The 114,980-nt window shown below is 61.2% G+C and carries 99 protein-coding genes, 2 tRNA genes and 1 pseudogene (1 of these 102 cut by a window edge); 66 read left to right on the top strand and 36 right to left on the bottom strand.

The genetic code is table 11. From position 1 onward, the window contains the following. Positions 1-909, bottom strand: the 5' portion of a protein-coding gene (gene ydcS / locus AC07VF_RS09245; protein WP_192170785.1) for a putative ABC transporter substrate-binding protein YdcS. It extends 243 nt beyond the left edge of the window; only the first 909 of its 1,152 coding nucleotides appear in the window; its start codon is at positions 907-909; the stop codon falls past the left edge of the window. Positions 910-1,164: 255 nt separating this feature from the next. Between ydcS and AC07VF_RS09240 the strand changes: the two genes are divergently transcribed. From AC07VF_RS09240 to AC07VF_RS09175, 14 genes are all read left to right on the top strand, one after another. Continuing rightward, complete coding sequence (locus AC07VF_RS09240; protein ID WP_192170786.1) at positions 1,165-1,923, top strand: tellurite resistance TerB family protein; 759 nt, start codon at positions 1,165-1,167, stop codon at positions 1,921-1,923. Between the two features lie 405 nt (positions 1,924-2,328). Continuing rightward, a complete protein-coding gene (locus AC07VF_RS09235) occupies positions 2,329-3,891 on the top strand; it encodes a methyl-accepting chemotaxis protein (protein WP_244655837.1) in 1,563 nt (520 codons plus the stop codon). A gap of 9 nt (positions 3,892-3,900) precedes the next feature. Next, a complete protein-coding gene (locus AC07VF_RS09230) occupies positions 3,901-4,437 on the top strand; it encodes a chemotaxis protein CheW (RefSeq protein WP_192170788.1) in 537 nt (178 codons plus the stop codon). Next, positions 4,434-5,789, top strand: coding sequence for a CheR family methyltransferase (locus AC07VF_RS09225; protein ID WP_495007875.1), 1,356 nt, complete (start codon positions 4,434-4,436; stop codon positions 5,787-5,789). The genes AC07VF_RS09230 and AC07VF_RS09225 overlap by 4 nt, the downstream gene beginning before the upstream one ends. Then, a complete protein-coding gene (locus AC07VF_RS09220) occupies positions 5,786-6,469 on the top strand; it encodes a chemotaxis protein CheW (RefSeq protein ID WP_495007874.1) in 684 nt (227 codons plus the stop codon). The genes AC07VF_RS09225 and AC07VF_RS09220 overlap by 4 nt, the downstream gene beginning before the upstream one ends. Further along, on the top strand, positions 6,466-8,802 hold the full coding sequence (locus tag AC07VF_RS09215) for a hybrid sensor histidine kinase/response regulator (protein ID WP_423571775.1): 2,337 nt from the start codon (positions 6,466-6,468) through the stop codon (positions 8,800-8,802). The genes AC07VF_RS09220 and AC07VF_RS09215 overlap by 4 nt, the downstream gene beginning before the upstream one ends. Beyond that, the gene (locus AC07VF_RS09210; protein ID WP_192170792.1) at positions 8,799-9,809 is read left to right on the top strand and encodes a chemotaxis response regulator protein-glutamate methylesterase; all 1,011 of its coding nucleotides are present in this window, start codon (positions 8,799-8,801) and stop codon (positions 9,807-9,809) included. The genes AC07VF_RS09215 and AC07VF_RS09210 overlap by 4 nt, the downstream gene beginning before the upstream one ends. A 45-nt stretch (positions 9,810-9,854) precedes the next feature. Further along, positions 9,855-10,859 (top strand): response regulator, encoded by a 1,005-nt coding sequence (locus AC07VF_RS09205; protein ID WP_192170793.1) that lies wholly within the window; start codon positions 9,855-9,857, stop codon positions 10,857-10,859. A 159-nt stretch (positions 10,860-11,018) separates the two neighbouring features. Further along, positions 11,019-12,114 (top strand): peptide chain release factor 2 gene (gene prfB, locus AC07VF_RS09200; RefSeq protein WP_108120905.1). Its coding sequence is split into 2 segments (ribosomal slippage): positions 11,019-11,090 and positions 11,092-12,114, totalling 1,095 coding nucleotides; the frame shifts between segments, so codons are not numbered across the junction. Positions 12,115-12,228: 114 nt separating this feature from the next. Then, positions 12,229-13,731: a lysine--tRNA ligase gene (gene lysS, locus AC07VF_RS09195; RefSeq protein ID WP_495007873.1), complete on the top strand. Its 1,503-nt coding sequence runs from the start codon at positions 12,229-12,231 to the stop codon at positions 13,729-13,731. 211 nt (positions 13,732-13,942) lie between these two features. Further along, the gene (locus AC07VF_RS09190) at positions 13,943-14,674 is read left to right on the top strand and encodes a TetR/AcrR family transcriptional regulator (RefSeq protein ID WP_463583754.1); all 732 of its coding nucleotides are present in this window, start codon (positions 13,943-13,945) and stop codon (positions 14,672-14,674) included. An 18-nt stretch (positions 14,675-14,692) separates the two neighbouring features. After that, positions 14,693-15,250, top strand: a complete 558-nt coding sequence (locus AC07VF_RS09185) for a hypothetical protein (protein ID WP_369304411.1) — start codon at positions 14,693-14,695, stop codon at positions 15,248-15,250. Positions 15,251-15,277: 27 nt separating this feature from the next. After that, a complete protein-coding gene (locus AC07VF_RS09180; protein WP_074892251.1) occupies positions 15,278-16,555 on the top strand; it encodes a flavohemoglobin expression-modulating QEGLA motif protein in 1,278 nt (425 codons plus the stop codon). A 75-nt stretch (positions 16,556-16,630) separates the two neighbouring features. Beyond that, on the top strand, positions 16,631-17,539 hold the full coding sequence (locus tag AC07VF_RS09175; protein ID WP_495007872.1) for an alpha/beta hydrolase: 909 nt from the start codon (positions 16,631-16,633) through the stop codon (positions 17,537-17,539). A 115-nt stretch (positions 17,540-17,654) separates the two neighbouring features. On the opposite strand, the gene lptF is transcribed toward AC07VF_RS09175, so the two are convergent. The 3 genes from lptF to AC07VF_RS09160 all read right to left on the bottom strand — a co-directional run bounded on the left by lptF (position 17,655) and on the right by AC07VF_RS09160 (position 19,533). Then, positions 17,655-18,437, bottom strand: a complete 783-nt coding sequence (lptF, locus tag AC07VF_RS09170) for a lipotoxin F family OmpA-related lipoprotein LptF (protein ID WP_495007871.1) — start codon at positions 18,435-18,437, stop codon at positions 17,655-17,657. A 48-nt stretch (positions 18,438-18,485) separates the two neighbouring features. Continuing rightward, the gene (locus tag AC07VF_RS09165; protein WP_074893253.1) at positions 18,486-18,911 is read right to left on the bottom strand and encodes a DUF4398 domain-containing protein; all 426 of its coding nucleotides are present in this window, start codon (positions 18,909-18,911) and stop codon (positions 18,486-18,488) included. 286 nt (positions 18,912-19,197) lie between these two features. Then, positions 19,198-19,533, bottom strand: coding sequence for a pilin assembly protein (locus tag AC07VF_RS09160; RefSeq protein ID WP_495007870.1), 336 nt, complete (start codon positions 19,531-19,533; stop codon positions 19,198-19,200). Between the two features lie 243 nt (positions 19,534-19,776). On the opposite strand from AC07VF_RS09160, the gene ppc reads away from it, so the two are divergent. The 6 genes from ppc to AC07VF_RS09130 all read left to right on the top strand — a co-directional run bounded on the left by ppc (position 19,777) and on the right by AC07VF_RS09130 (position 26,236). Then, on the top strand, positions 19,777-22,413 hold the full coding sequence (gene ppc / locus AC07VF_RS09155) for a phosphoenolpyruvate carboxylase (RefSeq protein ID WP_495007869.1): 2,637 nt from the start codon (positions 19,777-19,779) through the stop codon (positions 22,411-22,413). A gap of 284 nt (positions 22,414-22,697) precedes the next feature. Then, positions 22,698-23,345, top strand: a complete 648-nt coding sequence (adk, locus tag AC07VF_RS09150) for an adenylate kinase (RefSeq protein ID WP_346625552.1) — start codon at positions 22,698-22,700, stop codon at positions 23,343-23,345. A 90-nt stretch (positions 23,346-23,435) separates the two neighbouring features. Beyond that, complete coding sequence (gene tsaB / locus AC07VF_RS09145; RefSeq protein WP_495007868.1) at positions 23,436-24,110, top strand: tRNA (adenosine(37)-N6)-threonylcarbamoyltransferase complex dimerization subunit type 1 TsaB; 675 nt, start codon at positions 23,436-23,438, stop codon at positions 24,108-24,110. 218 nt (positions 24,111-24,328) lie between these two features. Further along, positions 24,329-24,619 (top strand): hypothetical protein, encoded by a 291-nt coding sequence (locus AC07VF_RS09140; RefSeq protein ID WP_192171051.1) that lies wholly within the window; start codon positions 24,329-24,331, stop codon positions 24,617-24,619. Next, complete coding sequence (locus AC07VF_RS09135) at positions 24,616-25,488, top strand: DUF72 domain-containing protein (protein WP_495007867.1); 873 nt, start codon at positions 24,616-24,618, stop codon at positions 25,486-25,488. The genes AC07VF_RS09140 and AC07VF_RS09135 overlap by 4 nt, the downstream gene beginning before the upstream one ends. Positions 25,489-25,537: 49 nt before the next feature. Further along, positions 25,538-26,236: an extensin-like domain-containing protein gene (locus AC07VF_RS09130; protein ID WP_495007866.1), complete on the top strand. Its 699-nt coding sequence runs from the start codon at positions 25,538-25,540 to the stop codon at positions 26,234-26,236. Between the two features lie 24 nt (positions 26,237-26,260). On the opposite strand, the gene AC07VF_RS09125 is transcribed toward AC07VF_RS09130, so the two are convergent. Then, positions 26,261-26,890: an energy transducer TonB gene (locus tag AC07VF_RS09125; RefSeq protein ID WP_282369261.1), complete on the bottom strand. Its 630-nt coding sequence runs from the start codon at positions 26,888-26,890 to the stop codon at positions 26,261-26,263. A 98-nt stretch (positions 26,891-26,988) separates the two neighbouring features. On the opposite strand from AC07VF_RS09125, the gene AC07VF_RS09120 reads away from it, so the two are divergent. Both AC07VF_RS09120 and AC07VF_RS09115 read left to right on the top strand, forming a co-directional pair. Further along, complete coding sequence (locus AC07VF_RS09120) at positions 26,989-27,780, top strand: class I SAM-dependent methyltransferase (protein WP_495007865.1); 792 nt, start codon at positions 26,989-26,991, stop codon at positions 27,778-27,780. Positions 27,781-27,908: 128 nt separating this feature from the next. Next, on the top strand, positions 27,909-28,997 hold the full coding sequence (locus AC07VF_RS09115) for a catalase family protein (RefSeq protein WP_423571786.1): 1,089 nt from the start codon (positions 27,909-27,911) through the stop codon (positions 28,995-28,997). Between the two features lie 310 nt (positions 28,998-29,307). Here the strand turns inward: AC07VF_RS09115 and AC07VF_RS09110 are convergent, their stop codons facing one another. Beyond that, on the bottom strand, positions 29,308-29,940 hold the full coding sequence (locus AC07VF_RS09110; RefSeq protein WP_192170807.1) for a TetR/AcrR family transcriptional regulator: 633 nt from the start codon (positions 29,938-29,940) through the stop codon (positions 29,308-29,310). 106 nt (positions 29,941-30,046) lie between these two features. Between AC07VF_RS09110 and AC07VF_RS09105 the strand changes: the two genes are divergently transcribed. Together AC07VF_RS09105 and AC07VF_RS09100 are read left to right on the top strand one after the other, a co-directional pair. Next, complete coding sequence (locus AC07VF_RS09105) at positions 30,047-31,159, top strand: efflux RND transporter periplasmic adaptor subunit (protein ID WP_495007864.1); 1,113 nt, start codon at positions 30,047-30,049, stop codon at positions 31,157-31,159. Between the two features lie 4 nt (positions 31,160-31,163). After that, positions 31,164-34,232 (top strand): efflux RND transporter permease subunit, encoded by a 3,069-nt coding sequence (locus AC07VF_RS09100; protein ID WP_495007863.1) that lies wholly within the window; start codon positions 31,164-31,166, stop codon positions 34,230-34,232. Between the two features lie 207 nt (positions 34,233-34,439). Here AC07VF_RS09100 and AC07VF_RS09095 read toward each other — a convergent pair whose 3' ends face one another. The 7 genes from AC07VF_RS09095 to AC07VF_RS09065 all read right to left on the bottom strand — a co-directional run bounded on the left by AC07VF_RS09095 (position 34,440) and on the right by AC07VF_RS09065 (position 43,300). Beyond that, the gene (locus AC07VF_RS09095) at positions 34,440-35,129 is read right to left on the bottom strand and encodes a DUF4197 domain-containing protein (RefSeq protein WP_495007862.1); all 690 of its coding nucleotides are present in this window, start codon (positions 35,127-35,129) and stop codon (positions 34,440-34,442) included. A 39-nt stretch (positions 35,130-35,168) separates the two neighbouring features. After that, positions 35,169-35,567 (bottom strand): YbaY family lipoprotein, encoded by a 399-nt coding sequence (locus tag AC07VF_RS09090; protein WP_495007861.1) that lies wholly within the window; start codon positions 35,565-35,567, stop codon positions 35,169-35,171. 48 nt (positions 35,568-35,615) lie between these two features. Beyond that, positions 35,616-38,108 (bottom strand): glycerol-3-phosphate 1-O-acyltransferase PlsB, encoded by a 2,493-nt coding sequence (plsB, locus tag AC07VF_RS09085; protein ID WP_495007860.1) that lies wholly within the window; start codon positions 38,106-38,108, stop codon positions 35,616-35,618. Positions 38,109-38,205: 97 nt separating this feature from the next. Continuing rightward, positions 38,206-38,583 (bottom strand): hypothetical protein, encoded by a 378-nt coding sequence (locus AC07VF_RS09080; protein ID WP_192170813.1) that lies wholly within the window; start codon positions 38,581-38,583, stop codon positions 38,206-38,208. A 65-nt stretch (positions 38,584-38,648) separates the two neighbouring features. Further along, a complete protein-coding gene (locus tag AC07VF_RS09075; RefSeq protein ID WP_495007859.1) occupies positions 38,649-39,458 on the bottom strand; it encodes a putative RNA methyltransferase in 810 nt (269 codons plus the stop codon). After that, positions 39,458-40,609 carry a succinyl-diaminopimelate desuccinylase gene (dapE, locus tag AC07VF_RS09070; RefSeq protein ID WP_192170815.1) on the bottom strand — a complete coding sequence of 384 codons (1,152 nt, stop codon included), beginning with the start codon at positions 40,607-40,609 and terminating at the stop codon, positions 39,458-39,460. Before dapE ends, AC07VF_RS09075 begins: the two co-directional genes overlap by 1 nt. 102 nt (positions 40,610-40,711) lie before the next feature. Next, positions 40,712-43,300 (bottom strand): glycosyltransferase family 2 protein, encoded by a 2,589-nt coding sequence (locus tag AC07VF_RS09065; RefSeq protein ID WP_192170816.1) that lies wholly within the window; start codon positions 43,298-43,300, stop codon positions 40,712-40,714. Between the two features lie 230 nt (positions 43,301-43,530). Here AC07VF_RS09065 and tcdA point away from each other — a divergent pair, with 230 nt between their 5' ends. Beyond that, entirely contained in the window at positions 43,531-44,349 is an 819-nt protein-coding gene (gene tcdA, locus AC07VF_RS09060) for a tRNA cyclic N6-threonylcarbamoyladenosine(37) synthase TcdA (RefSeq protein WP_192170817.1), read from the top strand. A gap of 349 nt (positions 44,350-44,698) precedes the next feature. On the opposite strand, the gene AC07VF_RS09055 is transcribed toward tcdA, so the two are convergent. The 4 genes from AC07VF_RS09055 to AC07VF_RS09040 form a co-directional block, all read right to left on the bottom strand. Further along, entirely contained in the window at positions 44,699-45,103 is a 405-nt protein-coding gene (locus tag AC07VF_RS09055) for a SufE family protein (protein ID WP_495007858.1), read from the bottom strand. Further along, the gene (locus AC07VF_RS09050) at positions 45,100-46,305 is read right to left on the bottom strand and encodes an aminotransferase class V-fold PLP-dependent enzyme (RefSeq protein WP_495007857.1); all 1,206 of its coding nucleotides are present in this window, start codon (positions 46,303-46,305) and stop codon (positions 45,100-45,102) included. The genes AC07VF_RS09055 and AC07VF_RS09050 overlap by 4 nt, the downstream gene beginning before the upstream one ends. A gap of 65 nt (positions 46,306-46,370) precedes the next feature. Next, positions 46,371-47,405: a 2,3,4,5-tetrahydropyridine-2,6-dicarboxylate N-succinyltransferase gene (dapD, locus tag AC07VF_RS09045; protein WP_192170820.1), complete on the bottom strand. Its 1,035-nt coding sequence runs from the start codon at positions 47,403-47,405 to the stop codon at positions 46,371-46,373. Between the two features lie 31 nt (positions 47,406-47,436). Then, the gene (locus AC07VF_RS09040) at positions 47,437-47,799 is read right to left on the bottom strand and encodes an ArsC family reductase (protein WP_192170821.1); all 363 of its coding nucleotides are present in this window, start codon (positions 47,797-47,799) and stop codon (positions 47,437-47,439) included. 253 nt (positions 47,800-48,052) lie between these two features. On the opposite strand from AC07VF_RS09040, the gene AC07VF_RS09035 reads away from it, so the two are divergent. Continuing rightward, complete coding sequence (locus AC07VF_RS09035; RefSeq protein WP_495007856.1) at positions 48,053-49,699, top strand: Na+/H+ antiporter; 1,647 nt, start codon at positions 48,053-48,055, stop codon at positions 49,697-49,699. Between the two features lie 41 nt (positions 49,700-49,740). On the opposite strand, the gene dapC is transcribed toward AC07VF_RS09035, so the two are convergent. The 3 genes from dapC to map all read right to left on the bottom strand — a co-directional run bounded on the left by dapC (position 49,741) and on the right by map (position 54,600). Then, positions 49,741-50,937 (bottom strand): succinyldiaminopimelate transaminase, encoded by a 1,197-nt coding sequence (gene dapC, locus AC07VF_RS09030; protein ID WP_495007855.1) that lies wholly within the window; start codon positions 50,935-50,937, stop codon positions 49,741-49,743. Between the two features lie 96 nt (positions 50,938-51,033). Next, on the bottom strand, positions 51,034-53,733 hold the full coding sequence (locus AC07VF_RS09025) for a [protein-PII] uridylyltransferase (protein WP_495007854.1): 2,700 nt from the start codon (positions 53,731-53,733) through the stop codon (positions 51,034-51,036). Between the two features lie 84 nt (positions 53,734-53,817). Next, entirely contained in the window at positions 53,818-54,600 is a 783-nt protein-coding gene (map, locus tag AC07VF_RS09020; protein ID WP_192170825.1) for a type I methionyl aminopeptidase, read from the bottom strand. Positions 54,601-54,939: 339 nt separating this feature from the next. Here map and rpsB point away from each other — a divergent pair, with 339 nt between their 5' ends. The 23 genes from rpsB (at position 54,940) to ispD (ending at position 81,125) form a co-directional block, all read left to right on the top strand. Then, a complete protein-coding gene (gene rpsB, locus AC07VF_RS09015) occupies positions 54,940-55,680 on the top strand; it encodes a 30S ribosomal protein S2 (RefSeq protein WP_037014262.1) in 741 nt (246 codons plus the stop codon). Between the two features lie 187 nt (positions 55,681-55,867). Then, positions 55,868-56,731, top strand: a complete 864-nt coding sequence (gene tsf, locus AC07VF_RS09010; RefSeq protein WP_122537362.1) for a translation elongation factor Ts — start codon at positions 55,868-55,870, stop codon at positions 56,729-56,731. A 222-nt stretch (positions 56,732-56,953) separates the two neighbouring features. Next, positions 56,954-57,697 (top strand): UMP kinase, encoded by a 744-nt coding sequence (gene pyrH / locus AC07VF_RS09005; protein WP_037014256.1) that lies wholly within the window; start codon positions 56,954-56,956, stop codon positions 57,695-57,697. Next, a complete protein-coding gene (frr, locus tag AC07VF_RS09000) occupies positions 57,694-58,251 on the top strand; it encodes a ribosome recycling factor (protein WP_065989845.1) in 558 nt (185 codons plus the stop codon). The genes pyrH and frr overlap by 4 nt, the downstream gene beginning before the upstream one ends. A gap of 16 nt (positions 58,252-58,267) precedes the next feature. After that, positions 58,268-59,023 (top strand): polyprenyl diphosphate synthase, encoded by a 756-nt coding sequence (gene uppS / locus AC07VF_RS08995; RefSeq protein ID WP_074891303.1) that lies wholly within the window; start codon positions 58,268-58,270, stop codon positions 59,021-59,023. After that, a complete protein-coding gene (locus AC07VF_RS08990; protein WP_423571800.1) occupies positions 59,023-59,841 on the top strand; it encodes a phosphatidate cytidylyltransferase in 819 nt (272 codons plus the stop codon). Before uppS ends, AC07VF_RS08990 begins: the two co-directional genes overlap by 1 nt. Next, positions 59,838-61,028: a 1-deoxy-D-xylulose-5-phosphate reductoisomerase gene (gene ispC, locus AC07VF_RS08985; protein WP_192170827.1), complete on the top strand. Its 1,191-nt coding sequence runs from the start codon at positions 59,838-59,840 to the stop codon at positions 61,026-61,028. Before AC07VF_RS08990 ends, ispC begins: the two co-directional genes overlap by 4 nt. Positions 61,029-61,115: 87 nt before the next feature. Further along, positions 61,116-62,468: an RIP metalloprotease RseP gene (gene rseP, locus AC07VF_RS08980; protein ID WP_495007853.1), complete on the top strand. Its 1,353-nt coding sequence runs from the start codon at positions 61,116-61,118 to the stop codon at positions 62,466-62,468. 75 nt (positions 62,469-62,543) lie between these two features. Then, entirely contained in the window at positions 62,544-64,922 is a 2,379-nt protein-coding gene (gene bamA, locus AC07VF_RS08975; protein WP_495007852.1) for an outer membrane protein assembly factor BamA, read from the top strand. A gap of 46 nt (positions 64,923-64,968) precedes the next feature. Then, positions 64,969-65,472 (top strand): OmpH/Skp family outer membrane protein, encoded by a 504-nt coding sequence (locus AC07VF_RS08970; RefSeq protein ID WP_037014235.1) that lies wholly within the window; start codon positions 64,969-64,971, stop codon positions 65,470-65,472. A 4-nt stretch (positions 65,473-65,476) separates the two neighbouring features. Then, positions 65,477-66,532, top strand: a complete 1,056-nt coding sequence (lpxD, locus tag AC07VF_RS08965; RefSeq protein WP_346630081.1) for a UDP-3-O-(3-hydroxymyristoyl)glucosamine N-acyltransferase — start codon at positions 65,477-65,479, stop codon at positions 66,530-66,532. A gap of 112 nt (positions 66,533-66,644) precedes the next feature. After that, the gene (gene fabZ / locus AC07VF_RS08960) at positions 66,645-67,085 is read left to right on the top strand and encodes a 3-hydroxyacyl-ACP dehydratase FabZ (protein WP_037014232.1); all 441 of its coding nucleotides are present in this window, start codon (positions 66,645-66,647) and stop codon (positions 67,083-67,085) included. Then, a complete protein-coding gene (lpxA, locus tag AC07VF_RS08955) occupies positions 67,082-67,858 on the top strand; it encodes an acyl-ACP--UDP-N-acetylglucosamine O-acyltransferase (RefSeq protein ID WP_192170831.1) in 777 nt (258 codons plus the stop codon). Before fabZ ends, lpxA begins: the two co-directional genes overlap by 4 nt. Before the next feature lie 2 nt (positions 67,859-67,860). Beyond that, complete coding sequence (gene lpxB, locus AC07VF_RS08950; RefSeq protein WP_495007851.1) at positions 67,861-68,997, top strand: lipid-A-disaccharide synthase; 1,137 nt, start codon at positions 67,861-67,863, stop codon at positions 68,995-68,997. Positions 68,998-69,008: 11 nt separating this feature from the next. Beyond that, positions 69,009-69,650, top strand: a complete 642-nt coding sequence (rnhB, locus tag AC07VF_RS08945; RefSeq protein WP_122622967.1) for a ribonuclease HII — start codon at positions 69,009-69,011, stop codon at positions 69,648-69,650. A gap of 71 nt (positions 69,651-69,721) precedes the next feature. Continuing rightward, positions 69,722-73,243: a DNA polymerase III subunit alpha gene (gene dnaE / locus AC07VF_RS08940; RefSeq protein WP_495007850.1), complete on the top strand. Its 3,522-nt coding sequence runs from the start codon at positions 69,722-69,724 to the stop codon at positions 73,241-73,243. A gap of 127 nt (positions 73,244-73,370) precedes the next feature. After that, the gene (locus tag AC07VF_RS08935) at positions 73,371-74,318 is read left to right on the top strand and encodes an acetyl-CoA carboxylase carboxyltransferase subunit alpha (protein ID WP_172610979.1); all 948 of its coding nucleotides are present in this window, start codon (positions 73,371-73,373) and stop codon (positions 74,316-74,318) included. An 80-nt stretch (positions 74,319-74,398) separates the two neighbouring features. Next, positions 74,399-75,736: a tRNA lysidine(34) synthetase TilS gene (gene tilS / locus AC07VF_RS08930; RefSeq protein WP_495007849.1), complete on the top strand. Its 1,338-nt coding sequence runs from the start codon at positions 74,399-74,401 to the stop codon at positions 75,734-75,736. A gap of 272 nt (positions 75,737-76,008) precedes the next feature. Further along, complete coding sequence (gene pyrG / locus AC07VF_RS08925; RefSeq protein ID WP_192132158.1) at positions 76,009-77,640, top strand: CTP synthase; 1,632 nt, start codon at positions 76,009-76,011, stop codon at positions 77,638-77,640. A 14-nt stretch (positions 77,641-77,654) separates the two neighbouring features. Next, the gene (kdsA, locus tag AC07VF_RS08920) at positions 77,655-78,500 is read left to right on the top strand and encodes a 3-deoxy-8-phosphooctulonate synthase (protein WP_122622970.1); all 846 of its coding nucleotides are present in this window, start codon (positions 77,655-77,657) and stop codon (positions 78,498-78,500) included. A gap of 170 nt (positions 78,501-78,670) precedes the next feature. Further along, positions 78,671-79,957: a phosphopyruvate hydratase gene (eno, locus tag AC07VF_RS08915; protein ID WP_122537377.1), complete on the top strand. Its 1,287-nt coding sequence runs from the start codon at positions 78,671-78,673 to the stop codon at positions 79,955-79,957. 159 nt (positions 79,958-80,116) lie between these two features. Beyond that, positions 80,117-80,395: a cell division protein FtsB gene (gene ftsB / locus AC07VF_RS08910; protein WP_037014212.1), complete on the top strand. Its 279-nt coding sequence runs from the start codon at positions 80,117-80,119 to the stop codon at positions 80,393-80,395. Between the two features lie 10 nt (positions 80,396-80,405). Beyond that, positions 80,406-81,125: a 2-C-methyl-D-erythritol 4-phosphate cytidylyltransferase gene (gene ispD / locus AC07VF_RS08905; RefSeq protein WP_495007848.1), complete on the top strand. Its 720-nt coding sequence runs from the start codon at positions 80,406-80,408 to the stop codon at positions 81,123-81,125. Here the strand turns inward: ispD and AC07VF_RS08900 are convergent. After that, entirely contained in the window at positions 81,122-82,018 is an 897-nt protein-coding gene (locus AC07VF_RS08900; protein ID WP_495007847.1) for a LysR substrate-binding domain-containing protein, read from the bottom strand. The genes ispD and AC07VF_RS08900 overlap by 4 nt on opposite strands. 103 nt (positions 82,019-82,121) lie before the next feature. Between AC07VF_RS08900 and AC07VF_RS08895 the strand changes: the two genes are divergently transcribed. The 8 genes from AC07VF_RS08895 (at position 82,122) to rpoS (ending at position 89,404) form a co-directional block, all read left to right on the top strand. Further along, the gene (locus tag AC07VF_RS08895) at positions 82,122-83,234 is read left to right on the top strand and encodes an S-(hydroxymethyl)glutathione dehydrogenase/class III alcohol dehydrogenase (protein WP_108120933.1); all 1,113 of its coding nucleotides are present in this window, start codon (positions 82,122-82,124) and stop codon (positions 83,232-83,234) included. A 94-nt stretch (positions 83,235-83,328) separates the two neighbouring features. Further along, positions 83,329-84,174 (top strand): S-formylglutathione hydrolase, encoded by an 846-nt coding sequence (gene fghA, locus AC07VF_RS08890; RefSeq protein ID WP_122537381.1) that lies wholly within the window; start codon positions 83,329-83,331, stop codon positions 84,172-84,174. A gap of 106 nt (positions 84,175-84,280) precedes the next feature. Then, positions 84,281-84,754 carry a 2-C-methyl-D-erythritol 2,4-cyclodiphosphate synthase gene (gene ispF / locus AC07VF_RS08885; RefSeq protein ID WP_495007846.1) on the top strand — a complete coding sequence of 158 codons (474 nt, stop codon included), beginning with the start codon at positions 84,281-84,283 and terminating at the stop codon, positions 84,752-84,754. Continuing rightward, the gene (gene truD / locus AC07VF_RS08880) at positions 84,751-85,809 is read left to right on the top strand and encodes a tRNA pseudouridine(13) synthase TruD (RefSeq protein ID WP_495007845.1); all 1,059 of its coding nucleotides are present in this window, start codon (positions 84,751-84,753) and stop codon (positions 85,807-85,809) included. Before ispF ends, truD begins: the two co-directional genes overlap by 4 nt. Next, on the top strand, positions 85,797-86,546 hold the full coding sequence (gene surE / locus AC07VF_RS08875; RefSeq protein ID WP_282369377.1) for a 5'/3'-nucleotidase SurE: 750 nt from the start codon (positions 85,797-85,799) through the stop codon (positions 86,544-86,546). Before truD ends, surE begins: the two co-directional genes overlap by 13 nt. A gap of 41 nt (positions 86,547-86,587) precedes the next feature. Continuing rightward, a complete protein-coding gene (locus tag AC07VF_RS08870; protein WP_172610991.1) occupies positions 86,588-87,223 on the top strand; it encodes a protein-L-isoaspartate(D-aspartate) O-methyltransferase in 636 nt (211 codons plus the stop codon). A 179-nt stretch (positions 87,224-87,402) separates the two neighbouring features. Further along, on the top strand, positions 87,403-88,296 hold the full coding sequence (locus tag AC07VF_RS08865) for a peptidoglycan DD-metalloendopeptidase family protein (RefSeq protein WP_427684089.1): 894 nt from the start codon (positions 87,403-87,405) through the stop codon (positions 88,294-88,296). A 103-nt stretch (positions 88,297-88,399) separates the two neighbouring features. Next, positions 88,400-89,404 (top strand): RNA polymerase sigma factor RpoS, encoded by a 1,005-nt coding sequence (rpoS, locus tag AC07VF_RS08860; protein ID WP_065989798.1) that lies wholly within the window; start codon positions 88,400-88,402, stop codon positions 89,402-89,404. Positions 89,405-89,963: 559 nt separating this feature from the next. Here the strand turns inward: rpoS and fdxA are convergent. Beyond that, entirely contained in the window at positions 89,964-90,287 is a 324-nt protein-coding gene (fdxA, locus tag AC07VF_RS08855) for a ferredoxin FdxA (RefSeq protein WP_065989796.1), read from the bottom strand. A 239-nt stretch (positions 90,288-90,526) separates the two neighbouring features. Then, complete coding sequence (mutS, locus tag AC07VF_RS08850) at positions 90,527-93,094, bottom strand: DNA mismatch repair protein MutS (RefSeq protein WP_495007957.1); 2,568 nt, start codon at positions 93,092-93,094, stop codon at positions 90,527-90,529. 495 nt (positions 93,095-93,589) lie between these two features. On the opposite strand from mutS, the gene AC07VF_RS08845 reads away from it, so the two are divergent. From AC07VF_RS08845 to recX, 3 genes are all read left to right on the top strand, one after another. Beyond that, entirely contained in the window at positions 93,590-94,090 is a 501-nt protein-coding gene (locus tag AC07VF_RS08845; protein WP_423571820.1) for a CinA family protein, read from the top strand. A gap of 85 nt (positions 94,091-94,175) precedes the next feature. Continuing rightward, positions 94,176-95,240 (top strand): recombinase RecA, encoded by a 1,065-nt coding sequence (gene recA / locus AC07VF_RS08840; RefSeq protein ID WP_065989790.1) that lies wholly within the window; start codon positions 94,176-94,178, stop codon positions 95,238-95,240. Between the two features lie 8 nt (positions 95,241-95,248). Next, the gene (gene recX / locus AC07VF_RS08835) at positions 95,249-95,716 is read left to right on the top strand and encodes a recombination regulator RecX (protein ID WP_122537389.1); all 468 of its coding nucleotides are present in this window, start codon (positions 95,249-95,251) and stop codon (positions 95,714-95,716) included. Positions 95,717-95,764: 48 nt separating this feature from the next. Here the strand turns inward: recX and AC07VF_RS08830 are convergent. Beyond that, a pseudogene (locus AC07VF_RS08830) lies at positions 95,765-96,870 on the bottom strand (LOG family protein). Between the two features lie 378 nt (positions 96,871-97,248). After that, positions 97,249-97,674, bottom strand: coding sequence for a quorum-sensing-regulated virulence factor family protein (locus AC07VF_RS08825; protein ID WP_065989783.1), 426 nt, complete (start codon positions 97,672-97,674; stop codon positions 97,249-97,251). Positions 97,675-97,892: 218 nt separating this feature from the next. Here AC07VF_RS08825 and AC07VF_RS08820 point away from each other — a divergent pair, with 218 nt between their 5' ends. Continuing rightward, complete coding sequence (locus tag AC07VF_RS08820) at positions 97,893-98,624, top strand: tRNA-uridine aminocarboxypropyltransferase (RefSeq protein WP_346625679.1); 732 nt, start codon at positions 97,893-97,895, stop codon at positions 98,622-98,624. Between the two features lie 58 nt (positions 98,625-98,682). On the opposite strand, the gene AC07VF_RS08815 is transcribed toward AC07VF_RS08820, so the two are convergent. Beyond that, the gene (locus tag AC07VF_RS08815; protein WP_346625523.1) at positions 98,683-99,567 is read right to left on the bottom strand and encodes a DMT family transporter; all 885 of its coding nucleotides are present in this window, start codon (positions 99,565-99,567) and stop codon (positions 98,683-98,685) included. 175 nt (positions 99,568-99,742) lie between these two features. Here AC07VF_RS08815 and erdR point away from each other — a divergent pair, with 175 nt between their 5' ends. Beyond that, positions 99,743-100,390: a response regulator transcription factor ErdR gene (erdR, locus tag AC07VF_RS08810; protein WP_065989781.1), complete on the top strand. Its 648-nt coding sequence runs from the start codon at positions 99,743-99,745 to the stop codon at positions 100,388-100,390. Positions 100,391-100,495: 105 nt separating this feature from the next. Further along, on the top strand, positions 100,496-100,864 hold the full coding sequence (locus tag AC07VF_RS08805) for a diacylglycerol kinase (protein WP_192170844.1): 369 nt from the start codon (positions 100,496-100,498) through the stop codon (positions 100,862-100,864). 29 nt (positions 100,865-100,893) lie between these two features. Here AC07VF_RS08805 and AC07VF_RS08800 read toward each other — a convergent pair whose 3' ends face one another. After that, positions 100,894-101,820, bottom strand: a complete 927-nt coding sequence (locus AC07VF_RS08800; RefSeq protein ID WP_192170845.1) for a LysR family transcriptional regulator — start codon at positions 101,818-101,820, stop codon at positions 100,894-100,896. Positions 101,821-101,941: 121 nt separating this feature from the next. On the opposite strand from AC07VF_RS08800, the gene fpr reads away from it, so the two are divergent. Further along, positions 101,942-102,721, top strand: a complete 780-nt coding sequence (gene fpr, locus AC07VF_RS08795) for a ferredoxin-NADP reductase (RefSeq protein ID WP_065989778.1) — start codon at positions 101,942-101,944, stop codon at positions 102,719-102,721. 168 nt (positions 102,722-102,889) lie between these two features. On the opposite strand, the gene tsaA is transcribed toward fpr, so the two are convergent. The 3 genes from tsaA to AC07VF_RS08780 all read right to left on the bottom strand — a co-directional run bounded on the left by tsaA (position 102,890) and on the right by AC07VF_RS08780 (position 104,856). Next, positions 102,890-103,594 (bottom strand): tRNA (N6-threonylcarbamoyladenosine(37)-N6)-methyltransferase TrmO, encoded by a 705-nt coding sequence (gene tsaA / locus AC07VF_RS08790; RefSeq protein WP_192170846.1) that lies wholly within the window; start codon positions 103,592-103,594, stop codon positions 102,890-102,892. Positions 103,595-103,611: 17 nt separating this feature from the next. After that, positions 103,612-104,073 (bottom strand): YehS family protein, encoded by a 462-nt coding sequence (locus AC07VF_RS08785; protein ID WP_074891250.1) that lies wholly within the window; start codon positions 104,071-104,073, stop codon positions 103,612-103,614. Positions 104,074-104,145: 72 nt separating this feature from the next. Next, positions 104,146-104,856 (bottom strand): rRNA pseudouridine synthase, encoded by a 711-nt coding sequence (locus AC07VF_RS08780; protein ID WP_133772785.1) that lies wholly within the window; start codon positions 104,854-104,856, stop codon positions 104,146-104,148. A 162-nt stretch (positions 104,857-105,018) separates the two neighbouring features. Here AC07VF_RS08780 and AC07VF_RS08775 point away from each other — a divergent pair, with 162 nt between their 5' ends. Continuing rightward, the gene (locus AC07VF_RS08775) at positions 105,019-106,014 is read left to right on the top strand and encodes an alpha/beta fold hydrolase (RefSeq protein WP_495007844.1); all 996 of its coding nucleotides are present in this window, start codon (positions 105,019-105,021) and stop codon (positions 106,012-106,014) included. A gap of 12 nt (positions 106,015-106,026) precedes the next feature. Here AC07VF_RS08775 and AC07VF_RS08770 read toward each other — a convergent pair whose 3' ends face one another. Further along, positions 106,027-106,479, bottom strand: coding sequence for a GNAT family N-acetyltransferase (locus tag AC07VF_RS08770; protein ID WP_495007843.1), 453 nt, complete (start codon positions 106,477-106,479; stop codon positions 106,027-106,029). 121 nt (positions 106,480-106,600) lie between these two features. Continuing rightward, positions 106,601-107,938 carry a 30S ribosomal protein S12 methylthiotransferase RimO gene (gene rimO, locus AC07VF_RS08765; protein ID WP_346625518.1) on the bottom strand — a complete coding sequence of 446 codons (1,338 nt, stop codon included), beginning with the start codon at positions 107,936-107,938 and terminating at the stop codon, positions 106,601-106,603. A 270-nt stretch (positions 107,939-108,208) separates the two neighbouring features. Between rimO and AC07VF_RS08760 the strand changes: the two genes are divergently transcribed. Then, on the top strand, positions 108,209-110,107 hold the full coding sequence (locus AC07VF_RS08760; RefSeq protein ID WP_192170849.1) for a potassium transporter Kup: 1,899 nt from the start codon (positions 108,209-108,211) through the stop codon (positions 110,105-110,107). 187 nt (positions 110,108-110,294) lie between these two features. Here AC07VF_RS08760 and AC07VF_RS08755 read toward each other — a convergent pair whose 3' ends face one another. From AC07VF_RS08755 to AC07VF_RS08740, 4 genes are all read right to left on the bottom strand, one after another. Continuing rightward, on the bottom strand, positions 110,295-111,584 hold the full coding sequence (locus tag AC07VF_RS08755) for a virulence factor family protein (protein ID WP_192170850.1): 1,290 nt from the start codon (positions 111,582-111,584) through the stop codon (positions 110,295-110,297). Further along, positions 111,584-114,226, bottom strand: a complete 2,643-nt coding sequence (gene mprF, locus AC07VF_RS08750) for a bifunctional lysylphosphatidylglycerol flippase/synthetase MprF (protein WP_192170851.1) — start codon at positions 114,224-114,226, stop codon at positions 111,584-111,586. Before mprF ends, AC07VF_RS08755 begins: the two co-directional genes overlap by 1 nt. 330 nt (positions 114,227-114,556) lie before the next feature. Then, positions 114,557-114,633: transfer RNA gene (locus AC07VF_RS08745), tRNA-Met, on the bottom strand. Positions 114,634-114,901: 268 nt separating this feature from the next. Further along, positions 114,902-114,978, bottom strand: a tRNA-Met gene (locus tag AC07VF_RS08740). Positions 114,979-114,980: the final 2 nt, after the last annotated feature.

The raw sequence follows: 114,980 nt of genomic DNA, 5'->3' as shown, positions 1-114,980 counted from the left end.
TTTGTAGGCGCAGTTGGGGTGTTTGGCCTCGGCGTGCAACATCGTCGTGTCGGCCCAGCCGGTGGCGCCTTCCTGGGGGATGGTCGAGGCGACGGGCTGCTTGTCGGCGACCAGCCCATTGACCATGTAACCCCACGAACTCGACGCTGCCACACCTTCGTTTTTCACGTCGCTCATCTGCACCGTCGCGTCATGCCAGTAGCGGTGAATCAGCGGCTGCTGAGCGCGAAGCAGGTCGAGTACCGCCTTGTACTGGGTCTCGGTGAGCTGGTAAGGGTCGACGATGTTCAGTTCCGGTTTGGCGGTCTTCAAATACAGCGCGGCGTCGGCGATGTAGATCGGCCCGTCGTAGGCCTGGACCCGGCCCTTGTTCGGTTTGCCGTCGGGCAAATCCTGCGGCTCGAACACCACGCTCCAGCTCACCGGCGGCGTCTTGAACACGTTGGTGTTGTACATCAGCACGTTCGGGCCCCATTGGTACGGCGTGCCGTACGTTTTGTTCTCGACCGTGTACCAGGGGCCGTCTTTCAGGCGCGGGTCGAGGGTCTTCCAGTTCGGGATCAGCGTGGGGTCGATGGGCTGCACACGCTTGCCGGCGATCAGTCGCAACGACGCATCGCCCGACGCGGTGACCAGATCATAGCCGCCCTTGGTCATCAGGCTGACCATCTCGTCGGAGGTTGCGGCGGTCTTGACGTTGACCTTGCAGCCGGTTTCCTGCTCGAAGCCGGTCACCCAGTCGTAGGCCTTGTCGCTTTCGCCGCGTTCGATGTAGCCCGGCCACGCCACGATATCCAGTTGCCCCTCGCCATCGCCCACCGCCGTGAGTGCTTCAGCGGCCTGCACCGCGCCGCTGGTGAATAGGGCGGTGATCACGGCGCTGAGAATCGCAGTCTTGTGCACGGACATGGTGGGTTTGCCTCATGGTGGTTGTTTGGGCAGAGATTGGTGGTGCAGAGCGTAGTGCCCCGTTCGATCCTCGACAAACTTGGCGCAGCAAATACCGCGCCCGTTCGTGCAGGGCGGATGCGATTGAATGAAAACCATCCGGCCTCCGGACGCTCAGTCGCCGCAACATTCAGAAGCAAACCCGCCCGGCGCGCGTCGGTGTCTTCGCCTTAACCTGCGGGTCGAATCGTCTGTCCCCCTTCTGAAGGTGAAGTCATGAACACGCGCGGTTTACTCGATCAACTGTTGAAATCCGGCCAGGACCTGCTGCAAAACAAGGCCGGCGCTCACGACAAGAGCGGCAAAAGCGGGCAAAACGGGCAGGGCGGTCTCGGCGATCTGCTCGGCAAAGTCGGTGGCAGCGGCTTGGGCGGCAAGTTGGGCGGGAGCCTTGGCGGGCTGCTCTCCGGGGCCGGTGGCGGCGCGTTGGCAGCGGGCGCGATGGGCTTGCTGATGGGCAACAAAGGCGCACGCAAAATGGGCGGCAAAGCGCTGACCTACGGCGGGCTCGCAGCGTTGGGCGTGTTGGCGTACAAGGCCTACGGAAACTGGCAGGCGAGTCAGGGTGTGGCGCAACCGGTTGAGCCGCAAACCGTGGACCGCGTGCCGCCGGCCCAGGTCGAGCAGCACAGCGAGGCCATCCTGCGGGCGCTGGTGGCAGCGGCCAAGGCCGACGGCCACGTTGACGACCGTGAACGCGAACTCATCGAAGGCGAGTTCACCCGCATCACCGGCGACAACGAACTGCAGCAATGGCTGCACGCTGAACTGAACAAGCCGCTGGACCCGGCCGATGTCGCCCGCGCGGCGCAGACCCCGGAAATCGCCGCCGAGATGTACCTGGCCAGCGTGATGATGGTCGACGAAGAACACTTCATGGAGCGCGCTTACCTGGACGAACTCGCCAGGCAGCTGAAGCTCGATCCCGCCCTCAAGACTGAGCTTGAGCACCAGGTGCGTCAGGCGCAGCCTTAAACCGTCAGCCTGTCCAGCGACCCGCCCCGGATACACCATCCGACACCCGCAAACCTGCCGGGTCAGGCCCAACACCCGTTGGGGTCTGACCCGCATTTCTCCCTCGTGCGCTGAACGTCCGCTGCAGACATCCGCCAACAACGCACTCGTACCATCAAGCAACGTCACATCAAGCCGATAGCGTGTAAGACACTTCCGATCTGGCTGTGTGATATGGCGTTTTCCTTGTCGGAAACAGCCCGTTTATTGGGAAGTCACTAGGCTATACTCCCGCTCGCTTTGGACCGTCCGTCGGTCCGCTTCTTGAACCCGGTCATGCCGGCGTTGAACCCTTGAGGGCTGACTGTGAAGAACTGGACGTTGCGTCAACGGATTTTGGCGAGCTTCGCTGTCATCATCGCCATCATGCTGTTGATGGTGATCGTGTCGTTCAATCGCCTGCTGGTGATCGAGAGCAGCGGCGATGCCGTACGACTGGACGCGCTGCCAGGCGTTTTCTACAGCAGCACCGTGCGCGGCGCCTGGGTCGAAAGCTACGTAGCCACCCAGCATTTGCTCAGTGAAGGCGCCGGTCGCGACCTCACCAGCGCTGAAGAAGACCAGTACAAAGAATTCGAAGACCGCCTGCAGGCGCAGATCGTCAATTACCAGAAAAGCATCTTCGACGAATCGGATCGCAACGACTTCGCCCAGTTTCTGCAACTGCGCGAGCGCTACCAGTTGGTGCTGAACGGTGTGCTCGCGGCTTATCAGGGCGACAACTACGCGCTGGCCCAACGGATTTTCGCCGAGCAACTCACCCCCACGTGGTTTGAGGGTCGCAAACAGCTGAACGCACTCGGCGCCAAGAACAAGGTGGTCGCCGACAAGGCGTCCGACGCCATTCAAGCCGCCGTCTCCAGCGCCAAAATCACCCTCGGCATTTCGTTGATCATTGCCTTGCTGGCGGCCGCCGCGTGCGGCCTGTTGCTGATGCGCGCGATTCTGGCGCCGATGAATCGCATCGTGCAGATTCTCGAGACCATGCGCACCGGCGACCTGAGCACGCGGCTGGCGCTGGATCGCAACGATGAATTCGGATCAGTGCAGACTGGCTTCAACGACATGGTCGCCGAACTTGCGGCATTGGTGTCCCAGGCCCAGCGCTCGTCGATTCAGGTGACCACGTCGGTGACCGAGATTGCTGCCACCTCCAAGCAGCAACAGGCGACGGCCACAGAGACCGCGGCGACCACCACGGAAATCGGCGCCACGTCGCGGGAAATTGCCGCAACGTCCCGGGATCTGGTGCGCACCATGACCGAAGTAACCTCAGCGGCGGATCAGGCTTCGGTCCTGGCGGGCTCCGGTCAGCAAGGCCTGGCGCGCATGGAAGAAACCATGCACTCGGTCATGGGCGCGGCCGATCTGGTCAACTCCAAGCTGGCGATCCTCAATGAGAAGGCCGGCAACATCAATCAGGTCGTGGTGACCATCGTCAAAGTCGCCGACCAGACCAACCTACTGTCACTCAACGCCGCCATCGAAGCGGAAAAAGCCGGCGAATACGGCCGTGGTTTCGCCGTGGTCGCCACCGAAGTCCGGCGTCTGGCCGACCAGACCGCCGTGGCCACCTACGACATCGAGCAGATGGTTCGCGAGATCCAGTCGGCGGTGTCGGCGGGCGTCATGGGCATGGACAAGTTCTCCGAAGAAGTGCGTCGCGGCATGTACGAAGTGACCCAGGTCGGCGAGCAGCTTTCGCAGATCATCCATCAAGTGCAGGCCCTGGCGCCGCGTGTGTTGATGGTCAACGAAGGCATGCAGGCTCAGGCCACTGGCGCCGAACAGATCAACCAGGCGCTGGTGCAGTTGGGTGATGCCAGCAGCCAGACCGTCGAATCCCTGCGTCAGGCCAGCTTCGCCATCGACGAGCTCAGCCAGGTGGCGGTGGGGCTGCGTAGCGGCGTTTCGCGTTTCAAGGTCTGAGTCAGGCCCATGATCGAGCATTCAGCCAAGCGCAGCGTTGCGGTGTCGCCGAAGAACAAGCTGTTTCTGCTGTTCCGGATCGGCGCGGAACGCTATGCGCTGCAAGCGACAGAAGTCGCCGAAGTGCTGCCACGGCTGATGCTCAAGCCTATCGCCCAGGCGCCGCACTGGGTCGCGGGTGTGTTTGCCCACCGCGGTGCGATCGTCCCGGTCATCGATCTCAGCGCGCTGACCTTCGGCCATCCCGCCCCGTTGCGTACCAGCACACGGCTGGTGTTGGTGCATTACCGCCTCGGCGGCGATCGCCCGCCGCGTGAGTTGGGCCTGATCCTCGAACAGGCGACCGACACGCTGCGCTGCTCGCCCCATGAATTCAAAGCCTACGGGCTGGACAACTCACAGGCGCCGTATCTGGGCCCGGTGCGCGAGGACGAACACGGCCTGCTGCAATGGATACGTGTGGATGACTTGCTCAGTGACGCCGTGCGCGAACTGTTGTTTCCCGAGGAGCCCATGAGCCTGGATGCCTTCGAGGCGGCGCCATGAGCAGCGACGCGCGTTTCTTCGCCTTTCTCAAGGACCGCATCGGGCTGGACGTCGCGTCGGTGGGCGAGGCGATCATTGAGCGCGCCGTGCGTCAGCGCTGCACGCTGTCCCAGGCGCGGGACCACGACGACTACTGGCAGACGCTGCTGGTTTCGGCGGACGAGCAACAGGCGCTGATCGAAGCGGTGATCGTCCCCGAAACCTGGTTTTTCCGTTACCCGGAATCCTTCGCCACCCTCGGCAAGCTGGCCAACGCCCGGTTGGCGCAGCTCAATGGCGTGCGTCCGCTGCGGATTCTCAGCCTGCCGTGCTCCACCGGCGAAGAGCCTTATTCCATCGCCATGGCGCTGTTCGACGCCGGTCTGCGCGGGCCGCAGTTCAGCGTCGAGGCAGTGGACATCAGCCCGCTTTCGATACAGCGCGCGCGCCAGGGCGTGTATGGCAAGAACTCCTTTCGCGGCGACCAGCTGGGTTTCCGGGAACGTTTTTTCAGCGCGGTCGAGGAGGGCTATCGACTGGAGGAGCGGGTGCGTGATCAGGTCCGCTTTCAGTCCGGCAACCTGCTCGATCCCGCTATGCCGGTGGCGCAGTCGGCCTACGATTTCGTGTTCTGCCGCAACCTGCTGATCTACTTCGACGTCGACACCCAGCGTCAGGGTTTTGATGCGCTGAAACGCATGACCCGCGACGACGGCGTGCTGTTCATCGGGCCCGCCGAGGGCAGCCTGCTCGGGCGCATGGGCATGGTGTCGATTGGCATTCCCCAATCGTTCGCCTTTCGTCGGCGTGACGAGGCCACCTCCGAACCCCACAGCGTCTGGACTGCCCCAGCCATGGCGCCGTCGCGAAGCGATTCATCGCCTGCTCAGCCAACGTCTGCTTACCCAACATCGGCCCTGTCGCGCGGCGCTCGTAAACCGCAGCCCTTTGCGCCGAGGTTGTTGAATGATCCTGCGCTGACCGAAGAACGCAGGGCTGCGCTCAGACCCGACATCAAAGCGGTGGCGGCGCCGGGCGCGGGCAACGGCGACGCTGCCGAGTTATTGCGCAGCATCGCGGCCCTTGCCAATGAAGGCCGCAGTGCCGAGGCGAAGGTGGCCTGCGAGCAGTACCTCAAGCGCTTCGAACCTGTTGCCCCGGTGTTCTACTGGCTGGGCCTGCTCAGCGAAGTGGCGGGGGAGGCGAGCGCGGCACAAGGGTTTTATCGCAAGGCGTTGTATCTGCAACCGCAGCATCCGGAAACCCTGGCGCAACTGGCCGCGCTGCTCGCCGCCCAGGGCGACAGCGCAGGGGCCCGGAGGCTCCAGGAGCGCGCGGCACGGGGTGTCACTAAAGAAGGACGCAGCGGATGAGTCGCGTACACACAGAGCTGGTCAGCGACACCGCCGAGGCGATCGACGACTGCTGGAACCGCATCGGCATCCATGGCGACCGGTCCTGCCCGCTACTTGCCGATCATATTCATTGCCGCAACTGCTCGGTGTACTCGGCAGCGGCAACACGCTTGCTCGACCGTTACTCGCTGGCCCAGGAGCAGCGCGTGTCGATGCACACCGATGCGCTGGCCGTCGACGTCGAAACCCGCTCGACCGTGGTGTTTCGTCTCGGCGAAGAGTGGCTCGGCCTGCCGACCCGGTGTCTGGTGGAAGTGTCGCCGGTGCAAGCCATTCATTCGCTTCCACATCATCGTTCCCGCGCCTTGCTGGGCGTTGCCAATGTGCGCGGCGCCCTGGTGGCCTGCCTGTCGTTCGTCGAACTGCTCGGGCTGGACCCTTCAGTCGCGCCGGTCGGGGATGCCCGCACAATGCCGCGCATGCTGATTGTTTCGGCAGACGGCGGTCCGGTGGTGGTGCCGGTGGACGAGGTTGACGGCATTCATGCCATCGAAGCGCGCCTGCTGGACACCGCCTCGACGTCGGCACAGAACAACAACGCACGCTTCACCCGAGGCGTCGTGCAATGGAAGAACCGCAGCCTGCGCCTGCTCGATGAAGACCAGCTCTTGTCGGCCGTGAACCGGAGCCTGACATGACGCCCGATCAAATGCGCGACGCGTCGCTGTTCGAACTCTTCACCCTGGAGGCGGAAGCCCAGACTCAGGTGTTGAGCGCGGGCCTGCTGGCCCTTGAGCGCAATCCGACTCAGGCTGATCAACTGGAAGCGTGCATGCGCGCGGCCCATTCGCTGAAAGGCGCGGCGCGGATTGTCGGGGTCAACGCGGGCGTCAGCGTTTCCCACGTCATGGAAGACTGCCTTGTCAGCGCCCAGGAAGGCCGATTGCACCTGCTGCCCGAGCACATCGACGCCTTGCTGATGGGCACCGATCTGCTGATGCGCATCGCCACGCCCGGCGCCAGCGTGCCTCAGGCGGATGTGGACGGCTATGTGGCGCTGATGAACAACATGGTCAGCGCCGATCCGGCCATGAAAGCCATGCTGGTGCCCACCGCGTTGCCTTCCCTTGAAGACATCCTGCTTGCCAACGCGCAGTCGCTGGTCACCTCGCTTCAGTCTGCGCAGGATTCGGCCGCCGAAGAACTGGCCGCCGCCGTCGTCGAGCCCGTTGCCGACCTGGCGCCTAAAGCAGATGGCCTCGGTGAACGACGTGTGGCCGAGACCGGTGAAAGGGTCCTGCGCGTCACTGCCGAACGCTTGAACAACCTGCTGGACCTGTCGAGCAAGTCGCTGGTCGAGACCCAACGGTTGAAGCCTTATCTGGCCGCGATGCAGCGGGTCAAACGCACGCAGACCGGCGCCACCCGAGCACTGGACAGTCTTGAAGCCTTGCTCGGCGCCAACACCGATCCCGACGCGCAAAAGGCGCTGGAGGAAGCGCGGCGTCTGCTCGGCGAAGCGCAGCATTTGCTGATTCAACAGACGGCCGATCTCGATGAGTTCGGCTGGCAGGCGTCGCAACGCGCGCAACTGCTCTACGACACTGCGCTGGCCTGCCGCATGCGCCCGTTTGCCGATGTGCTGGTGGGTCAGGCGCGCATGGTCCGGGATCTGGGGCGCTCGCTGGGCAAGCAGGTGCGCCTGGAAATCGACGGCGAAAAGACTCAGGTCGATCGCGATGTGCTGGAAAAACTCGAAGCACCGCTGACCCATTTGCTGCGCAACGCGGTCGACCACGGCATCGAACTGCCCGCACAGCGCCTCGCCTGCGGCAAGCCGGCCGAGGGGCTGATTCAATTGAAGGCCTCGCACCAGGCCGGGCTGCTGGTGGTCGAGCTGATCGATGACGGCGCCGGCGTCGACCTCGAACGCCTGCGCCTGAATATCATTGAGCGCAAGCTCTCGCCCGCCGAAACCGCTGCGCAGTTGAGCGAGGAAGAACTGCTGAGCTTCCTGTTCCTGCCCGGTTTCAGCATGCGCGACACGGTCACCGAAGTGTCCGGTCGAGGCGTCGGCCTGGACGCGGTTCAACACATGATTCGGCAACTGCGTGGCGGCGTCGAAATGGACCAGCGCGCCGGGCAGGGCAGCCGTTTCCATCTGGAAGTGCCGCTGACCTTGTCGGTGGTGCGCAGTCTGGTGGTGGACGTTGGCGGCGAAGCGTATGCCTTTCCGCTGGCGCACATCGAGCGGATGCGTGACGTGCGCGCCGACGAGATCGTGCAGCTGGAAGGGCGTCAGCATTTCTGGCACGAGGAGCGGCATGTCGGGCTGGTCGCCGCCACTCAGTTGCTTAACCGCCCGGCCAGCCAGCACAGTGAAGACGTGCTCAAAGTAGTGGTCATTCGCGAGCGCGATGCCGTGTATGGCGTCGCCGTGGAACGCTTCATCGGCGAACGCACGCTGGTGGTTCTGCCGCTGGATCCGCGCCTGGGCAAGGTTCAGGACATTTCCGCGGGCGCCTTGCTCGACGATGGCTCGGCGGTGTTGATCATCGACGTCGAAGACATGCTGCGTTCGGTGGAGAAACTGCTCAATACCGGACGCCTGGCGCGCATTGACCGGCGCAGCCAGCAGGCGGACACCCGAGCTCGCAAGCGCGTGCTGGTGGTGGATGATTCGCTGACGGTGCGCGAGCTGGAGCGCAAGTTGCTGGCCAGCCGGGGTTACGACGTCGCGGTGGCCGTGGATGGCATGGACGGGTGGAACGCCTTGCGCGGTGAGGATTTCGACTTGCTCATCACCGACATCGACATGCCGCGCATGGACGGTATCGAACTGGTGACGCTGGTGCGCCGCGACAGCCGTCTGCAATCGCTGCCGGTGATGGTGGTGTCGTACAAGGACCGTGAAGAAGATCGCCGTCGCGGTCTGGACGCCGGCGCCGATTACTATCTGGCCAAGGCCAGTTTCCATGACGACGCGCTGCTCGATGCGGTCGTTGAGTTGATAGGAGATGCGCAGGGATGAAGATTGCCATCGTCAACGACATGCCCATGGCAGTGGAGGCGTTGCGCCGCGCGCTGGCCTTTGAGCCGGCGCACCAGATTGCCTGGGTGGCCAGCAATGGCGCCGAGGCGGTGGAGCGTTGCGCGCAGCTGACCCCCGACCTGATCCTGATGGACCTGATCATGCCGGTGATGGACGGCGTGGAGGCCACTCGACGTATTATGGCGGCGACGCCGTGCGCCATCGTCATCGTCACCGTGGACCGCGAGCAGAATGTGCATCGGGTATTCGAAGCCATGGGCCATGGCGCGCTGGACGTCGTCGACACGCCCGCGCTGGGTGCCGGCAACCCCAAGGATGCCGCCGCGCCTTTGTTGCGCAAGATACTTAATATAGGCTGGCTCATTGGCGAGCGGGACACGCGGGTTCGCCCTGTGCCGCCACCGGTGCGCGAGTCGGCACAGCGTCAGCGGTTGATCGCGATCGGCTCATCGGCCGGCGGCCCTGCGGCGCTGGAAATACTGCTCAAGGCGCTGCCGACGGATTTCCCGGCCGCCATTGTGCTGGTGCAGCATGTGGATCAGGTGTTCGCCGAAGGGATGGCGCAATGGCTGAGCAGCTCTTCGGGGCTGGAGGTCAGGCTGGCGCGCCATGGCGAGCCGCCGCAAGTGGGCACGGTGCTGCTGGCAGGCACCAACCACCATATTCGTCTGCTCAGGAACGGCACGCTGGCGTACACCGCAGAGCCGGTTAACGAAATTTACAGGCCCTCCATCGACGTGTTTTTCGAAAGTGTGGCCAGCTATTGGAATGGTGACGCAGTGGGTGTTTTGTTGACCGGCATGGGCCGTGATGGTGCGCAGGGACTCAAGCTGATGCGTCAGCGGGGCTTTCTCACCATCGCCCAGAATCAGGAAAGCTGTGCGGTGTATGGCATGCCCAAAGCGGCCGCGGCCATCGACGCCGCCACGGAAATTCGCTCTCTGGAATCGATTGCACCTCGCTTGAAGGAGGTATTCACCCAATGAATTTCCAGGTGATTTCACAGCCGACCTGTGACCAGGAGACCCCGAATGCATGATTTGCAACTGGACGATCTGCACGCCACGGATGAAAACGCTGCCATGGTGTTGCTCGTCGACGATCAGGCCATGATCGGCGAGGCCGTCCGACGTGGGCTGGCACAGGAAGAAAACATCGACTTCCACTTCTGCGCGGACCCTCATCAGGCGATTGCCCAAGCGATCCTGATCAAGCCGACGGTCATTCTTCAGGACCTGGTCATGCCCGGCCTCGACGGCCTGACGCTGGTGCGTGAGTACCGCAGCAATCCGAAGACCCGGGACATCCCGATCATCGTGCTTTCGACCAAGGAAGACCCGCTGATCAAGAGCGCCGCCTTTGCCGCCGGGGCCAACGATTACCTGGTCAAACTGCCGGACAACATCGAACTGGTCGCGCGCATTCGTTACCACTCGCGCTCGTACATGACCCTGCTGCAGCGCGATGAAGCCTATCGTGCGTTGCGCGTCAGCCAGCAACAGCTGCTCGACACCAACCTGGTGCTGCAACGCCTGATGAACTCCGACGGCTTGACCGGCCTGTCCAACCGCCGCCACTTCGACGAGTACCTGGAGCTGGAATGGCGCCGTTCTACCCGTGAGCAGACGCAGATCTCGCTGTTGATGATCGACGTGGATTACTTCAAGGCCTACAACGACGCCTTCGGGCATCTCGAAGGTGACGAAGCCCTGCGTCAGGTCGCCAAAGCCATCCGCGCCAACTCCAGTCGTCCCTCCGATCTGCCCGCACGTTACGGCGGCGAAGAGTTCGCGCTGGTGCTGCCCAATACCTCCCCGGGTGGCGCACGTTTGCTGGCGGAAAAACTGCGCCAGACCATCGCCAGCATGAACATCCCCCACGTCGCGCCCAGCCAGGGCTCGAGCCTGACGGTCAGCATCGGTCTCGCCACTGTCGTCCCGCAAGTGGGCAGCCACAGCCGCCAGCTGATTCAGACTGCGGATCAGGGGCTGTACGCGGCGAAGCATAACGGGCGCAATCAGGTGGCGATGGGGTAGGGCGGGGATCCACATTCCTGCGCGCTCTGGCCGTAACCAGGTGATGTCCCCGCAAAGAACGACGATCACGGCCCAGCCCTGCCCAACGGGCTGCCATCGGGGGGTTCGCTGCGCTATACTCGCCGGCTTTGTGAAAATCGCCTGCGAGTGCTGCCCACCATGGAAATCAACCCGATCCTAAACAGCATCAAGGACCTGTCCGAGCGCTCCGAAACCATTCGGGGGTATCTTTGACTACGATCACAAACATGATCGTCTGACCGAAGTTAACCGCGAGCTCGAAGATCCAAACGTCTGGAACAACCCGTCGTACGCCCAGGAACTGGGCCGCGAGCGTTCGCTGCTGGCGCAGATCGTCGACACCCTCGACGAAATGAGCACCGGCCTGGTGGATGCCAAGGACCTGTTGCTGATGTCCGCCGAAGAAGAAGACCAGGCCGCCGTCGATGACGTCGCCGCTGAAGTCGAGCGCCTGCGCGAGGCCCTGGAAAAACTGGAATTCCGTCGCATGTTCAGCGGCGAGATGGACCAGAACAACGCCTACCTGGACATCCAGGCCGGTTCCGGCGGCACCGAAGCCCAGGACTGGGCGAACATCCTGTTGCGCATGTACCTGCGCTGGGCCGACAAGCGCGGCTTCGACGCGACCATCATGGAGCTGTCGGCCGGTGAAGTCGCCGGCATCAAAGGCGCCACGGTGCACATCAAGGGCGAATACGCATTCGGCTGGCTGCGCACCGAAATCGGCGTACACCGTCTGGTCCGCAAGAGCCCGTTCGACTCCGGCAACCGTCGCCACACCTCGTTCTCGGCCGTGTTCGTTTCGCCGGAAATCGATGACAACATCGAAATCGACATCAACCCGTCGGACCTGCGCATCGACACCTACCGCTCCTCGGGCGCCGGTGGTCAGCACGTCAACACCACTGACTCGGCGGTCCGGATCACCCACGTGCCGACCAACACCGTGGTCAGCTGCCAGAACGAACGTTCCCAGCACGCCAACAAAGACACCGCGATGAAGATGCTGCGGGCACGCTTGTACGAGCAGGAAGTGCAGAAACGCAACGCGGCCTCGCAAGCGCTGGAAGACACCAAGTCGGACATCGGCTGGGGTCACCAGATCCGTTCGTACGTGCTCGATGCCTCGCGCATCAAGGACCTGCGCACCAGCGTCGAACGCAGCGATTGCGACAAGGTGCTCGATGGCGACATCGACGAATACCTGATCGCGAGCCTCAAACAGGGCCTGTAATCGCCACACCACTGTTGCGGGTCGGGCGCGTCATCATGACGTCGCCGCCCGCGATCCTTCGTTGCGCTTCCCGGCCAGACGAAGGGCCACGAACCTGTGATGGATAATCAAGACATGAGCGACCAACAACTCGACCCGCAAGCCCAGCAACAGGAAGAAAACAGCCTGATCGCCCTGCGCAAGGAAAAACTTGCGGCCGAGCGCGCCAAGGGCAACGCCTTCCCGAACGACTTCCGTCGCGAAAACTACTGCAACGACCTGCAGAAACAGTACGCGGACAAGACCAAGGAAGAGCTGGCTGAAGCGGCGATTCCGGTCAAGGTTGCCGGGCGCATCATGCTCAACCGTGGCTCGTTCATGGTGATTCAGGACATGACCGGTCGCATCCAGGTCTATGTCAACCGCAAGACGCTGTCGGAAGAAACCCTGGCCTCGGTGAAAACCTGGGACATGGGCGACATCATTGCAGCCGAAGGCACCCTGGCCCGTTCCGGGAAGGGCGACCTGTACGTCGAAATGACCAATGTCCGCCTGCTGACCAAGTCCCTGCGTCCGCTGCCCGACAAGCACCATGGCCTGGTCGATACCGAGCAGCGTTATCGCCAGCGTTACGTCGACCTGATCGTCAATGATGACGTGCGTGAAACCTTCCGCGTTCGCTCGAAAGTCATCGCCCACATCCGCAGCTTCCTGATGCAGCGCGACTTCCTTGAAGTCGAAACGCCGATGCTGCAGACCATCCCGGGCGGCGCTGCGGCCAAGCCGTTCGAGACGCACCACAACGCGCTGGACCTGGAAATGTTCCTGCGCATCGCGCCGGAGCTGTACCTCAAGCGTCTGGTTGTGGGTGGCTTCGAGAAAGTGTTCGAGATCAACCGCAACTTCCGTAACGAAGGCGTTTCGACCCGGCACAACCCCGAGTTCACCATGCTCGAGTTCTACCAGGCCTACGCTGATTACGAAGACAACATGGACCTGACCGAGGAGCTGTTCCGTGAGCTGGCCCAGCTGGTGCTCGGCAGCACTGACGTGCCGTATGGCGACAAGGTGTTCCACTTCGGCGAGCCGTTTGCGCGTCTGTCGGTGTTCGACTCGATCCTCAAGTACAACCCCGAGCTGACCGCCAATGACCTGAACGACATCGACAAGGCCCGCGCCATCGCCAAGAAAGCCGGTGCCAAGGTGCTGGGCTTTGAAGGTCTGGGCAAGCTGCAGGTGATGATTTTCGAAGAGCTGGTTGAGCACAAGCTGGAGCAGCCGCACTTCATCACCCAGTACCCGTTCGAAGTGTCGCCGCTGGCCCGTCGCAACGATGACAACCCGAACGTCACCGACCGCTTCGAGCTGTTCATCGGCGGCCGCGAAATCGCCAACGCCTATTCCGAGTTGAACGACGCGGAAGACCAGGCCGAGCGTTTCATGGCTCAGGTGGCGGACAAGGATGCGGGCGACGACGAAGCCATGCACTACGACGCAGACTTCGTCCGGGCGCTGGAATACGGCATGCCGCCGACCGCGGGCGAGGGCATCGGCATCGACCGTCTGGTCATGCTGCTGACCAACTCGCCGTCCATTCGGGACGTCATCCTGTTCCCGCACATGCGGCCGCAAGCCTAAGCGTCAAAACAAGCCGCCTGCGCAGGGCGGCTTTTTTTTGTCTGTTCGTAGTGCTCGGCTGCATTTGGAAATGCTATCGCGAGCAAGCTCACTCCTGCAGGGGCACTCCGCCGATTGCAGGAGTGAGCTTGCTCGCGATGACGTCGGCGCAGACACCGCCGTAAGCTGACGTTGCTGTGATGTGAATGACTCGAAAAAAGGAAATCCAGTTGTGAACCGCACCATCGCTCAAAAGGGAGCCGCTGGCCTGGCCACGGCAGTCGCACAGAGTGTTCAGTATCAGGGCCGCAAGGCGAGTCGACAGGGAAGTGAACAGCGTCGCCAACAGATCCTCGATGCGGCCATGCGCATCCTCATCCGTGACGGCGTCCGGGCCGTGCGGCATCGCGCGGTCGCAGCCGAGGCGCAAGTGCCGCTCTCTGCCACCACCTACTATTTCAAAGACATCGATGACCTGCTCACCGATGCCTTCGCGCAATACGTTGAACGCAGCGCGGCGTACATGGCCAAGCTGTGGACCAACACCGAGGCGCTGCTGCGCGAGATGGTCGCGCGCAATGACGGCAGCGCCGAGGCCCGCGCCCGGCTGGCGGATGAGATCGCGCGCATGACCATGGAGTACGTGCGTCATCAATTGCTGACCCGTCGCGACCAGCTCATTGCCGAGCACGCCTTCCACCTCGAAGCGCTGATCAACCCGCGTCTGGCGCCACTGGTGAGTGCCCACCAGCAGATTTTGCTGCAGGGCAGCGCCCAGTTTCTTGAAGTCATGGGCTCGGTCCAGCCGCAACTGGACGCCCAAGTGTTGACGGGGCTCATCTGCCGGATGGAATATCAGGGGCTGCTCAACGGGCCTCTGCCCGGCGCAGACGAAGAAATGCTCGCTATTCTTACTCGCCAGATGCATCTGGTACTGGGCACTGCCAAGCCGATGGCTGGCTGATACCTCAAGGAGAACCCGATGAGAGTCTGGAGCGTATTGCTCGCCCTGTCGTTCGCGCTGTTGAGCGGATGCCTGGTGACGTTCAAGGACCCGATTCCGGTCAGCAACACCGCCCCGCCCAAATTGCTCGGCACCTGGAGCAGCAAAAATGCCTGGGGCGAGCCGCTCGAACTGGAAATCAGCCGCGCCGGCCCCGACCGTTACAAAGCGGTCAGCTACCGTAAGGGCGATCGCAAAAACCGTGACGAGTACGCCTTCACCGTGTCGCGCCACGGCAGTCGCTGGTACGTGTCCGCCGCGCTGCCTGACAAATACGGCGGCAATTACGTCATCGCCGGTTTCGACCTGATCGACAACGAGAACGGTGCCGACGAACTGGTGGTCTATGACCTGGACCTGGAGCGGTTTCAGCAGTTGGTCGAGCAGAAGAGTCTCGACGGCGAGCGGGTCGATACGGTGAAGGGCGACGGTATGCTGATCTCAAGTCCCATGGACAAGGTCTTTGCCTACCTCGACGACCCGGCCAATTCCGACGTCTTTCTCAAAGCAGCTCAATATCAGCGCATGACCAAATAGCGCAAACGGTTCAATAAGGGGTACCGGGTGGACGAATACCAACAGACTATTCGCACGTTGTCCGATCGTATCGTGGTGGCGCAGACGCCGATTCGAATCCTTGATGCCGTGAAATGGGATGACAACATCCGCAAGACCTTCCTCGACGGCAAAGGCAAACACCTGCCGGAAGTCGACCGCGCGTACTACGAAAATCGCCCGCTGGGGTTTGATTCCGGCGCGGTGAAGCTGGAGTTCCAGAACATCGAGCGTGACATCACCCGGCAGTTGGGCCAGTTCAACCCGGTCGGGCAGATCATGCGGCGCATGTGCAAAGAGTACCGGATGGTCATCCGGATGCTTGAAGCCCGCGGCACTCCGGACTTCGGCCTGATCTCCCAGGAGCTGTACGGCGCGGCGTCCGATGCCTTCCACGCTGGCGACCCGACGCTGTCCGACCTCGGCATGATGCTCTCCGATTACCTGAACAACATCGCCGGTCGCGGGGACCTCAAGGATGAGCCGAAAATCCTGACGGCCAAAGACGCCGTCGCCATGCTGCAGACCCGGCTTAATCGCACGTTTGGCGAGGCTGAAGAGACGATCCGGGTGTTCGAATCCGACGGCATTGTGGCGGACGCTGCGGCCGGCGCCGATTACATCAAGATTCGCAGCGACGCGATGTTCAACGAACGTGATGTTCGGGCGCTGGAAGTCCATGAAGGTCTGGTCCACGTCGGCACCACGCTCAATGGGCAGAATCAGCCGATCTGCACCTTCCTGTCCAAAGGCCCGCCCTCGTCGACCGTGACCCAGGAAGGCCTGGCGATTCTGATGGAGATCATCGGTTTTGCGTCCTACCCGAGCCGCCTGCGCAAGCTGACCAACCGCACCCGCGCCATTCACATGGCCGAGGAGGGCGCCGACTTTTTGCAGGTGTTCGACTTCTACCGCGAGCAAGGCTTCGGCATGTCGGAAAGCTACGGCAACGCCAGTCGGGTATTCCGGGGCTCGGTACCGAATGGGCTGCCATTCACCAAGGATCTGTCCTACCTCAAGGGCTTCATCATGGTCTACAACTACATTCAGTTGGCCGTGAGAAAGGGCAAGCTGGAGCAGGTGCCGCTGCTGTTCTGCGGCAAGACCACGCTGGAGGACATGCGCACGTTGCGTCAGTTGGTGGACGAAGGCCTGGTGGTGCCGCCCAAGTACCTGCCTGATCAGTTCCGCGACATGAACGCGCTGTCGGCGTGGATGTGCTTCTCCAACTTCCTCAACCACCTGAGCCTGGACCGGATCGAAGCAGACTACTCGAATATTCTGTGAGTCTGTGGGCGCTGATGAATCGGCGCCTCTGTCAGGTCTCCCGTCGTGTGCAAATCCAGAATCGAAGGACATCGCTTGAAGCGTCTTCTTACCTTGCTCCTGGTCATCTCCCTCAGCGGCTGCAGCGAATGGCTGTTCTACCCGGAACGCGGTCTGCCGCTGACGCCGGACAAAGCCCACCTCGCTTGGCGCGATGTCACCCTCACGGCGGCCGACGGCACCAAACTCAACGCATGGTTTCTGCCGGCCAAGCCCGGCGTGCCGGTGAAGGGCACGGTGCTGCACCTGCATGGCAACGGCGGCAACATGGCCTGGCACCTGGCGGGGAGTTGGTGGTTGCCGGAGCAGGGCTACCAAGTGCTGCTGGTGGACTATCGCGGTTATGGCCGGTCCGAAGGCGAGCCGAGTCTGCCGGCGGTTTATCAGGACATCGATGCGGCCTTTGACTGGCTGAACGCTGCGCCTGAGGTGCAGGGCAAGCCGCTGGTGGTACTCGGGCAAAGTATCGGCGGCGCGCTGGCCGTGCATTACTTGTCGGAGCACCCGCAACAGCGCGCGCGGGTCAAGGCGCTGGTGCTCGATAGCGTACCGGCGAGCTACCGCGAGGTCGCGCGCTATACCCTCAGCACGTCGTGGCTGACGTGGCCCATCAAACGGCCGCTGTCGTGGGTGATTCCGGACGGCGACAGCGCCATCAACGGCATGCCGCAGCTCAAGGGCACGCCGATGCTGCTGTTCCAGAGCCTGGACGACACGCTAGTGCCGCTGCACAACGGCATCAGCCTGTATCAGGCCGCGCCGGCGCCGCGTGTGCTGCAACTGACGCGTGGGCCCCACGTGCAGACCTTCGGCGACCCCACATGGCGCGAGGTCATGGTTCGCTATCTGGATGATCCGCAGCACTTCAACGGCCTGCGCAGGCTGGGGGAAATTCCGAATTATCCTGACCCTCAAACCGGCAAGTCGGCGCCATCCTCTCCATAGCCTGCGGAGCAGCACCGCAAGCGACACTTCGTATCACTCGCATTTTGAAACCGCCACAAAAGAGCCCCGCCTGTTTCGCAACAGGCGGGGCTCTTTATGTGCCGCTACAACCGCATTACTTCATCGAAGAGCGCGGTGCTACTGGCTGGTTGTCGTTGGAAATGGTGACTTCCACGCGACGGTTCATGGCACGGCCCGAGGCGCTGGTGTTGTCAGCAACCGGGTACTCCTTGCCATAACCCTGGGCAACGATACGCTCTGGGCCTACGCCCATTTTGATCAGAGCCATGCGCACGGAGCTGGCGCGGCGCTCGGACAGGGAGTCGTTGTAGGCAGCGGAACCGGTGCTGTCGGTGTAGCCTTCAACGATGACTTTGCGATCAGGGTTTTCCTGAAGGAACTGGGCCAGCTTGTTGACGTTGACCAGACCCGAAGATTTCAGCTCAGCCTTGTTCAGGTCAAACAATACGTCGCCGAAAGTCACCAGCGTGCCGCGTTCGGTCTGCTTGGCGTTCAGGCTGTTCTGCAGGGCCTTGATCTGAGCGTCACGAGCATCCAGACGAGCCTGGGCACGTTGGGCCGCAGCGCCTTTCAGATCGTTTTCAGCGGTCTTCAGGTTGATGGTCTGCTTGGCCAGCTCAACGCGCTGGTTGGTCAGATAAGCCAGTTGGTCGACCTTTTTCTGGTCATCGTTGTTGCGGTACGCGGCATCTGCCTTGTCCAGCCACTCGCTGGCGTCTTTGGTTTCCAGCGCAGCCAGTTCAGTTGCTTTAGGGTTGCTTTGCAGCGCCGAGTAGTTGGTGCGGGCTTGTTCCAGGTTTACGTTCGGCTGCGACGAGCACGCCGCCAGACCAACGCTCAAAGCCAGCAGGGCAGGAATAAGTACTTGTTTACGCATAATATTTTCGTCCTTTAACTCAATGGCCAATGCTTGAACTGCGAAGCGTTACTGTGTGACAGGCTGAACCTGACGCATGCCTTCTTCACGCAGCTCATTGACGCCCTGACGAGCATCCTGCACCGCTTTCTGTGCCTTCGCGGCCTGAGCCTTACGCTCGGCTACACGTGCATCCCACTCGGCCTGCTCGGCGTATTTACGAGCTTCGTCGTATTTCTTTTCCTGCATCGCCAGTTCGGCTTGCTTGAACTTGTCCTGAGCGGACTTCATTTCAACGGCAGCGTATTCGGTAGCGCCGGCGGTGACAGCGGCATTGACGGCCGACTGGGTCACGGCGTACTGCTCGCTTGGAGGATTGCCTGCGCAACCAGCCAGAAGAACGCTGGTGCCCAGCGCCAGTGCAGCCATCTTCAGCCCGCGCAGGCGATTGAACGTTGGTTTGGCAGTGCTGGTGTTCATGGTGGTCAACTCCATTTCTTAACTCCTGAAAACTGGTTGTTCCATTTCAGCAACAGCCCACGCGGATGGATGGTGTTGCGTCACTTCCGCAGTCATCTGACGGCTTTACTGGAATGGCTAACTGCTCGGACCGCTGCGTTTTTTGATTAGTTCAGACATTTTTCTAAACATGCGGTCAGCTTTTGTTACGTGTTGTAAAATTGACGCTCGAAAAATGACGTCGATTTGCCTGCGTGAAAACCGGCCCGAGAGGCCTGCAGAAAAATCTGACGTAGCAAAAACGACGTCGCCCATGCACTCGTCACAGGTTTTCCCGATCGGAAATTTCCTGCAGATGGCGCCGCGATAGTTCGAGAAACCGGGGCGTTGGGCCGACGTCCTCGTGAAGCGGATTGCCTTCCTCATCGGTGGCAACCACATGCTGACCGCGCACGTAAGGGAAGCTCGCTTCCAATTCTTCCAGGGCGGCACCGATCAGTTCGCCGAGCAATTCTTCAGGCGTGCGCTTGGGGTACATCTCGGCAATCGCCGCAAGCCGCGCGGCCGCCTCAACATCCAAATGAATAGCATAGGCGTTCTCGGTCAGACGGCCCTTGGCATTTTGTTCCCACTGTTCGGCGAGCTCTCGGATCTTCATACATACCTCATCGGTTCCCGCGCCAGGGCGGGCGTTGGACATGCGGCTGAGCCACGGTCAGGCGTGACTGAGACGGGCTTCCCCGGCGGTGAAAGTGCGTCGAGGGTTGCGTATGGACATCAATTTGTCGCTCTATACACACCAATAGAAACGAAACCCCGCAGGGCGTTCCGTTCGGCAGCAGCGAATGGACCCCTGCAAGGACTCGCCGGTAAAAACAATAAAGCTGAAGGAGAGGGCTGGATGGCTGATATCGATGCACGATTGCGCGAGGACGTTCACCTGCTGGGTGAGCTGTTGGGCAACACCATTCGTGATCAGCACGGCGCTGATTTCCTCGAGAAGATCGAGCGCATCCGCAAAAGCGCGAAGGCTGACCGGCATGCGTCGACCCAAGGCACCGAGCAACTGAGTTCCAGTCTTGAAGGCCTGGGCGAAGATGAGTTACTGCCGGTCGCGCGCGCGTTCAACCAATTCCTCAATCTGGCCAACATCGCGGAGCAGTATCAGCTGATTCATCGTCGTGATGACAGCAAGCCGCAGCCGTTTGAATCCCGTGTGCTGCCCGAACTATTGGAGCGCCTGAAGCAGGCCGGGCAGACCCCCGAGGCGCTGGCGCAGCAATTGACCACGCTGGAAATCGAACTGGTGCTGACCGCGCACCCGACCGAAGTTGCCCGGCGCACGCTGATCCAGAAGTACGACGCCATCGCTGCGCAACTGGCCGCGCTTGATCATCGCGACTTGAATCGCCACGAGCGTGAGCAGATCATCGAGCGTCTGCAGCGGCTGATTGCCGAAGCGTGGCACACCGAAGAAATCCGCCGCGTCCGACCCACGCCCGTCGACGAGGCGAAGTGGGGGTTTGCGGTCATCGAAAATTCCCTGTGGCAAGCGATCCCCAACTACTTGCGCAAGGCCGATCAGGCGCTGCACGCTGCGACCGGCCTGCAGCTGCCGCTGGACGCGGCGCCGATTCGTTTCGCTTCGTGGATGGGCGGCGACCGTGACGGCAACCCCAACGTCACTGCTGCCGTCACCCGTGAGGTGTTGTTACTGGCGCGCTGGATGGCGGCCGACTTGTATCTGCGCGACGTCGATCAGCTGGCCGCCGAGTTGTCGATGCAGCAGGCCAGCCCGGCGTTGATGGAAGCCGCGGGCGACAGCGCCGAGCCTTATCGCAGTGTGCTCAAGCAACTGCGCGAGCGGCTTCGGGCCACGCGCAACTGGGCCCACGCCTCACTAAGTGTCACGCAGGTCGCACCGGAAGACGTGTTGCACGACAACCGCGAACTGCTCGAGCCCCTGCAACTGTGTTTCGACTCGCTGCATGAATGCGGCATGGGCGTGATCGCTGATGGTCCGCTGCTCGACTGTTTGCGTCGCGCGGTGACGTTCGGCCTGTTCCTGGTGAAGCTCGACGTGCGCCAGGATTCCACGCGGCACAGTTCGGCCATGAGCGAGATCACCGAATACCTCGGGCTAGGCCGCTATGACCAGTGGGATGAGCCGACGCGCATCGACTTCCTGCTGCGAGAGCTGGACAACAAGCGGCCGCTGCTTCCGGCCCATTTCAGCCCTCAAGAGGACACGGCCGAAGTGCTGGCGACCTGCCGCGAAGTGGCGGCTGCGCCGGCGGCATCGCTCGGTTCCTACGTGATCTCCATGGCCGGCGCAGCCTCGGATGTGCTCACCGTTCAACTGTTGTTGAAGGAAGCCGGGCTGCAGCGCTCCATGCGCGTGGTGCCGCTGTTCGAAACCCTTGCTGACCTGGACAATGCCGGCCCGGTGATCGAGCAGCTGTTGAGCATTCCTGCCTACCGCCGAGGCCTGGAAGGTCCTCAGGAAGTCATGATCGGCTACTCGGATTCGGCGAAGGACGCCGGCACCACGGCTGCGGCTTGGGCGCAGTACCGGGCCCAGGAAAAACTGGTTGAAATCTGCCGCGCGCAAGAGGTTGAGTTGTTGTTGTTCCACGGTCGCGGCGGTACGGTCGGTCGCGGTGGCGGCCCGGCACACGCGGCGATTCTGTCGCAGCCGCCGGGTTCTGTGGCAGGGCGCTTCCGCACCACCGAGCAGGGCGAGATGATCCGCTTCAAGTTCGGCCTGCCGGACATCGCCGAACAGAATCTCAACCTTTATCTGGCCGCCGTGCTGGAAGCCACTTTGCAACCGCCGCCGATGCCGCAACCGGCCTGGCGTCAGGTGATGGACGAACTGGCGGCAGACGGCGTGAAAGCCTATCGCGCCGTGGTGCGGGAAGACCCAGAGTTCGTCGAATACTTCCGCCAGGCCACGCCGGAACAGGAGCTGGGCAGACTGCCGCTGGGCAGTCGTCCGGCCAAGCGCCGCGAGGGCGGGGTCGAGAGCCTGCGCGCGATTCCGTGGATTTTCGCCTGGACACAGACGCGCCTCATGCTGCCCGCGTGGCTGGGCTGGGAAAACGCGTTGAGCCAGGCGCTGGAACGCGGTCAGGGTGATCTGCTCGCTGAGATGCGTGAGCAATGGCCGTTCTTCCGCACCCGCATCGACATGCTGGAAATGGTGCTGGCCAAGGCCGACAGCGACATCGCCCAGCTCTACGACGAACGACTGGTGGAGCCCAAACTGCTGCATTTGGGGACGCATCTGCGCGGCCTATTGTCGCAGGCGTGTGACGTGGTGCTTGGCCTGACGGGCCAGTCGCGGCTGTTGGCCCACAGCCCTGAAACGCTGAAGTTCATCAGCCTGCGCAACACCTACCTTGACCCTCTTCATTTATTGCAGGCGGAGTTGCTGGCGCGCTCCCGTCAGCGAGAGGCGAGTCTGGACAGTCCGCTGGTGCAGGCGCTGCTGGTGTCTGTTGCAGGCATCGCCGCCGGATTGCGCAACACCGGCTGACGGCCAGGCAACCCCGGCCGAATGAACATGACGCCTTTCATTCGGCCGCACCTCGATCGTCGCGAGTGATGCGGCGTCACCCAGTTGCACGAGGTCTCACCCTTGTGCAGATCGATGCCAAGCTACTGGTTTTTCGCGGGTTACTGCGACTTTCGGCGTCTTGTGCGGCATGAATCGGCTGTGTATCTTGATCAGCCTTTGGCCGTTGGGTCAGTAAAATTTTGCGATTGGCCCCATTTAGGCGAATCCGACGATATCTCTATAAAAATTTGAGGAGCACAACAATGCGCGTGATTCTGCTGGGAGCTCCCGGGGCCGGCAAAGGTACTCAGGCAAAGTTCATCACTGAGAAATTCAACATTCCGCAGATTTCCACCGGCGACATGCTGCGCGCTGCGGTCAAGGCCGGTACCGAGCTGGGCCTGAAAGCCAAAAGCGTCATGGACAGCGGCGGCCTGGTCTCCGATGACCTGATCATCGGCCTGATCAAGGATCGCCTGTCCGAGCCTGATTGCGCTGGCGGTTGCCTGTTCGACGGCTTCCCGCGCACCATTCCTCAGGCAGAAGCCCTGAAGAAAGCTGGCCTGGCCATCGATCACGTCATCGAGATCAAGGTCGATGACGAAGAGATCGTCAAGCGCATCTCCGGTCGCCGCGTTCACGAAGGCTCCGGCCGCGTTTACCACACCCTGTACAACCCGCCGAAGGTTGACGGTGTGGACGACGTTACCGGCGAGCCACTGGTTCAGCGCAAGGACGACGTCGAAGCCACTGTTCGCCATCGCCTGTCGGTCTACCACTCTCAGACCAAGCCGCTGGTAGATTTCTACACCAAGCTGCAGACGCAGGACGGCACACCGAAGTGCAGCCACATCGAAGGCGTGGGCACGGTCGAACAGATCACCGCCAAGGTGCTTGAAGCCCTGAGCTGATTCGCGTCTCACGGCATTGAACACCGGCCCGCTTGCGGGCCGTTGTTGTTTATAATGCGGCACTTTTTTCGCACAACGATGGAAACCCCGATGACCACCTTGCTGGCCCTGGACACCGCCACTGAAGCCTGCTCAGTCGCTTTGCTACATGATGGCAAAGTGCTGACTCACTACGAGGTGATCCCGCGCCTGCACGCGCAAAAACTCCTGCCGATGATCAAGGACCTGCTGGCCGAGGCGGGCATTGGCCTGTCGGCGCTGGACGCCATCGCATTCGGCCGGGGCCCGGGCGCGTTTACGGGCGTGCGCATCGCCATCGGGGTGGTGCAGGGGCTGGCCTTCGGTCTGGATCGCCCGGTGCTGCCAGTGTCCAATCTGGCGGCGCTGGCGCAACGGGCCTTTCGCGAGCAGGGCGCTACTCAGGTCGCGGCCGCCATCGACGCGCGGATGGACGAAGTCTATTGGGGCTGCTATCGCGAAGTGGCGGGGGAGATGAAGCTGGTGGCTGAAGAGGCCGTCATGCCACCGGAAATGGCTGCTTTGCCAAGTGAAGCGACGGGCGATTGGTTCGGGGCCGGCACCGGCTGGGGTTACGCCGAGCGCATTGCCGCCGTTGTCAGTGCCCAGGACGCGACACTGTTGCCCCACTCGCAGGACCTGCTGACTCTCGGCGCTTTCGCCTGGCACCGTGGCGAAGCCGTCGTCGCTGACGACGCCCAGCCGGTTTACCTTCGCGATAAAGTGGCCACGCCAAAGGCGCGTTGAGGGATGGCCACGGAATGCAGAAACGGTCATGACTTTACTGTGCTACGCCCGAGATGCGACGCAGGTCACACTGCAGATGACCGTTCGGCGACAAAACTGCATAAACTCCCGGCTGCTTTAAACAATTCGCAATAAGTGTGGTCTAGTTATCGTTCGCATGTTTGCTTAACGGCTTACTGTGAGATTAAATTGCCACTATCAAACGCCGAGTAAGCATGATGCGAATCACCGGTCCTTCACCACGTACCTACCCGATCAAGCGCAAGACGCGCAAGGATTCTGCGGCGCTGGAAGGCACGTTCGAGGAAGTGAACGATGAGGTCGAAGTGGTTCCGCAGGCAGCCCGTCGCCAGACGGGTACCACGGCAAACGTGCCCGCGCGTCAGCAGGACATTATTTTCCCCCGTGCCATGAGCACTCGCGTCGCCCACGCGCTGAGCAGCTATCTGACGACTTCGACCTTCGTCGACTGGGACCTCGAAGTCTCCGGGCTCGACCTTCACGTTTGAACCTCGCCCACCCGCCTTACTACATCGGTTGCCCGTCCTGGAGCGAAAAAGCCTGGCGTGAGTCGCTGTACCCGCCGGACGCCCCGGACCTTGATTTGCTTGGGTTGTACGCGCAGGTCTTCAATGCCGTCGAAGGCAACACCACGTTTTACGCCCGTCCCAAACCCGAGATCGTCCAGCGTTGGGCGGATGCCCTGCCGGAGCATTTCCGCTTCAGCGCCAAAATTCCCCGTGACATCAGCCATGCCGGCGACCTGCGCGAGCACTTGGGCGCGGTGGAGGATTTCCTGCAACTGCTGGCGCCACTGGGGTCGAGGCTTGAACCGCTGTGGCTGCAGCTGTCGGCCAGCTTCGGTCCCCATCGGCTGAATGAGCTGGCCGCGTTCATTGACGCCCTGGAAGGCCAGCCTTTGGCGGTTGAAGTGCGCAACATGGCGTTTTTCAGCAAGGGCGAAGACGAGCGGCAGCTCAACCGTCTGTTGCTAGACCGCGGCGTGGAGCGCATCTGTCTGGATTCCCGGCCGCTGTTCAGTTCTGTCTCCACTGACCCAGCCGTGCTTCATGCGCAATCGAAGAAGCCCAAAGTCCCGCCGCGTCCGGCGGCGCTGACGTCTTTTCCGCAGGTTCGCTTCATTGGCGGGCCGGATGAGGAGATCAACCAAGGCTTCATCGTGCAGTGGGCGGAAAAAGTGGCCGGCTGGATCGAGGAGGGGCGCACGCCTTCGGTGTTCCTGCACACGCCTGACAACATCGCCTCGCCCCAACTGGCTCGTCGCTTTCATCATCAATTGATGACCCTGCTGCCGGGGTTGCCCGATCTGCCGCAACTGGATCGCGGCCGGCAAGTGGAGCAACTCGGGCTGCTCTGAGGTCGAGATAGGGTGGACTCATCCCTCCGTCAGACGAGAACCTTCCTGCATGCGCGGCTCGACCTTCTTTCTTCTTCTGGTTTTGCTCAGCGCGGCGGTCGCGGTGTCGATCTGGCGTGGCTGGCTGCCTGTCGCTGACCGCTGGAATCCGTGGGCCCCGCTGAACGTGCGCGACGAGCCCAACCTCATCACGCCCTTCAAGCTCTGGCGATTGCAGGAGGATCCGGCGTTGTGCGAGGCCGCGCTGCAAACCTCGACCCTGCGTTACACGCACCAGGCCGACAGCGCCGCCGACGCCAAATGCCCGCTGACCAACACGCTGCGCATCCAGGGCGGCGACGTCGCGCTGAGCAGCAGTTTTCTGTCCAGTTGTCGCCTTGCCGTGGCGTATGCGCTGTTTGATATCCACCAGTTGCAGCCGGCAGCCCAGTCGGTGTTCGGGCAGAAGGTCACCCAGGTTGATCACCTTGGCAGCTTTGCCTGCCGCAACATCTACAACCGCAGCGAAGGCCGTCTGAGCCAGCACGCCACCGCCAACGCGCTGGACATCGCCGGGTTTCGACTGGCAGACGGACGCAGGATCTCGGTGCTCAAGGACTGGAAAGACGAGGGCGACGCGGGGCGTTTTCTGCGATTGGTGAGGGATGGCGCCTGCCAGCAATTCGACACGGTGCTGAGCCCGGAATACAACGCCGCGCACCGAAACCACTTTCACCTGGACATGGGACGCTGGCGGGTGTGTCGCTGAGGCGTGACAAACGTGGGATCGGTCTCAGGCAGCGAGACGAAGGTTCTGCAGCACGATCGGGCGCGCCCAGCCGTTATCGAAGGCCAGATGACGCTGCTGCTCGGTCATCTCTTCCGCGCTGAACGGCGTCGCAGGCCTGTCGGCCAAGTCCCATTCGAACTCGGCGATCGGCAGGAACAGCGGACGAGGCTGAGGGCCCGGGCCGGGTTCAACGCTGTCATCATAGGGGTTGAGCACGGTCGGGCGAACCCAGTTGTCATCGAATTCGAGGTTACGTTGCTGCTCGATCATTTCCATCGCGGTGAACGGCTTGGCGGGCTTGTCGGCCAGGTCCCATTCGAACTCGGCGATCGGCAGGAACAACGGCTCCGGCGGTGCGATTTCCTTGTCCTGAACCGGGCACTCACGTTGTTCGACGATCTTGCCCAGTGCGCTTGCGCCGGCAATCGGTTCGCCGGTCAGGTGGTCCGTCGTGGCGACGGCGCTATATTCCGGGGTTTCGCCAGCGTTGTCATCGACCTGCTGAGCCATCGCACGGGCAAACGCATCCTGCCAGAGCTGCGTGACGCCGCTAAGGGTTTGGGTATTGCGTACGCTGTAGTCGCCTGCGTACGTCAAATAGCCTATCGAGGAGGTTTGCTGAATGTCTGACATAAGCGCTCAGTACAGCCCGTGGGTCTGGCAAAATGCCGGATACTTTTGTTATCGGCAGATCCTGCCAATCATTAAGATTATTTGAGCGCGTAGAGACAATGACTGAGCAGCACGCGGGCAGCCGCATTCGGGTCGACAGCCTGACCCCTGACGGGCAGGAAACCGCAGCGCAGTGGGCGCAGCGACTGGGTTTGCCGCTGGAGGATGCCGACGCGGATTTCGCCCTGCAAGTGGCCGAAGACGGCCTGCAGTTGCAGCAACTGGGTGACGACGCGCCGGGCCCGGTGCGTGTAGATTTCATCGAAGGCAAGGCGGCCCATCGGCGTCTGTTTGGCGGCGGCAGCGGGCAAATGATCGCCAAGGCCGTGGGCATTCAGCCGGGCGTGCGCCCTCGGGTGCTGGATGCCACGGCGGGGCTGGGCAAGGACGCCTTTGTGCTGGCGAGTCTGGGCTGCGAAATGAGCCTGATCGAGCGGCAGCCGATCATCGCCGCGCTGCTTGAAGACGGCCTGGCGCGTGGGGTGAGGGACCTGGAGGTGGGCGGGATCATCGCGCAGATGCGCCTGTTGACCGGCAATTCCATTGAGCTGATTCGCCAATGGGAAGGCGAGCCGCCCCAGGTCATTTACCTTGATCCGATGTTTCCTCATCGGGAAAAAACCGCGCTGGTGAAAAAGGAAATGCGCCTGTTCCGGCCTCTGGTGGGCGATGACATGGACGCTCCGGCGTTGCTGGAAGCGGCGCTGGCGCTGGCCAGCCACCGCGTCGTGGTCAAACGCCCTCGCAAGGCGCCAAGCATCGAAGGCGCCAAGCCGTCCTACGCGCTGGACGGCAAATCCAGCCGCTACGACATTTACCCGATCAAGGCGTTGAAAATCGCGCGGCCGTGAACTTCATCCGATTAGATGAACCCGGCAATCATCGGCGCAGTCATCTGCTGTGCCGATGCCAGAAAATCCACCGTATGAGTGGGCTCGTCGGAGACAAACCTGACCTGATCCGTAGCCGGAGATAACCGATGAGTACTTCCCCTTTGTCCGTAACGCCTTTGCCGTTCGAGCCGCACTTCGAGCAGATACCCGATGACGAGGCTCAGACGAGCAAAGAACTCGCCGAGGCCATGCACAGTATTCTGGAAACCACCTACAAAGATGGCGGCCATGCCATACGCAGCGTGCATGCCAAAGCCCATGGATTGCTGCATGGGCAGATCCACATTCTGGATAATCTGCCGCCGGAGTTGGCGCAGGGTGTCTTCGCCCACCCCGGCACGCTGGACGTGAAGATGCGCTTTTCAACCAATCCTGGGGATGTGCTCGACGACAAGGTGTCAACGCCACGCGGTCTGGCCATCAAGCTGGTCGGTGTGCAGGGCGCACGCCTGCCGGGCAGTGAAGGGCAGGTTACCCAGGACTTCGTAATGCAGAACGCCAGGGCGTTCACGGCCGCCACGCCGAAGGATTTTCTCAAGACCTTGAAGTTGCTGGCCAAGACCACCGACAAAGTGCCCAACATGAAGAAAGCGCTGTCGGCGTTGTTTCGTGGTCTGGAGTCGACGGTCGAAGCGATGGGCGGGGAGAGTGGCACGCTGAAATCGCTGGGTGGGCATCCGATGACCCATGTACTGGGTGAAACTTTTAACACCGTGGTGCCGTTTCTCTATGGCCGCTATTACGCCAAGTTGAGCGTGGTGCCTGTTTCCCCCGAACTCACCGCGTTGACTGACCAGAAGGTCGACCTGAATGGCCATCCCGACGGTTTGCGGGAAGCGGTGCGCAGTCACTTTTTGAGCAAGGGAGGGATGTGGGACGTGCGGATCCAGCTCGCTACCGACCTTGAAAAAATGCCGATCGAAGACGCATCGGTGGAATGGTCCGAAGAGCTGAGCCCGTTCGTGACCGTGGCCCGTATCGACGTTCCGACACAGGACAGCTGGTCAGAAGAACGTCAGCAGGAAATCGACGACGGCATGGCCTTCAGCCCTTGGCACGGCGTTGTCGAACACCGGCCACTCGGCGGCGTCATGCGTGCGCGCAAACCGTCCTACGAGCTGTCTTCAGGCTTCCGCGCCAGCCACAACGGCTGCCCGATGCACGAGCCTCGCTGACAAGCTGGTAGTCAAATTCTGTGGTGTCTTCCACTCCGCATTCCCGGCTAAAGCCGGTCCCACTATGAGTACGCGGTCGATTAGTGGGACTGGCTTCAGCCGGGAAGAGGCCGCAGTGATCGCTATCGGATTTGTGGTGTGTCGTCCGACGCCTTCCCGGCTAAAGCCGGTCCACTATGAGTACGCGGTCGATTAGTGGGACCGGCTTCAGCCGGGAAGGGGCCCTTGTTAGCACCATCAATGCTATGTTGTGGCGTCTGACGCTTTCCCGGCTAAAGCCGGTCCCACAGTGAGCACTGACCGTCAGCGTCTAAACCCGATATGCCTTCAAGAACAGCGCCACCACCTCCCTGGCATGGTGGTCGGCAGCGTGCTCGTCCGGTATTTCCCCGGTGCCGATGAGAAGCCTGAAATGGTGCACGCCTTTGATCAAGCTCAAAAAATGGCCTGCCGCATTAAGCGGCGATTCAAAATGCAGCCCGTTTTTACCGCTCAGATTACTCAAAAACCGCGCAAGTTCGTGCAGGACCCGTTGCGGTCCTGCTTCGAAGAACACCTGAGTCAGCGATGCCCCCTGAGGCCCCAAAGCGATGATCAAACGGTTCAGGTCGATGGACTCAGGGCTGTTGATCAGCGTTTGAAACCCTCTGGCAATACCCAGTAATACCTTTTCAACGTGCTCATCAGCGGGCACGTCCACGAATAACTCGGGCACCTGCTCCTCGCAGCGAGCAACCACCGCGCAGGAAAACAATGTCTCCTTGTCGTTGAAGTGGCTGTAGACGGTGAGCTTGGAGACCCCGGCTTCAGCGGCAACGGCATCCATGCTGGTGTTGGCGTAACCGTTGCGAATGAACAGGTTCTTGGCCGCTTCGAGTATGGCCTGGCGCTTGGCCAGATCCTTGGGGCGGCCGGGTCCGGCGGGGGAGGTTGAGTCGGTCATGGAGTCGTCAGGCATCTTCGTCGAATTAGTGGACTGTTCAGTTCGGTAATTTTAAATATACTCGCCGGTACAATTATTCAAAGCTCTACTGCCAAGGTGCCTCATCATGCTCCGCGACGCCCTGCTTCGTGCCCAGCTCCTTGCGCTGCCGGTCGGCTTGATCGCTGCACTCGCCGGTTGTCGTCAGGAGGCGCCGGTGACCGCCGCCGTGCGGCCCGCCATGGTGGTGCAACCGCAGCCAGCTGCCCAGTCCATGGACAGCTATCCGGGGGAAGTGCATGCCCGTTTCGAGCCGGAACTCGCCTTCCGCATCCCCGGCAAGGTCAGTAAGCGCCTGGTCGAGGAGGTCGAGCGGGTCAAGGCCAACCAGCCGCTGGCCGAACTTGACGCCCAGGACGTGCGCCTGCAACAGGACGCCACCCGCGCGCAAGTTGCCGCCGCCGAAGCCAACCTGCAGACGGTCCGCTCCGAGCGCGACCGCTACAAAACGCTGATGGACCGGCAGATGGTCAGCAAGTCGCTGTACGACAACGCTGAAAACACCTACCGCGCCGCAGACGCCCGGCTTAGACAGCTCAAGGCTGAATCGACCGTCGCTGACAATCAGACCGGCTACGCCGTGCTTCGTGCGTCGCAGGAGGGTGTCATCGCCAGACGACTGGTGGAAGTCGGTCAAGTGGTAGCTGCCGGACAAACCGTCTTCACCCTGGCCGCCGACGGCGAGCGCGAAGTCTCGATCAGTCTTCCGGAGCAGAATTACGGCCGCTTCAAGATCGGCGACCCTGTTTCCGTCGAACTCTGGACTCAGCGCGAGCAGCGTTTCCCGGGGCGTATCCGCGAGCTGTCGCCGGCTGCCGATCCGCGCTCGCGCACCTTTGCCGCACGCATTGCCTTCGCCGGCGGGAAAGTCCCGGCAGAACTGGGCCAGAGCGCCCGGGTGTACATCCAGTCCGAACACGCCGTGCCGTTGTCCGTGCCGCTGTCGGCGCTGACAGCTGAAAACGGCGTGACCTACGTCTGGCGTCTGCAAAGCGACTCCACCCTGAAACGCACGCCGGTGCAGGTCGGCGCTTACGGGCAGGAAACCGTGCCGGTGCTCAGCGGCTTGCAGACCAGCGACTGGGTCGTCGCAGCGGGTGTGCACGTGCTGCACGAAGGCGAGCAGGTGCGGCCGGTCGACCGCAGTAATCGGGCGGTCAAGCTGGCGGCGAAGGAGTAGCGGGATGCGTTTCAATCTGTCCGAATGGGCGCTGCGTAATCGGCAGATGGTCCTGTATCTCATGATTCTGCTGGCCGCAGTCGGCGCGCTTTCCTACACCAAGCTGGGTCAGAGTGAAGATCCGCCCTTCACTTTCAAAGCCATGGTCATTCGCACCCTCTGGCCGGGCGCGAGTGCCGAAGAGGTGTCGCGGCAAGTCACCGACCGCATCGAGAAGAAGCTGATGGAAACCGGCGATTACGAGCGCATTGTCTCGTTCTCCCGCCCCGGTGAATCCCAGGTCACGTTTGTCGCGAGGGACTCGCTGGTCTCCGCCCGACTGCCGGAACTCTGGTATCAGATCCGCAAGAAGATCAGCGACATCCGTCAGAACCTTCCGACCGGTGTGCAGGGCCCGTTCTTCAACGATGAATTCGGCACCACGTTCGGCAATATCTATGCGCTCACGGGGGAGGGTTTCGACTACGCGGTGCTCAAGGATTACGCCGACCGCATCCAGATCCAGCTGCAGCGGGTCAAGGATGTTGGCAAGGTCGAGCTGCTCGGTCTGCAGGACGAGAAGATCTGGATCGAACTCTCCAACGTCAAACTCGCCACCCTTGGCCTGCCGATGCAGTCGGTGCAGCAGGCGCTGGAAGCCCAGAACGCGGTGGTGGCGGCGAGCTTTTTCGAGACGCCCAGCGAGCGCGTTCAACTGCGCGTGACCGGGCGTTTTCAGACCGTCGACGAGATCCGCAGCTTCCCGATCCGCGTCGGTGATCGCACGTTCCGTATCAGCGATCTGGCCGATGTGCGCCGTGGCTTCAACGACCCGCCCGCGCCGCAGATGCGCTTCATGGGTCAGGATGCCATCGGGCTCGCCGTTGCCATGAAAGACGGTGGCGACATTCTGGTGCTGGGCCGTGCGCTGGAGGGCGAGTTCGCCCGTTTGCAGAACAACCTTCCGGCCGGCATGCAGCTGCGCAAAGTCTCGGACCAGCCTGCGGCGGTGAAAACCAGCGTCGGCGAATTCGTTCAGGTGCTCGCCGAGGCGTTGGGCATCGTGCTGCTGGTGAGCTTTTTCTCTCTCGGCGTGCGCACCGGAATGGTGGTGGCGCTGGCAATTCCGCTGGTGCTGGCGATGACCTTCGCCTGCATGTATTACCTCGGCATCGGCCTGCACAAGATCTCCCTCGGGGCGCTGGTGCTGGCGTTGGGCTTGTTGGTGGACGACGCAATCATCGCCGTGGAAATGATGGCGATCAAAATGGAACAGGGTTACGACCGGCTAAAGGCCGCGAGCTTCGCCTGGACCAGCACGGCGTTCCCAATGCTTACCGGCACGCTCATTACCGCAGCCGGTTTCCTGCCCATCGCCACCGCGCAGTCGAGTACCGGGGAGTACACCCGCTCGATCTTTCAGGTGGTGACCATCGCGCTGATCGCCTCATGGATTGCCGCCGTGGTATTCGTGCCGTATCTGGGCGCACGGCTGTTGCCGGATCTGGCGAAGATCCATGCGGCTAAACATGGCACCGGGGCACACGCTCCTGACCCTTACGGCACGCCGTTCTACCGACGTGTTCGCGGGCTGGTCGGCTGGTGCGTGCGGCGCCGCAAGACGGTCATCGTGTTGACCATTGCGTTGTTCGCCCTGTCGATTTTCATGTTCCGCTTCGTGCCCCAGCAGTTTTTCCCGGCGTCCGGTCGACTGGAGCTCATGGTTGACCTGAAGCTCGCCGAAGGTGCCTCGCTCAGCAGCACCGCCGAGCAGGTCAAACGGCTGGAAGCGATGATCAAGGAACACGCCGGCGTTGAGAATTACGTGGCCTATGTCGGCACCGGTTCGCCACGGTTTTACCTGCCGCTGGATCAGCAACTGCCCGCGGCAAGCTTTGCCCAGTTCGTCGTGCTGGCGAAAACCATTGAGGACCGCGAAGCACTGCGCACCTGGCTGATCCAGACCCTCGATGAGCAGTTTCCGATGCTGCGGCCTCGCGTCACCCGCCTGGAAAACGGCCCGCCCGTGGGCTATCCGGTGCAGTTCCGCGTCACCGGCGAGCACATTGATGAAGTGCGTGCGCTGGCTCGCAAGGTGGCCGCGAAGGTCAGGGAAAATCCCCATGTGGTCAACGTGCATCTGGACTGGGAAGAGCCGAGCAAAGTCGTTTATCTCAACGTCGATCAGGACCGGGCCAGGGCGCTGGGGGTGACCACGGCGGACCTGTCGCGTTTTCTGCAAAGTCAGCTGACCGGGTCGAGCGTGAGCCAGTACCGCGAGGACGACAAGTTGATCGAAATCCTCCTGCGCGGGACGGAGCAGGAACGGCATGAGCTGGGCAGCCTCGCCAGCTTGTCAGTGCCCACCAACAATGGCGGCAACGTCGCCTTGTCACAGGTGGCGACGCTTGAATACGGCTTCGAGGAGGGCATCATCTGGCACCGCAACCGCTTGCCGAACGTGACGGTGCGCGCCGACATCTATGGCAAGGAGCAGCCGGCAACGCTGGTGAAACAGATTTTGCCGACGCTGGAAGACGTGCGCGCGCAGTTGCCCGATGGGTACTTGCTGGAAGTGGGCGGCACGGTGGAGGACTCGGCCCGCGGACAGAACTCGGTAAACGCCGGGGTGCCGCTGTTCATCGTGGTGGTGCTGACCTTGCTGATGATCCAGCTGCGCAGTTTCTCCCGTACGTTCATGGTGTTTCTCACGGCGCCGCTGGGGCTGATCGGTGTGACGCTGTTTCTGCTGCTGTTCAATCAGCCGTTCGGCTTCGTGGCAATGCTCGGCACCATCGCGCTGTCGGGGATGATCATGCGTAACTCGGTGATTCTGGTCGACCAGATCGAGCAGGACATCGCGGCGGGTCTGGATCGCTGGCAGGCGATCATTGAAGCAACGGTGCGGCGCTTCAGGCCCATCGTGCTCACCGCGCTGGCGGCGGTGCTGGCGATGATCCCGCTGTCACGCAGCGTGTTTTTCGGCCCCATGGCCGTCGCCATCATGGGCGGCCTGATCGTCGCCACCGCACTCACCCTGCTGTTCCTGCCCGCGCTGTATGCGGCGTGGTTTAGAGTGAAAAAAGAGGAGTGATTGCCTTGAGCGAGATGGCGCCTGCACGCTGAGCAAACTGTGGGAGCGAGCTTGCTCGCGAATGGGCAGGTACAGCCGCTGAACATTCAGTGACTGAAATGCCGTCTTCGTGAGCAAGCTCACTCCCACAGTGTCTGTGTCAGGGGCGAATAGCGCGGCACTACTGACGGGGCTAGAACCGATCACCGACCCGTACCACGGCGCGCGTTACAGCGCGCCGAATACCTTCTTCGCCAGACCGGTCGCCGCCGCTGCCGGGTTGGCGCGGATGGTTTCTTCCTGTTTGGCGATCATTTCGAACAGGCCGTTCAGCGCCTTCTCGGTGACGTAGCCTTCAATATTCGAGCTCTTGCCGTCCAGCACGCCCAGCGTCGCGGCCTGACCGGCGAAGGCGTTGTATTTCTGCGCCAGGCCGACTTTGTCAGTGGCCTGTTTGACGATGGGCAGGAACTTGGCGCGGATCTGTTCGCGGCTGGAGGTGCTCAGGTACTGGGTGGCCGAGTCCTTGCCGCCGCTGAGGATGGCCTTGGCGTCCGACACACTCATTTTTTTCACCGCATCGACCAGCAACGTCTGCGCCTGGGGCATCGCCGCTTCCGCTGCCTGGTTCATGCTGGTTTCCAGCTGATCGACCTGGGCGCCCATGCCAAACTGCTTCATCTTCTTGGCGACCTTGCCCAGGTTGCCGGGCAGTTCGATGCGCACATCCTTGTTGTTGCTGAAGCCACCCGGCACGCCCAGTTGCTTGACGGCAACTTGCGCGCTCTGGGTCAGGGCATCCTTCAATCCGCCGGTGGCGTCCGATTGCGACAGATCATTGAGCGACAACGCGAAGGCACTGGCCGACAGCAGCAGGCCGGCGCACACGCCAGTGAACGAGAGAGTACGACGCAACATGGGTAATGTCCTTTTCAGCGGTCTGTGATGCACGGCCGATTAACGGGCCGGGCTCAAACGAATTTTGACGGGCGGTTTTTCGTCCAGCGTCAGGTCCACCGTGTAGCGCTCGGTGCTGATCATCAGCAGCTTGCCGTCCACCTCGATGCGCGCGCTGACCGAGTAAGTGTGCCCCGGCTGGACCTGCTTCTGATCGTAGGTCAGGTGAAACGGCAGCGGCACCTGGCCTTTGCTCGGGCCGTTCTGGCTAGCGAGGATCTGCGCGGGTGCGTCCGCCAGCGATACGTCCTGGAGCGTGACCTTCAGCGTAGCCGTCGGTGGAAGCGCCATGCGCTGCAGGTAAAACACCTCGCCGTCCACCGAGCCCGGCAGGTTGTCCGGCGCATGGGCGCAAGCGGCCAGCACGGTGGTCATGAAGGTGAGCAGGATATGTTTCATGTGATTGTCCTTGTCAGGTGAAACGTTAGGTAGGGCGTGCGTCGTCGCTTAGGCGATCGGCGCGGCCCCGACGACTTCATCACTGCGGTGCAACGCCACCTGGCGAATCGACAGCCTGATTTCCGCTGGCAATACGCGCTTGGCGGCGCCTTCCGCCAGATCCCCCAACATATCGTGATAGCTCAATTTGCCGGCGGCGTCGGTGCGCAGGACACCTTGATCCAGCAGCGTCTGAATGAAATGCCGGAACAGGCTCTTGTCGAAAAACTCCGGCGCATTCAGGCCGTGCAGGATCGACAGCCGCTGGGCCATCGTCGTGCACAACTCTTCGAGCCCTTCGGCGCTGAGGGTGTGCTGACCGCTGTTGAGCAGCAGGGAAATCGCCATGTAGAAACGCTGCAGGGTCTGGGCAATCGCCCGCGACAACACCGTCAGCAGCACGAAAGCCCGCGAGCTCGGCGCCGGGCGCAGGTAAACGCCGTTCTCGAATCGCAGCAAACCCTGTTCGACAAACGCCGCCAGCCACTGATCGATGACCTCATCCAGATCGTCCAGCGACCAGCGGATGAACAGCTCCGATTGCAGGTACGGATACAGCGCCCGGGTGTACCGCAGAATCTGCTCGCGGCTCATGCGCGACGAGCTCTGGAAGAAGCACGTCAGCAACGAGGGCAGCGCGAAAATGTGCAGCACGTTGTTGCGGTAGTAAGTCATCAGGACGGCATTTTGCTCGTCCAGGTACAGAATCTTGCCCAGCGCATCGCTGAGTTCCGAGAGCAGATTCATGCCTTTGACGTGCTCGATCAGCGCCCGGCCATCGCCGTCCGGCAGCGTGGTGTGGGGCGAGTAGGGCACGGTGCGCAACAGCGTCAGGTAAAGATCGAGGACCCGCGCCAGTGCTTGATCGTCCAGCGCGTGTTTCGCCGTCGACAGCAACGCCAGCGCCACCAGATTCACCGGATTGATCGCTGCGGCTTCGTTCAGGTGGCGGGCCACGCGTTCGCCCAGACGGTGGGTGGTCTCGTGGAGCCAGTCCGGTTTGAACACCGGGCCCAGTTCCTGAGTGCGCCAGTCCGGCTGCTCGTGGTCGAGAAACTCGGTCAGCTTGATCGGCTCACCGAAGTTGACCGAGACCTGGCCGAAGCGCTGCTTCAGCGCGCCGATAACTTTGAAGATGTCGAAGATCGACTCTTTCTTCTTCGCCGCACCGCGCAACTCGCCCAGGTAGGTCCGGCCTTCCAGCACGCGTTCGTAACCGATGTACACCGGCACGAACACGATGGGCATGCGCGAATTGCGCAGGAAGCTGCGCAAGGTGATCGCCAGCATTCCGGTCTTCGGCTGCAGCATGCGCCCGGTCCGCGAACGTCCGCCTTCGACGAAGTATTCGACCGGGAAGCCCTTGGTGAACAGCGTGTGCAGGTATTCGTTGAACACCGCGGTGTACAGCGGATTGCCCTTGAACGTACGGCGCATGAAAAACGCGCCGCCGCGCCGCAACAGGCCGCCGATCACCGGCATGTTGAGGTTGATGCCCGCGGCAATGTGCGGCGGGGTCAGGCCGTTGCGAAACAACAGGTACGACAGCAGCAGGTAGTCGATGTGGCTGCGGTGGCACGGCACATAAATGATCTCGTTGCCCTGGGCGACGTTCTGCACGCCCTCCAGGTGACTGACCTTGATGCCGTCGTAAATCTTGTTCCAGAACCAGCTCAGCACCACTTCCAGGAAACGGATGGCGGTGTAGGTGTAGTCCGAGGCGATCTCGTTGCCGTAATGCAGGGCTTTTTCCCGGGCCTTGGCTTCGGTGATTTTCTCCCGTGCGGCCTCGTCGAGAATGGCCTGCCTGACCAGCGGATCCGCCACCAGCCCTTTGACCAGATGGCGACGGTGCGAAAGGTCCGGGCCGATCACCGACGTTTTCAGGTTGCGGAAATGCACACGCAGCAGGCGTTGTGCCATGCGCACCGTGCGCTCGTAACCCTTGTTCTGATCGACCAGCTCGCGCAGATGAACCGGCGCCGAAAACTGCACGCGGGTCTTGCGGCCCAGGATCAGAATGGTCACCAGACGACGCAGACGCCCGGTCACCGCCCAGCTGTCGGCAAACAGCAGTTTCCACGGGCTGTCTTCCTTGTCCGGGGACTGGCCCCAGAACACGCTGACCGGAATGATTTGCGCGTCTTCCGTAGCGTTTTGCGTGACCGCGCTGACCAGACGTTCAAGGGTCGGTGGTGCGCCGCGTTTGTCGTGGCGCCCGAGCCAGTCAGGCTCTGGCGTCAGGTAGAAAAACGCGGCCGGCTCGGTCAGGTTACCAACGGCTACGGAGAGCACCGGGCGCGGCAGACCGGCCTTGCGGCATTCGGTGTCGAGGACCGCAAGATCGCTCATCGACGGGTTTTGCAGCGCATAGAAAACCGGGCGGCTGCGGTCGAGATTGAGGGTGAAGGACGACTGGTTGATCGTCTCCGAGCGCACCCACAGGTAAAGCAGGCGGCGCACGGTGCCGAATACAAGACGGCGAAACGGGGAACGGGTCATAGAATTCTGCTGAGAGGGGCGACGCCCGCGAGGCCGTCAGTTTGCCGCATCTGGTGGGGATGGGCAAAGCGGTGCGGGCGCCCGTCAGGATGACGTCTCAGGACGTATGCCAAGTGATTTCTTCTTCACCATCAACGCTGATGCGAATCCATTGATCGGCTTCGGCGTCACTCTCTTCCTCGACCCACGTCCCCGGCGCGCAACGCACTTCAACGTTCAGCGCGGCAAAGGCGGCGCGGGCGCAGGCGATATCGTCTTCCCACGGGGTTTTGTCGCTGTCCAGGCACAGGCTGTTCCACTTGCCGACGGCCTTGGGAATCCAGGTAACGGGCACGTCGCCCGCCTGGCATTTCCAGGTCTGGCCTTTCTGCGTCCATTCGGTACAAGGGCCGATGGCCGCGGTCAGCCAGGCAGTGATCGCCTTGTGGTCAACGTCAGCGTCTTTCAGGTAAATCTCGATATCGGGTTGGCGCATGGATGCCTCTTGGTTGTTCTGGAAAATCCACTCGCGGATTCAGTCTGTTCGGGTGCTTCGAGCCGTCAGTTCAGGACGAAATAATCGTAGCGCATGGACACCGTGACCTCGAACGGCTCGGCCTGCTCGATCACGTTCGCGCGGCGTTCGGCACTGGCGCGCCAGCCGTGGGGCGTCATAGCCAGCAGATTGGCACGGGCCTGGCCGTCCACCAGTGTCAGGGTGAAACGCAACGTTTCGCTGTGCTGCAGGCTCATCCCTTCCGGCACCAGCGCCAGATGCTTGTCATCGCTGTAATCGCGGACTTCGTCGTACAGGCGCTGACGCAATTCCATCAGGTGATCGTTGGTCGGTCCTACACGCATCAGGCCGCCGCCCGGCGACAGCAGACGCTTGGCCTCGGCCCAGTCCAGCGGGCTGAACACGCTGGCGATGAACTGCATGCTCGCCCCCGGCAGTGGCACGCGCGCCATGCTGGCAATCAACCACGTGATGTTCGGGTCACGCTTGCAGGCGCGCTTCACCGCTTCGCGGGAGATGTCCAGCGCGTAGCCGTCTGCGTCGGGCAGACCCTGGGCAATCTGGGCGGTGTAATAGCCCTCGCCGCACCCGATGTCGAGCCAGTGCGCGGGGGCACGCTCGGCAGCCAGTTCGGCGAGACGCTTGGCGACTGGGGCGTAATGCCCGGCGTTGAGGAAGTCGCGCCGCGCCTCGACCATGGCCTGATTGTCGCCAGGGTCGCGGCTGTTCTTGTGCTGCACGGGCAGCAGATTCAGATACCCCTGACGGGCGCGGTCGAAGCGGTGCCCGGCCGGGCACACAACGCCGTTATCCGCTGAATCGAGCGGGGCGGAGCAGATCGGGCAGGTCAGCATCAGGCGAGCAACTTGACCAGGGTCTGGTAGTAGATCTCGGTCAGCACGTCGAGATCGCTGGCGAGGATGCGTTCATTGACCTGATGGATCGTCGCATTGACCGGCCCCAGTTCGACCACTTGGGTGCCGAGGGTGGCGATGAAGCGACCGTCCGACGTACCGCCGCTGGTGGAAGCGCGGGTCTCGCGGCCGGTGACGTGTTTAATGCTCGCCGACACCGCGTCCAGAAGCGCGCCCGGTTCGGTGAGGAACGGCAGGCCGGACAGCGCCCATTCCACGTGCCAGTCCAGGTCGTGCTTGTCGAGAATCGCGGCGACGCGTTGCTTGAGGCCTTCGACGGTGGATTCGGTGGAGAAGCGGAAATTGAACACCGCCACCAGATCCCCCGGGATCACGTTGGTGGCGCCGGTGCCGGAATTCAGGTTGGAAATCTGGAAGCTGGTCGGCGGGAAGAAGTCATTGCCGTTGTCCCAGTGCTCGGCGGCCAGTTCAGCCAGCGCAGGCGCTGCCAGATGAATAGGGTTCTTCGCCAGATGCGGGTAGGCGACGTGGCCCTGAATGCCTTTGACGGTGAGGGTTGCGCCCAGTGAGCCGCGACGGCCGTTCTTGACCACATCGCCCACCAGCGTCGTGCTCGACGGTTCGCCAACGATGCACCAGTCGAGACGTTCCTTGCGCGCCGCCAGACGCTCGACCACCGCTTTGGTGCCGTGGTGAGCCGGGCCTTCTTCGTCACTGGTGATCAGGTAGGCCACTTTGCCCTTGTGGTTCGGGTGATCGGCGACGAAACGCTCGGTGGCGACAATCATCGACGCCAGGCTGCCTTTCATGTCCGCCGCGCCACGGCCGCAGAGCATGCCGTCTTCGTCGATCAGCGCGCTGAACGGATCATTCTGCCAAGCCTGAACCGGGCCGGTCGGCACCACATCGGTGTGACCGGCGAAGCACAACACCGGACCGTCCTGACTGCCGTGGGTGGCCCAGAAGTTGTCCACATCCTGAATGCGCATCGGCTCCAGGGCAAAACCGGCATCGCTCAGGCGTTTCATCATCACGGCCTGGCAGTCGGCGTCCAGTGGCGTGACGGATGGGCGACGGATCAGGTCGCAGGCGAGTTGCAGCGTGGGCGAGAGGTCGGCTGGGGCTGTCATGAAAGGTCCGAGATATTGATTGAAGGCAAGGCATAAACCGGCGAATAGCTTAAAGCAAAACGGCGACCCGAAGGCCGCCGTTTAGTACAGCGCCCCATTGTTTCAGGCGGTAGCGGGTTCGTCTGCCGGTTTTGGTTTCGGCAGTGAAGACAGAAACGCCATGATCAGCGCCGCCAGATACGGCAGCGATTGCACCAGCAGCATGATGACCCAGAAGCGCATGTCGTTGCTCGGCAGACCCTGCACCAGACAGATGCCCAACGCGGCGCCCCACAGCATCAGCATGATGAACAGCTCTTCGCGGGCCTCGGAAATCGCCACCAGCAAGCCATGGCTTTCGGCGTTTTTCGGGGTGCGGAAGAACGGGATGCTGGTGGTGAAGAACCCGTACAGCACCGCTTTGGCGATGGTGTGGGACAACGCCAGTCCCGCAAGCGCCGCATAGAACGCGTCTGTGAGGTTCACGCCCACGGCGCGACGGTACAGAAAGATGATCTTGCCGACCTTGAAGAAGAACAGCGCCAGCGGCGGAATCGCGAAAATCAGCAGCGGCGGGTCAACACGGTTGGGCACGATGATCATCGCCGACGACCAGAGCAATGCGCCGACCGTGAAGAAGATATTCATGCCATCGGCCACCCACGGCAGCCAGCCCGCGAGGAAGTGATAACGCTGGCCGCGGGTCAGCTCGGTGTCCTTGCCGCGCAGCAGGCTGGCGGCGTGACGCTTGATGATCTGAATCGCGCCATAGGCCCAGCGGAAACGCTGCTTCTTGAAGTCGATGAAGGTGTCGGGCATCAGGCCCTTGCCGAAGCTGTTGTGGGCGTACGCGGCCGAATAGCCTTTTTCGAACACGCGCAGGCCCAGCTCGGCGTCTTCACAGATGCACCAGTCCGCCCAGCCCAGTTCTTCCAGGACCGAGCGACGGGTCATGGTCATGGTCCCGTGCTGAATGATCGCATCGCGGTCATTGCGGGTGACCATGCCGATGTAGAAGAAGCCTTTGTATTCCGAGTAGCAGAGCTTCTTGAACGCACTTTCGTGCTGATCGCGGTAGTCCTGCGGCGACTGCACCACGGCGATTTTCGGATCGGCGAAGTGCGGGACCATGTGCTTGAGCCAGTTGCGGTCGACGCAGTAATCCGAGTCGATGACGGCAATCACTTCGGCGTCCGGCGCCGTGTGCGGGATCAGGTAGTTCAGGGCGCCGCCCTTGAACCCGGCCAGCGGTGCGACGTGGAAAAACTTGAAGCGCGGGCCGAGCATTTCGCAGTGGGCCTTGACCGGCTCCCACACGGCGGGGTCCTTGGTGTTGTTGTCGATCAGCAACACTTCGAAATCCGGGTAATCCAACGCGGCCAGTGCGTTGAGGGTCTGTTTGACCATCTCCGGCGGCTCGTTGTAGCAGGGCACATGAATCGACACTTTCGGTCTGTAGGCCGAATCCCCTTCAACGGGCAGGAATTCGCGACGACGCTTGTGCGTCCACACCGCTTCGGCCAGTTCGTGGGCCTCCGTCAGTAGCACGATGAACACGCCGAACGCGCCCAGCGCCAGTAAAAATCCTACGAGCAGACTGAACCAGGTGCTGTATTGCTGGCTGTAGTCGTAGCCGATCCAGACCAGAACCGAACCGCACAGGAAGGCGATAAAGGTCAGGAATGTGCGGCCACGCTGACGCAGCGCCGAGCCGTCAATCAGCAGCAAGGCGAGGGCCAGCATCGCCAACACTGCCGAGCCGATTGCCAGCACGCGCCATTGCGGGATCGCCACGACCGGGCCTTCGAAATTGAATTTCTGCTGGCGGGCGGCGTTGTACACGCCCCAATAGGCACCAACCGATCCTTCGTCGCTGGCTTTCCACGGCTGATCGAAGGCCTCGATCACGAAGTAGTTGAAGCCCTGACGGTTGAGCTTGTTGACCAGCGTGCGCAGGTAAACCGCCTGATCCGCCTGGGTGGCGTCCGCACCGCCGCGCATGTGGCCATTGCTCGGCCAGCCGACCTCAGAGAGCAGCAGCGGCTTTTTCGGGAACATGCGTTTCAGTTCGCGGGCGCGGTCGAGCACGTACTGCCCGGCTTTATCCATCGGGATGTATTCCCAGTACGGCAGGATGTGCGCGGCGATCAGGTCAACGTGCTTGGCCAGTTCCGGGTATTTCTCCCAGATATGCCACTGCTCGGACGTGGTCACCGGGACTTTGACGGCGGCGCGCACGCGGTCGAGGGCGGCCATCAGGTCTTTGGGTTTGATCTCTTCGCGGTACAGCGCTTCGTTGCCGACCACCACGCGAACCACACTGCGCGTTGTATTAGCCAGTTCGATCGCAGTGGTGATTTCGCGTTCGTTGCGCTCCAGGTCCGGGCTGATCCAGATACCAAGGGTCACCCGCAGGCCGAATTCCTCGGCCAGCTTGGGGATGTCCTTGAGCGTGCCGTCCACCGAGTAGATACGGATGTTGTCCGTCTGCTTGCTCATCAGCTCCAGGTCCTGACGCATTTCTTCGTCGGACGGGTAGAGATCTTTTTGTGGATTCTGGCCCAGCCGGAAAGGCGAATAGGAAAAGCCGGAGATCTGCTCCGGCCAGTTGGGCGCGGTGACGGGGCGGTTGATCAGCGCCCAGAAGCCGGTAAACAGCGCAGCAATCGCCACGACGACCACGAGGTTGAGTCCAAATTTACGCGATGACATAGATGCTTCAGGTTCCAAGAGGGGAACGGGGAGGAGTGACAGGGTACAGCGGGCCAGAACTTTGGCAACCGACGTGTTGAAGTTCTGTTCGGCCGTGCCTGTAGGGCTTTGCGTGTTCGTGGGTGGCTTGTGGGGGCAGGGGCGACTTTCAGACCAAACGACTGCCACTCAGCGCTTTGCGAATCGCCGCCAGGGCCTATAATGCGCGCCGGTTTTTTGGGGTATTAGTCATGAGCACAGAAGATCCGCGTTTCGCTGGCGTTGCCCGCCTGTACGGCATCGAGGGCCTGGAACGCCTGCGCGCGGCCCATGTGGCGGTGGTCGGCATCGGCGGCGTGGGTTCCTGGGCGGCGGAAGCCATGGCGCGCTGTGGCGTGGGCGAGATTTCCCTGTTTGATCTGGACGACGTCTGCGTCAGTAATAGCAACCGCCAGTTGCACGCCCTGAGCAGCACCGTTGGCCGCGCCAAGGTCGAGGTCATGGCCGACCGCCTGCGTGAGATCAATCCCGACTGCGTCGTTCATGCCGTCGCCGACTTCGTCACCCGCGACACCATGGCCGAATACATCACGCCGGACATCGACTGTGTGCTCGATTGCATCGACAGCGTCAATGCCAAGGCCGCGCTGATCGCCTGGTGCAAAAGGCGCAAGATCCAGATCATCACCACCGGCGGCGCAGGCGGGCAGATCGACCCGACCCTGATTCAGGTCTGCGACCTCAACCGCACGTTCAACGACCCGTTGGCGTCGAAGGTGCGCTCGACCCTGCGCCGGGACTACGGCTTTTCCCGCACCGTCACCCGCCATTACAGCGTGCCGTGCGTGTTCTCCACCGAGCAACTGCGCTACCCCAAGCCGGACGGCAGCATCTGCCTGCAGAAAAGCTTCGTCGGCGACGGCGTGAAGCTGGACTGCGCAGGTGGTTTCGGCGCGGTAATGATGGTCACTGCCACATTCGGGATGGTCGCCGCGACCAAAGCCGTGGACAAAATCGTCGCCGGCGTGCGACGGCCGTCGGAGCGCGCCAAGGCGCAGCCAACGGCCTGACGACAGAGGGGCAGTCATGCTGGCGTATCCTTTGTGAACCCCCGCCGATGGTCCTGCAGATGAACTACCTGTGGGAGCGAGCTTGCTCGCGAAGATGCCGGTACATCCACTAAATATCCAGTGGTTGAAAGATCCTTTCGTGAGCAAGCTCACTCCCACAGGTTTTGTGTACGCCGAAGATTCTAAACAGTTGCTCGGAACCCATTGTGGGAGCGAGCTTGCTCGCGAAGAGGCCGGTACATCCGCTAAATATCCAGTGGTGAAAGATCCTTTCGTGAGCAAGGTGGAGCGCCGCCCGGGTCACTCCCACAGGGTCGGCGGTTCATGCGCGATGGTTTGAAGGCTGATCTCAGCCGGCTAACTGCCGCATCTTCTGCAGCACCGCATTCAGCCCGTTGCTGCGGGATGCCGACAGCTGACGGCTCAAGCCCAGCTGCGTGAACCACTCCACCAGGCCCACCTGCTGCAGTTCTTGCAACGACAGGCCGTTGACCCGGGCCAGCAACAGCGCCACCAGGCCCCGAATCAACCGCGCATCGCTGGCGGCGCGGAACTGCCAGTGGCCGTCGATCACGTCGCCCACCAGCCAGACCTTGCTCTCGCAGCCGTCTACCAAATGCTCGTCGGTCTTTTCATCGTCGCTCATGGGGGGCAGGCGGTCTCCCCATTGCATCAGCAATCGTGCGCGCTGCTCCCAGCTCAGTGACTCGTTGAAGGTTTCCAGCGCCGTGCGGGCATCGGTCGGCAGGCTCATCGCAACAACTCCAGCGCTTGATCCAGTGCGGTGAAAAATCGCTCCAGGTCCCCGGAATCGTTGTACAGCCCCAGCGACACCCGAATCGCGCCTGAGAGGCCCAAGCCACTGATCAACGGAATGGCGCAGTGGTGACCGGCGCGAACCGCGACGCCTTGCTCGGTCAGCAGGTGCGCAAGATCGGCGTTGTGCACGCCCTCGACCACGAAACTCACCAGCGCCACATGGGGATCACCCAGCACCTGCACACCGTCGCGCAGCATCAACCCGGCGCGCAACCGCTCATGCAGGCACGCTTCGTATTCGGCGACGGCGGACTGATTGAGGCCGTTGAGGTAATCCAGCGTCGCGCCGAGACCGATCACCGCGCTGATGGGCGGCGTGCCCGCTTCGAAGCCCAGCGGCGCAGGGCGAAAGGTTGCCGTCTGATAGCCGGTCTGCAGGACCATCTCGCCGCCGAACTGCCAGTGCTGCAAACGCGCCAATGCGTCATGTCGCCCGAACAGCACGCCCACGCCATCCGGGCCATAGAGCTTGTGGCTGGAAAACACATAGAAGTCGCAGCCGATGTCCTGCACATCGTGTCGGCCATGGACGACACCCTGGGCGCCATCAATCACCGTCAGCGCGCCCTGGGCCTGGGCCAGCGCGACCAGTTGCCGAACCGGCTGCCAGGTGCCGAGCACGTTGGACAACTGGCTGACCGCCAGCAAACGGGTGCGGGGGGTAATCAGCTCGGCGGCGGCCTCAACATCAATCACCCCGGCGTCGGTGACGGGCAGCACCACCAGCTTCAGGTCGCGACGCAGGGCCAGTTGCTGCCAGGGCAACAGATTGGCGTGATGCTCCAGGGCGCTGATGACAAACTCGTCGCCGGCCTGAAACACGTGCTCCAGGCCGTAAGCGAGCAAGTTGAAGGCGGACGTGGCGCCGTGGGTGAAAACGATCTGCCCGGACGCTCCGGCATTCAGCCATTCGCCGGCCTTGCGTCGCGTGTCCTCGAAGGCCTGGGTCGCCATGGCGCCCGGCAGGTGCTGGGCGCGATGCACATTCGCTGCGCCGTTGGCATAGTAATGCACCGTGGCGTCGATCAGAGCGTGGGGCTTTTGTGCGGTGGCGGCGCTGTCCAGGTAGGTCTGGCCTTGCCGTTGCAGGGCGTCGATGGCCGGAAAGTCAGCGCGCCAGGGAGAAATGAGGGGCATATCAGTCACGCTCGTTGAGGCGGGTTCGGTGCCCCGAGGGACACCGAACCCGCACGCAGCATCGATCAGTTGTGAGCGTGCAGCGCTTCGTTCAGCTCGATGGCCGACTTGTGGGATTTGCACTCCACCGCGCCGGTCTGCGAGTTGCGACGGAACAGCAGGTCCGGTTGACCGGCCAGCTCACGAGCCTTGACGACCTTGACCAGCTCGTTTTTGTCGTCCAGCAGCGCCACTTTGGTGCCGGCGGTAACGTACAGACCGGCTTCAACGGTGTTGCGATCGCCCAACGGAATGCCGATGCCGGCGTTCGCCCCGATCAGGCAGCCTTCGCCGACCTTGATCACCATGTTGCCGCCGCCCGACAGCGTGCCCATGGTCGAGCAACCGCCGCCCAGGTCCGAACCCTTGCCGACGAACACGCCAGCCGACACGCGACCTTCGATCATGCCCGGGCCTTCGGTGCCGCCGTTGAAGTTGACGAAGCCTTCGTGCATCACGGTGGTGCCTTCGCCAATGTAGGCGCCCAGACGCACGCGCGCGGTATCAGCGATGCGCACACCCGCCGGCACGACGTAGTCAGTCATTTTCGGGAATTTGTCCACCGAGAAGACCTCTAGAAAATGGCCTTTCAGGCGGGCTTCCAGCTGACGCTCGGCCAGTTCGCCCAGGTCGATGGCCCCCTGGCTGGTCCACGCGACGTTCGGCAGCAGCGGGAACACGCCGGCCAGGCTCAAACCGTGGGGCTTGACCAGTCGATGGGACAGCAGATGCAGCTTGAGGTAAGCCTCGGGGGTGGAGGTCAGTGCGGTGTCTTCGGCCAGCAGCGTGGCAACCAGAGGGTTGTGGCTCTCGGCGAGTCGGGTCAGCAGCGCGGCCTGGGCGTCGTCGACGCCTTTGAGGGCATTGGCCAGACGCGAGGACAGATCGGTGTTGAATGCGATGGCCTGATTGCCGCCGGTGTAGCCCAGGATCGGCGCGATGGCGGAGACGATTTCAGCCGACGGGTTGAGCAGTGGCAGGGCGTAGAAAACTTCCAGCCAGGTGCCTTGACGGTTTTGTGTGCCAACGCCAAAGGCCAGGCTGAACAGAGAAGTGGACATGCAGATACCTCGTTATTTAGGGCTATCTCAATCAGGCGATAGCCGCAGCGTACAGTTCGGGTTTGAAGCCAATCAGGGTTTTGTCGCCAAGCTCCAGCACCGGGCGCTTGATCATCGAGGGCTGAGCGAGCATCAGCTCAATGGCCTTTTCCTGATCGAGGTCGGCTTTCTGCGCCTCGTCCAGTTTGCGAAAGGTCGTGCCGGCGCGGTTGAGTACCGTCTGCCAGCCATGCTCATTGCACCAACGGGTCAGGTGGTCGCGATCGATGCCTTGGGTCTTGTAGTCGTGGAAATCGTAATTCACCGATTTTTCATCGAGCCAGGTGCGCGCCTTCTTCATCGTGTCGCACGCCTTGATCCCAAACAGGTGCAACGTGTGGGTTTCCTTGGCCATGGGCCTGCTCCTTTCGGGACTGTTGAAAAAAACGGTGGAGGATTATGCCACGTACACGCCGGGTAAGCGCGGCGGGCCGACGCTTTGTCCATTTGAGGCAGGTTTACGGGCGATGAACGCTGGCGACGCCGGCCGACCACGACTGATGTATCAACACCCCATTACCATCGCAGCCGCGAAGATGGGCACTTTGCCGGACGCATCGGGTCTGTTGCCGATGTCAGTCATGAGTCAACGCTTGGGGAAACACGCAATGCAAACAGCCTATACCGTCCTTATCTTGTTGACGCTGGTAGGTGTCTCGCGATTGCTCGCCCGGTTGATTCCGCTGCCGTTGCCGCTTGTTCAGATCGCTGCGGGCGCCTTGCTGGCCTGGCCGACCCTGGGCCTGCACGTGGCGCTCGACCCTGAGCTGTTCCTGTTTCTGTTCCTGCCGCCGCTGCTGTTTTCCGATGGCTGGCGGATGCCCAAGCGCGACCTCTGGCGCTACCGCGGCGCGATCCTGACCCTCGCGGTCGGGCTGGTGATTTTTACGGTGATCGGCGCCGGATACTTCATCCACTGGCTGCTGCCTTCAATTCCCTTGCCCGTCGCGTTTGCGCTGGCGGCCGTGCTGTCGCCGACGGATGCCGTGGCGGTCTCGGCCATCGCCCAGGATCGGCTGCCCGCGCCGATCATGCGCATGCTCCAGGGCGAAGCATTGATGAATGACGCGACCGGCCTGGTCACTTTCAAGTTCGCGCTGGCAGCCGCCATCACCGGGGTGTTTTCCCTGACCGATGCCAGCCTGAATTTCGTGCTGGTCGCCTGCGGCGGTCTGGCCGTGGGCGTTGCGCTGAGTTGGGTGGTGGGTCGCCTGCGCAGCTGGATGATCACCCGGGGCTGGGATGATCCAGCGACCCACGTCGTCTTCATGTTGCTGCTGCCGTTCGCCGCTTACGTGCTGGCCGAGCGCCTTGAGCTGTCCGGAATTCTCTCGGCGGTGGCGGCAGGGATGATGCAAAGCTGGGTCGATCTGCTGCCGCGCCAGACCACCACCCGATTGCTGAATCGCAGCGTGTGGACCCTCTTGGAGTTTGCGTTCAACGGCCTGATCTTCCTGCTGCTGGGCTTGCAGTTGCCGGACATCATCACCGCCGTTACCCATCACGAAGCCACCCTATGGCCGACCCTGTTGTGGCGGTGCCTTGACGTGCTGGTAATCTTCGTCGTGCTGGCGGCGCTGCGTTTCATCTGGGTGCAAAGCGTCTGGCGGCTGATGATCCAGATCCGGCGCTGGCGCGGCAGGGGCGACGGCACCCTGGATCTGTCGACCCGGTCGTCATTGCTGCTGACCGTGGGCGGGGTGCGCGGTGCTGTCACGCTCGCGGGTACGTTGTCGGTGCCGATGCTGATCAGCGCCGGCGTCGACTTTCCCGAGCGGGACTTGCTGATTTTCATTGCCGCCGGGGTGATTCTGCTGTCGCTGGTGTCGGCGAGCATTGGCTTGCCGGTGCTCCTGCGTGGGCAGGTCAGTGAGCCGGACATGCGCATGAAGCGCGAAGTGCGAGAAGCCTGGAAGCGCACGGCTCAGGCGGCGATTCAGACACTGGAGAACGAGGCGATCCCGGCAGCGACGGATTCGCCCGACGCCGCGCAAGCGGTCCTCGCCATGGAAGTGAAGGCGCGGATCATGTCCGAATACCGCCAGCGTCTGGATATCTTCAATGACACCGCCGAGGCTCAGGCCCTGGCGTTTCAAATGGATCAACTGGAAAAGCGCATGCGCCTTAACGCCCTGCGTGCTCAGCGCCTGAAGCTGTACGACCTGCACCGCCATCACCAGATCGGCGATGACGTGCTTCGCCTGGTGCTGGCAGAACTCGATTTGAACGAAGCCAATCTGGGTCTGGCGCACTGAGGCTAGAGGCTGGCCTCAGTGCGTAGAGTGTCAGCAGGAAATCAACGGCTCGTCATGAAATCCCGGATGCGCTGCGCGGCTTCGATGCACTCGGCCAGCGGTGCAACCAGTGCCATGCGCACGCGACCGGCGCCGGGATTGAAGCCGTCGACCTCGCGGGACAGGTAGGAGCCTGGCACCACCGTCACGTGCTGGGTGACGAACAGATCCCGGCAGAACGCTGCGTCATCAGTCCCGACGCTGGGCCACAGATAGAAACCGCCGTCCGGGTGTTGCACATCCATGACCGGGCTAAGGATTTCCAGCACGGCGTCAAACTTTTCCCGGTACAGCGTGCGGTTGGCGCGCACGTGTTCTTCATCGCTCCAGGCCGCGATGCTCGCCAATTGCGTTTGCACCGGCATCGCGCAGCCGTGGTAGGTGCGGTAGAGCAGAAACGCCTTGAGAATCTCGGCATCGCCGGCGACGAAACCCGAGCGCAGGCCCGGCAGGTTCGAGCGCTTTGACAGGCTGTGAAAGACCACGCAGCGCTTGAAATCCTGGCGACCCAGTTCGGCGCAGGCGCTGAGCAGGCCGGGCGGCGGGGTCGCTTCGTCGAAATACAACTCGCTGTAGCACTCGTCCGCGGCAATCACGAAATCGTGCTTGTCGGCCAGGGCGATGAGCTTTTTCAGGGTTTCCACCGGGATCAGCGCACCGGTCGGGTTGCCCGGCGAGCACAGGAACAGAATCTGGCAGCGGTCCCAGACATCAGCGCTGACCGCGTCGAAATCCGGGTTGAAACCGTGCTCGGCCAGGCACGGCAGATAGTGCGGGGTGGCGCCGGCCAGAAACGCCGCGCCTTCATAGATTTGGTAAAACGGGTTGGGACTGACCACCAGACCGTCGTCAGCGCGGTTGACGACCGTCTGGGTAAAGGCGAACAGCGCCTCACGGGTGCCGTTGACGGGCAGCACGTGTTTCGCTGCATCCAGCCAGCCGGCAGGCACGCTGAAACGGCGCTCGCACCATGTGGCGATGGCTTCACGCAACGCAGGAATTCCGGCCGTGGTCGGGTAGACCGCCATCTGATCGAGGTTGTCGGCCAGCGCCTTGGCGACGAACTCCGGCGATTTGTGCTTGGGTTCGCCGATCGACAGGGCGATCGGACGTTTGTCCGGATTCGGCGTAACGGCACCGAGCAACGCGCGAAGTTTCTCGAAAGGGTAGGGCTGAAGCTGCTGCAGGGCGTTATTCATGTCGAATCGTTCTCAAGGCTGGGCGCCCGCACTCGTGTACACGATGTGGCAGGGCGCCGTTGAATCAAGTCGTTAAGTCGTGCCGTCCTGGCGGATTCAAATGCTGATGCGCAACTCGCTGCCGGGCTCGGGATTGACGCTGAGCTGCTCGACGATTTCATCCTGCAGGCGCCGGCACAGCTGTGGGTCGGACAGCGGCTGGTGGTTTTCATCGGTCAGGAAGAACACGTCTTCCACGCGCTCGCCCAACGTGGCGATCTTGGCGTTCTGCAACGACAGATCGAACTCCAGGAAGATCTTGCCCAGTCGCGCCAGCAGTCCAGGTCGATCCGGCGCACTGAGCTCCAGCACCGTGACCGGCCGTTGCGCGTCGTTGGAAATCGTCACCACGGGCGCGAAGGCAAAGTGCTTGAGCTGACGCGGTACGCGGCGCTTGATGATGGTCGGGTAATCGTCGGGGTTGCGCAGCGCCTCGGTCAGGCCCTCGCGAATGGCCTTGATGCGCTCCGGATTGTCACCGATCGAACCGCCTTCGCTGTCGAGCACGATGTAGGTGTCGAGGGTGAACTGGCTGGTGGACGTGATGACCCGGGCGTCGTGAATGTTCAGGTTCAGCTGGTCCATGGCCGCCACGGTCACGGCGAAGAAGTCGTGCTGGTCGGGCGCATAAATGAAGATCTGCGTACCGCCTTCGAACTCGCGCTGGGTGGTTTCCTTGATCAGCACCAACGGCCCGCCATCGGCTGGCTGCTGCAAAATCGCGTCGCTGTGCCAGGCCACGTCGCCGGCGGTGTGACGCAGGAAATAGTCATCACCCAGTTGCGACCACAGTTGCTCGACGTCGTCGGGATCAGTGCCGCTGCGCACCAGAATATCCAGGGCGGCGCTTTGCGTGCGACGGATCTGCTCCTCGCGGTCGACCGGGTTCTCCAGCCCGCGCTTGAGCGCGCGCTTGGTCTCGGTGTACAGCTGGCGCAGCAGGCTGGCCCGCCACGAGTTCCACAGCGTCGGATTGGTCGCGTTGATGTCGGCGATGGTCAGCACATAGAGGTAGTCCAGGTGCACTTCATCGCTGACGAACTGGGCGAAGTCGTGAATCACCTGCGGGTCGGACAAGTCCTTGCGCTGGGCGGTGGTCGACATCACCAGATGGTTCTGCACCAGCCAGACAATCAGCTGGGTGTCCCAATTGGGCAGGTGATGACGAATGCCAAACGCTTCGGCATCCACCGCGCCCAGTTCCGAGTGATCGCCGCCGCGGCCCTTGCCGATGTCGTGATAAAGCCCGGCCAGGTAAATAAGCTCGGGCTTGGGCAGCTTGGCCATGAGCTTGCTGGCCAGCGGGAATTTCTCTGACACCTGCGTGTATTGCAGCTTACGCAGGTGCTTGATCAGGTTCAGCGTGTGGGCATCGACCGTGTAGATGTGGAACAGGTCGTGCTGCATCTGCCCGACGATATGGCCGAACTCCGGCAGGTACAGGCCGAGAATGCCGTAACGGTTCATCCGCCGCAGGTTGCGATGGATGCCTATCTCGCATTTGAACAGCTCGATGAACAGGCTGGTGTTGCGGATATCGTTGCGGAAATCGTCGTTGATCAGGTAGCGGTGTTCCCGCAGCAGCCGGATGGTGTCGGCCCGCACGCCTTTTATTTCCGGGCGCTGCGCCATCAGCACGAAGATCTCGATCATCGCGAACGGCGTGCGCTTGAAGACGTTCGGATGGGTCGCTTCGATGTAACCGTCATGCAGCTGGAAGCGCGAGTTGATGGTCTCGGTGACCGTGCCTTCGTCGTCCGCCAGGATGACTTCTTCGAAGTGCTGAATGATCAGGTCGCTGAGCTGCGCGATGCTCATGACCACCCGGTAGTACTTCTGCATGAAGCGTTCAATGGCCAGCTTGGCGTCGCTGTCTTCGTAGCCCAGCAGGCGCGCGATACTGCTCTGGTAATCAAACAGCAGACGGTCTTCGGAACGACCGGCGAGCATGTGCAGCGCGTAACGGACCTTCCAGAGAAATTCCTGGGAGGACGCCAGCAGCGCGTTTTCGCTCTCCAGCAGAAAACCCTCGTCGGCCAGTGCGTGCAGATTCAGCGTGCCGTACTGGCGACGGGCAACCCAGAGAATGGTCTGGATATCCCGCAGGCCGCCGGGCGAGCCTTTGACGTTGGGTTCGAGGTTGTATTCGGTGTCGAAATACTTGTGATGGCGGTTCTTCTGCTCGGCGCGTTTGGCCAGGAAGAACTCTTTGCTCGGCCACATTTCGCGGGTGCTGGTGACGGCGAGCATGCGCTGACGCAGTCGCTCGGGACCGGCAATCGTGCGGCTTTCCATCAGATTCGTGATGACGGTCAGATCGGCGCGGGCTTCGGTGGCGCATTCGTCCACCGAGCGCACGCTCTGACCGACTTCCAGGCCGATGTCCCACAGCAGCGTCAGAAAGCGCTCGATGGAATCGCGGAAAACTTCATGGTCGGCGCTGTCCAGCAGGATCAGCAGATCGATGTCGGAGTAGGGGTGCAGTTCGCCGCGACCGTAGCCGCCAACCGCCAGCAAGGCGATGTCGGCGTCTTCGCTCCAGTCGAACTGATCCCAGGCCTGCTGCAGGATGTTATCGACAAACCAGGCACGGTCTTCGATCAGTCGACGAATTTCCCGGCCGGACTTGAAGCGTCCGTCCAGCACTTCGCGCGCCTGACGGATGGCTTTCTTGAAGGCGGGTATGGGGCTGGCCTTCAGTGCCAGCTCGGCCTGAAACTGGCCGCGATCGAACAAATCTGGGTCCACCTGCGGCATCGAACTGCTTTCCTTCTATCTATACCGACCGTGCTAAACCGACCGTGCTGGCTGTACGGACCATGATGGCGAAAGACTCTGCGATCAGGCCGAGGTGCGGGCGATGGTGTCATCGCTGCGCAGGGTGAAGATCTCATAACCGGTCGCGGTCACCAGAATGGTGTGCTCCCACTGCGCCGACAGCTTGCGATCCTTGGTGATGGCTGTCCAGCCGTCGCCCAGCAGACGCGTGTCGGCCTTGCCCTGGTTGATCATCGGCTCGATGGTGAAGGTCATGCCTTCTTTCAGCTCCACACCGTCCCCGGCCTTGCCGTAGTGCAGCACTTGTGGCTCTTCATGGAAGACCTTGCCGATGCCGTGGCCGCAGTATTCGCGGACGACCGAGAAGCCGTTCTTCTCGGCATGCTTCTGGATCACTTCGCCGATATCGCCCAAATGCGCGCCGGGCTTGACCACTTCGATGCCTTTATAAAGGCACTCCTGGGTGACGCGGGACAGACGCTCGGCCCATTCAGGCACCTGGCCTACGTGGAACATCTTGCTGGTGTCGCCGTGGTAGCCGTCCTTGATGACGGTCACGTCGATGTTCAGCACGTCACCATTCTTCAGCGGCTTCTCGTTCGGAATGCCGTGGCAAACCACGTGGTTGATCGAGGTGCAGATGGATTTCGGGAAACCCTTGTAATTCAGCGGCGCCGGAATGGCCTTCTGCTCGTTGACGATGTAATCGTGGCAGATGCGGTCCAGTTCTTCGGTGGTCACGCCAGGCTTTACATAGTCGCCGATCATTTCCAGCACGTCCGCAGCCAGGCGGCCGGCAATGCGCATCTTCTCGATGTCTTCGGGGGTTTTCAGTGTCACGGTCATTAAACAGGCTCTCTCGGCGCGGCGGGGCCACGGCTTGATACGGAAAAAACGCGATTCTACCAGACCGTCGTCAGGCGGGTTATCATCCCGTCCCCGATCGCGGAGGACAGGGTGCCTGACCGTTAACGCGAGGAGGACAAAAGCGTCGGAAAAACAGGCTCTTATTTCGAGTTCCGTTATCCAGTCTTTTGTGATATAAAATGCGCCGCTTTACGGGGTCTGCCCCGAAAGCTCTAACCCACACACGTGTCGACACGATGACCTGGGTGCCTTCGGCTCAAGCCGCTGGTTGGTCATTGGGATACGTGGAGGCCTAACCCGACTTATCAAGGAACTATCATGTCCCAAGTCAACATGCGCGATATGCTGAAGGCCGGTGTGCACTTCGGTCACCAGACCCGTTACTGGAACCCGAAAATGGGTAAATACATTTTCGGCGCGCGCAACAAGATCCACATCATCAACCTTGAAAAAACCCTGCCTATGTTCAACGAAGCTCTGACTTTCGTTGAGCGCCTGGCTCAGGGCAAAAACAAGATCCTGTTCGTCGGCACCAAGCGTTCCGCTGGCAAGATCGTCGCTGAAGAAGCAGCACGTTGCGGTTCGCCGTACGTCGATCACCGCTGGTTGGGCGGCATGCTGACCAACTTCAAGACCATCCGCGCTTCCATCAAACGTCTGCGTGATCTTGAAATCCAGGCAGAAGACGGCACTTTCACCAAGCTGACCAAGAAAGAGGCGCTGATGCGTACTCGCGATCTGGAAAAGCTGGATCGTAGCCTGGGTGGTATCAAGGACATGGGCGGTCTGCCAGACGCTCTGTTCGTTATCGACGTTGATCACGAGCGCATCGCGATCACCGAAGCCAACAAGCTGGGTATCCCGGTCATCGGCGTTGTCGACACCAACAGCAGCCCTGAAGGCGTTGACTACATCATCCCGGGCAACGACGACGCAATCCGCGCCATCCAGTTGTACATGGGTTCGATGGCTGACGCTGTGATCCGTGGTCGCAACAACAATGCTGGCGGCACCGACGTTTACGCTGAAGAAGCTCCAGCGGCAACTGTTGAAGGCTGAGTAACAAACGCCTGGCGTTGACTCAGTACGCAAAAAGGGGGCTTGGCCCCCTTTTTGCCACCTCGAAAACCATCTGACGTTGCCATCGATCTTATTGTCATGTGCAGCAGTCACCATGGATTTTCAAGAATTTGAACGCCCGTCTTGCGGGTGGAATGGTTGAAGACCTATCCAAGAGGATTTTGAAATGGCAGAGATTACTGCAGCGTTGGTCAAAGAACTGCGCGAGCGTACCGGCGAAGGCATGATGGATTGCAAAAAGGCCTTGACCAAGGCTGGCGGCGACATCGAAAAAGCCATCGACGATATGCGTGCTTCGGGCGCAATCAAGGCAGCCAAGAAAGCAGGCAACGTTGCTGCTGAAGGCGCCATCTCCATCAAGGACGACGGCAAAGCTGCTGTCCTGATCGAAGTCAACTCCCAGACCGACTTCCTGGCTCTGCAGGATGACTTCAAGGCATTCGTCGCTAAAAGCGTCGAGAAAGCCTTCGCTGACAAGCTGACTACCGTTGAGCCTCTGGTTGAAGCGATGGAAGCTGATCGTCTGGTGCTGGTCGGCAAGGTTGGCGAGAACGTCAACATCCGTCGTCTGGCGCGCATCGAAGGCGACGTGCTGGGTTCGTACCTGCACGGCAACAAGATCGGCGTGGTTGTCGTCCTCAAGGGCGGCGATGCAGAGCTGGCGAAAGACATCGCCATGCACGTAGCAGCGACCAACCCTGAGTTCCTGCTGCCGTCGGACGTTTCGCCAGAGGCGATCGAACGCGAGAAGAATGTCTTCATGCAGTTGAACGAAGACAAGCTGAAAGGCAAGCCTGCTGAAATCGCCGAGAAGATGGTTGGCGGTCGTATCAGCAAGTTCCTGGCTGAAGCGAGCCTGGTTGAGCAAGCGTTCGTCAAGAACCCGGAAATCAAGGTTGGTGAACTGGCCAAGAAAGCCGGCGCTGAAATCGTTTCCTTTACCTACTTCAAAGTGGGCGAAGGCATCGAGAAGCCAGTCGACAACTTCGCTGAAGAAGTCGCTGCTCAAGTAGCTGCAAGCAAGCAATAAGACGGTTTTCCAACTGTCGCCCCGAAGAGGCTGCCCGCTAACGCGCGCAGCCTCTTTGTCAAAGCGGTACGCGGAATTGTTATTGCTGCACTGAATTTGTTTTTGCAGGGGGCTGGGCCTACGAGGCTGCATTTCCCTGAAGCAGTGACCTAGAGTTAGCGCAGGCCGAAAACGGCCCGCAACTCGAACGATTTTTTTCAAACGCCGCAGGAGAGATTCGCAATGGCTCAGCAGGGCAGTGGCTATCAAGCTCGCTATAAACGCATTCTACTCAAGCTCAGCGGCGAGGCCCTGATGGGGTCGGAAGAGTTCGGCATCGACCCCAAGGTGCTGGATCGCATGGCGCTGGAAGTCGGTCAGCTGGTCGGCATCGGTGTTCAGGTCGGTCTGGTCATCGGTGGCGGGAACCTGTTCCGCGGCGCAGCGCTGAGCGCGGCCGGCATGGATCGGGTCACGGGCGACCACATGGGCATGCTGGCCACCGTGATGAATGCGCTCGCCATGCGTGACGCGCTGGAGCGGGCCAACATCTCGGCCATCGTGATGTCAGCCATTTCCATGGTGGGTGTGACCGATCACTACGACCGGCGCAAGGCCATGCGTCACCTGAATGCCAAGGAAGTCGTGATCTTCGCGGCCGGTACCGGCAATCCGTTCTTCACCACGGATTCCGCAGCGTGCCTGCGCGCGATCGAGATCGACGCTGATGTCGTGCTGAAAGCAACCAAGGTCGATGGTGTGTACACTGCCGATCCATTCAAGGACCCGCATGCCGAGAAGTTCGATCGTCTGACCTATGACGAAGTGCTGGATCGCAAGCTGGGTGTAATGGATCTGACAGCCATCTGTCTGTGTCGTGACCACAAGATGCCACTGCGTGTCTTCAATATGAACAAGCCCGGCGCCCTGCTGAACATTGTGCATGGCGGCGCGGAAGGTACTTTGATCGAGGAAGGCGAACAATGATCAACGAAATCAAGAAAGACGCTCAAGAGCGGATGAAGAAATCCCTTGAGTCCCTGGCCCATGCATTCGGCCAGATCCGTACCGGCAAGGCGCACCCGAGCATTCTCGGCAGCGTGATGGTGCCGTACTACGGCTCCGATACCCCGCTGAGCGGCGTCGCCAACGTCACCGTGAAGGATTCCCGTACGCTGCAGGTCGTGGCGTTCGAGCGCAACATGCTTTCTGCGGTCGACAAGGCCATTCAGAGCGCTGGCCTGAACCTCAACCCGACCAACCTGGGCGAGATGCTGTTGATCTCCATGCCTGCCTTGACGGAAGAGACCCGCAAGGGCTTCACCAAGCAGGCTCGCAGCGCCGCCGAAGACGCTCGCGTTGCCGTGCGCAACATCCGCCGTGACGCGTTGGGTGAGCTGAAGAAGCTGGTCAAGGACAAGGAAATCAGCGAAGACGAAGAGCGCCGCGCCGCTGCCGACATCCAGAAGCTGACGGACAAGGCTGAGGCGGACATCGACGCCGCGACCAAGTCCAAAGAAGCGGACCTGATGGCCGTATAAGGGCCGGGAAGCTTTCATGGATAAGACAAAGCTGGCTGCGCCGGCATCGGTGCCGCGTCATGTCGCGATCATCATGGATGGGAACAACCGCTGGGCCAAGAAGCGCCTGCTGCCCGGTGTAGCAGGCCACAAGGCCGGCGTCGACGCTGTTCGTGCGGTGATTGAAGTCTGCGCCGAGGCCAAGGTCGAGGTGCTGACCTTGTTCGCGTTTTCCAGCGAGAACTGGCAGCGCCCGGCGGAAGAAGTCGGCGCGCTGATGGAGTTGTTTTTCACGGCGCTGCGTCGCGAGACCAAGCGCCTGAACGAGAACGGCATCAGCCTGCGCATCATCGGCGACCGTTCGCGGTTTCATCCCGAGCTGCAGGCTGCCATCCGCGAAGCCGAGCAGCGTACGGCTGAGAACAGCCGCTTCGTCCTGCAGATCGCCGCCAACTACGGCGGTCAGTGGGATATCGCTCAGGCTGCGCAGCGGCTGGCCCGTGAAGTTCAGGCCGGCCATCTGCGCCCGGAGGACATCACCCCGGAGCTGCTGCAAACGTGTCTGGCCACCGGCGACCTGCCGTTGCCCGACCTCTGCATCCGCACGGGCGGCGAGCACCGCATCAGCAATTTCCTGCTGTGGCAGCTGGCCTATGCCGAGCTGTATTTCTCCGACCTGTTCTGGCCGGACTTCAAACACGATGCCATGCGCACTGCGCTGGCCGATTTCGCTTCTCGCCAACGCCGCTTCGGGAAAACCAGCGAGCAGGTAGAAGCTGGAGCCCGCGCTTAATGCTCAAACAACGAATCATCACTGCGCTGATCCTTGCGCCGCTGGCCCTGTGCGGCTTCTTCCTGCTGGCAGGCGGCAGCTTCGCGTTGTTCATCGGCGCGGTCGTCGTACTCGGCGCCTGGGAATGGGCGCGTCTTTCCGGCTTCGAAGCCCAATCGGCCCGCGTTCTGTACGCCGTGGTGGTCGCTGCGCTGCTGTTTCTGTTGTACCTGCTACCCGACCTCGCGCCCTGGTTGCTGGTGGCGGCGCTGATCTGGTGGCTGGTTGCAACCTGGCTGGTGCTCACCTATCCCGAGTCCAGCGAGCATTGGTCCAGTGCCATCTGCAAACTGGTGATCGGTTTGCTGATATTGCTGCCGGCCTGGCAAGGCCTGTTGCTGATCAAGCAGATGCCGCTGGGCAACTGGCTGATCCTGTCGGTGATGATTCTGGTGTGGGGTGCCGACATCGGCGCCTACTTCTCCGGCAAGGCATTCGGCAAGCGCAAGCTGGCGCCGAAAGTCAGCCCGGGTAAAAGCTGGGAAGGTCTCTATGGTGGTTTGGCGGCGTGTCTGCTGATCACTGCGGCGGTGGGTGTCTATCGCGGCTGGTCGCTGAGCGAAATCATCTTCGCTTTGGTGTGCGCGGCGATTGTCGTGCTGATCTCGGTAGTCGGTGATCTCACCGAGAGCATGTTCAAGCGCAAATCCGGGGTCAAGGACAGCAGCAACCTGCTGCCTGGCCATGGCGGTGTGCTGGATCGCATCGACAGCCTGACTGCCGCCATTCCGGTTTTTGCCTTGCTGCTCTGGGCCGCCAAAGACTGGGGCGTGATGTGAGTACGCCTCAGCTCATTACCGTGCTGGGCGCGACGGGCTCGGTGGGTTTGAGCACGCTCGATGTCATCGCGCGGCATCCGGCGCGTTATCAAGTGTTTGCCCTGACGGGTTACACGCGCCTGGCCGAGCTGTTGGCGTTGTGCGTTCGCCATACCCCGCAGTTTGCCGTGGTGCCGACGACGGCCGCCGCCCGCCAGTTGCAGGACGACCTGCGCGCAGCCGGTCTCGATACTCGCGTGCTGGTGGGGGAGGGCGGGCTCTGCGAAGTGTCTGCTCACCCTCTGGTGGATACCGTGCTGGCCGCCATCGTCGGTGCCGCCGGTTTGCGCCCGACCCTTGCCGCTGTTGAGGCGGGCAAGAAAGTCCTGCTGGCCAACAAGGAAGCGCTGGTCATGTCCGGCGCCCTGTTCATGCAGGCTGTTCGCCGCAGTGGCACGGTACTGCTGCCGCTCGACAGCGAGCACAACGCGATCTTCCAGTGCCTGCCCCGTGATTACGAAAGCGGTCTCGAGAAGGTCGGCGTCAGACGCATTCTGCTGACCGCATCCGGTGGCCCGTTCCGTCAGACACCGCTCGCCGAGCTGGAGCACGTCTCCCCGGATCAGGCCTGTGCCCATCCGAACTGGTCCATGGGTCGCAAGATTTCCGTCGATTCAGCAAGCATGATGAACAAGGGCCTCGAGCTGATCGAAGCCTGCTGGCTGTTCGACACGACGCCTGCGCGGATTGAGGTGGTGATTCACCCTCAGAGCGTGATCCATTCAATGGTCGATTACGTCGACGGCTCGGTGCTGGCGCAGTTGGGTAATCCCGACATGCGCACGCCGATTGCCCACGCGCTGGCCTGGCCCGAGCGCATCGACTCGGGCGTCGCGCCGCTGGATCTGTTCAGCATCGCGCGACTGGACTTCGAAGCACCGGACGAAGTGCGCTTCCCATGCCTGCGTCTGGCGCGGCAAGCTGCCGAGGCGGGTGACAGTGCGCCTGCGGTTCTGAACGCAGCCAATGAAGTCGCGGTCGCTGCGTTTCTGGACAAGCGCATTCGCTATCCGGAAATCGCGAGTATGATCGACGAGGTTCTGAACCTTGAGCCTGTCGTCGCCGTGTCCGAGCTGGAGACAGTGTTCGAGATCGACGCACGTGCCCGCACGTTGGCCGAGCAGTGGCTCGGTCGCAATGGTCGCTAGGCGGTCGGTTCAGGCAGTCGTGTTTTTGATGATTTGCATGCAATGTGGGCTTCAACGCACCGCTAGATCGGTACCCGGAGAGCAGCGATGAGCGCGCTATATATGATTGTCGGCACCCTGGTTGCGCTGGGCGTGCTGGTGACGTTTCACGAGTTCGGTCACTTCTGGGTGGCGCGTCGCTGTGGCGTCAAGGTCCTGCGTTTCTCGGTGGGCTTCGGCATGCCGCTGCTGCGCTGGCGTGATCGCAAGGGCACCGAGTATGTCGTGGCGGCGATTCCCCTCGGCGGCTACGTGAAAATGCTCGACGAACGGGAGGGTGACGTTCCCCCCGAGCTGGCTGACCAGTCCTTTAACCGCAAGTCTGTTTATCAGCGCATCGCCATCGTGATTGCCGGACCGGTCGCCAACTTTTTGCTGGCGATTGTATTTTTCTGGGTACTCGCCATGCTGGGCAGCCAGCAGGTTCGGCCCGTCGTGGGCGGTGTCGAGCCAGGCAGTATTGCGGAGAAGGCCGGGCTCAGTTCCGGTCAGGAAATCGTCTCGGTTGATGGCGAGGCCGTTACCGGATGGGCGGGTGTGAACCTGCAACTGGTGCGTCGCCTGGGTGAGAGCGGCAGCATCGCATTGAAGGTTCGCGAGCAGGGTTCTGACGTGGAAACCCCACGTTCGCTGGTGCTCAACGACTGGCTCAAGGGCGCAACTGAGCCGGACCCGATTCGTTCGCTGGGTATTAGACCGTGGCGTCCGGCGCTACCGCCGGTGCTGGCAGAGCTCGATCCGAAAGGCCCCGCACAAACCGCCGGGCTGAAAACCGGCGACCGACTGCTGGCACTTAATAACGAGCCTGTCGACGAATGGCAAAAGGTCGTGGACTGGGTTCGTGTCCATCCCGATACGCGGATTTCGGTGCGCGTCGAGCGTGATGGCGCACAGCTTGAGGTGCCCGTCGATTTGGTGACACGTGGCGAGGGCACCACGGCGACCGGGTATCTCGGTGCCGGCGTGAAAGGCGTGGATTGGCCGCCGGAGATGTTGCGCGAGGTCAGCTATAGCCCTGTAGCCGCCGTCGCAGAAGGCGCGCGGCGTACCTGGACCATGAGCGTGCTGACCCTCGATTCGCTGAAGAAAATGTTGTTCGGCGAGCTCTCGGTAAAAAACTTGAGCGGACCGATAACCATTGCTAAAGTGGCGGGCGCTTCGGCCCAGTCAGGCGTAGGTGACTTCCTGAATTTCCTCGCTTATCTGAGCATAAGCCTGGGCGTTCTCAATTTGCTGCCCATACCAGTGCTGGATGGGGGGCACTTGCTGTTTTATCTGATCGAGTGGGCGCGTGGTCGACCACTGTCGGAGAAGGTGCAGGGCTGGGGGGTTCAGATCGGTATCAGTCTGGTGGTTGGAGTGATGTTGCTCGCACTGGTCAACGATCTGGGACGACTGTAAAAGCTACGCCGAATTGTGAATCTGCCGCATTTTGCGGCAGTTTGTTTATTGCCAGTTGGAATAAGAAAGGACTTCATGAAACGTCTGCTGCTAACTGCGGTTCTTGCCGTACTGATGATCGCCGAAGTTCACGCCGAGTCCTTCACTATCTCCGATATCCGGGTCAACGGTCTGCAGCGGGTTTCCGCCGGCAGCGTGTTTGGCGCGCTGCCGTTGAACGTGGGTGAACAGGCCGATGATGGGCGTCTTGTCGACGCAACTCGCGCGCTGTTCAAAACCGGATTTTTCCAGGACATCCAGCTGGGCCGCGACGGTAACGTCCTGGTCATCACAGTTGTGGAGCGTCCGTCGGTCTCGAGTATCGAGATTGAAGGCAACAAAGCGATCACCACTGAGGACCTGATGAAGGGTCTGAAGCAGTCGGGTCTGGCCGAAGGCGAAATCTTCCAGCGCGCTACGCTGGAAGGCGTCCGCAACGAGCTCCAACGTCAGTACGTTGCCCAAGGCCGCTATTCTGCAGAAGTCGCCACCGAAGTCGTGCCGCAGCCGCGTAACCGTGTGGGTCTGAAGATCAACATCAACGAGGGCGCAGTTGCCGCCATCCAGCACATCAACGTGGTGGGCAACTCGGTCTTCCCTGAAGACGATCTGGTCGATCTGTTCGAACTGAAAACCACCAACTGGCTTTCCTTCTTCAAGAACGACGACAAGTACGCCCGTGAGAAACTCTCCGGCGACCTGGAACGTCTGCGTTCGTACTACCTCGACCGCGGCTATATCAACATGGATATCGCCTCGACCCAGGTATCCATCACGCCCGACAAGAAAAGCGTGTACATCACCGTCAACATTCATGAAGGCGAGAAGTACAGCGTCAAGTCGGTCAAGCTGAGCGGTGACCTCAAGGTCCCTGAAGATCAGGTCAAATCGCTGCTGCTGGTCAAGCCGGGCCAGGTGTTCTCCCGCAAGGTGATGACCACCACCTCCGAGCTAATCACCCGCCGTCTGGGTAACGAGGGTTACACCTTCGCCAACGTCAACGGTGTGCCGACGCCGAACGATGAAGACCACACCGTCGATATCACTTTCGTCGTCGATCCGGGCAAGCGTGCTTACGTCAACCGCATCAACTTCCGTGGCAACACCAAGACAGCGGACGAAGTGCTGCGTCGCGAAATGCGCCAGATGGAAGGCGGCTGGGCTTCCACTTACCTGATCGACCAGTCCAAGACCCGTCTTGACCGTCTGGGCTTCTTCAAGGAAGTGAACGTTGAAACGCCTGCGGTGCCTGGCACCGACGATCAGGTTGACGTGAACTACGCCGTTGAAGAGCAGGCGTCCGGTTCGATCACCGCCAGTGTCGGCTTTGCGCAGAGCGCCGGTCTGATCCTGGGTGGTTCCATCAGCCAGAACAACTTCCTGGGTACGGGTAACAAGGTCACCATTGGTTTGACCAAAAGTGAATACCAGACCCGCTACAACTTCAGCTACGTCGATCCGTATTTCACGCCGGACGGTGTGAGCCTTGGTTACAGCGCGTTCTACCGCAAGACCGACTACGACGACCTCGACGTCGACGTGGCGAGCTACTCGGTTGACAGCCTGGGTGCCGGTATCAACATGGGCTACCCGATCAGCGAGACTTCTCGCCTGAACTTCGGCCTGTCGGTACAGAAGGATGAACTGAGCACCGGTAAGTACACCGTTGACGAGATCTTCGACTTCATCGAGAAAGAGGGCGACAGCTTCACCAACTTCAAGGCATCGGTGGGCTGGTCCGAGTCGACGCTGAACAAAGGTACCCTGCCGACCCGTGGTAGCTCTCAGAGCCTGACCCTGGAAACCACCATTCCGGGCAGCGACCTGTCTTTCTACAAACTTGATTATCGCGGCCAGTTGTTCCACCCGATCACCAATAACTACACCCTGCGTCTGCACTCGGAGCTGGGCTATGGCGACGGTTATGGTTCGACGTCCGGTCTGCCGTTCTATGAGAACTACTACGCCGGTGGCTTCAACTCGGTACGTGGCTTCAAGGACAGCACGCTTGGCCCGCGCAGTACGCCAAGTCAAGCCAACGCTCAAAAAGGAACTTTGGCAGACCCGGATCAGGATCCCCTGCCGTTCGGTGGTAACGTCCTGATCACCGGCGGTGCAGAGATCCTGTTCCCGCTGCCGTTCATCAAGGACCAGCGTTCCTTGCGCACATCGCTGTTCTGGGACGTAGGTAATACATTCAGCACCAATTGCGGCTCGCAGAAGACCACGCTCGACAAACAAAAAGTCGAATGCAACGGCCCCGATCTTTCCGGCCTTGCCAGCTCCGTCGGTGTGGGCGTGACATGGGTCACTGCGTTGGGTCCGTTGAGTTTTGCCCTGGCGATGCCGGTCAAGAAACCGGACGACAGCACCGAAACCCAGGTCTTCCAATTCTCTCTCGGTCAGACCTTCTAAGGGCCTGATCACTGCTAACGACAACGGATTCTGTAGGAGTTACATCGTGCGTAAGTTGACCCAATTGGCATTGCTGGCAACGGTTCTGATCGCAGGCCCGGCATTTGCTGACATGAAAATCGCAGTACTGAACTACCAGATGGCCCTGCTCGAATCCGACGCAGCCAAACGGTACGCGGTGGATGCAGAGAAGAAATTCGGTCCTCAGCTGACCAAGCTGAAAGCGCTGGAAAGCAGCGCCAAAGGCATTCAGGATCGTCTGGTTGCCGGTGGCGACAAGATGGCCCAGCCTGAGCGCGAGCGTCTGGAGCTGGACTTCAAGCAGAAGGCCCGTGACTTCCAGTTCCAGTCCAAAGAGCTGAACGAAGCCAAGGCTGTTGCTGACCGCGACATGCTCAAGCAACTCAAGCCGAAGCTTGACCAGGCGGTAGAAGAAGTCATCAAGAAAGGCGGCTTTGACCTGGTGTTCGAGCGCGGTGCCGTGATTGACGTCAAGCCGCAATACGACGTCACTCGCCAGGTTATCGAGCGCATGAACCAGCTGAAGTAAGTTAATGACCGCGACCATCACACTCGGCCAATTGGCCGAGTTCCTCGGCGCCACCCTGCGTGGCCCGGCGGACAAGCAAATCACGGGACTGGCAACCTTGCAGGAAGCCGGTCCTGATCAGGTCAGCTTTCTGGCCAATCCTCAGTACCGAAAATTCCTCGCGACCACCCAGGCCGCTGCCGTGCTGCTCAAGCCGGCGGATGCTGAAGGGTATGCCGCTGACGCATTGCTGGTGCCTGATCCGTATCTGGCCTACGCCCGTATTTCCCATCTGTTCGATCCCAAGCCCAAGGCTGCCGTCGGTGTACACCCGACCGCCGTGGTAGCGCCGGATGCGTTCGTCGACCCGGCGGCCAGCGTTGGCGCTTATGCGGTCATCGAAAGCGGCGCGCGGATTGCGGCCGGTGTGACCATTGGCGCCCATTGCTTCATCGGCGCTCGCAGCGTGATTGGCGAGGGCGGCTGGCTCGCCCCGCGCGTCACGCTGTATCACGACGTCCGTATCGGGCAGCGTGTGGTCATCCAGTCCGGTGCGGTGCTGGGCGGTGAAGGTTTTGGTTTCGCCAATGAGAAAGGCGTCTGGCAAAAGATCGCGCAGATTGGTGGTGTGACCATCGGTGACGATGTCGAGATTGGCGTGAACACCGCCATCGACCGCGGCGCCATGGATGACACTCGCATCGGCAATGGCGTAAAGCTGGATAACCAGATTCAGATCGCTCACAACGTCCAGATCGGCGACCACACGGCCATGGCCGCGTGCGTCGGCATCTCGGGCAGCGCGAAGATCGGCAAGCATTGCATGCTCGCAGGCGGTGTCGGGCTGGTGGGCCATATCGAGATCTGCGACGGGGTTTTCGTCACCGGCATGACCATGGTCACCCGGTCGATCACCGAGCCTGGATCGTATTCTTCGGGGACGGCGATGCAGCCGGCGGCGGAGTGGCGCAAGAGCGCGGCACGAATGCGTCATCTCGATGACATGGCGCGACGTCTGCAGCATCTGGAAAAGATTGTCGAGGCAGTGACCTCAGGCGGTAAAGCTTCATCTGATGGCTGATACTTTTTTCTTATCAAGCGTGCACAGCCGATAAACTGCCTCCTTGATTTGCTAGAGGAGTGACGCGCGTTAGTCGCGCCCTCCCACTCTTTACTACAGGCTTCCCTTCGAAATGATGGACATCAACGAAATCCGTGAATATCTGCCGCACCGTTACCCGTTCCTGCTTGTGGACCGTGTGGTGGAGCTGGATGTCGAGACCAAGAGCATTCGTGCTTACAAGAATGTCAGCATCAACGAGCCTTTCTTCAACGGTCACTTTCCTCAGCACCCCATCATGCCGGGCGTGCTGATCATTGAGGCCATGGCTCAAGCGGCCGGCATCCTGGGCTTCAAGATGCTCGATGTGAAGCCTGCCGACGGCACCCTGTATTACTTCGTCGGTTCCGACAAACTGCGCTTTCGCCAGCCCGTGCTGCCGGGTGATCAGTTGATCCTCGAAGCGAAATTCCTGAGCTGCAAGCGTCAGATCTGGAAGTTCGAATGCCAGGCATCGGTAGATGGCAAGCCGGTCTGCTCGGCTGAAATCATCTGTGCGGAACGCAAACTATGAGTTTGATTGACTCTCGCGCAATCATCGATCCGACGGCCGTGCTGGCCGACAATGTGGAGGTCGGCCCGTGGTCGATCGTCGGACCTGGTGTGGAAATCGGCGAGGGTACAGTGATCGGACCGCATGTGATCCTGCGCGGCCCGACCAAAATCGGCAAACACAACCACATCTACCAGTTTTCCTCGGTAGGTGAGGACACGCCTGATCTGAAATACAAAGGTGAAGCGACACGTCTGGTGATCGGTGACCACAACGTCATCCGTGAAGGCGTGACCATCCACCGTGGCACCATTCAAGACCGCGCCGAAACCACCCTCGGTGATCACAACCTGATCATGGCCTACGCGCACATTGGTCATGACAGCGTCATCGGCAATCACTGCATTCTGGTCAACAACACCGCACTGGCCGGCCATGTGCACGTCGATGACTGGGCCATTCTGTCGGGCTTCACTCTGGTTCATCAGTACTGCCACATCGGCGCGCACAGCTTTTCCGGCATGGGCACGGCCATCGGCAAGGACGTTCCGGCGTTCGTCACCGTGTTCGGCAACCCGGCCGAAGCCCGCAGCATGAACTTCGAAGGCATGCGCCGTCGCGGCTTCTCCGAGGAAGCGATCCATGCGCTGCGCCGCGCCTACAAGACCGTTTACCGTCAGGGCCTGACCGTGGAGCAGGCGATCGTCGAGCTGAGCGAACCCGCTGCGCAGTTCCCTGAAGTCGAGCTGTTCCTCAAGTCCATCCAGTCCTCGACTCGCGGCATCACCCGCTGACCATGGCCCGCTTGCGTATTGCGCTGGTGGCCGGAGAGGCCTCCGGCGACATTCTCGGCTCCGGTTTGATGCGTGCAATCAAGGCGCGGCATCCGGACGCCGAATTTGTTGGTGTCGGCGGACCGCTCATGGAAGCCCAGGGCATGACGTCGTATTTTCCGATGGAGCGCCTGTCGGTCATGGGCCTCGTGGAAGTACTGGGCCGCCTGAAGGAGCTGCTCGCCCGTCGCAAGTTGCTGATTCAGACCCTCATCGACGAAAAGCCCGACGTGTTCATCGGCATTGATGCGCCGGATTTCACCCTCAATATCGAGCTCAAACTACGTCAGGCCGGGATCAAGACCGTTCATTACGTCAGCCCGTCCGTATGGGCGTGGCGGCAGAAGCGTGTTCTGAAGATCCGCGAAGGCTGCGACCTGATGCTGACGTTGCTGCCGTTCGAAGCCCGTTTCTATGAAGAGCAAGGTGTGCCAGTGCGTTTCGTCGGGCATCCGTTGGCCGACACCATTCCACTGCAGGCGGATCAACTGGCGGCGCGCGCCGAACTTGGCCTGGGCGAAGGCCCGGTGGTCGCGTTGATGCCGGGCAGTCGCGGTGGTGAAGTCGGGCGTCTCGGTGCGCTGTTTTTCGACGCGGCCGAAAGCCTTCTCGCCGCGCGTCCCGACATCCGTTTCGTGCTGCCCTGTGCCGGCCCTCAACGCCGTGAGCAGATCGAGCAACTGCTGCAAGAGCGCGATCTTCCACTGACGTTGCTCGACGGCCGGTCCCACGTAGCGTTGGCAGCCTGCAATGCCGTGCTGATCGCTTCCGGGACCGCGACCCTCGAAGCGCTGCTGTACAAACGACCGATGGTGGTTGCCTATCGTCTGGCACCACTGACCTACTGGATACTCAAGCGGATGGTGAAAAGCCCGTACGTGTCGCTGCCGAATTTGCTGGCCCAGCGCTTGCTGGTTCCGGAGCTTCTGCAGGACGCGGCGACCGCCGAGGCCCTGGCGCAGACGCTGTTGCCGTTGCTGGAAAACGGCGACGCACAGACGGCCGGCTTCGACGCGATTCACCGAACCTTGCGTCGCGATGCTTCCAATCAGGCCGCCGAAGCGGTGCTGAACCTGATTGGCGCAACGCCTTCACAATGAGCAGGCAATCAATGCAAATGGGTCTGGACTTCAATCTTGTCGAGGATCTGGTCGCCGGTGTCGACGAAGTCGGTCGCGGCCCACTGTGTGGCGCCGTGGTCACTGCGGCGGTCATTCTTGACCCCAAGCGCCCGATTCTGGGCCTGAACGATTCGAAGAAACTCACCGAAGCCAAGCGCGAAAGACTGTTCGACGAAATCTGCGAGAAGGCGCTGTGCTGGCACATCGCGCGGGCTGAAGTCGAAGAGATCGACGAGCTGAATATTCTTCACGCCACCATGCTGGCGATGAAGCGCGCGGTAGAAGGCTTGATCATCACGCCGAAACTGGCGCTGATCGACGGCAACCGCTGCCCGCAGCTGTCGGTGCCCAGCGCGCCGGTCATTCAGGGTGACGCCCATGTGCCGGCCATTGCCGCCGCGTCGATTCTGGCCAAGGTCAGTCGCGACCGGGAAATGGCGCGCATGGAGCTGCTCTATCCGGGCTACGGCATTGGCGGCCACAAGGGTTATCCCACGGCCGTGCACCTTGAGGCCCTGGCGCGTTTGGGCCCGACGCCCATTCACCGGCGCTCCTTCGGCCCGGTCCGTCAGGCCTGGGCGGCGCGGGACATGATGGTCTCCACCGGCTTCATGTCGCTGCCACTCAGTTGATCGCGGGCTGATGTTTTTCTGAATGGCCGGTACAATCCGGCCTTCGTTTTTTCTGCACCATAGGATCAACCATGCCGGCTTCTTTCGTTCATCTACGCCTGCACACCGAATACTCCCTCGTTGATGGTCTGGTCCGTGTAAAACCCTTGGTCAAGGCGCTCACGGCCATGAACATGCCGGCCGTGGCGGTGACCGACCAACACAACATGTGTTCGTTGGTGAAGTTCTATAAAGCCGCCATGGGTGCGGGGATCAAGCCGATCTGCGGCGCCGACATCTGGCTGGCCGGGCGCGACCGCGATGCGCCCCTCAGTCGCCTCAGCCTGCTGGTGATGAATCCGAAAGGCTACCTGAACCTCACCGAACTGATTTCCCGTGGTTTCATGCACGGCCAGCGCAATGGGCTGGTCGTCATCGAGCGGGAGTGGGTGGCCGAAGCCAGCGAAGGGCTGATTGCCCTGTCTGCGGCGAAGGAAGGCGAGATCGGCATGGCCCTGCTCGGTGGCAATCCGGCCGAAGCCGACGAGCTGCTGAAAGAGTGGCTGACGGTTTTCCCGGACCGCTTCTACATCGAAGTCCAGCGCACCAACCGCATCAACGACGAAGAACACCTGCACGCCGCCGTTGCCCTGGCCGAGCGCCATGGTGTGCCGCTGGTGGCCAGCAACGACGTGCGTTTCATCAAGCAGGAAGATTTCGAAGCCCACGAAACCCGCGTGTGCATCGGCGAAGGCCGGGCGCTGGACGATCCGCGCCGCTCGCACAACTACAGCGATCAGCAGTACCTGAAGAGCGCGGAGGAGATGGCTGAGCTGTTCAGCGATCTGCCGGACGCCCTCGCCAACACCGTCGAGATCGCCAAGCGCTGCAACATCGACGTCAAGCTGGGCACGCACTTTTTGCCCAACTTCCCGATCCCCGATGGCATGACCATCGACGAGTATTTCCGCAAGGTGTCGTTCGAGGGCCTGGAAGAGCGCCTCGCGGTGCTTTGGCCGAAAGAGACCACGCCGGACTACGAGGCCAAGCGCCAGGTCTACGTCGACCGCCTGAATTTCGAGCTGGATATCATCATCCAGATGGGCTTCCCCGGTTACTTCCTGATCGTGATGGACTTCATCCAGTGGGCCAAGAGCAACGGCGTGCCGGTCGGTCCGGGCCGGGGGTCGGGTGCCGGTTCGCTGGTGGCTTATGTGCAGAAGATCACCGACCTCGACCCGCTGCAATACGACCTGCTGTTCGAACGTTTCCTCAACCCCGAGCGGGTCTCCATGCCCGACTTCGACGTCGACTTCTGCATGGATGGTCGCGACCGGGTCATCGAGTACGTGGCCGAGAAATACGGCCGCAACGCGGTCAGCCAGATCATTACCTTCGGTTCCATGGCCGCGAAGGCCGTGGTCCGTGACGTGGCGCGGGTACAGGGCAAGTCCTACGGATTGGCCGATCGTCTGTCGAAGATGATCCCCTTCGAAGTCGGCATGACCCTGGAAAAGGCCTACGAGCAGGAAGAGATTCTGCGCGACTTCCTCAAGGTGGACGAAGAGGCGGCAGAAATCTGGGAGATGGCGCGCAAGCTCGAAGGCGTTGTGCGTAACGTCGGCAAGCACGCCGGTGGTGTGGTTATCGCGCCGACCAAACTGACTGACTTCTCGGCGATCTACTGCGATGAAGAGGGCGGCGGCCTGGTCACCCAGTTCGACAAGGATGACGTCGAGGCAGCCGGTCTGGTGAAGTTCGACTTCCTCGGACTGCGTACCCTGACCATCATCGACTGGGCGCTGAAGACGATTAACCGCGACCGCGCCAAGGTCGACGAAGAGCCTCTCGACATCGCGTTCATCCCGCTGGATGACATGCCGACCTACGAGCTGCTGCAGCGCGCTGAAACCACGGCCGTGTTCCAGCTTGAATCCCGCGGCATGAAAGAGCTGATCAAGAAGCTCAAGCCCGACTGCCTGGAAGACTTGATCGCACTGGTGGCGCTGTTCCGTCCCGGTCCGTTGCAGTCGGGCATGGTTGACGACTTCATCAACCGCAAGCACGGCCGTGCCGAGCTGTCGTACCCCCACGTCGATTACCAGTACGAAGGCCTCAAGCCGGTGCTTGCGCCAACGTACGGCATCATCCTGTATCAGGAACAGGTGATGCAGATTGCCCAGGTCATGGCCGGCTACACCCTCGGCGGTGCCGACATGCTGCGTCGTGCGATGGGCAAGAAGAAGCCCGAAGAGATGGCCAAGCAGCGCGGCGGTTTCATCGAGGGCTGCAAGACCAACAATATCGACCCGGACCTGGCCGGTAACATTTTCGACCTGGTGGAAAAATTCGCCGGTTACGGCTTCAACAAGTCGCACTCGGCGGCCTACGGGCTGGTGTCGTACCAGACCGCCTGGCTCAAGCGTCACTACCCGGCGCCGTTCATGGCAGCGGTGCTTTCAGCGGATATGCACAACACCGACAAGGTCGTGACCTTGATCGAAGAAGTGCGGATCATGAAGCTGCGCCTTGATGCGCCGGACGTGAACAACTCCGAGTTCAAGTTCACCGTGAACGACGACGGCCGTATCGTCTATGGCCTCGGCGCGATCAAGGGCGTCGGCGAAGGCCCGGTGGAAGCCATCACCGAAGCGCGTCAGGAAGGCCCGTTCGCCGACCTGTTCGATTTCTGCGCTCGCATCGACCTCAAGCGCGTCAACAAGCGCACCCTCGACGGCCTGATTCGCAGCGGTGCGCTGGACCGGCTGGGCCCGTTCTTCTATGACGAGCCAAAACAGTATCAAGCCAATATCGACCGTAACCGCGGCGTCCTGTTGGCCGCGCTTGAAGAAGCCATTCAGGCGGCTGAGCAGACCGCGCGCAGTCACGACAGCGGCCACGCGGATCTCTTCGGCGGCCTGTTCGTCGAAGCCGACGCCGACGTGTACGCGAACCATCGCAGCGCCAAAGAGGTCACGCTCAAGGAGCGGCTGCGTGGGGAGAAAGAAACCCTGGGCCTGTACCTGACCGGGCACCCGATCGACGAATACGAAGGCGAGATCCGCCGGTTCGCGCGTCAGCGTATTGTTGATCTGAAGCCCTCGCGGGAAACCCAGACCATCGCCGGCCTGATCATCGCGCTGCGGGTGATGAAGAACAAAAAGGGCGACAAGATGGGCTTCATCACCCTGGACGACCGTTCGGGGCGTATCGAAGCGTCGCTGTTTGCCGACTCGTTCCAGGCTGCCCAGTCGCTGCTGCAGACCGACGCGATGGTGGTGGTGGAAGGGGAGGTCAGCACCGACGATTTCTCCGGCGGCCTGCGGTTGCGGGCCAAACGGGTGATGAGCCTGGAAGAAGCGCGCACCGGGCTGGCAGAGAGTCTGCGCCTGAACGTGCGTGCCGAAGCGCTCAAGGGCGACCGGCTGCGCTGGCTGGGCGAGCTGTGCAAGAAGCACCGCGGCGCGTGCCCGATCACCCTCGACTACACCGGGCAGGAAGCCAAGGCACTGCTGCAGTTCGGCGAAGCGTGGCGGATCGATCCCGCGGACAGCCTGATTCAGGCGCTGCGTGACCAGTTCGGACGAGAGAACGTCTTCCTGCAGTATCGCTGACACCGATCAGCTCAACATTTGTGACTCGACACTTTAAACTCGACCGAAAGGCGCCCGCTCCATTAAGGTAGGGCGCTTATCGGATCAACCGGCCGGCCTCTTGGCCGTCGACCCAAGACGGATGCCTATGAACCCGAATTTTCTGGATTTCGAACAGCCGATTGCTGACCTGCAAGCCAAGATTGAAGAGCTGCGTCTGGTAGGCAATGACAACTCGCTGAACATCGGCGACGAAATCTCTCGACTGCAAGAGAAGAGCAATACGCTCACCGAAAGCATTTTCGGCAACCTGACCAGTTGGCAGATCGCGCGCATGGCGCGTCATCCGCGTCGTCCGTACACGCTGGACTACATTCAACACATCTTCACCGAGTTCGACGAGCTGCATGGCGATCGCCACTTCTCCGACGACGCCGCTATCGTCGGCGGCATTGCCCGTCTGAACGAGCAGCCGGTGATGGTGATCGGTCATCAGAAAGGCCGCGAAGTGCGCGAGAAGGTTCGCCGCAACTTCGGCATGCCGCGTCCTGAAGGCTACCGCAAGGCCTGCCGCCTGATGGAAATGGCCGAGCGCTTCAAAATGCCGATCCTGACCTTCATCGACACGCCGGGCGCTTATCCTGGCATCGACGCCGAAGAGCGTAACCAGAGCGAAGCCATTGCCTGGAACCTGCGGGTCATGGCGCGCCTGAAGACCCCGATCATTGCCACCGTGATTGGCGAAGGCGGTTCGGGCGGCGCGCTGGCCATCGGCGTGTGCGATCAACTGAACATGCTGCAGTACTCGACCTACGCGGTGATCTCGCCGGAAGGCTGCGCGTCCATTCTCTGGAAAACCGCCGAGAAGGCGCCGGATGCCGCCGAAGCGATGGGCATCACTGCCGAGCGTTTGAAGGGCTTGGGCATCGTTGACAAGGTGATCAGCGAGCCGTTGGGTGGCGCGCACCGTGATCCGGCCGCTGCCGCTGCATTGATCCGCGAAGAATTGAGCAGCCAACTGAGCATGCTTCAGAAGTTCGATAATGACGCGCTGCTGGCCCGTCGTTACGACCGCCTGATGAGCTATGGCCTTTAACCGGACCGTTCTGCAACAGGAGCGTCACCGAACCCGGTGATGCTCACCGGTCCGGCGAGCTTTAAGCAGGGTTAACCAGCATGAGCAAACCGGACAGCATCACACTCGCACTCTCCAGACGTCTGCTGTCGCGCCTCGAACCCTGGCGCGCTGCAGTCGCCTGGCGCGTCGCATTCTCAGGTGGGCTCGATTCCACTGTCCTGCTTCACCTGCTGGCGGAACTTGCCAGGGTTCACGCGCTTCCTCCGCTGACCGCTGTTCACGTCAACCATGGCCTTCAGGCGGTGGCTGCTTCGTGGCCGGTGCATTGCCGGCAGATGTGTCAGATTCTGGGGGTGCCGATGGAGGTCATCGACGTCCAGGTGCGCCCCTGCGCGAGCCTCGAACAAGCCGCGCGTGACGCTCGTTACGCCGCGTTCAACTCAACCCTCGGGCCCGGCGAGGTGCTGCTTACCGCCCAGCACCGTGACGATCAGGCCGAGACGCTGCTGTTCCGTCTGCTGCGTGGCGCCGGGGTGCGCGGGCTGGCCGCGATGCCGGCGCAGCGTCCTTTGGGCGCAGGACAGTTATTTCGGCCGCTGCTGGATGAATCTCGCGCTACCCTCGAGGCTTATGCCCGGGAACAGGGGTTGAGCTGGATCGAGGACCCGAGCAACAAAGACAGCCGCTTTTCGCGCAACTACCTGCGCAGTCATGTACTGCCGCTGGTGACAACGCGCTGGCCGCAAGCGATCGCGAGCATGGCCCGCAGCGCCGCGCATCTGGCCGAAGCCCAGCAGTTGCTGGACGAGCTGGCGGTGCAGGATCTGGCTCTCGCCGATACGCCGTGCCCCTGGCCGTGGCTGGACATGCCCTCCCTTGAACTGGCGCCGCTCGAAGCGCTGTCACCCGCCCGGCAACGCAACGCACTGCGCCACTGGCTGGCGCCGCTCACTCGATTGCCGGACGCCGATCACTGGGTGGGCTGGGACTCGTTGCGCGACGCCGGGCCGGACGGTCGCCCCATCTGGCGACTGGCCGATGGTCAGATGCACCGAGCCGAAGGGCGTATCTGGTGGCTGTCGGGGATCTGGCTGAAAAACGTCGCCGGCTCGCAGCACTGGTCCATGGCGTCGCAACCTCTCGCGCTGCCGGGCAACGGCATGCTGCAGATCCTCGGCGCTGCGCCTGCGGGTGGCTTGCATGTGCACTACCGCCAGGGCGGCGAAACTTTCGATGTGCCGGACAGAGGCCGACGCGACCTGAAAAGGCTGCTCAACGAGAAGGGCGTGCCGGTTTTTCTGCGCGGCCGATTGCCGCTGTTGTACCGCGGCGAGCAGTTATTGGCCGTGGCAAACCTTCCGGGACTGGACGCCAGCCCCCGTGGCGACTGGCGATTGCACTGGTTGCCACCGACGAATGACCAAAGTTTGAGCTGAAAGGGCCTTTCCGGTAGACTACGCTCCCTTCTTGATACAGCTTATGTCGATCCTTCCGGAACGACGCAAGTTGCCGATTACCAGCCAGTTTTTACTGGACGATTCTCAAAAATGTGGCAAACCACGGACAGACCTTTTCAAGGCCGGTCGCTGATTTGGGCGCGACAGATTCGAAGATCCACAGTGAAACACGCAGGTTGTCGGGGGCTTCGGCCTTCCTTCGCTTTCCCCGGCGGCTCTGACCGCTTTAACGCAGACTTCTAGGGTTTTTCATGACGCGCTACATCTTCGTCACGGGCGGTGTTGTTTCTTCATTGGGGAAAGGCATCGCCTCGGCTTCATTGGCGGCCATCCTGGAGGCGAGGGGACTTAAGGTCACCATGCTCAAGCTGGACCCCTACATCAACGTCGATCCCGGCACCATGAGCCCGTTCCAGCACGGTGAGGTGTTCGTCACCCACGACGGCGCCGAGACTGACCTGGACCTGGGTCACTACGAGCGTTTCATTCGCACCACCATGACCCAGAACAACAACTTCACCACCGGCCGTGTGTACGAGCACGTCCTGCGCAAAGAGCGCCGTGGTGATTATCTGGGCGCGACCATTCAGGTGATCCCGCACATCACCGACGAAATCAAGCGTCGCATCATCAAGGGCGCCGGCGATGCCGACGTCGCCATGGTCGAAATCGGCGGCACCGTGGGCGACATCGAGTCGCAGCCGTTCCTCGAGGCGATCCGTCAGCTGCGTTTCGAAGTGGGCGCCAAGCGCGCCATGCTTATGCACCTGACACTGGTTCCGTACATCGCCACCGCGGGCGAAACCAAGACCAAACCGACCCAGCATTCGGTCAAGGAACTGCGTTCGATCGGCCTGCAGCCAGACGTACTGGTCTGCCGTTCCGACCACCCGATCGACATTTCTTCGCGCCGCAAAATCGCGCAGTTCACCAACGTTGAAGAGCGCGCGGTCATCGCCCTCGAAGACGCCGACACCATCTACAAGATCCCGGGCATCCTGCATTCCCAGGGCCTTGACGATTTCGTCGTCGAGCGCTTCGGCCTGCAGTGCGGCAGTGCCGACCTGTCCGAGTGGGAAAAGGTCGTCGACGCCAAACTCAATCCGGAACACGAAGTCACCATCGCGATGGTCGGCAAGTACATGGAGCTGCTGGACGCTTACAAGTCGCTGATCGAAGCGATGAGTCACGCCGGCATCAGCAACCGTACCAAGGTCAATCTGCGCTACATCGATTCCGAAGACATCGAGAATCAGGGCACCGGCCTGCTCGAAGGCGTCGACGCGATTCTCGTCCCGGGCGGCTTCGGTCTGCGCGGCGTCGAGGGCAAGATCACGGCCGTGCAGTTTGCTCGCGAAAACAAGGTGCCTTACCTGGGCATCTGCTTGGGCATGCAGGTGGCAGTCATCGAGTTCGCACGTAACGTGCTGGGCTGGAAAGACGCCAACTCCACCGAGTTTGATCGCGCCAGCCAGCACCCGGTCGTCGGTCTGATCACCGAATGGGAAGACGCCACCGGTGCTGTCGAAACCCGTACCGAAACCTCGGACCTGGGCGGCACCATGCGTCTGGGCGCGCAGGAATGCCTGCTGGAACCGGGTTCTCTGGTGCACGATTGCTACGCCAACGACGTCATCGTCGAGCGCCATCGCCACCGTTATGAAGTGAACAACAATCTGCTGCCGCAACTGGTCGAGGCCGGTCTGAAAATCTCCGGTCGTTCCGGTGACGGCGCGCTGGTTGAAGTGGTCGAGTCCCCTGACCACCCATGGTTCGTGGCCTGCCAGTTCCACCCCGAGTTCACCTCTACGCCGCGCGATGGCCACCCGTTGTTCAGTGGCTTCGTCAAGGCAGCGCTTGCTCAACACCAGAAGAACGGCTGATAGGGATTTATCACATGGCACAGAAAATCATCCGCGTCGGCTCGATCGACATCGCCAACGACAAGCCTATGGTTTTGTTCGGCGGCATGAACGTCCTCGAGTCGCGTGACATGGCGATGCAGGTCTGTGAAGAGTACGTACGAGTGACCGAGAAGCTCGGCATTCCGTACGTGTTCAAGGCCAGCTTCGACAAGGCCAACCGTTCCTCGGTGACCTCCTATCGCGGCCCGGGCCTTGAAGAAGGCATGCGGATTTTCCAGGACATCAAGCAAGCGTTCGGCGTGCCGATCATCACCGACGTGCACGAGCCTGAGCAGGCCGCTGCCGTGGCGGAAGTCTGCGACATCATTCAGTTGCCGGCTTTCCTGTCCCGTCAGACCGATCTGGTCGTGGCCATGGCCAAGACCGGCGCCGTGATCAACATCAAGAAAGCCCAGTTCCTCGCGCCCCACGAGATGAAACACATCTTGGCCAAGTGCGTGGAAGCGGGTAACGATCAGTTGATCCTCTGCGAGCGCGGTTCGAGCTTCGGCTACAACAACCTGGTTGTCGACATGCTCGGTTTCGGCATCATGAAATCGTTCGAATACCCGGTGTTCTTCGACGTGACCCACGCTCTGCAGATGCCAGGTGGTCGCTCCGATTCCGCCGGTGGCCGTCGTGCCCAGGTGACCGATCTGGCCAAGGCCGGCATGAGCCAGGGTCTGGCCGGTCTGTTTCTGGAAGCCCACCCGGATCCGGACAACGCCAAGTGCGACGGTCCCTGCGCCCTGCGCCTGGACAAGCTGGAGCCGTTCCTGGCCCAGCTCAAGGCGCTCGACGAACTCGTTAAAAGCTTCCCGACGATCGAAACGGCGTAAAACCCGCTTCTCCGGCGCCGAGCCCTCCGGTAGAGTGCCGTTCGTTGTTTTCCCGACTAAAGGGTCGGGAAAATTGTCGTTTCAGGGCCTGCCCGTTGTCCTAGAGCCCTGAGACGCCGAATCGTTTTCCCAGCTGCGTCGTTTTCGTCAATCTTGGAGTGTTAACAACAATGGCAAAAATCGTCGACATCAAAGGTCGTGAAGTTCTCGACTCCCGTGGCAATCCCACCGTGGAAGCAGACGTGCTCCTCGACAACGGCATCATCGGCAGCGCTTGCGCGCCGTCCGGTGCTTCCACCGGCTCGCGTGAAGCGCTCGAGCTGCGTGATGGCGACAAGAGCCGTTACATGGGCAAGGGCGTTCTGAAAGCCGTGGCCAACATCAATGGCCCGATCCGCGACCTGCTGCTGGGCAAAGACCCGGTTGACCAGAAAGCCCTGGATCACGCGATGATTCAGCTGGACGGCACCGAGAACAAAGCCAGCCTGGGCGCCAACGCGATCCTCGCCGTGTCCCTGGCCGCTGCCAAGGCCGCCGCTCAGGACCAGGATCTGCCGCTGTACGCACACATCGCCAATCTGAACGGCACGCCGGGTGTTTACTCGATGCCGGTCCCGATGATGAACATCATCAACGGTGGCGAGCACGCTGATAACAACATCGACATCCAGGAATTCATGATTCAGCCGGTGGGCGCCAAGACCTTCTCCGAAGGCCTGCGCTGGGGAACCGAGATTTTCCACCACCTCAAAGCGGTGTTGAAAGCACGTGGCCTGAACACTGCCGTGGGTGACGAAGGTGGCTTCGCGCCGAACCTGAACTCCAACGGCGACGCGCTGGACGCCATCGCCGAAGCCGTTGCCAACGCGGGCTACAAACTGGGCACCGACGTGACCCTGGCGCTGGACTGCGCCGCGAGCGAGTTCTACAAGAACGGCAAATACGTGCTGAGCGAAGAAGGCGAGTACGACTCTGCCGGTTTCGCCGACTACCTGGCTGACCTGGTCAGCAAGCACCCGATCATCTCCATCGAAGACGGTCTGGACGAGTCGGACTGGGATGGCTGGAAAGTCCTCACCGACAAGATCGGCGACAAGATCCAGCTGGTGGGCGACGACCTGTTCGTGACCAACACCAAGATCCTGAAAGAAGGCATCGACAAGAAGATCGGTAACTCGATCCTGATCAAGTTCAACCAGATCGGTACGCTGACCGAAACGCTGGAAGCCATCCAGATGGCCAAGGCCGCGGGTTACACCGCCGTGATCTCGCACCGTTCCGGCGAAACCGAAGACTCCACCATTGCCGACCTGGCCGTGGGCACTGCGGCTGGCCAGATCAAGACCGGTTCGTTGAGCCGTTCCGACCGTATCGCCAAGTACAACCAGCTGCTGCGTATCGAAGAGCAACTGGGCGCCAAAGCGGTGTACCGTGGTCGCGGCGAGTTTCGCGGCTGATCGCAAAGATGGTAAAAAGGCAGCAGGCGTTGTAGGAAAAGTCACTGAAGCGTGACCTTTCTTGTCGTCCTGATCCATAAGCCCGGTGACCACCGGGCTTATGGGCATTTGAAATGGTCGGTTTTGCTGTCTTTATTCGCCGGGTAACAGATATTCACAATGCGCAGTCCTAACTGGTTGTTCCTCGTTCTGCTTTTGATGCTCGCTGGCTTGCAGTATCGCCTATGGGTAGGTAATGGCAGTCTCGCGCAGGTGGCCAGTCTGACTCAGCAAATCGCCGATCAACATGCCGAAAACGATGCTCTGCTGGAGCGCAACCGAGTCCTCGACGCGGAAGTGCTGGAGCTGAAAAAAGGCCTCGAAACCGTTGAAGAGCGTGCCCGTCATGAATTGGGCATGGTCAAGGACGGCGAAACCCTTTATCAGTTGGCACAGTGACGTTGGTGTAATGACTCAATCCCTTCCTGCCTTCTGGGCAGTGATTCCCGCAGCGGGCGTTGGCGCGCGCATGGCGGCAGACCGTCCCAAGCAATACCTGCAACTGGGCGGCCTCACGATTCTTGAACACAGCCTGCTTTGCTTTCTCGATCACCCCCGGCTCAAGGGCCTGGTGGTCAGTCTGGCTGTGGATGACCCTTATTGGCCGACGTTGCCTTGCGCGCTGGATTCCCGCATCCAGCAGGTCGCAGGCGGCAAGGAGCGTGCGGACTCGGTGCTCAATGCGCTGCTGCACCTGCACGCCAACGGCGCCGATGACAACGATTGGGTGCTGGTGCACGACGCGGCGCGCCCGAATCTGGCGCGTTCGGACCTCGATAATCTGCTGGGCGAGCTGGCGCATGATCCGGTCGGCGGCCTGTTGGCGGTGCCGGCAAAAGACACCCTCAAGCGCGCCGATGCCAATGGCCGCGTCACCGAAACCGTGGACCGCAGCCTGATCTGGCAGGCCTATACGCCGCAGATGTTTCGTCTGGGTGCGCTGCACCGGGCGCTGGCGGATAGCCTGGTGTCGAATGTGGCGATCACCGATGAAGCCTCGGCGATCGAATGGGCCGGGCAATCGCCGCGTCTGATTGAAGGGCGCGCCGACAACATCAAGGTCACCCGCCCGGAAGACCTCGAGTGGCTGCGCCAGCGACGGGTCGAATTCAACGGCCGATCGGCCTAAACGCTGTATTCCTCCCGCGACGCCAAGCCCGCTTTCAGATAATCCACCAGCTTTCTCACCTTGGGCGACAGATGTCGCTGCTGCGGGTACAGCGCCCAGACGGCGGTGTTCGGCGGCTGGTGGGCATCCAGTAACGACACCAGCGCACCGCGCTTGAGATGCTCCAGCACGTAGTAATCCGGCAGCTGACACAGCCCGACCCCGCGCAATGCCGCATCCAGCACCGCCTGCCCACTGTTGCAGCGCCAGTTGCCCTGCACCCGCTGGGAAAATTCCCGCCCGTTTTGTTGCAACTGCCAGCTGTCCGAACTGCCGATCAGGCAATTGTGTCGCGCCAGTTCCGACACGCTGTGGGGCCGGCCATACCGTTCGAGATAAGCGGGGGAGGCGCACAGGTACATCTTGCGCGGCGCCAGTCGTGCGGCCACCAGTCGTGATTCCTGCAAGCGGCCCAGCCGGATCGCCAGGTCCAGGCCTTCATGCACCAGGTCCAGCGTGTTGTTGGTCAGCTCGATGTCTACGCGCAATTGCGGGTATTCCTCCATGAAACGTGTCACCAGCGGGGCGATGAACCTTTCGCCGTACGCCACGGCGCAGGTCATCCGCAGCAGCCCCTTCGGCTCGCTGGTCAGGTCGGTGACCGCACGCAGCGCTTCCTCGCGTCCGTCCTGCAAGCGCTGGCAGTGATGCAGAAACGTCTGACCGGCTTCGGTCAGAGCGACTTTTCGGGTGCTGCGATAGAGCAAGCGTGTCTGCAAGCGCTCTTCCAGTCGCGCGATCTGGCGGCTGATGTGCGACGACGACACCCCAAGCCGCTCAGCCGCGGCGGTGAACTGCCCGCACTCGGCAACGGCGACAAACTCGTCCAGACCTTCCCAGCGATTGACGTGCATCGATTGTCCCTGCACAGCATTAATGTTTTGCTTTCAGGCGGATTATTCATCAACCAGCACTGCATTACACTCCGGGCTCGTATTTATTTAGCTGGAGATCATGATGATCAAGTCACGTGCTGCCGTTGCCTTCGCGCCCAATGAACCACTGCAGATCGTCGAAGTGGACGTTGAGGCCCCGAAAGCCGGCGAAGTGTTGATTCGTACCGTCGCATCCGGCGTGTGCCACACCGATGCCTACACCTTGTCCGGTGCGGATTCCGAAGGCGTCTTCCCGTGCATCCTCGGTCACGAAGGCGGGGGCGTCGTCGAGGCTATCGGTGAGGGCGTGACCTCCCTGGCCGTGGGCGACCACGTCATTCCGCTGTACACCGCCGAATGCCGCGAGTGCAAATTCTGCAAGTCCGGCAAGACCAACCTCTGCCAGAAAGTCCGCGCCACCCAAGGCAAAGGCCTGATGCCCGACGGCACCACCCGCTTCAGCTACAACGGCCAGCCGATCTACCACTACATGGGCTGCTCGACGTTCTCCGAATACACCGTAGTGCCGGAAATCTCTCTGGCAAAAATCCCCAAAGAGGCGCCGCTGGAGAAGGTCTGCCTGCTGGGTTGCGGTGTCACCACCGGCATCGGTGCGGTCCTGAACACGGCCAAGGTCGAAGAGGGCGCCACTGTGGCGGTCTTCGGTCTCGGCGGTATCGGCCTGGCGGCGATCATTGGCGCAAAAATGGCCAAGGCCTCCCGCATCATCGCGGTCGACATCAACCCGTCCAAATTCGACGTGGCCCGTGAACTGGGGGCGACCGAGTTCGTCAATCCCAAAGATCACGATAAGCCGATTCAGGAAGTGATCGTCGAAATGACCGACGGCGGCGTGGATTACAGCTTCGAGTGCGTAGGTAACGTGAACTTGATGCGTGCGGCGCTGGAATCGTGCCACAAGGGCTGGGGCGAATCAGTGATCATCGGCGTCGCTGGCGCAGGTCAGGAAATCTCCACCCGTCCGTTCCAGCTGGTCACCGGTCGCGTCTGGCGCGGTTCGGCCTTCGGCGGCGTCAAAGGCCGCACCGAACTGCCGAGCTACGTCGAAAAAGCGCAGACCGGCGAAATCCCGCTGGACACCTTCATCACCCACACCATGGGCCTGGACCGGATCAATGAAGCCTTCGACCTGATGCACGAAGGCAAAAGCATCCGTACCGTCATTCATTTCTGAGGAGCAGCGGCAAGCTCCAGGCTGTAAGCCGCAAGAGCGTCGTGTCATGACCTCTTGCCGCTCGAGGCTTGAAGCTTGTAGCTCGGAGAAGCCCATGAGTCTGGAAAACATTTCGTGCCAGAAAAGCTTCGGCGGCTGGCACAAGCGTTACAAACATCACTCCGATGTGCTCGGCTGCGACATGGTGTTCGCGGTGTATCTGCCGCCGCAGGCAGAGCAGGGCGGCAAGCTGCCGGTGGTCTACTGGCTGTCGGGGCTGACCTGCACCGATGAGAACTTCATGCAGAAGGCCGGTGCGCTGCGCGTGGCGGCGGAACTGGGGCTGATCATCGTGGCGCCAGACACCAGCCCGCGCGGCGCCGACGTGCCAGATGATCCGGACAAGGCCTACGACTTCGGCCTGGGCGCCGGCTTTTATCTGAACGCCACCGAGCAGCCGTGGGCGCGGCACTACCGCATGTACGATTATGTGATCAGCGAGCTGCCCGCGTTGATCGAGGCGCACTTTCCGGCCTCGGACAAGCGCAGCATCAGCGGGCACTCCATGGGTGGCCATGGCGCGCTGGTCGGTGCATTGCGCAATCCCGGCCGCTACCAATCGGTGTCGGCGTTCTCGCCCATCTGCAACCCGATGGATTGTCCTTGGGGACAGAAAGCCTTCTCTCGCTATCTGGGCGAAGACCGTTCGCGCTGGCGTGAATGGGACGCCAGCGTGCTCATTGCCGAGGCCACCGAGCGCTTGCCTCTGCTGGTGGACCAGGGCGATCGCGACGATTTCCTCGGCAATCAGCTCAAGCCGGAATCGTTGGTTCAGGCGGCGAAGGCGGCCGGTCATCCTCTGGAATTGCGCATGCAGCCGGGGTACGACCACAGCTATTACTTCATCGCGAGCTTCATCGAAGACCACTTGCGCCATCACGCCCGAGCCCTGGCCGGCTGAAGTCCTCGCCCTCAATTGCAGCGTCACGGGCAATTGCGCGCGGGCCGACCCTAATGTCGGTCAAAGTAGGTAGAATCACGCCCTGACTTTTTCAGGGCGTTTTTTTATGCGTATTGGCCACGGCTACGATGTGCACCGTTTCGCTGAAGGCGATGTCATTACCTTGGGCGGCGTGCGGATTGCGCACACGTCGGGTTTGCTCGCGCATTCCGATGGCGATGTAGTGCTGCATGCGCTGAGCGATGCCCTGCTGGGTGCTGCCGCGCTGGGCGACATCGGCAAGCATTTCCCGGACACCGATCCGCAGTTCAAGGGCGCCGACAGCCGGGTTCTGCTGCGTCATGTGCTCAAGCAAGTGCAGGCAAAGGGCTGGAAGGTCGGCAACGTCGACGCGACCATCGTTGCCCAGGCGCCGAAGATGGCCCCGCACATCGAAAGCATGCGCGCCTTGATTGCCGAAGACCTGCAAGTCGACATCGACCAGATCAACGTCAAGGCGACCACCACTGAAAAGCTGGGCTTCACCGGCCGCGAAGAAGGCATCGCCGTGCACGCCGTCGCGTTGTTGATCAGCGCATGACCGAACTCGAACTTCTGGGTCCGAGAGCTTACGGCGACGCACTGGGTACTGCTGTGCTGAAGGCCACTGCCGAAGATTTTCAGGTCGATGAAGTCCTCGACATTCCGCTGTCCGGCGATGGCGAGCACCTGTGGTTGTGGGTTGAAAAACGCGGCCTGAATACCGAGGAAGCGGCCCGGCGTCTGGCCAAGGCGGCCGGTGTGCCATTGCGAACCGTCGCCTACGCCGGTTTGAAGGATCGCCAGGCGTTGACCCGTCAGTGGTTCAGCATTCAGCTGCCGGGCAAGGCCGATCCGGACATGTCAGTGGCTGAAAACGATTCGCTGAAGATCCTCGATAGCAAACGCCACAAGCGCAAGCTGCAACGGGGCGCCCACGCGGCCAATGGTTTTACGCTGCGTCTGACGCAATTGCAGGCCGACAAGGCCGGGCTCGATGCACGTCTTGAGTCGATCAGGCAACACGGCATTCCCAACTATTTCGGCGCTCAGCGTTTCGGCCATGAAGGCGGAAACCTCGGTGAAGCCCGGCACTATGCCGAGCGTCAGGCCCTGCCCGAGCAGCGCAATGTGCGCTCTCGACTGTTATCCACTGCGCGCAGTTACCTGTTCAACCAGGTCTTGGCCGTTCGAGTCGCCGATGGCAGCTGGCAACGGGCGCAAGTGGGCGATCTGCTGGCGTTCACCGACAGCCGCAGTTTCTTCCCTGCTGGCGAAGCCGAGTGCAGCGACCCGCGACTGGCGATCCTCGATCTGCACCCGACCGGGCCGCAGTGGGGCGAGGGCGATTCCCCGGCTGCAGGCGCCACCGCCGCGCTTGAAAACAGCATCGCCGCGCGGGAGGCGTCGCTCTGTAACTGGTTGATAAAAGCGGGAATGGAGCACGAACGGCGCATCCTGCGACTGCCCATCGGGCGGTTGACGTGGCATTATCCCGAGCCTGACATTCTGCAACTGGAATTCGTCCTGCCGGCCGGATGCTTCGCCACCGCATTGGTGCGTGAACTCGTCGATCTCGCGCCGGCAGGGCAGACGGACAGCTCATGCGTATTCTGATTTCAAATGATGACGGGGTTATGGCCCCCGGGCTGGCTGCGCTGCATGGCGCGCTGGCCGGGTACGCCGAGTGCGTGGTGATTGCGCCCGATCAAGACAAGAGCGGCGCGAGCAGTTCGCTGACGCTGGACCGGCCCTTGCACCCGCACACCCTGGACAACGGCTTCATCAGCCTCAACGGCACGCCCACCGATTGCGTCCACCTCGGACTCAACGGCTTGCTGCCCGATGAGCCGGACATGGTTGTTTCGGGGATTAACCTCGGCGCCAACCTGGGTGACGATGTGCTGTATTCGGGCACCGTTGCTGCGGCGCTGGAAGGTCGTTTTCTGCAACGCCCGTCATTTGCCTTTTCATTTTTGTCACGTCAGGTCGATAACCTGGCAACTGCTGCGCATTACGCGCGGCTTCTGGTCGAAGCCCATGAACGCCTCGACCTTCCACCCCGCACCGTATTGAATGTGAATATCCCTAACCTGCCGCTGGCACATGTGCGCGGAATTCAGCTGACCCGTCTTGGCCATCGCACCCGTGCGGCGGCGCCTGTGCGCGTGGTCGATCCGCGCGGAAAGGCCGGTTACTGGATTGCTGCCGCAGGAGATGCCGAAGACGGCGGGCCGGGCACCGATTTCCACGCCGTGATGCAGGGTTATGTGTCGATCACCCCGTTGCAGCTGGATCGTACTTATCAGGACGGATTCAACAGCCTGAACGCATGGCTGGAGGGAATGGCCTGATGTCGCGTGAGCAAGATGATCTGTTACGACGTGGCGTGGGAATGACTTCCCAGCGTACCCGCGAGCGTCTGATTCAACGGTTGTGCGAAGAAGGCATCGCCAACACCCAGGTGCTGGACGTCATTCGCAAGACCCCTCGACACCTGTTTGTCGACGAGGCCCTCGCGCACCGCGCGTACGAAGACACCGCGCTGCCGATCGGCAACAACCAGACGATCTCCCAGCCTTACATGGTGGCGCGCATGAGCGAGCTGCTGTTGGCGGCGGGCCCGCTGGATAAAGTGCTGGAGATCGGCACCGGCTCGGGTTACCAGACCGCCGTGCTGGCGCAACTGGTGGAGCGTGTGTTCTCCGTTGAGCGGATCAAGGTGCTGCAGGATCGCGCCAAGGAACGCCTCGTCGAGCTGAACCTGCGCAACATGGTGTTTCGTTGGGGCGATGGCTGGGAAGGCTGGCCGGCGCTCGCGCCTTACAACGGGATCATTGTCACCGCGGTTGCTACCGACGTGCCTCAGGCCTTGCTGGACCAACTGGCACCCGGCGGTCGTCTGGTGATTCCGGTGGGGTCGGGTGAGGTGCAGCAACTGATGCTGATCATTCGTGAGGAAAACGGTTTCTCTCGCCATGTGCTGGGCGCCGTTCGTTTCGTCCCGTTGCTCAACGGACCATTGGCTTAATCGCTATTTTGCGAAGGCAATGAATTCCACAAGACGCAGCCGGTCTACAGGCTGGCGTTTTGCAACGATGCTTCGGCCAACTGCCGCAGCGCCGTCTCACACCAAGTTTTTCATGGCTGCCTGGTCTTTTCACGACGCAGGGCAGTTTCTTCTTCAGTCACCGGTAAAGGGAGTGGCGGGTGAGTCTCACAGTCATTCGGCAGCGTAGTGCTTCAACAAGTTTTCAGCGTCTGGTGATTGGAGTTGCCCTGAGTATCCTTCTGGTCGGCTGCTCCAGCACGCCATCGGGCGGCGTGCGGGTTGTCGACCGAAACGGCAAGTCGACGGTGCCGACACGTCAGCCGGTCACCACAGGTCAGTACGTCGTGAAGCGCGGCGACACGCTGTTTTCCATTGCATTCCGTTACGGCTGGGACTGGAAAGCGCTGGCCGCACGCAACAATATCCCAGAGCCATTCACCATTCATGTGGGTCAGACGATCCGTTTCGACGGGCGCGCCAGCTCGCCGTCCACGGCCGTGGCTTCTGGCTCGGCCAGCGTTCCGCAGACCACCACGAGCAGTTCGACATCGCCTTCCGGGTCGCTGAAAACCACCGTGATTTCAAGGCCCGTAGGCGCTGTCGCCGCCACGACGCCACCGCCGACCAGCAACTCGACGACCACGCCGGTCAACACAACCGTGGTCACCGGCGCCCGCTCTCCGAGCGGCTGGACATGGCCAACAAGCGGCGTTTTGATCAGCAAGTTCTCTTCAAACGGTAGTTTGAATAAAGGAATTGATATCGCTGGTGATTTGGGACAGCCTGTTTTGGCCGCGTCTGATGGGACCGTGGTATACGCCGGGAGTGGATTAAGGGGCTACGGCGAGTTGGTCATCATCAAACACAGCGATACCTACGTCAGTGCATACGGACATAACCGTCGGCTCTTGGTTCGGGAGGGACAACAGGTCAAGGCAGGGCAAAGTATTGCCGAGATGGGCTCAACGGGGACTGACCGGGTGAAACTGCATTTCGAGATTCGCCGCCAGGGTAAACCAGTAGATCCACTGGAATTCTTGCCACGTCGCTGATCGGTTGTCAGCCTGTTCCTGCGTAGAGGGGACAGGCTCAAGTGCTGCCATGGAAGAAGGCGTCACTGGAGCTTGAGGTCGAACTCACCAAAGGACTATAACAATGGCTCTCAGCAAAGAAGTGCCGGAGTTTGACATAGACGACGAGGTCCTCCTGATGGAGCCCGTAATCGTCCTGGATTCTGCAACGGATGAGAAGCCAGCTACACCTTCTGTTCGTGCAAAACCGAAAAACTCTGCAGCGCTCAAACAGCATAAGTACATTGACTACACGCGGGCACTGGATGCTACGCAGCTGTATCTCAATGAAATCGGTTTTTCCCCCCTGCTCTCCCCGGAAGAAGAAGTCCACTTTGCGCGACTGTCGCAAAGCGGCGATCCGGCTGGGCGCAAACGCATGATTGAGAGCAATCTGCGGCTGGTCGTGAAAATCGCCAGACGCTACGTCAATCGTGGTCTGTCATTGCTGGACCTGATCGAGGAGGGCAATTTGGGCCTCATTCGAGCGGTCGAAAAATTCGATCCGGAGCGCGGATTCCGGTTCTCTACCTACGCCACCTGGTGGATTCGTCAGACCATCGAGCGCGCGATCATGAACCAGACGCGCACGATCCGCCTGCCGATTCATGTGGTCAAAGAGCTCAACGTCTACCTGCGCGCCGCGCGGGAGCTGACGCAGAAGCTGGACCACGAACCCTCTCCCGAAGAAATCGCCAACCTGCTGGAGAAACCGGTCGGTGAGGTCAAGCGCATGCTGGGCCTCAACGAGCGCGTGTCTTCGGTGGATGTGTCGCTGGGCCCAGACTCTGACAAGACGCTGCTCGACACGCTCACGGACGATCGTCCTACCGACCCGTGCGAGTTGCTTCAGGACGATGATCTCTCCCAGAGCATCGATCAATGGCTGTCCGAGTTGACCGACAAACAGCGTGAAGTCGTTGTTCGTCGTTTCGGGCTGCGCGGGCATGAAAGCAGCACGCTGGAAGACGTCGGACTGGAAATCGGACTGACCCGCGAGCGTGTACGCCAGATTCAAGTGGAAGGGTTGAAGCGCCTTCGCGAGATTCTCGAGAAGAACGGCTTGTCCAGCGAGTCACTCTTTCAATAAGCGTAGAGAGTTGGCGTAAGTTACATCGAGCAACACGAAAGCCCCGACGAGTCGGGGCTTTTTTTATGTCGGTTGAAGGTGGTTTTGATGGAGTTCCCATGACAGCGATTTGATGGGCCGACGTTCGTTTTCACAATCAGGTAAGTGATGCTTACTCAGGCTGTAAGCCGTTTCTTACGCGTAATGTGAGTTATCGTCTCTTCTTTGGCGGATCATGTCTCCGTCAGTTGCAAGTCAGTCGCTATCTCTCTGATTCAATTGATAATTTTAAGAGAGTGTCAGCCAGTGTCTGAATTTTCCTGAAAACTCTCGGGCCTTGCCCTGACGGTTTAAATCACTAAGATCAGTCCTGTACCGACGGATTGGTACAGGCGGTCAAGGACGACTGCTCAAGGACATCGCAGGATGCGATTCATCAGGATGATGAAAAAGGATTGAAGGGATTATGGAAAAAATGTGGGCGGGTCAAACCGCCCCTTTTTTTCGCCTGCTGAAAAGTGAGGCCGTGTGGAGGCCCAACGCAAAAAGGCCCCGAAGGGCCCTTTTTATCAGCAAGCGCTTAGCGCTCCAGATCGGCTATCTTGCCGGTCTTGCCATCCCACTGCGCCGCATCCGGCAGCGCGTCTTTGCGTTCCGTGATGTTGGGCCAGACGTCAGCCAGCTCTGCGTTCAGCTGAATGAAATTCTCCATACCGGCCGGAATCTCGTCTTCCGAGAAGATCGCGTTCGCCGGGCATTCAGGCTCGCACAGGGCGCAGTCGATGCACTCGTCCGGGTGAATCACCAGGAAGTTCGGGCCTTCGTAAAAGCAGTCCACCGGACAGACTTCTACGCAGTCGGTGTACTTGCACTTGATGCAGTTGTCGGTGACGACGAAGGTCATTTCTAATTCTCTCCTCAGGCGGCGGCAGCAAGGCCGTTCAGTCCGGCTTGCCAGGTACGGGACGTCCCCCGGCCGTAAAACTCAGCTTATCGAGCAACGCGGCAGGTAAGGTGTCCTGCGCGGCGATGTCCGACCTTGGTTCGCTGCGTTCAAACGCGGCCAGGTGCGCTGTAAAGCCAGGCTAAAAGCTCACAGCGTCCCGAACCGCGCGGGATTCTAACAGCTTGTTACGAATGACGTTAGATGCGTGTCTTCATCGAATACAACAACTCAAGCGCCTGTCGCGGCGTCAGGTCGTCGATCTTCAGGTTCGACAACTCGTCCAGAACAGGGTGCGGCAAACTTGCGAACATATCGCTCTGCATCGGCAGCGGAGGTTTGCCCGGCTTGGCCTTGGGCTGTTCGTGGGGCAGGCTGGTGGTCTCCAGCCGCAACAGATGCTCCTTGGCCCGCGTGATGACGCGCCCCGGCACACCCGCCAGTTGCGCCACGGCAAGACCATAACTTTGACTCGCCGGGCCCGGCAGCACGCGGTGCAGGAACACAATGCGCTCGTTGTGCTCGGTGGCATTCAGATGCACGTTAGCCACCAGCGGCTCGCTCTCCGGCAAAACGGTCAGCTCGAAGTAATGCGTGGCGAACAGCGTGTACGCACGCAGCTGGGCGAGGCATTCCGCCGCAGCCCACGCCAGGGAAAGCCCGTCGAAGGTGCTGGTGCCGCGTCCGACTTCATCCATCAGCACCAGGCTTTTGTCGGTGGCGTTGTGCAGGATGTTCGCCGTCTCGCTCATCTCCACCATGAAGGTGGAGCGTCCGCCGGCCAGGTCATCGCTTGAACCGATACGCGTGAAGATACGGTCGACCAGCGAAAGCTCGCAGCTCGCCGCCGGCACGAAGCTGCCGATATGGGCCAGCAGCACGATCAAAGCGGTCTGCCGCATGTAGGTGGATTTACCGCCCATGTTAGGGCCGGTGATCACCAGCATGCGTGTGTTGTCATGGAGGTCCAGGTCGTTGGCCACGAACGGCGACGACAAGACCTGCTCCACCACCGGGTGACGACCTTGCTCGATGCGCATGCACGGCTCGTCGGTGAAGCGCGGACGGTTGAGGTCCAGGTTCAGCGCGCGCTCGGCCAGGTTACTCAGCACATCCAGCTCCGCCAGCGCGGCGGCGGTGTCCTGCAGCGGCGCCAAGTGACCGATCAAGTCTTCCAGCAGCGTCTCATAGAGCATCTTTTCCCGAGCCAGCGCGCGGCTCTTGGCCGATAACGCCTTGTCTTCGAATTCCTTGAGCTCCGGGGTGATAAAGCGCTCGGCGCCTTTAAGCGTCTGGCGGCGGATGTAATCGGCCGGCGCCTGCTCCGCCTGCTTGCTTGGCAGTTCGATGAAGTAGCCGTGCACGCGGTTGTAGCCGACCTTGAGGTTAGCCAGCCCGGTGCGCGCCTTCTCCCGGGTTTCCAGATCGATGAGGAACTGACCAGCGTTCTCGCTCAGGGACAGCAACTCGTCGAGCTCGGCGTCGTAACCGGTTTTCAGTACGCCGCCGTCGCGAATCACCGCAGGCGGGTTGTCAATGATCGCGCGTTGCAGCAGGTCGGCCAGCTCCGGGTAAGTGCTCGCGGTTTTCGCCAGTTGCTGGATGTGCGGCGCTTCAAGCTCGGCCAGTGCCAGCTGCAACTCGGGCAGTGCGCTTAGGGCATCACGCAGCCGCGCCAGGTCTCGCGGGCGGGCGTTGCGCAGGCCGATACGCGCGAGAATGCGCTCGATGTCGCCAATCTCTTTCAGCTGCGGCTGCAGGTTCTCGAAGCGGTAGCGCTCAAGGAAGCAGCCAATCGACTCTTGGCGGGCCTGCAGGATATTTAGATCGCGCAGTGGGCGGTTCAGCCAGCGGGTCAGCAGGCGCGTGGCCATGGCGGTCTGGCAGCGATCCATCACCGACTGCAGCGTGTTGTCGCGCCCGCCCGCCAGGTTGGTGTCGAGTTCCAGATTGCGGCGGCTGGCGCCGTCCAGAATCACCGTGTCGTCGAGACGCTCATGGCGCAGGCTGCGCAGGTGCGGCAAGGCCGTGCGCTGGGTTTCCTTGGCGTAACCCAGCAGGCAGCCGGCCGCGCCGATCGCCAGGGTCAGGTTCTCGCAGCCGAAGCCTTTCAGATCTTGGGTGGAGAACTGCTGGCACAGGCTTTTGTGCGCCGAATCGCGCTCGAAATCCCACGGCGCACGACGACGGGCACCACGGCGTTTTTCCGCTGGCAGCCCTTGGGGCCAGTCATCGGGAATCAGCAGCTCCACCGGGTTGATACGCTCAAGTTCGGCCAGCAGGTTTTCCCAGCCCTTGATTTCCAGCACGGTGAAATTGCCGCTGGTGATGTCCAGCACGGCGAGCCCGAACAGGCGTTCGTCACCCAGCACGGCGGCGATCAGGTTGTCCCGACGCTCGTCCAGCAAGGCTTCGTCGCTGACGGTCCCCGGCGTGATGATGCGCACCACCTGACGATCAACCGGTCCTTTGCTGGTCGCCGGATCGCCGATCTGTTCGCAGATGACCACCGACTCGCCCAGTTTCACCAGCTTGGCCAGATAGCCCTCCGCCGCGTGATAGGGGATGCCGCACATGGGAATGCTTTGCCCCGCTGACTGGCCGCGCGCGGTCAACGTGATGTCGAGCAGCTTGGCCGCCTTCTTGGCGTCTTCGTAGAAGATCTCGTAGAAGTCACCCATGCGATAGAACATCAGCTGGTCGGGGTGCTGATTTTTCAGCCGCCAGTATTGCTGCATCATGGGGGTGTGCGAGGACAGGTCGGAAATTGCTTTATTCATCAGTTATTTAGGCAAATTCTGTAGGAGGTTGAGGCAAGTTTCGGGCGACGAAAGGGATTCCACCTACGTGGCCCGACGTCATATCCGATTGCTTTTGCGATGGCGGCAAGGTTACCACGCACGCTCTCGGGCCGCAGGTCCGGCTGATTCGTCACGGCGCGTTTCCGAACCGACACGAAGCGCTTCGAGCTGGCTAGGATGTCGAGCACCGCCCGACTGGAGGCGGCATCATCGACAAGGATTGCCCTATGCAACGCAAGCGAGGACGAGATTCAACCAACGGCCGTTTCATCCCTCTGGAGGAGGCCAGACGACGTCCACGGGAGACCATCGTGGAAACCGTCAAGAAACCCTGCCCCGAAAAACCGGAGCGCAAATAAGTGTCTTGCAGGCGTGATCCGGATTCAGGTCGCGTCCTGTATTGCACATCCATCCTGCTGGTGTAGCGTGTCTGCTTTGCCTCAACCGATACGGAGAACCCCTTTGGACGATATCACCCATCTGGCAGCAACCCTGGGTCAGCAACTGTTGGCAGCGGGCGCGCAGGTCAGCACGGCCGAATCCTGCACCGGAGGCGGCATCGCTGAAGCCATCACCCGTATCCCCGGAAGTTCGGCCTGGTTCGAGGCCGGGTATGTCACCTACTCCAACCGGCAGAAGACCCGACAACTGGCGGTGCCGGAAGCGTTGTTCGCCCAGGTCGGCGCCGTCAGCCGCGAAGTGGTCGAAGCCATGGCCAGGGGCGCGCAGGCCAACAGCGGTGCGCAGTTTTCGGTCGCGGTCAGTGGGGTGGCCGGGCCGGACGGGGGCTCCGCGGAGAAACCTGTCGGTACGGTGTGGGTCTGCTGGGGCGTGGCGGAACGATTGATCGCCGAGCGCTTTCTATTTGCAGGTGACCGTGATGCGGTCCGCCGACAAACGGTGAGCGCCGCGCTAGAGGGGCTTGTACGCCTCTCTCGCGGAGAAATACCAAATCAGGGGTAGGCGCGCGTCAGACCCTGTGGAATAATACTGGCTACTTATACAGTTATATCGGCCGTCAAGGCCTAACCTATTACGAGAGGATTCAATGGACGACAACAAGAAGAAAGCCTTGGCTGCGGCCTTGGGTCAGATCGAGCGTCAGTTCGGCAAAGGTGCCGTAATGCGCATGGGTGACCATGACCGCCAGGCTATTCCTGCTATCTCCACCGGCTCGCTGGGTCTCGATATCGCACTCGGTATCGGTGGCCTGCCAAAAGGCCGGATCGTTGAAATCTACGGCCCGGAATCTTCGGGTAAAACCACCCTCACTCTGTCCGTCATCGCAGAAGCCCAGAAAATGGGCGCCACCTGCGCATTCGTCGACGCCGAGCACGCGCTCGATCCAGAGTACGCCGGCAAGCTGGGCGTCAACGTCGATGACCTGCTGGTTTCCCAGCCAGATACCGGCGAACAGGCCCTCGAAATCACCGACATGCTGGTGCGCTCGAACGCGATCGACGTCATCGTCGTCGACTCCGTGGCCGCTCTGGTACCAAAAGCTGAAATCGAAGGCGAAATGGGCGACATGCACGTCGGCCTGCAAGCCCGATTGATGTCCCAGGCGCTGCGCAAGATCACCGGTAACATCAAGACTGCCAACTGCCTGGTTATCTTCATTAACCAGATCCGTATGAAGATCGGCGTGATGTTCGGCAGCCCGGAAACCACCACCGGTGGTAACGCATTGAAGTTCTATGCGTCTGTTCGTCTGGACATCCGCCGTACAGGCGCGGTTAAAGAAGGCGACGAAGTCGTCGGTAGCGAAACCCGTGTCAAAGTCGTGAAGAACAAGGTGGCCCCGCCGTTCCGTCAGGCTGAGTTCCAGATTCTCTACGGTAAGGGCATCTACCGTAACGGCGAGATCATCGACCTCGGCGTGCTGCACGGTCTGTTGGAGAAATCCGGCGCCTGGTACAGCTACCAGGGCAGCAAGATCGGTCAGGGTAAAGCCAACTCCGCGAAGTTCCTGGCGGACAACCCGGAAATCGGCACCACCCTCGAACGGCAGATTCGCGAGAAACTGCTGACCGCAGCGCCAGATGTGAAAGCCCAATCGTCCCGCGTAGCGGCAGACGATGTGGCTGAAGTCGAAGCTGACGCGGACATCTGATCCCCGCCATGCCGGCTGTGCTTGATACGCCCGTCGCTGTAAGGCGTACTGCAATGGACCTGCTCGCACGACGCGAGCATGGTCGTGTCGAGCTGACGCGCAAACTGCGTCAGCGCGGCGCTCCCCCCGAATTGATTGACGCAGCGCTCGACCGTTTGACGGAAGAGGGGCTGCTGTCCGAATCCCGATACCTCGAAAGCTTCGTTTCCTACCGTGCCCGTTCTGGCCACGGCCCTTTGCGCATTCGCGAAGAGCTGGGGCAGCGCGGTTTGCCGCGTCCGGACATTGAGCAGGCGCTGCGCGAGTGCGGCGTCGACTGGTGGGAGAAGCTGGAAGCGCTGTGGCAGCGCAAGTTCAGCGGCCAGTTGCCCAGAGATGCCCGCGAACGTGGGCAGCAGATGCGTTTTCTGAGTTATCGCGGATACCCGCCCGAGCTGATTGGTCGTTTGCTGAGTGGCAAGGGCAACGACGACTGACGCTTGATCTGCCTGAAGGCGCGCAGACGCGCCCTCAAGCATTCACCCTCACATCGATTTCACAGGCTGGGTCTGCTGAGAAGGTAAAGGTGTCGACCAGTTCTCCTCCAGATTTATGCAGTCCACCAGTTCGCGCAAGCGGCCATGATTGCGGCCGTTGAACGCGAACGCCAGACGCGTGAGATGGCTGAACTGCGCTTCGTCATATTCGTCCTGATGGCCGTATTGCTGGAAGTCCCCACTTAACCGCAGATCGGCAAACCTGTCCTGCAGGGCTTCCAGCGCCTGTTCGCTCAAGGCGTGATGCATGCGGATGACAAAGGTATTCTTCAGCCAGCGGCTGGAGTGGAAGTTGCTGTAGAAGCGGTTGATCTCGGCGACGGCCTCATCGGCGCTGTACACCAGCTTCATCAGGTTCATGTCCGTGGGCAGAATGTATTTGTTCGCCTCCAGCTCATTTTTGATGAAACCGAGAGCGCCTTCCCAGAACGTGCCGCCCGGAGCATCCAGCAGCACGATGGGAACCAGCGGGCTTTTGCCGGTCTGGATCAGCGTCAGCACTTCCAGTGCTTCATCAAGGGTGCCAAACCCGCCCGGGCAGAGCACCAGCGCATGGCCTCTTTGACGAAAAACAGCTTACGTGTGAAGAAGAAGTGGAACGGCAGCAGATTCCCGGTGCCATCCACGGTCGCATTGGCGTGCTGCTCGAACGGCAGGGTGATGTTGAAGCCCAGGCTGTGATCCAGGCCGGCGCCTTCGTGGGCCGCGGCCATGATCCCGCCACCGGCGCCGGTGATGACCATCAGGTCGGAGGCTGCCAGTTGCTTGCCCAGTTCACGGGCCAGCGCATAAACAGGATGTTCCAAAGGGGTACGGGCGGAACCGAACACGGTGACCTTGCGCCGGCCTTTGAATCGTTCGAGCACCCGGAAGGCATTCTCAAGCTCGCGCAACGCTTGCAGGGTGATTTTGGCATTCCAGCGATTCAGGTCGTCCTGGGCCATGCGCAGGACGGTCAGAATCATGTCGCGGTAGAGCGGAAGGTTGGGGCTGTCCGGGGCGACCGAACCGAGGAGTTCTTCGACTTTGGGGGTGAGGTCGATTCCGTTGCTCTGAAAGTGCTGAGACAACGCGTCACTGGGTACGTACGGCATTCACGCTTTCTCCTTCTGCAGAATCATTGACCGCCGCCAGGTGGCGGGATCGCGACGCGTCATGCGTCGGCGTGCGCAGCGCATCCGAAGGAAAGGGAGGCGTCAGACCTGCGCGGCGCCCGATTCTGGGCTAATCCGTGGTTGAAAAGAGAAAACATTGATGGCAACCGGCGCCGCAGGCAACCCTTTCTTGCATGCAAAATGTGATGAGGCATCAGGGGCACGGCGAAACGAAAAGCAGGCACCAGGATCAGCGATCAGGCAGCGCGCGAAAAGTGCTGAGTGGCGGGGATTTGAATAGTGGAAGTACCGGGGAGGGGAGAGCAAGACTGCGCGTTGAAAGGATTTCGAAACGCGCAGCCCATAAAGCGCGTTACATCACTTCTTGTGGGCAGGGGGCTTGGCAGCGCAATCCGCCGCTTTGATTTCCTGCGTCGTGATGAGCTTGTTGGTTTTGTATTCGGTGAACTGGTAACGCAGGATCGCGCCCTTGGCCATCAGCTGACGATAACCGGCATTGCGGCACACGCTACCGCCCAGCTGACCGCGGACGTCGTCCGGGTTTTCGCGCATCTGAGCCGCCTGGCCAGACTGCACGCTCAGGTGGTTGATCAGCATCTTCCCTTCAACGGTGTAGCCTTCGTCGAGGATGTCTTCGTTGATGGCGCGTGGCGTACCGACACTGCTTTCCTTCGCGACTTTATCAAGCATCTGGCTCAGTTCGTAATCCTGTTTGGACGCCGCGTTGGCGCACAGTGGAGCGACGAGCAAAAGCGTGAGAGTGGGGGCGATGAGGCGCAGCATTGAATTCTCCTGGTGCGTGGACGGGTGATGCAGAGGCTGGCCGTTGGACCGGCGACATCCCGAGGCGTTCACTGGGGGAGTGAGCTCTCAAGGCCGGGCAGTATAGGGGAGGAGCCTTGGCGGACACCAGAGAACACGGCGCGTCGGGCGGGTCTGATAGAATGCCGCGACTTTTCGACCTGCCGGATACCCTCGTGTCACTGCCTTCTTACCCTTCGATGACCCCGACTCTTTTTCACAGAAACTCTGTCGCCTGTCTGAGAGATGAGCGGGAGGAGGAGAGTACCAAGCCTTACCTTGCTCGCGGATCACGTGCGCCCAGGTGCCCGTACTGTCGAGTGATCGAAAGTCACTGCCTGTGCAGGTGGCGTCCCAAGGTCGAGGCAAAATCAGGGGTGTGCCTGATCATGACGACAAAAGAGGTCTTCAAACCCAGCAATACGGGTTGGCTGATCGCAGACGTGATCAAGGATAACCATGCGTTTGTGTGGTCACGCACCGAAGTCGATGAGAAGCTGATTGCATTGCTCAACGATCCGCAGTGGCAACCGTATCTGGTGTTTCCGGGGGAATATGTAGCGGCCGAGCGCGTCACCAATACCGTGACGATTAATCCGAATAAGAGACCGCTGTTCGTGCTGCTTGACGCTACATGGACTGAAGCGAGGAAAATCTTCCGTAAAAGCGCTTATTTTGACTCCATCCCCATTTTGAGCCTGATCCCCGAAAAGCTTTCACGGTACAAGCTCAGACGTTCCACGCGCAGCGAACATCTCTGTACCGCTGAAGTGGCCGCACTGTGTTTCGATCTGGCCGGCGACACTGAAGCAGCTTCGGCTCTAAGCTGCTACTTCGATGTGTTCAGTCAGCACTATCTAGGTGCCAAAAATCAGTTGCCCCTCGACTTGCTAAGCGATGCTCACCAAGAGCTCAAGGGCTATCTTGAGTAGTCATCAGTAAGGCTGGCGCCAGCGAGCCGCATCAAGACGGCTCGCATAGCAGCAGATCTCAGGCGAGGGTTTTCTTCGGCCACAACTGCGCCAGCAGCATCCCGGCCAGCATCAATCCGCAGCCGATATAGCCGCGCAGTTGCAACGCCTCGCCGAGAATCCAGGCGCCGGCGATGGCGGCGAACACGGCCTCCAGCGAAAGTATGATGGCCGCGTGGGAAGCAATGGCGTGTTTCTGCGCGACCACTTGCAGCGTGTAGCCGACGCCGACCGCGACGATGCCGCCGTAGAGCAGAGAGGGGGCCGCAGCGATGATCGCGTCGAGGGCGATTGGTTCGAAAAGGACTGCCAGCAACAGGCTCACCACCGAACACGTGGCGAACTGTAAGAAGGCCAGACGGATCGGGTCGTGGCGACTGGCGAACAAGCTGACCAACACCACATGCCCGCCCCACACGAACGCGCCGATCAACTGCAGCCAATCACCTGAGGCGACGTGAAAGTTATCGCCAATACTGAGCAGGCACATGCCGACCACGGCCAACAGGCAGCCCAGCCATGTGCCCAGCCCGGTTTTATGACCGAGCAGCAAGCCCAGCAGCGGAACGACAATCACGTACAGACCGGTGATGAAACCGGAGTTGGTCACGCTGGTAAACAGCAGGCCAACCTGTTGCAGGTTGATGCCCAGTGCCAGCGCCAGGCCCATGATGATGCCGGCGCGTAACATGCCACGATTGAGCAAAGGTTCCGGCACTCGGACCGTCTTGGCGTTGCGCAGAATCAGCGGGATCAGGCAGAGGGAGCCCAGCGCAAAACGCAGCCCCGAGAACAGGTACGGACCGATATGATCCATCCCGGCGGTCTGAGCAACAAAGCCGGTGCCCCAGATCAATGCGGTCAGGAGCATGAGCAAGTCCGCTCGCAGGGCATGGTTTGGCATGATGGCACTCGTCAGGTCGGGGGCGCAGACTTTGCCGTAAAGCGTCAGGCTTGACCACCCCGACTTCGCTGGGCATCCTTGGCGCCGCTCACGCACGGTCCCTGTGTCAAGATGTCGCGGGCTGCCTCATTAGGTGTTGAATTCGTCGGCGCTGAGTCACTTAAAGGATCATGAAATGCCATACGAAATCCTGATTGCCGACGACCATCCCCTGTTTCGCAGCGCCTTGCATCAGGCGCTAAGCCTGGGGCTCGGGCCGGATGCAAGGCTGGTCGAGGCCGAGAGCATCGCCGATCTCGAAGCGCGACTGACCGAAAAGTCCGATTGGGATCTGGTCCTGCTGGACCTGAACATGCCCGGCGCCTATGGCTTTTCGGGCCTGGTGCTGTTGCGCGGTCAGTACCCGCAGGTGCCGGTGGTGATGGTCTCTGCCCAGGAAGAGGCTGCGGTGGTGGTCAAGTCCCGGGAATTCGGCGCCAGCGGTTTCATCCCGAAATCCAGTTCCCTCGAAACCATCCAGAAGGCCGTGCGAACGGTGCTGGATGGCGATGTCTGGTGGCCCCCGCAGGTCAACGAAAGCATCAGCGTGTCACCGGAGGCCAAGGCCGCCAGCGAAGGCCTTGCCAGCCTGACGCCCCAGCAGTTTCGCGTGTTGACGATGGTCTGCGAGGGGCTGCTGAACAAGCAGATCGCCTACGAGCTGAGCGTGTCGGAAGCAACGATCAAGGCCCACGTCACGGCGATCTTTCGCAAGCTCAATGTGCGCACGCGAACTCAGGCGGCCTTGCTGCTGCAACAATTGGAATCCATTCCGCAGAGCTGATTCCCCTGAATCAGGCTGAACCCGGGCTGTACGCGGTCGACCTTCACACTTTTTTGACCGTCGCCGCACTAGCCTCCACCGCTTTCATTCATCAGTAGTTTCCCTATGACGTCCCCATTCAAAGGCCAGACCGGCCTGAAACGTATTCTCAACGCATCTGGCTACTCCTTCGACGGCCTGACCGCTGCATTCAAAGGCGAAGCGGCGTTCCGTCAACTGGTGCTGCTCAACGTCGTGTTGATCCCGCTGTCGTTCATGTTTCACGTCAGCCGCGGCGAGCGCGCGATCCTGATCGCGGTGTGCCTGTTGGCGCTGATCGTTGAGCTGCTGAACTCGGCGATCGAAGCCGCGATTGACCGGATCTCTCTGGACCGTCACCCCTTGTCCAAAAACGCCAAAGACATGGGCAGCGCCGCACAGTTCGTGGCGCTGAGCATGATTGCTGTGGTCTGGGGCCTGATTCTGCTGGGCTGACAGTCGCCGTCAGACAGCCGGGCGGCGCCTCAGGCGATGCTCGGCAGGACGATCTCGTCGCTGCGATTCACGCCGGCGGTGAATGAGCGGCAGAGGTCGAGGAATTCGCGAATGGCCGATGTCTGGTATTTCTGCTTGTGCCAGATGAAGTAGAACTGCCGCACCAGATCCAGCTCCGGCGTTTCAACGGCCACAAGGCTGCCCCGGCGGAAAGCGTCACGCAGGGCCAGACGCGAAATGCAGCCGATCCCCAGCCCGGACTCGACGGCGCGTTTGATCGCTTCGGTGTGTTCCAGCTCCAGCCTCACGTTCAGGCTGTTCAAGTGATGACGCATGGCCTGATCGAAGGTCAGGCGCGTCCCCGAACCCTGTTCCCGCAAGATCCACGCCTCGTGCGTCAGTTCCTCAAGGGACGCCCGGCCCTTTTTGGCCAGGGGATGCTGAGGGGCGCAAAACACCACCAGCTCATCCTCGACCCAGGTCTGCACTTCGATGTCGGGGTGGCTACAGTCACCTTCGATCAAACCCAGATCAATCTCGTAATGAGCGACCTGCTGAACGATGTTCGCCGTGTTTTGCACGTGCAGCTTTACCTGGCTCTCGGGGTGGCGCTGCATGAAGCTGCCGATCAACAGCGTGGCGAGGTAGTTACCAATGGTGAGGGTCGCGCCGACTGCCAGCGAACCAAAGCCAGACTTGCCGTTGAGCAGGTCTTCGATCTCCTTGGCCTGATCCAGCAGCGCGACGGCCTGTGGCAACAGCTGCCGGCCGGTCGCGTTGAGGCTCAGCCGTTTACCGGCGCGGTCGAACAGCTGGCAACTGGACTGGCGCTCCAGTTCGGTAATGGACGTGCTCGCCGCAGATTGCGACAAGGACAACAGGACCGCCGCGCGGGAAACGCTTTCCTGCTGGGCGACCGCGACGAAAACCTGGAGCTGACGGAGAGTAAATCGCATATCTATATAACCGATAACCTATATCTTGATAATTCAGTTAACAGATATTGTGTCTGCCACTAGAATGTCGCGCAATGGCGCACTGACCCGCGCAAGAATTTATCAGGAGCTCCCACGTACCATGAGCAACATGAATCACGAGCGTGTCCTCAGCGTTCATCACTGGAACGACACCCTCTTCAGTTTCAAGTGCACCCGTGATCCTGGCCTGCGCTTCGAGAACGGTCAGTTCGTCATGATCGGTCTGCAGCAGCCAAACGGGCGCCCGCTCATGCGTGCCTACTCCATTGCCAGCCCGAACTGGGAAGAGCATCTGGAGTTCTTCAGCATCAAGGTGCCGGACGGTCCGCTGACCTCGCAGCTGCAGCATCTGAAGGAAGGCGACGAGATCATCATCAGCAAAAAGCCTACGGGCACGCTGGTGCTGGACGACCTCAAGCCGGGCAAACACCTTTATCTGCTCAGCACCGGTACCGGTCTGGCGCCGTTCATGAGCGTCATTCAGGACCCTGAAACCTACGAGCGTTTCGAGAAGGTCATTCTCTGCCACGGCGTGCGTTACGTGAACGAAGTCGCCTACCGCGAGTTCATCACCGAGCACTTGCCGCAGAACGAATTCTTCGGCGAGATGCTGCGCGACAAGCTGATTTACTACCCGACCGTGACCCGCGAGCCGTTCGAAAACGAAGGCCGCCTGACCGATCTGATGCGCAGCGGCAAGCTGTTCAGCGACATCGGCCTGCCGCCGATCAACCCGCAGGACGACCGCGCCATGCTGTGCGGCAGCCCGAGCATGCTCGACGAAACCAGCGAAGTGCTCAACAGCTTCGGCCTGACCGTTTCGCCACGCATGCGCGAGCCGGGTGATTACCTGATCGAGCGCGCGTTCGTCGAGAAGTAATCGCGTTCGGATACGACCCAATCGCCGATGAGTCATCCTCGCACTACCGCGAGGGTGACGTCATCGGCGAATAGGTCAGTACAGGCACCCGCCTTTTTGGGGTCTGAAAAAAACCGCCTGGAGGTCACGGACCAGGCGGTTTTTTTGTGGGCGGGTGTAAGCGGTTTATCAACCGGCGGCGGGGACGACTTCCAGCACGCAGATCACGCCTGCTTGCGGGTAATGCCAGCGCACGTCCAGATCCCAGAACTGCGCGCCGTAGCGTCGCTCTGGCGTGGGTGTCTGGTAGGCCGGTCGCGGGTCTTGAGCCAGGCACTGCTCGATCAGTTCGATCAGCGGTTCTTCGAGGCGCAGCCCCTGTTCGCGAGCCTGGGCCAGCGCCGCGTCTGCCCATTGCACCGGAATCATCTCCGGCGCGGCGGCGGCCATGCTGTTGCGCGCATCAACGATCACATCGGCATAAGGCACGTAGGGTTTGACGTCCAGCACCGGCGTGCCGTCCAGCAGGTCGATGCCTGACAGCCACAGGCGCCCGGCTTCGACCTTGTCCAGCTTGACCACCGACTGACCGATCCCGTTCGGCCGATGGGTCGCGCGCGTGGCGAACACGCCCATCGACTGATTGCCGCCCAGACGAGGAGGGCGCACCTTGAGTCGCGGCTTATCCTCCAGGGCCTGATGAAACAGAAACAGCAGCCAGACATGGCTGACCTGTTCGAGGCCCTGCACGGCGTCACCCTGATCAAAAGGCGCGACCAGCTCCAGCACGCCCCGCGCGGCAGGCGCCAGTTGCGGCTGCCGGGGAATGGCGAACTTCTCTTTGAAGCACGAGCGCATAAAGCCGATCGGCGAGACGCTGTAGGCCTGGGTCATCGACGGATCTGCAGCACTTAGCCGCGTACGCGCAGGGTCAGGCCGCGCAGGAAATTGCGCAGCAGCTGGTCGCCGCAGACGCGGTAGTTGGTGTGACCGGCCTTGCGGAACAGGGCGCTGAGTTCAGGCTTGGACACCGGGAACTCGGACGCCTTGAGGATGGCGTGCATGTCGTCTTCTTTCAGCTCGAAGGCCACACGCAGCTTTTTCAGGACGATGTTGTTGGTGATCGGCAGCTCGACAGGCAGCGGCGGGCGGCTCTCGTCTTTGCCACGCTTGAAGAACACCAGGCCGTCGAGGAAGTGCGCCATGACCTCGTCACTGCACGGCACGAAGCCTTCTTCTTCGTCTTTCTTCATGTAGGCCGCGACATCGGCTTTGGTCGCGTCGAACCCGCCGAGCTTGATGATATCGACCACTTTGGCGTCGTTGATATCAAGCATGTAACGGATGCTGCGCAGTACATCGTTGTTCATCATGGTGCGTGTATTTCCTGGAGATTCACAGATGAGCGCACGCAGGGTTGGATGCGGCGCTCATAAAGGGGGGATTCAGAATTTTTCTTTGTCGGTCATGTAGCGCCACTGGCCTTCAGGCACCTTGCCGATGGACACGCCGCCGATACGGATGCGCCGCACCGAAACAACCTTCAGGCCTACTGCCTCGCACAGTTGGGCAATAACGCCGGGCTGCGGGTTTTTCATGGCGAAGCGCAGGCGGTTTTCGTTCTGCCAGCTGGCTTTGACCTTCGGCAGTTCCTTGCCCTTGTAGGTCATGCCGTGGTTCAAGCGGTTGAGGCCGTGGGCAACCATGTCGCCCGAGATTTCGACGACGTATTCCTGCTCGATCTTGCTGCGGTCGTCGGTGAGTTTGCGCAGGATTTTCCAGTCCTGGCTGAACACCATCAGGCCGCTGGCGTTGGCTTGCAGCGTGGAAATCGCTTCCAGGCGCAGAAAGTGCCCTTTGAGGGGACGTCGACCGATGCTGTGGTCGGCGGACAACGTAGCGGGTGTGATCAACGCCAAGGCACTTTCAGGGGCCATGCCTGCAGGGGCGTTAAACAAAAGGGTAACGGATTCAGGCGTGTCGGCTTTTGCTTCCGCGTTCAGCACCACGGTCTGGTTTTCGACCTTGAACTGCGGCTCGTCGACGACAACGCCGTCCACCGTGACCCAGCCGCCTTCAATAAACAGCTCGGCTTCGCGACGGGAGCAGCCGACCAGCTCGATAAGGCGTTTGGAAAGGCGAATGGGGTCAGTCATGAGAAAAGCCGTAACAAAATGGAAAGGCGCCTATTGTACCCGCGCAGGCACCGTTAATCGCGGCCACATTGAAATTGCCTGGCGAATAAGCCTCCACTCGATGGATTTTTCCGGGAGCGACGCAGGTCTGCTCTCTATTCCTACATTGTCTGGAGCGAATTCATGACCAAATGGCTACCCGCCCTGCTGATGACTGTCAGTCTGCCGCTGCTCGCTGCGCAACCACCGGCCTACGGCCCACAGCTGGAAGGGTTTCAGTATCCGTTCCCGGCGCAGAACTTCAGCTTTGAATCCCAGGGTGCGCCCGTGCAGATGGGTTACATGGACATCAAGCCAACCGGCACTGCCAATGGTCGCAGCGTGGTGCTGCTGCACGGCAAGAACTTTTGCGGCGCTACGTGGGAAGGAACCATCAAGGCGCTGACGGGCGCGGGTTATCGTGTGGTCGCGCCGGATCAGATCGGTTTCTGCCGCTCCAGCAAACCGGCGGATTATAAGTACTCGTTTGAGCAGCTGGCGCAGAACACCAAAGCGCTGCTGACCCAACTGGGCATCGATCACGTCACCGTGGTCGGGCATTCAATGGGCGGCATGCTGGGGACCCGGTTTGCGCTGATGTACCCCGACCAAGTGGATCAACTGCTGCTGGTCAACCCTATCGGTCTGGAAGACTGGAAAGCCAAAGGTGTCCCGGATCGCAGCTTCGATGACTGGTACGCCCGTGAGCTGAAGACCAGTGCCGACAGCATTCGCAAGTATCAGCAGTCGACCTACTACGCCAATGAATGGCGGCCCGAGTTCGATCATTGGGTCGACATGCAGGCCGGCATGTTCAACGGCAACGGCAAGGAGGAGGTCGCCCGGGCATCTGCGCAGACCTACGGGATGATCTTCAATCAGCCGGTGTTCTACGACTTCGGGAAATTGAAAATGCCGACGGTGTTGTTGATTGGGCAGAAGGACAATACCGCCATCGCCAAGGACGCGGCGCCCGAGGAGTTGCGCAAGACGCTGGGCAATTACCCGGAGCTGGGCAAGGCCGCAGCGAAGCGCATCCCGCAGGCGACACTGGTGGAGTTCGCTGGGTTGGGCCATGCGCCGCAGATTCAGGACCCTCAGCAGTTCAACAAGGTGCTGCTGGAAAGTCTGAAGCGCTGATGCAGGGTTGCTTCACATGACCTTGAGCCGCATCCGCAATATCGGATGCGGTCGGCCGAGCCCGTCCAGCTCGGTCCGGCCCACCACTTCAAACCCCTGCCGTTCGTAAAACCCCCGCGCCTGAGCATTATGTTCGTTCACGTCCAGCTCGGTGATGTGGAAGTGCTCCATCGCGTAGTCCAGCAGTTGCTTGCCCAGGCCCGTGCCACGCTGGTCGGGGGCAATGAACAGCATTTCGAGTTTGCCCGGGGTGGTGCCGGCGAAACCGGTGATGCGCAGGTGCGAGTCGCGGGTGCAGAACAGGTTTACGGCGCCCAGGTACTGGGTTTCCAGCAGATGCCGGAGCAGCGTGATGTAGTTCTCGGGCAGAAAGTCATGGGTCGCGCGCACGGACGCCTCCCAGACCCGGGTGAGTTCGGCGAAATCGTGCTGCCTGGGCAGATAAATGACCGAGTTCCGGGTCATGTGGCCGCTGCTCCCTGGGTAGTGATCCTGATGTGGGGACGATAGCCAGAAAAAACAAACCCCGCCGTTTTACGGGCGGGGCTGGTGGAGGCGAAGCGGCGTGCGAGCCAGGGATTGAGCGTTAGATTGGCTCAGCCCACAGGTCGTACTCATCGGCATCCACTACGCGGCACATGACCTTGTCGCCTGGCTTGAAGTCACGGTCGCTTTCCACGAAGACGTTGCCGTCGATTTCCGGCGCGTCGAAGAAGGAACGACCGACGAAACCCTGCTCGTCCACTTCGTCGATCAGCACTTCGATTTCCTTGCCGATTTTCATCTGCAGGCGTGCGGCGCTGATGGCTTGCTGGTGCGCCATGAAGCGATCCCAGCGATCCTGCTTGATGTCGTCCGGAACAATCGGTGCATCCAGCAGGTTCGCCGGCGCGCCCTCGACAGGGGAGTACTGGAAGCAGCCGACGCGATCCAGCTGGGCTTCAGTCAGCCAGTCCAGCAGGTACTGGAAGTCTTCCTCGGTTTCGCCCGGGAAGCCGACGATGAATGTCGAGCGGATGATCAGGTCCGGGCACTGTTCGCGCCAGTTCTTGATGCGCGCCAGGGTCTTGTCTTCGAAGGCCGGGCGTTTCATCAGCTTGAGGATCTTCGGGCTGGCGTGCTGGAACGGGATGTCCAGGTACGGCAGGATCTTGCCCGCCGCCATCAACGGAATGATCTCGTCGACGTGCGGGTACGGGTAAACGTAGTGCAGGCGTACCCACACTCCCAGCGAACTTAGGGCCTGGCACAGCTCGGTCATGCGTGTGCGGACCGGCTGACCGTTCCAGAAACCGGTGCGGTACTTGATGTCGACGCCGTAGGCGCTGGTGTCCTGGGAAATCACCAGCAGTTCTTTCACGCCGGCTTTGACCAGACGCTGCGCTTCGTCGAGCACATCGCCAATCGGGCGGCTGACCAGCTTGCCGCGCATGGACGGGATGATGCAGAAGCTGCAGCTGTGGTTGCAGCCTTCGGAAATCTTCAGGTACGCGTAATGGCGTGGGGTCAGCTTGACCCCTTGAGGCGGCACCAGATCGATCAGCGGGTTGTGATCGAGCTTCGGCGGGGCGGCGTCGTGGACGGCATTGACCACTTGCTCGTACTGCTGCGGACCGGTGACGGACAGCACGCTCGGGTGCACGCTGCGAATCACGCTTTCATCCACGCCCATGCAGCCGGTGACGATCACTTTGCCGTTTTCGGCCAGCGCCTCGCCAATGGTCTCGAGGGACTCGGCCTTGGCGCTGTCGATGAAACCGCAGGTGTTGACCACGACCACGTCAGCGTCCTGGTAGGTCGGCACGACCTGATAGCCTTCCATGCGCAGCTGGGTCAGGATGCGCTCGGAATCGACCAGAGCCTTCGGGCAACCGAGGCTGACAAAGCCGACCTTGGGGGCGGCAGACGTGGTGACGGTGGACATTGACTAACCTCGGCGTAGGATGCCCGGCGTTTGGCCGAAGCATTGACTGGGCGCTTGGGGCGCCTCTGATCAAAAAGTGCGCAATTCTAGCGGCGCGTCGAACGATTGACCAGTGTTATACAGAGAATTACGACGAGTGCTGCGCTATGCTTCGCGGCGTTACGCCCGGCACCCCAAGTGGGCCGGGCGCATCGGAATTTACCGGTGCGGCGTGGGTCAATCCGACAACGCCGGATCGCGGCGCTCGAGTCATGGTTTCAGGAGTGGTAAATGGGTCACGCAACGAGTCAGGCAGAGGTCGGGCATTCTTCGGCGAAACCGTTGAGTCTGCTGGTGGGCGCGGTGGGTGTAGCCTATGGCGACATCGGTACCAGCCCGCTTTACACCATTAAAGAGGTCTTCGTCGGCGGCTATGGCGTGCAGGCCGGCCACGATGCCGTGCTGGGCATTCTGTCGCTGATCTTCTGGTCACTGATCTGGGTGGTCTCCTTCAAGTACATGGCCCTGGTGCTGCGCGCCGACAACGAAGGCGAAGGCGGCATCATGGCGCTAACGGCGCTGGCGCGAAGGGCTTCAGCCAAATACCCGAAGCTGCAGGCGAGCATGATCGTCTTCGGCCTGTTCGGCGCGGCGCTGTTTTACGGCGACAGCATGATCACCCCGGCGATCTCGGTGCTGTCCGCGGTCGAAGGCATGGAGCTGGCCTTTGACGGACTGGAGCACTGGGTGGTGCCGATTGCATTGGTCGTGCTGGTGGCGCTGTTTCTTATTCAGCGTCACGGCACTGCGCGCATTGGCGTGATGTTCGGCCCGATCATGGTGCTGTGGTTCGTGACCCTCGGCGTGCTTGGCGTTCACGGCATCCTGCAACAGCCGGAAGTGCTGCATGCCGTCAACCCGGTGTGGGCGGTTCGCTTCTTTATTGATCATCCCGGCATTGGCGTTTCGGTGTTGGGCGCTGTGGTGCTCGCACTGACCGGTGCCGAGGCGCTGTATGCGGACATGGGTCACTTCGGTCGCAAGCCGATCTCCCGCGCGTGGTTCGCGCTGGTCCTGCCGGCACTGGTGCTGAACTACTTCGGTCAGGGCGCCCTGGTGATTCAAGACCCTGAAGCGGTACGCAACCCGTTCTACCTGCTGGCGCCGAGTTGGGCCCTGTTGCCTTTGATTGCCCTGTCGACGCTGGCGACCATTATTGCTTCGCAGGCGGTGATTTCCGGGGCGTTCTCGATGACGCTGCAGGCGATTCAGCTCGGCTACATCCCGCGCATGTACATCCAGCACACCTCGAGCGACGCCCAAGGGCAGATCTACATCGGTGCGGTGAACTGGGCGCTGATGGTCGGGGTCATCCTGCTGGTGCTGGGATTCGAATCCTCCGGCGCGCTGGCCTCGGCCTACGGCGTGGCGGTGACCGGCACGATGCTCTGCACAACGATTCTGGTGGCGTCGGTCATGCTGCTGGCCTGGAAATGGCCGCCGCTGATCGCGGTGCCGATTTTGGTCGGATGTCTGTTCGTGGACGGTATGTTCTTCGCGGCCAACGTGCCAAAAGTCATTCAGGGCGGGGCGTTCCCGTTCCTGGCGGGTATCGCGCTGTTTATCCTGATGACCACCTGGAAGCGCGGCAAGCAGCTGTTGGTAGATCGCATCGACGAGGGCGGTCTGCCGCTGCCGATCTTCATCAGCAGTATTCGCGTGCAGCCGCCCCATCGCGTTCAGGGCACGGCCGTGTTTCTCACGGCCCGTGCGGACGCCGTTCCCCATGCGCTGTTGCATAACCTGCTGCACAACCAGGTGCTCCATGAGCAAGTGGTGCTGCTGACCGTCGTGTACGAAGACACCCCGCGCGTGCCAACGGCCCAGCGCTTCGAGGTCGAGGCGTTTGGCGAGGGCTTCTATCGCGTGATTCTGCATTTCGGCTTCATCGACGAGCCGGACGTGCCGGCAGCGCTGAGCCTGTGTCACCTGAAGGAACTGGACTTCAGCCCGATGCGCACGACCTACTTCCTCAGCCGCGAAACCGTGGTCTCGTCGAAACTGGTGGGCATGGCCCGCTGGCGCGAGGGCCTGTTCTCGTTCATGTTGAAGAACGCCAACGGCAATTTGCGTTTCTTCAAACTGCCGTTCAACCGAGTGATCGAGCTGGGCACGCAGGTGGAGATGTAAGCAGCTCCGCTTCGGCGGGGTTTAACCGGGAATGTGCCGGGTGTCACGCCGTGAGATTGATGGCGTATGCACTGGCCTCTTCCCGGCTGAAGCCGGTCCAACAGAGGTTGGCCTCACGTCAGCGGGTAGCTGAAACAAAAAAATCCCCGCAATCGCAAGAGAGCAGGGATTTTTTATGGGCGGGCGATTACTCCGCGGCGGGTTCTTTGCCCTTCCACTTGTCGATCACCGCACTCAGGCGCTTGGCCAGGGCCGGGTAGTCTTCGTCGAAGTGATGGCCCCCTGGCAGTTGCATCTTCTCGCCAGGTGCTGTGGTTTCCGTACAGCCGCTTTCATCCTTCTCTTCGATGCCGTAGACGCACAGCACCTTGTCGCCGGGCAGCTTGGCCATCTCAGGGCCTGTCGCCGCTTCCTTACCAGCTGCGCCCAACCAGCCTTCGACTGCAATCTCGAAGCTGCCGGTGCGGGCGAAGGCCAGCAGGATGATGCCGTCGACCCGCGCCTTGTCTTCTTCCGGCAAGCGGTTGTAGATCGCTGGCAACACGTCGGCGCCGAAGGAATAGCCCGCCAGGACGAAATGCTTGGCGCCCCATTTCTGCCGGTAATGGGCCATCAGCTCGCTCAGATCAGCGGCGGTCTGTTCTGGCGATTTGTGCTCCCAGTAGTAACGAAGGGTGTCGATGCCGACGACCGGGTAGCCACCCATTTTCGCCATGTCGCCCGCCACGTCCTTGTCCAGGTCGCGCCAGCCACCGTCGCCGGACAGGAACAGCGTGACCGTGTCAGAGGGCTGGGAAGACGGCACCTCAACCACCGGAATGTTCAGACCACCGTTGTCGTCACCCCCAATCAGGCGACGGCGCACTTCGTTGTTCAGCACCTGCGGGTACTTGATGTCGTAGTCGCTGATGCTGGTTTCGGTATTGGGTGCGTCACGGACCAGTGTGGCGCTTTCGTCGTCGGGGCCGTCGTTCCAGGCGACCGTCCACTTGCCGTGGGCGGCGGCCTTCGGCACAGGGTCAGTGCAACCCGGCTGATCGCGGACGAAGCCAACCGAGATGGCCCGGGCATTGTCGTTGTCCTGACCGGCCAGCCAGCGCCACGCCAGGGAAGCACCCGCACCGACACCGGCGACCAGATCAGGCGCGCCGTCGAGCTTTTGCAGCGCGGCATTGAAGGTCTTCGCCTGAAGCTGGCAATCGTCCTTCGGCAGCGTCACTTGTACGACCCGGGCCGAAGCGTCGTAGCTCAGGGCGAGCAGTTGTTTCTCGGTCAATGATTCTTCAGTGGTAACGGCGAGCGCGACCTGGGTTTTCACCTTGGTCGAAGGCACCACACGGATCAGCGCAGAGCCGTCATCCAGGGTGATGTGTTCAAGCGTCGGTTGCGCGGCGGGGCGGTTCCACAGCCAGAAACCCAATGCCACCACCAGAATTACCAGGGCTGCGAGCAAAAAGCGCCAGTAGCGTTGAATCATCAGCGTTTCACCAATCCAGTCAGGCCGCCCGCAATCAGGGCGGCGGTATCTGCCAGTGCCACGAGCGGATCAAGTCCTGCGGGCACGGCCATATAACGAGGTTCCCAGTCAGGCTGGAATTTGTCTTTGAAACGGCGCAGCCCCTGGAAGTTGTAGAGCTGCTCGCCACGGCTGAACACCATCGAGCCCAGACGTTGGGTCAAGGGCGCGCCACGTCGCGGTTGCAGCCCGGACAACGGCACCATGCCGAGGCTGAAGCGGGCGTAACCTTCTTTTTTGTAATGCAGGATCAGCCCGACCATCATGAATTCCATGGTCAGCTTCGGTGCTTCCGGGTGCGAGCGCATGAGGTCCAGGCTCGCCAGATCATTGCGCGAGGTCTCCAGCAAATTGGAGAACGCGACCGGCTTGCCCTGGAAGTGCACGATGGCGATCCGGAAGTGCTTGAGGTAATCCAGGCTGAAGCGCCCGAGGGAGAAGCCTTTCTCGCGCACGTTCTTGCCCATCAGCCACGCATCGGAAATCACTTTGAGCTCGTCCATGGGCGCTTGACCCACTTCGTAGATTTCCAGCGACAGACCGTCGCGCCCACCCCGATTCCAGGTGTAGCGCAGGTCCTTCATTTCCTTGCCCTTGGCTTCGATGTCGAACTTGTGCAAATCGACCCGGGCCTCTTCGCCCAGCTTGATCGCAGTCAGGCCGATGTCCATGTAGAACGGCAGGTTCTCCGCACGCACCTGATAGAACACCGGGCGGGCATGGTGAACGTCACACAGATCGCGGAACTGCCAGATCAGCTCGGCCCGCTGCTGGGTCGGGCCGATCGGATCGTACAGCGCAACCAGGCTGCGGCCGCGATGGGCGTACATCAGAAACGCATTGCCGTCAGGGTGCATCAGCACGGCCTTGTCGCCGGTCAGCACCAAACCGCCATCGGGCTGGCTGGATGCTTTGATGATCTCCGCGGCTTTGGCCAGCTGTGCCTCGTCTGGCAGGTTGATCACAGGGCGCGCGGTGCGCAGCAGCCAGGTCAGCGAGACGATCAGCAGCAACACCGCGCTTCCGAGCGCCGAGCGCAGACCCCGTGGGGCATCGGCGTCCAGTGTGAACTGCCACCACAGCTGGTGGCTGTAGGGCACGTCTTGATAGGCGAACAGCAGCAGCCAGACCGAAGCACCCAGCACGCAGACACTGGCGACCAGATACAGCGGTGAAAACGGCAGTTCCAGCAAGCGACTCGGACGGTAGAACGAGCGACGGAAGATGGTCAGCAGGCACGCGGTCAGCAGCAGCAGACTCGCTTCTTCCCAGTCGAAACCCTTGAGGATCGACAGAATGGAGCCCACAAACAGCAGAATCGTGGTCAGCATCCACGCCGCCGACAGGCGACGACGCAGGCCCTGCGCGAGCAACAGGCAGAGCACGCCGATCAGGCTGGCGCCGAAGTGAGAGGCGTCGATCAGTCGATGGGGAATGAGGAAGCCGAGGCTCTCCAGGCGGGTGTCGATCTCGGGGGTCGAGCCGGAAAACAGCAGCACCACGCCGGAGAGAAATACCAGCAACGCCAGAATCGGAGCGCCAAGGCCTGACGCAACGCGCATGGCTTGTTGCGCAAACAATAGTCGCTTGGCCTCGCTGTAAAGCAGTACCAGACAAGCGATCAGCAGCGGCATCACCACGTAGATCAGGCGGTACAGCAGCAGCGCGGCGGCCAGCGGTGCGGCGCCCAGCTCGTCGGCAAAGGCGGCGAGCAGAATGGCTTCAAAGACGCCGACGCCACCGGGCACGTGGCTGAGGACACCTGCGGCCAGGGCCAGCAGGTAAACCAGCAGGAACGCACCGAAGGGCGGGGCGGAGGGCAGCAACAGATAGAGGACGGCAGCAGCGGCGGCGACGTCCAGCGCAGTAATCACCAACTGCATCAGGGTCAGGCGTACGCCAGGCAGACGCAGGGTGCGGCGGCCGGCGCGGACCAGCAGGTTATGCGGGATCGTCTGTTCCGGCAGGCGTCGGCGATAGATGGCATAACCCAGAATCAGACTGAACGCGAGCACGGCGACTGCAACGGTTGCCAGTACCGGCACTGATACATGCAGAGCCAGCGAAGCGGCGGGCAGGTCGCTCAAGGTCGCGAGGGCAGCCAGCGGGGGAAGTGCGCAACCCAAGGACAGGCTGGCAAACAGGGTCATGTGGGCAACTTCGCCCGCACCCAGTCCCAATCGCGAGTAAAGGCGGTAACGAACCGAGCCGCCGGACAGCATCGACAGGCCTACGGCGTTGCCGATGGCGAACGCGCAAAACCCGCCCATGATCAGCGACTTCGGCGGCAGATCGACATTGGCGTAGCGACTGGCGGACCACTCGTAGCCCAGCAGAATCACGAACCCGATGGCAGTCGCCAGCACTGCGCCGGCCAGAGAAGGCAGCGGCACACTGAGCAGCGAATCCTGCAGAGCGTAGATGTCCAGCTCGGTCAGCATGTGCCGACAGGCGATCAGGGCGATGGCGAACAGCAGGATGGTGACGCCTAACCCAATGGGTTGACGGTACTTGCTCACCAGTTCGCGTAGACGCAGTCGTTTCGGGGGAGCCGGAGGATGCTCCGTCACTGCTTCGTTTGTGTCGGACGGGTTGGCGCGCATCAATCACTCCTTGGATCGTGCGCGACAGGATGGAGGTATACAGCCAAGTTACCAATCCCTACGCAAAAAATAATTCAGGATGTTAGCGCTTGAACGTCTAACGGGCGAATACCACGGATACGTATCGGTGACCGTTCAGTCTAGGTTCAGTCGCTGGCCAGCGTATCGGCAGGGGAGATCAAAACTATCGCTCCCGGCAACATACAGTAACAAGACCTCTCGGATGAACGCACCCCGGTAATGGGATGTGACAAGGATTCCGGCCCGCTGTTCGAGCGCTTTCAGCGAGGCAAAAAAAAGGCCACTCTTTCGAGTAGCCTTTTTAGATGTTGGTTGCGGGAGCCGGATTTGAACCGACGACCTTCGGGTTATGAGCCCGACGAGCTACCAGACTGCTCCATCCCGCGTCTGTGTGGCGGCATTCTACAGTCGAACGACGAAGTGTCAACCTTTAATGCCAGGGATCGACAAAATAACCGCATCGGGAGCGTTGGGGCGCCTAAGTGGCGGTTGGACAAGGCTTTTATCGCAATCCGCGCCTGACAGCAGGTCGCCATCATCCACAGGCCTTGTTTCATTAATATGAAGCGCTGGGTGGAGAGGGCGGCGGGATCGCGCTTCCCCAAATGACAGCCACAAAAAAGGCCACTCTTTCGAGTAGCCTTTTTTGATGTTTGGTTGCGGGAGCCGGATTTGAACCGACGACCTTCGGGTTATGAGCCCGACGAGCTACCAGACTGCTCCATCCCGCGTC

The organism is Pseudomonas sp. GW821-FHT02H06 (assembly GCF_059421525.1).
This window is presented reverse-complemented; position numbering and strand designations above follow the sequence as displayed.

Coding starts and splice junctions, on each gene's coding strand:
- map (WP_192170825.1), bottom strand. CDS start 54,600: ATGACCGTGACACTGAAAACCCCCGAAGACATCGAGAAGATGCGCATT.
- AC07VF_RS09050 (WP_495007857.1), bottom strand. CDS start 46,305: ATGCCCCTCATTTCTCCCTGGCGCGCTGACTTTCCGGCCATCGACGCC.
- AC07VF_RS08785 (WP_074891250.1), bottom strand. CDS start 104,073: ATGATGAACAACGATGTACTGCGCAGCATCCGTTACATGCTTGATATC.
- fabZ (WP_037014232.1), top strand. CDS start 66,645: ATGATGGACATCAACGAAATCCGTGAATATCTGCCGCACCGTTACCCG.
- truD (WP_495007845.1), top strand. CDS start 84,751: ATGACCGAACTCGAACTTCTGGGTCCGAGAGCTTACGGCGACGCACTG.
- dapE (WP_192170815.1), bottom strand. CDS start 40,609: ATGACAGCCCCAGCCGACCTCTCGCCCACGCTGCAACTCGCCTGCGAC.
- AC07VF_RS09205 (WP_192170793.1), top strand. CDS start 9,855: ATGCATGATTTGCAACTGGACGATCTGCACGCCACGGATGAAAACGCT.
- AC07VF_RS08755 (WP_192170850.1), bottom strand. CDS start 111,584: ATGATTCAACGCTACTGGCGCTTTTTGCTCGCAGCCCTGGTAATTCTG.
- AC07VF_RS08825 (WP_065989783.1), bottom strand. CDS start 97,674: ATGCTGCGCCTCATCGCCCCCACTCTCACGCTTTTGCTCGTCGCTCCA.
- AC07VF_RS09115 (WP_423571786.1), top strand. CDS start 27,909: ATGAGTACTTCCCCTTTGTCCGTAACGCCTTTGCCGTTCGAGCCGCAC.
- frr (WP_065989845.1), top strand. CDS start 57,694: ATGATCAACGAAATCAAGAAAGACGCTCAAGAGCGGATGAAGAAATCC.
- tilS (WP_495007849.1), top strand. CDS start 74,399: ATGAGCAAACCGGACAGCATCACACTCGCACTCTCCAGACGTCTGCTG.
- rimO (WP_346625518.1), bottom strand. CDS start 107,938: ATGTCCACCGTCACCACGTCTGCCGCCCCCAAGGTCGGCTTTGTCAGC.
- tsaB (WP_495007868.1), top strand. CDS start 23,436: ATGACCACCTTGCTGGCCCTGGACACCGCCACTGAAGCCTGCTCAGTC.
- tsf (WP_122537362.1), top strand. CDS start 55,868: ATGGCAGAGATTACTGCAGCGTTGGTCAAAGAACTGCGCGAGCGTACC.
- plsB (WP_495007860.1), bottom strand. CDS start 38,108: ATGACCCGTTCCCCGTTTCGCCGTCTTGTATTCGGCACCGTGCGCCGC.
- AC07VF_RS09040 (WP_192170821.1), bottom strand. CDS start 47,799: ATGGCCAAGGAAACCCACACGTTGCACCTGTTTGGGATCAAGGCGTGC.
- tcdA (WP_192170817.1), top strand. CDS start 43,531: ATGAGCACAGAAGATCCGCGTTTCGCTGGCGTTGCCCGCCTGTACGGC.
- AC07VF_RS09185 (WP_369304411.1), top strand. CDS start 14,693: ATGAGAGTCTGGAGCGTATTGCTCGCCCTGTCGTTCGCGCTGTTGAGC.
- fghA (WP_122537381.1), top strand. CDS start 83,329: ATGAGTCTGGAAAACATTTCGTGCCAGAAAAGCTTCGGCGGCTGGCAC.
- AC07VF_RS08775 (WP_495007844.1), top strand. CDS start 105,019: ATGACCAAATGGCTACCCGCCCTGCTGATGACTGTCAGTCTGCCGCTG.
- AC07VF_RS08870 (WP_172610991.1), top strand. CDS start 86,588: ATGACTTCCCAGCGTACCCGCGAGCGTCTGATTCAACGGTTGTGCGAA.
- rseP (WP_495007853.1), top strand. CDS start 61,116: ATGAGCGCGCTATATATGATTGTCGGCACCCTGGTTGCGCTGGGCGTG.
- kdsA (WP_122622970.1), top strand. CDS start 77,655: ATGGCACAGAAAATCATCCGCGTCGGCTCGATCGACATCGCCAACGAC.
- rpoS (WP_065989798.1), top strand. CDS start 88,400: ATGGCTCTCAGCAAAGAAGTGCCGGAGTTTGACATAGACGACGAGGTC.
- recA (WP_065989790.1), top strand. CDS start 94,176: ATGGACGACAACAAGAAGAAAGCCTTGGCTGCGGCCTTGGGTCAGATC.
- fdxA (WP_065989796.1), bottom strand. CDS start 90,287: ATGACCTTCGTCGTCACCGACAACTGCATCAAGTGCAAGTACACCGAC.
- AC07VF_RS08815 (WP_346625523.1), bottom strand. CDS start 99,567: ATGCCAAACCATGCCCTGCGAGCGGACTTGCTCATGCTCCTGACCGCA.
- AC07VF_RS09125 (WP_282369261.1), bottom strand. CDS start 26,890: ATGTCAGACATTCAGCAAACCTCCTCGATAGGCTATTTGACGTACGCA.
- AC07VF_RS09225 (WP_495007875.1), top strand. CDS start 4,434: ATGAGCAGCGACGCGCGTTTCTTCGCCTTTCTCAAGGACCGCATCGGG.
- AC07VF_RS09065 (WP_192170816.1), bottom strand. CDS start 43,300: ATGTCATCGCGTAAATTTGGACTCAACCTCGTGGTCGTCGTGGCGATT.
- AC07VF_RS09210 (WP_192170792.1), top strand. CDS start 8,799: ATGAAGATTGCCATCGTCAACGACATGCCCATGGCAGTGGAGGCGTTG.
- ispF (WP_495007846.1), top strand. CDS start 84,281: ATGCGTATTGGCCACGGCTACGATGTGCACCGTTTCGCTGAAGGCGAT.
- AC07VF_RS09230 (WP_192170788.1), top strand. CDS start 3,901: ATGATCGAGCATTCAGCCAAGCGCAGCGTTGCGGTGTCGCCGAAGAAC.
- surE (WP_282369377.1), top strand. CDS start 85,797: ATGCGTATTCTGATTTCAAATGATGACGGGGTTATGGCCCCCGGGCTG.
- eno (WP_122537377.1), top strand. CDS start 78,671: ATGGCAAAAATCGTCGACATCAAAGGTCGTGAAGTTCTCGACTCCCGT.
- AC07VF_RS08770 (WP_495007843.1), bottom strand. CDS start 106,479: ATGACCCGGAACTCGGTCATTTATCTGCCCAGGCAGCACGATTTCGCC.
- AC07VF_RS09095 (WP_495007862.1), bottom strand. CDS start 35,129: ATGTTGCGTCGTACTCTCTCGTTCACTGGCGTGTGCGCCGGCCTGCTG.
- erdR (WP_065989781.1), top strand. CDS start 99,743: ATGCCATACGAAATCCTGATTGCCGACGACCATCCCCTGTTTCGCAGC.
- AC07VF_RS09100 (WP_495007863.1), top strand. CDS start 31,164: ATGCGTTTCAATCTGTCCGAATGGGCGCTGCGTAATCGGCAGATGGTC.
- dapD (WP_192170820.1), bottom strand. CDS start 47,405: ATGTCCACTTCTCTGTTCAGCCTGGCCTTTGGCGTTGGCACACAAAAC.
- pyrG (WP_192132158.1), top strand. CDS start 76,009: ATGACGCGCTACATCTTCGTCACGGGCGGTGTTGTTTCTTCATTGGGG.
- AC07VF_RS09165 (WP_074893253.1), bottom strand. CDS start 18,911: ATGGAGTTGACCACCATGAACACCAGCACTGCCAAACCAACGTTCAAT.
- dnaE (WP_495007850.1), top strand. CDS start 69,722: ATGCCGGCTTCTTTCGTTCATCTACGCCTGCACACCGAATACTCCCTC.
- lpxA (WP_192170831.1), top strand. CDS start 67,082: ATGAGTTTGATTGACTCTCGCGCAATCATCGATCCGACGGCCGTGCTG.
- AC07VF_RS09240 (WP_192170786.1), top strand. CDS start 1,165: ATGAACACGCGCGGTTTACTCGATCAACTGTTGAAATCCGGCCAGGAC.
- AC07VF_RS08800 (WP_192170845.1), bottom strand. CDS start 101,820: ATGCGATTTACTCTCCGTCAGCTCCAGGTTTTCGTCGCGGTCGCCCAG.
- AC07VF_RS09220 (WP_495007874.1), top strand. CDS start 5,786: ATGAGTCGCGTACACACAGAGCTGGTCAGCGACACCGCCGAGGCGATC.
- AC07VF_RS09215 (WP_423571775.1), top strand. CDS start 6,466: ATGACGCCCGATCAAATGCGCGACGCGTCGCTGTTCGAACTCTTCACC.
- lpxD (WP_346630081.1), top strand. CDS start 65,477: ATGACCGCGACCATCACACTCGGCCAATTGGCCGAGTTCCTCGGCGCC.
- AC07VF_RS08990 (WP_423571800.1), top strand. CDS start 59,023: ATGCTCAAACAACGAATCATCACTGCGCTGATCCTTGCGCCGCTGGCC.
- AC07VF_RS09080 (WP_192170813.1), bottom strand. CDS start 38,583: ATGCGCCAACCCGATATCGAGATTTACCTGAAAGACGCTGACGTTGAC.
- AC07VF_RS08780 (WP_133772785.1), bottom strand. CDS start 104,856: ATGACTGACCCCATTCGCCTTTCCAAACGCCTTATCGAGCTGGTCGGC.
- AC07VF_RS08900 (WP_495007847.1), bottom strand. CDS start 82,018: ATGCACGTCAATCGCTGGGAAGGTCTGGACGAGTTTGTCGCCGTTGCC.
- AC07VF_RS09235 (WP_244655837.1), top strand. CDS start 2,329: ATGCTGTTGATGGTGATCGTGTCGTTCAATCGCCTGCTGGTGATCGAG.
- ispD (WP_495007848.1), top strand. CDS start 80,406: ATGACTCAATCCCTTCCTGCCTTCTGGGCAGTGATTCCCGCAGCGGGC.
- AC07VF_RS09090 (WP_495007861.1), bottom strand. CDS start 35,567: ATGAAACATATCCTGCTCACCTTCATGACCACCGTGCTGGCCGCTTGC.
- rpsB (WP_037014262.1), top strand. CDS start 54,940: ATGTCCCAAGTCAACATGCGCGATATGCTGAAGGCCGGTGTGCACTTC.
- recX (WP_122537389.1), top strand. CDS start 95,249: ATGCCGGCTGTGCTTGATACGCCCGTCGCTGTAAGGCGTACTGCAATG.
- AC07VF_RS09130 (WP_495007866.1), top strand. CDS start 25,538: ATGCGCGGCTCGACCTTCTTTCTTCTTCTGGTTTTGCTCAGCGCGGCG.
- dapC (WP_495007855.1), bottom strand. CDS start 50,937: ATGAATAACGCCCTGCAGCAGCTTCAGCCCTACCCTTTCGAGAAACTT.
- AC07VF_RS09160 (WP_495007870.1), bottom strand. CDS start 19,533: ATGAAGATCCGAGAGCTCGCCGAACAGTGGGAACAAAATGCCAAGGGC.
- adk (WP_346625552.1), top strand. CDS start 22,698: ATGCGCGTGATTCTGCTGGGAGCTCCCGGGGCCGGCAAAGGTACTCAG.
- mprF (WP_192170851.1), bottom strand. CDS start 114,226: ATGCGCGCCAACCCGTCCGACACAAACGAAGCAGTGACGGAGCATCCT.
- AC07VF_RS08935 (WP_172610979.1), top strand. CDS start 73,371: ATGAACCCGAATTTTCTGGATTTCGAACAGCCGATTGCTGACCTGCAA.
- AC07VF_RS09035 (WP_495007856.1), top strand. CDS start 48,053: ATGCAAACAGCCTATACCGTCCTTATCTTGTTGACGCTGGTAGGTGTC.
- lptF (WP_495007871.1), bottom strand. CDS start 18,437: ATGCGTAAACAAGTACTTATTCCTGCCCTGCTGGCTTTGAGCGTTGGT.
- AC07VF_RS09055 (WP_495007858.1), bottom strand. CDS start 45,103: ATGAGCCTGCCGACCGATGCCCGCACGGCGCTGGAAACCTTCAACGAG.
- lysS (WP_495007873.1), top strand. CDS start 12,229: ATGAGCGACCAACAACTCGACCCGCAAGCCCAGCAACAGGAAGAAAAC.
- lpxB (WP_495007851.1), top strand. CDS start 67,861: ATGGCCCGCTTGCGTATTGCGCTGGTGGCCGGAGAGGCCTCCGGCGAC.
- ppc (WP_495007869.1), top strand. CDS start 19,777: ATGGCTGATATCGATGCACGATTGCGCGAGGACGTTCACCTGCTGGGT.
- fpr (WP_065989778.1), top strand. CDS start 101,942: ATGAGCAACATGAATCACGAGCGTGTCCTCAGCGTTCATCACTGGAAC.
- AC07VF_RS09025 (WP_495007854.1), bottom strand. CDS start 53,733: ATGCCGCAGGTGGACCCAGATTTGTTCGATCGCGGCCAGTTTCAGGCC.
- AC07VF_RS09075 (WP_495007859.1), bottom strand. CDS start 39,458: ATGCTGACCTGCCCGATCTGCTCCGCCCCGCTCGATTCAGCGGATAAC.
- rnhB (WP_122622967.1), top strand. CDS start 69,009: ATGCAAATGGGTCTGGACTTCAATCTTGTCGAGGATCTGGTCGCCGGT.
- pyrH (WP_037014256.1), top strand. CDS start 56,954: ATGGCTCAGCAGGGCAGTGGCTATCAAGCTCGCTATAAACGCATTCTA.
- AC07VF_RS08895 (WP_108120933.1), top strand. CDS start 82,122: ATGATCAAGTCACGTGCTGCCGTTGCCTTCGCGCCCAATGAACCACTG.
- AC07VF_RS09110 (WP_192170807.1), bottom strand. CDS start 29,940: ATGACCGACTCAACCTCCCCCGCCGGACCCGGCCGCCCCAAGGATCTG.
- bamA (WP_495007852.1), top strand. CDS start 62,544: ATGAAACGTCTGCTGCTAACTGCGGTTCTTGCCGTACTGATGATCGCC.
- uppS (WP_074891303.1), top strand. CDS start 58,268: ATGGATAAGACAAAGCTGGCTGCGCCGGCATCGGTGCCGCGTCATGTC.
- AC07VF_RS09120 (WP_495007865.1), top strand. CDS start 26,989: ATGACTGAGCAGCACGCGGGCAGCCGCATTCGGGTCGACAGCCTGACC.
- AC07VF_RS08805 (WP_192170844.1), top strand. CDS start 100,496: ATGACGTCCCCATTCAAAGGCCAGACCGGCCTGAAACGTATTCTCAAC.
- AC07VF_RS08760 (WP_192170849.1), top strand. CDS start 108,209: ATGGGTCACGCAACGAGTCAGGCAGAGGTCGGGCATTCTTCGGCGAAA.
- tsaA (WP_192170846.1), bottom strand. CDS start 103,594: ATGACCCAGGCCTACAGCGTCTCGCCGATCGGCTTTATGCGCTCGTGC.
- ftsB (WP_037014212.1), top strand. CDS start 80,117: ATGCGCAGTCCTAACTGGTTGTTCCTCGTTCTGCTTTTGATGCTCGCT.
- AC07VF_RS09105 (WP_495007864.1), top strand. CDS start 30,047: ATGCTCCGCGACGCCCTGCTTCGTGCCCAGCTCCTTGCGCTGCCGGTC.
- AC07VF_RS08820 (WP_346625679.1), top strand. CDS start 97,893: ATGACCCCGACTCTTTTTCACAGAAACTCTGTCGCCTGTCTGAGAGAT.
- AC07VF_RS09140 (WP_192171051.1), top strand. CDS start 24,329: ATGCGAATCACCGGTCCTTCACCACGTACCTACCCGATCAAGCGCAAG.